The organism is Zhongshania aliphaticivorans, assembly GCF_001586255.1.
GTDB classification, from domain to species: Bacteria; Pseudomonadota; Gammaproteobacteria; order Pseudomonadales; family Spongiibacteraceae; genus Spongiibacter; species Spongiibacter aliphaticivorans.
In genome coordinates this window covers 3,247,844-3,360,443 of record NZ_CP014544.1, presented here as the reverse complement: position 1 = coordinate 3,360,443, position 112,600 = coordinate 3,247,844, and the positions used below count along the sequence as shown (strand labels likewise).

At 52.6% G+C, this 112,600-nt stretch carries 114 protein-coding genes, 1 tRNA gene, 1 other RNA gene and 1 riboswitch (2 of these 117 cut by a window edge); of the genes, 65 read left to right on the top strand and 51 right to left on the bottom strand.

Annotated features, from left to right (window positions below; all coding sequences use genetic code 11):
* The 8 genes from ychF to AZF00_RS14885 form a co-directional block, all read right to left on the bottom strand.
* Positions 1–134 carry the 5' portion of a redox-regulated ATPase YchF gene (gene ychF, locus AZF00_RS14920; RefSeq protein ID WP_062384133.1) on the bottom strand. It extends 958 nt beyond the left edge of the window, so the window shows 134 of its 1,092 coding nt (coding positions 1–134); its start codon is at positions 132–134; its stop codon lies off the left edge, out of view.
* Between the two features lie 6 nt (positions 135–140).
* The gene (pth, locus tag AZF00_RS14915; RefSeq protein WP_008251696.1) at positions 141–728 is read right to left on the bottom strand and encodes an aminoacyl-tRNA hydrolase; all 588 of its coding nucleotides are present in this window, start codon (positions 726–728) and stop codon (positions 141–143) included.
* A gap of 42 nt (positions 729–770) precedes the next feature.
* Complete coding sequence (locus AZF00_RS14910) at positions 771–1,403, bottom strand: 50S ribosomal protein L25/general stress protein Ctc (RefSeq protein ID WP_008251690.1); 633 nt, start codon at positions 1,401–1,403, stop codon at positions 771–773.
* Between the two features lie 86 nt (positions 1,404–1,489).
* On the bottom strand, positions 1,490–2,422 hold the full coding sequence (locus tag AZF00_RS14905) for a ribose-phosphate pyrophosphokinase (RefSeq protein ID WP_040804160.1): 933 nt from the start codon (positions 2,420–2,422) through the stop codon (positions 1,490–1,492).
* A gap of 169 nt (positions 2,423–2,591) precedes the next feature.
* A tRNA-Gln gene (locus tag AZF00_RS14900) sits at positions 2,592–2,666 on the bottom strand.
* 21 nt (positions 2,667–2,687) lie between these two features.
* Positions 2,688–3,533 (bottom strand): 4-(cytidine 5'-diphospho)-2-C-methyl-D-erythritol kinase, encoded by an 846-nt coding sequence (gene ispE, locus AZF00_RS14895; RefSeq protein ID WP_040803950.1) that lies wholly within the window; start codon positions 3,531–3,533, stop codon positions 2,688–2,690.
* On the bottom strand, positions 3,530–4,123 hold the full coding sequence (lolB, locus tag AZF00_RS14890) for a lipoprotein insertase outer membrane protein LolB (RefSeq protein ID WP_008251684.1): 594 nt from the start codon (positions 4,121–4,123) through the stop codon (positions 3,530–3,532). Before lolB ends, ispE begins: the two co-directional genes overlap by 4 nt.
* Positions 4,116–5,831, bottom strand: a complete 1,716-nt coding sequence (locus tag AZF00_RS14885; RefSeq protein ID WP_008251682.1) for a tetratricopeptide repeat protein — start codon at positions 5,829–5,831, stop codon at positions 4,116–4,118. The genes lolB and AZF00_RS14885 overlap by 8 nt, the downstream gene beginning before the upstream one ends.
* Before the next feature lie 210 nt (positions 5,832–6,041).
* Here AZF00_RS14885 and hemA point away from each other — a divergent pair, with 210 nt between their 5' ends.
* The 6 genes from hemA to rhlB all read left to right on the top strand — a co-directional run bounded on the left by hemA (position 6,042) and on the right by rhlB (position 12,407).
* Positions 6,042–7,313, top strand: coding sequence for a glutamyl-tRNA reductase (gene hemA, locus AZF00_RS14880; protein WP_008251680.1), 1,272 nt, complete (start codon positions 6,042–6,044; stop codon positions 7,311–7,313).
* Between the two features lie 31 nt (positions 7,314–7,344).
* A complete protein-coding gene (prfA, locus tag AZF00_RS14875; RefSeq protein ID WP_008251678.1) occupies positions 7,345–8,427 on the top strand; it encodes a peptide chain release factor 1 in 1,083 nt (360 codons plus the stop codon).
* A complete protein-coding gene (gene prmC / locus AZF00_RS14870; RefSeq protein WP_008251676.1) occupies positions 8,427–9,275 on the top strand; it encodes a peptide chain release factor N(5)-glutamine methyltransferase in 849 nt (282 codons plus the stop codon). Before prfA ends, prmC begins: the two co-directional genes overlap by 1 nt.
* Positions 9,268–10,020 carry a HesA/MoeB/ThiF family protein gene (locus AZF00_RS14865; protein WP_008251674.1) on the top strand — a complete coding sequence of 251 codons (753 nt, stop codon included), beginning with the start codon at positions 9,268–9,270 and terminating at the stop codon, positions 10,018–10,020. Before prmC ends, AZF00_RS14865 begins: the two co-directional genes overlap by 8 nt.
* Before the next feature lie 51 nt (positions 10,021–10,071).
* Positions 10,072–10,974, top strand: a complete 903-nt coding sequence (locus AZF00_RS14860) for an HvfX family Cu-binding RiPP maturation protein (RefSeq protein ID WP_008251673.1) — start codon at positions 10,072–10,074, stop codon at positions 10,972–10,974.
* Positions 10,975–11,063: 89 nt separating this feature from the next.
* Positions 11,064–12,407, top strand: a complete 1,344-nt coding sequence (rhlB, locus tag AZF00_RS14855; protein ID WP_008251672.1) for an ATP-dependent RNA helicase RhlB — start codon at positions 11,064–11,066, stop codon at positions 12,405–12,407.
* Between the two features lie 15 nt (positions 12,408–12,422).
* Here the strand turns inward: rhlB and cysZ are convergent, their stop codons facing one another.
* The gene (gene cysZ / locus AZF00_RS14850; protein WP_008251671.1) at positions 12,423–13,148 is read right to left on the bottom strand and encodes a sulfate transporter CysZ; all 726 of its coding nucleotides are present in this window, start codon (positions 13,146–13,148) and stop codon (positions 12,423–12,425) included.
* A gap of 138 nt (positions 13,149–13,286) precedes the next feature.
* Between cysZ and AZF00_RS14845 the strand changes: the two genes are divergently transcribed.
* Positions 13,287–13,652 carry a hypothetical protein gene (locus tag AZF00_RS14845; RefSeq protein WP_143829464.1) on the top strand — a complete coding sequence of 122 codons (366 nt, stop codon included), beginning with the start codon at positions 13,287–13,289 and terminating at the stop codon, positions 13,650–13,652.
* A 2-nt stretch (positions 13,653–13,654) separates the two neighbouring features.
* On the opposite strand, the gene AZF00_RS14840 is transcribed toward AZF00_RS14845, so the two are convergent.
* On the bottom strand, positions 13,655–13,876 hold the full coding sequence (locus tag AZF00_RS14840) for a cysteine-rich CWC family protein (protein WP_008251669.1): 222 nt from the start codon (positions 13,874–13,876) through the stop codon (positions 13,655–13,657).
* Positions 13,877–13,901: 25 nt separating this feature from the next.
* Here AZF00_RS14840 and smrA point away from each other — a divergent pair, with 25 nt between their 5' ends.
* Complete coding sequence (gene smrA, locus AZF00_RS14835) at positions 13,902–14,483, top strand: DNA endonuclease SmrA (RefSeq protein WP_008251668.1); 582 nt, start codon at positions 13,902–13,904, stop codon at positions 14,481–14,483.
* Between the two features lie 8 nt (positions 14,484–14,491).
* Here the strand turns inward: smrA and AZF00_RS14830 are convergent, their stop codons facing one another.
* The 4 genes from AZF00_RS14830 to gatC all read right to left on the bottom strand — a co-directional run bounded on the left by AZF00_RS14830 (position 14,492) and on the right by gatC (position 18,090).
* Positions 14,492–14,782, bottom strand: coding sequence for a PA4642 family protein (locus AZF00_RS14830; RefSeq protein WP_008251667.1), 291 nt, complete (start codon positions 14,780–14,782; stop codon positions 14,492–14,494).
* A gap of 37 nt (positions 14,783–14,819) precedes the next feature.
* Positions 14,820–16,268 carry an Asp-tRNA(Asn)/Glu-tRNA(Gln) amidotransferase subunit GatB gene (gatB, locus tag AZF00_RS14825; protein WP_008251665.1) on the bottom strand — a complete coding sequence of 483 codons (1,449 nt, stop codon included), beginning with the start codon at positions 16,266–16,268 and terminating at the stop codon, positions 14,820–14,822.
* Between the two features lie 11 nt (positions 16,269–16,279).
* Entirely contained in the window at positions 16,280–17,734 is a 1,455-nt protein-coding gene (gatA, locus tag AZF00_RS14820) for an Asp-tRNA(Asn)/Glu-tRNA(Gln) amidotransferase subunit GatA (protein WP_008251664.1), read from the bottom strand.
* Positions 17,735–17,802: 68 nt separating this feature from the next.
* Positions 17,803–18,090, bottom strand: a complete 288-nt coding sequence (gene gatC, locus AZF00_RS14815; protein ID WP_008251663.1) for an Asp-tRNA(Asn)/Glu-tRNA(Gln) amidotransferase subunit GatC — start codon at positions 18,088–18,090, stop codon at positions 17,803–17,805.
* Between the two features lie 265 nt (positions 18,091–18,355).
* On the opposite strand from gatC, the gene AZF00_RS14810 reads away from it, so the two are divergent.
* From AZF00_RS14810 to AZF00_RS14780, 7 genes are all read left to right on the top strand, one after another.
* Entirely contained in the window at positions 18,356–19,393 is a 1,038-nt protein-coding gene (locus tag AZF00_RS14810) for a rod shape-determining protein (RefSeq protein WP_008251661.1), read from the top strand.
* A gap of 81 nt (positions 19,394–19,474) precedes the next feature.
* Positions 19,475–20,260 carry a rod shape-determining protein MreC gene (gene mreC, locus AZF00_RS14805; RefSeq protein WP_008251658.1) on the top strand — a complete coding sequence of 262 codons (786 nt, stop codon included), beginning with the start codon at positions 19,475–19,477 and terminating at the stop codon, positions 20,258–20,260.
* Between the two features lie 3 nt (positions 20,261–20,263).
* Positions 20,264–20,749: a rod shape-determining protein MreD gene (mreD, locus tag AZF00_RS14800; RefSeq protein ID WP_008251656.1), complete on the top strand. Its 486-nt coding sequence runs from the start codon at positions 20,264–20,266 to the stop codon at positions 20,747–20,749.
* A gap of 1 nt (position 20,750) precedes the next feature.
* Positions 20,751–21,323: a Maf family protein gene (locus tag AZF00_RS14795; protein ID WP_008251654.1), complete on the top strand. Its 573-nt coding sequence runs from the start codon at positions 20,751–20,753 to the stop codon at positions 21,321–21,323.
* A 4-nt stretch (positions 21,324–21,327) separates the two neighbouring features.
* On the top strand, positions 21,328–22,791 hold the full coding sequence (gene rng / locus AZF00_RS14790) for a ribonuclease G (protein WP_062384130.1): 1,464 nt from the start codon (positions 21,328–21,330) through the stop codon (positions 22,789–22,791).
* Positions 22,792–22,841: 50 nt separating this feature from the next.
* A complete protein-coding gene (locus AZF00_RS14785; RefSeq protein ID WP_008251651.1) occupies positions 22,842–26,702 on the top strand; it encodes a YhdP family protein in 3,861 nt (1,286 codons plus the stop codon).
* Positions 26,703–26,704: 2 nt separating this feature from the next.
* Positions 26,705–27,508, top strand: a complete 804-nt coding sequence (locus AZF00_RS14780; protein ID WP_008251649.1) for a carbon-nitrogen hydrolase family protein — start codon at positions 26,705–26,707, stop codon at positions 27,506–27,508.
* 8 nt (positions 27,509–27,516) lie between these two features.
* Here the strand turns inward: AZF00_RS14780 and yjgA are convergent, their stop codons facing one another.
* From yjgA to AZF00_RS14720, 12 genes are all read right to left on the bottom strand, one after another.
* Positions 27,517–28,032 carry a ribosome biogenesis factor YjgA gene (yjgA, locus tag AZF00_RS14775; protein ID WP_008251646.1) on the bottom strand — a complete coding sequence of 172 codons (516 nt, stop codon included), beginning with the start codon at positions 28,030–28,032 and terminating at the stop codon, positions 27,517–27,519.
* 17 nt (positions 28,033–28,049) lie between these two features.
* Positions 28,050–29,408, bottom strand: a complete 1,359-nt coding sequence (gene mgtE / locus AZF00_RS14770) for a magnesium transporter (protein WP_008251644.1) — start codon at positions 29,406–29,408, stop codon at positions 28,050–28,052.
* Positions 29,409–29,517: 109 nt separating this feature from the next.
* The gene (locus AZF00_RS14765; protein ID WP_008251642.1) at positions 29,518–29,787 is read right to left on the bottom strand and encodes an HPr family phosphocarrier protein; all 270 of its coding nucleotides are present in this window, start codon (positions 29,785–29,787) and stop codon (positions 29,518–29,520) included.
* A gap of 10 nt (positions 29,788–29,797) precedes the next feature.
* Entirely contained in the window at positions 29,798–30,655 is an 858-nt protein-coding gene (gene rapZ, locus AZF00_RS14760; protein ID WP_008251640.1) for an RNase adapter RapZ, read from the bottom strand.
* On the bottom strand, positions 30,655–31,104 hold the full coding sequence (locus AZF00_RS14755) for a PTS sugar transporter subunit IIA (protein WP_008251639.1): 450 nt from the start codon (positions 31,102–31,104) through the stop codon (positions 30,655–30,657). The genes rapZ and AZF00_RS14755 overlap by 1 nt, the downstream gene beginning before the upstream one ends.
* Positions 31,105–31,137: 33 nt before the next feature.
* Entirely contained in the window at positions 31,138–31,425 is a 288-nt protein-coding gene (hpf, locus tag AZF00_RS14750; protein ID WP_008251637.1) for a ribosome hibernation-promoting factor, HPF/YfiA family, read from the bottom strand.
* Positions 31,426–31,506: 81 nt separating this feature from the next.
* Positions 31,507–33,003, bottom strand: coding sequence for an RNA polymerase factor sigma-54 (locus AZF00_RS14745; protein WP_008251636.1), 1,497 nt, complete (start codon positions 33,001–33,003; stop codon positions 31,507–31,509).
* A 142-nt stretch (positions 33,004–33,145) separates the two neighbouring features.
* Positions 33,146–33,871, bottom strand: a complete 726-nt coding sequence (gene lptB, locus AZF00_RS14740; protein ID WP_008251635.1) for an LPS export ABC transporter ATP-binding protein — start codon at positions 33,869–33,871, stop codon at positions 33,146–33,148.
* A gap of 2 nt (positions 33,872–33,873) precedes the next feature.
* Positions 33,874–34,452 carry a lipopolysaccharide transport periplasmic protein LptA gene (gene lptA, locus AZF00_RS14735; RefSeq protein WP_008251634.1) on the bottom strand — a complete coding sequence of 193 codons (579 nt, stop codon included), beginning with the start codon at positions 34,450–34,452 and terminating at the stop codon, positions 33,874–33,876.
* Positions 34,439–35,005 carry an LPS export ABC transporter periplasmic protein LptC gene (lptC, locus tag AZF00_RS14730; RefSeq protein WP_008251633.1) on the bottom strand — a complete coding sequence of 189 codons (567 nt, stop codon included), beginning with the start codon at positions 35,003–35,005 and terminating at the stop codon, positions 34,439–34,441. Before lptC ends, lptA begins: the two co-directional genes overlap by 14 nt.
* 1 nt (position 35,006) lies before the next feature.
* Positions 35,007–35,528: a KdsC family phosphatase gene (locus tag AZF00_RS14725; RefSeq protein ID WP_008251632.1), complete on the bottom strand. Its 522-nt coding sequence runs from the start codon at positions 35,526–35,528 to the stop codon at positions 35,007–35,009.
* 14 nt (positions 35,529–35,542) lie between these two features.
* Positions 35,543–36,517: a KpsF/GutQ family sugar-phosphate isomerase gene (locus tag AZF00_RS14720; RefSeq protein ID WP_008251630.1), complete on the bottom strand. Its 975-nt coding sequence runs from the start codon at positions 36,515–36,517 to the stop codon at positions 35,543–35,545.
* Positions 36,518–36,709: 192 nt separating this feature from the next.
* On the opposite strand from AZF00_RS14720, the gene AZF00_RS14715 reads away from it, so the two are divergent.
* The 6 genes from AZF00_RS14715 (at position 36,710) to hisC (ending at position 42,109) form a co-directional block, all read left to right on the top strand.
* On the top strand, positions 36,710–37,384 hold the full coding sequence (locus tag AZF00_RS14715) for an MlaC/ttg2D family ABC transporter substrate-binding protein (protein WP_008251628.1): 675 nt from the start codon (positions 36,710–36,712) through the stop codon (positions 37,382–37,384).
* 120 nt (positions 37,385–37,504) lie between these two features.
* Positions 37,505–37,738, top strand: coding sequence for a BolA family protein (locus tag AZF00_RS14710; RefSeq protein ID WP_008251626.1), 234 nt, complete (start codon positions 37,505–37,507; stop codon positions 37,736–37,738).
* Between the two features lie 27 nt (positions 37,739–37,765).
* On the top strand, positions 37,766–39,031 hold the full coding sequence (gene murA, locus AZF00_RS14705; RefSeq protein ID WP_008251624.1) for a UDP-N-acetylglucosamine 1-carboxyvinyltransferase: 1,266 nt from the start codon (positions 37,766–37,768) through the stop codon (positions 39,029–39,031).
* A 26-nt stretch (positions 39,032–39,057) separates the two neighbouring features.
* Positions 39,058–39,714: an ATP phosphoribosyltransferase gene (gene hisG / locus AZF00_RS14700; protein WP_008251622.1), complete on the top strand. Its 657-nt coding sequence runs from the start codon at positions 39,058–39,060 to the stop codon at positions 39,712–39,714.
* The gene (gene hisD / locus AZF00_RS14695) at positions 39,714–41,045 is read left to right on the top strand and encodes a histidinol dehydrogenase (RefSeq protein ID WP_008251620.1); all 1,332 of its coding nucleotides are present in this window, start codon (positions 39,714–39,716) and stop codon (positions 41,043–41,045) included. The genes hisG and hisD overlap by 1 nt, the downstream gene beginning before the upstream one ends.
* Positions 41,042–42,109: a histidinol-phosphate transaminase gene (hisC, locus tag AZF00_RS14690; protein WP_008251618.1), complete on the top strand. Its 1,068-nt coding sequence runs from the start codon at positions 41,042–41,044 to the stop codon at positions 42,107–42,109. Before hisD ends, hisC begins: the two co-directional genes overlap by 4 nt.
* Positions 42,110–42,144: 35 nt before the next feature.
* On the opposite strand, the gene AZF00_RS14685 is transcribed toward hisC, so the two are convergent.
* Positions 42,145–43,188, bottom strand: a complete 1,044-nt coding sequence (locus AZF00_RS14685) for a trypsin-like peptidase domain-containing protein (RefSeq protein ID WP_197465665.1) — start codon at positions 43,186–43,188, stop codon at positions 42,145–42,147.
* A gap of 106 nt (positions 43,189–43,294) precedes the next feature.
* On the opposite strand from AZF00_RS14685, the gene AZF00_RS14680 reads away from it, so the two are divergent.
* Positions 43,295–44,056, top strand: coding sequence for a Nif3-like dinuclear metal center hexameric protein (locus AZF00_RS14680; protein ID WP_008251615.1), 762 nt, complete (start codon positions 43,295–43,297; stop codon positions 44,054–44,056).
* 66 nt (positions 44,057–44,122) lie between these two features.
* Here the strand turns inward: AZF00_RS14680 and AZF00_RS14675 are convergent, their stop codons facing one another.
* On the bottom strand, positions 44,123–44,599 hold the full coding sequence (locus tag AZF00_RS14675) for a Z-ring associated ZapG family protein (protein WP_008251613.1): 477 nt from the start codon (positions 44,597–44,599) through the stop codon (positions 44,123–44,125).
* Positions 44,600–44,749: 150 nt separating this feature from the next.
* Between AZF00_RS14675 and zapE the strand changes: the two genes are divergently transcribed.
* The 7 genes from zapE (at position 44,750) to AZF00_RS14640 (ending at position 50,871) form a co-directional block, all read left to right on the top strand.
* Complete coding sequence (gene zapE, locus AZF00_RS14670) at positions 44,750–45,847, top strand: cell division protein ZapE (RefSeq protein WP_008251608.1); 1,098 nt, start codon at positions 44,750–44,752, stop codon at positions 45,845–45,847.
* A 110-nt stretch (positions 45,848–45,957) separates the two neighbouring features.
* Positions 45,958–46,386 carry a 50S ribosomal protein L13 gene (rplM, locus tag AZF00_RS14665; RefSeq protein ID WP_008251607.1) on the top strand — a complete coding sequence of 143 codons (429 nt, stop codon included), beginning with the start codon at positions 45,958–45,960 and terminating at the stop codon, positions 46,384–46,386.
* A 12-nt stretch (positions 46,387–46,398) separates the two neighbouring features.
* Positions 46,399–46,791 (top strand): 30S ribosomal protein S9, encoded by a 393-nt coding sequence (gene rpsI / locus AZF00_RS14660; RefSeq protein WP_008251606.1) that lies wholly within the window; start codon positions 46,399–46,401, stop codon positions 46,789–46,791.
* 238 nt (positions 46,792–47,029) lie between these two features.
* Positions 47,030–47,626 carry a ubiquinol-cytochrome c reductase iron-sulfur subunit gene (petA, locus tag AZF00_RS14655; RefSeq protein WP_008251605.1) on the top strand — a complete coding sequence of 199 codons (597 nt, stop codon included), beginning with the start codon at positions 47,030–47,032 and terminating at the stop codon, positions 47,624–47,626.
* A complete protein-coding gene (locus AZF00_RS14650) occupies positions 47,626–49,683 on the top strand; it encodes a ubiquinol-cytochrome c reductase (protein WP_062384128.1) in 2,058 nt (685 codons plus the stop codon). Before petA ends, AZF00_RS14650 begins: the two co-directional genes overlap by 1 nt.
* 109 nt (positions 49,684–49,792) lie before the next feature.
* Entirely contained in the window at positions 49,793–50,440 is a 648-nt protein-coding gene (locus tag AZF00_RS14645) for a glutathione S-transferase N-terminal domain-containing protein (RefSeq protein WP_008251603.1), read from the top strand.
* Positions 50,441–50,457: 17 nt separating this feature from the next.
* Positions 50,458–50,871 (top strand): ClpXP protease specificity-enhancing factor, encoded by a 414-nt coding sequence (locus AZF00_RS14640; protein ID WP_231856162.1) that lies wholly within the window; start codon positions 50,458–50,460, stop codon positions 50,869–50,871.
* A 51-nt stretch (positions 50,872–50,922) separates the two neighbouring features.
* Here AZF00_RS14640 and AZF00_RS14635 read toward each other — a convergent pair whose 3' ends face one another.
* The 4 genes from AZF00_RS14635 to AZF00_RS14620 are packed head-to-tail and all read right to left on the bottom strand — an operon-like array spanning position 50,923 to position 54,386.
* The gene (locus tag AZF00_RS14635; protein WP_008251601.1) at positions 50,923–51,495 is read right to left on the bottom strand and encodes a BON domain-containing protein; all 573 of its coding nucleotides are present in this window, start codon (positions 51,493–51,495) and stop codon (positions 50,923–50,925) included.
* Positions 51,492–52,082 carry a D-sedoheptulose-7-phosphate isomerase gene (locus AZF00_RS14630; RefSeq protein WP_008251600.1) on the bottom strand — a complete coding sequence of 197 codons (591 nt, stop codon included), beginning with the start codon at positions 52,080–52,082 and terminating at the stop codon, positions 51,492–51,494. The genes AZF00_RS14635 and AZF00_RS14630 overlap by 4 nt, the downstream gene beginning before the upstream one ends.
* Before the next feature lie 13 nt (positions 52,083–52,095).
* Positions 52,096–52,479 carry a YraN family protein gene (locus AZF00_RS14625; RefSeq protein ID WP_008251599.1) on the bottom strand — a complete coding sequence of 128 codons (384 nt, stop codon included), beginning with the start codon at positions 52,477–52,479 and terminating at the stop codon, positions 52,096–52,098.
* Positions 52,479–54,386: a penicillin-binding protein activator gene (locus AZF00_RS14620; RefSeq protein ID WP_062384125.1), complete on the bottom strand. Its 1,908-nt coding sequence runs from the start codon at positions 54,384–54,386 to the stop codon at positions 52,479–52,481. Before AZF00_RS14620 ends, AZF00_RS14625 begins: the two co-directional genes overlap by 1 nt.
* A 53-nt stretch (positions 54,387–54,439) precedes the next feature.
* On the opposite strand from AZF00_RS14620, the gene rsmI reads away from it, so the two are divergent.
* The 21 genes from rsmI to mutT all read left to right on the top strand — a co-directional run bounded on the left by rsmI (position 54,440) and on the right by mutT (position 78,259).
* A complete protein-coding gene (gene rsmI, locus AZF00_RS14615; protein WP_008251597.1) occupies positions 54,440–55,276 on the top strand; it encodes a 16S rRNA (cytidine(1402)-2'-O)-methyltransferase in 837 nt (278 codons plus the stop codon).
* 54 nt (positions 55,277–55,330) lie between these two features.
* Positions 55,331–55,681: RNase P RNA component class A (gene rnpB, locus AZF00_RS14610), an RNA gene on the top strand.
* A 271-nt stretch (positions 55,682–55,952) separates the two neighbouring features.
* Positions 55,953–56,396: a division/cell wall cluster transcriptional repressor MraZ gene (gene mraZ / locus AZF00_RS14605; RefSeq protein ID WP_040804143.1), complete on the top strand. Its 444-nt coding sequence runs from the start codon at positions 55,953–55,955 to the stop codon at positions 56,394–56,396.
* Positions 56,397–56,408: 12 nt separating this feature from the next.
* A complete protein-coding gene (gene rsmH / locus AZF00_RS14600) occupies positions 56,409–57,350 on the top strand; it encodes a 16S rRNA (cytosine(1402)-N(4))-methyltransferase RsmH (protein WP_008251595.1) in 942 nt (313 codons plus the stop codon).
* Between the two features lie 9 nt (positions 57,351–57,359).
* Complete coding sequence (ftsL, locus tag AZF00_RS14595; protein ID WP_008251594.1) at positions 57,360–57,695, top strand: cell division protein FtsL; 336 nt, start codon at positions 57,360–57,362, stop codon at positions 57,693–57,695.
* A complete protein-coding gene (locus tag AZF00_RS14590; protein ID WP_008251593.1) occupies positions 57,679–59,403 on the top strand; it encodes a peptidoglycan D,D-transpeptidase FtsI family protein in 1,725 nt (574 codons plus the stop codon). Before ftsL ends, AZF00_RS14590 begins: the two co-directional genes overlap by 17 nt.
* On the top strand, positions 59,403–60,881 hold the full coding sequence (locus AZF00_RS14585; RefSeq protein WP_008251592.1) for a UDP-N-acetylmuramoyl-L-alanyl-D-glutamate--2,6-diaminopimelate ligase: 1,479 nt from the start codon (positions 59,403–59,405) through the stop codon (positions 60,879–60,881). The genes AZF00_RS14590 and AZF00_RS14585 overlap by 1 nt, the downstream gene beginning before the upstream one ends.
* Positions 60,878–62,242, top strand: a complete 1,365-nt coding sequence (locus AZF00_RS14580) for a UDP-N-acetylmuramoyl-tripeptide--D-alanyl-D-alanine ligase (RefSeq protein WP_008251591.1) — start codon at positions 60,878–60,880, stop codon at positions 62,240–62,242. Before AZF00_RS14585 ends, AZF00_RS14580 begins: the two co-directional genes overlap by 4 nt.
* Before the next feature lies 1 nt (position 62,243).
* Entirely contained in the window at positions 62,244–63,326 is a 1,083-nt protein-coding gene (mraY, locus tag AZF00_RS14575; RefSeq protein WP_008251590.1) for a phospho-N-acetylmuramoyl-pentapeptide-transferase, read from the top strand.
* A gap of 22 nt (positions 63,327–63,348) precedes the next feature.
* Positions 63,349–64,701: a UDP-N-acetylmuramoyl-L-alanine--D-glutamate ligase gene (gene murD, locus AZF00_RS14570; RefSeq protein ID WP_008251589.1), complete on the top strand. Its 1,353-nt coding sequence runs from the start codon at positions 63,349–63,351 to the stop codon at positions 64,699–64,701.
* Positions 64,698–65,840 (top strand): putative lipid II flippase FtsW, encoded by a 1,143-nt coding sequence (gene ftsW / locus AZF00_RS14565; protein WP_008251588.1) that lies wholly within the window; start codon positions 64,698–64,700, stop codon positions 65,838–65,840. The genes murD and ftsW overlap by 4 nt, the downstream gene beginning before the upstream one ends.
* The gene (murG, locus tag AZF00_RS14560) at positions 65,830–66,915 is read left to right on the top strand and encodes an undecaprenyldiphospho-muramoylpentapeptide beta-N-acetylglucosaminyltransferase (RefSeq protein WP_008251587.1); all 1,086 of its coding nucleotides are present in this window, start codon (positions 65,830–65,832) and stop codon (positions 66,913–66,915) included. Before ftsW ends, murG begins: the two co-directional genes overlap by 11 nt.
* A complete protein-coding gene (gene murC / locus AZF00_RS14555) occupies positions 66,905–68,323 on the top strand; it encodes a UDP-N-acetylmuramate--L-alanine ligase (protein ID WP_008251586.1) in 1,419 nt (472 codons plus the stop codon). The genes murG and murC overlap by 11 nt, the downstream gene beginning before the upstream one ends.
* 9 nt (positions 68,324–68,332) lie before the next feature.
* Positions 68,333–69,277, top strand: coding sequence for a D-alanine--D-alanine ligase (locus tag AZF00_RS14550; protein WP_008251584.1), 945 nt, complete (start codon positions 68,333–68,335; stop codon positions 69,275–69,277).
* Position 69,278: 1 nt separating this feature from the next.
* Positions 69,279–70,073: a cell division protein FtsQ/DivIB gene (locus AZF00_RS14545; protein WP_008251582.1), complete on the top strand. Its 795-nt coding sequence runs from the start codon at positions 69,279–69,281 to the stop codon at positions 70,071–70,073.
* Between the two features lie 65 nt (positions 70,074–70,138).
* Positions 70,139–71,368, top strand: a complete 1,230-nt coding sequence (ftsA, locus tag AZF00_RS14540) for a cell division protein FtsA (protein WP_008251580.1) — start codon at positions 70,139–70,141, stop codon at positions 71,366–71,368.
* Between the two features lie 55 nt (positions 71,369–71,423).
* Positions 71,424–72,581: a cell division protein FtsZ gene (gene ftsZ, locus AZF00_RS14535; RefSeq protein ID WP_008251578.1), complete on the top strand. Its 1,158-nt coding sequence runs from the start codon at positions 71,424–71,426 to the stop codon at positions 72,579–72,581.
* A 105-nt stretch (positions 72,582–72,686) separates the two neighbouring features.
* The gene (gene lpxC, locus AZF00_RS14530) at positions 72,687–73,598 is read left to right on the top strand and encodes a UDP-3-O-acyl-N-acetylglucosamine deacetylase (protein WP_008251576.1); all 912 of its coding nucleotides are present in this window, start codon (positions 72,687–72,689) and stop codon (positions 73,596–73,598) included.
* Positions 73,599–73,853: 255 nt separating this feature from the next.
* Positions 73,854–76,622 carry a preprotein translocase subunit SecA gene (gene secA, locus AZF00_RS14525; RefSeq protein ID WP_008251575.1) on the top strand — a complete coding sequence of 923 codons (2,769 nt, stop codon included), beginning with the start codon at positions 73,854–73,856 and terminating at the stop codon, positions 76,620–76,622.
* Positions 76,623–76,635: 13 nt separating this feature from the next.
* Positions 76,636–77,856 carry a bifunctional glutamate N-acetyltransferase/amino-acid acetyltransferase ArgJ gene (argJ, locus tag AZF00_RS14520; protein ID WP_062384121.1) on the top strand — a complete coding sequence of 407 codons (1,221 nt, stop codon included), beginning with the start codon at positions 76,636–76,638 and terminating at the stop codon, positions 77,854–77,856.
* A complete protein-coding gene (mutT, locus tag AZF00_RS14515) occupies positions 77,837–78,259 on the top strand; it encodes an 8-oxo-dGTP diphosphatase MutT (protein ID WP_062384119.1) in 423 nt (140 codons plus the stop codon). The genes argJ and mutT overlap by 20 nt, the downstream gene beginning before the upstream one ends.
* 27 nt (positions 78,260–78,286) lie before the next feature.
* Here mutT and AZF00_RS14510 read toward each other — a convergent pair whose 3' ends face one another.
* From AZF00_RS14510 to pilB, 5 genes are read right to left on the bottom strand one after another with little or no spacing between them, the layout of a single operon-like run.
* On the bottom strand, positions 78,287–78,490 hold the full coding sequence (locus AZF00_RS14510; protein ID WP_062384116.1) for a DNA gyrase inhibitor YacG: 204 nt from the start codon (positions 78,488–78,490) through the stop codon (positions 78,287–78,289).
* 33 nt (positions 78,491–78,523) lie between these two features.
* On the bottom strand, positions 78,524–79,132 hold the full coding sequence (gene coaE / locus AZF00_RS14505) for a dephospho-CoA kinase (RefSeq protein ID WP_062384114.1): 609 nt from the start codon (positions 79,130–79,132) through the stop codon (positions 78,524–78,526).
* 26 nt (positions 79,133–79,158) lie between these two features.
* Positions 79,159–80,043: a prepilin peptidase gene (locus tag AZF00_RS14500; RefSeq protein ID WP_062384111.1), complete on the bottom strand. Its 885-nt coding sequence runs from the start codon at positions 80,041–80,043 to the stop codon at positions 79,159–79,161.
* 36 nt (positions 80,044–80,079) lie between these two features.
* On the bottom strand, positions 80,080–81,291 hold the full coding sequence (locus AZF00_RS14495; protein ID WP_062384108.1) for a type II secretion system F family protein: 1,212 nt from the start codon (positions 81,289–81,291) through the stop codon (positions 80,080–80,082).
* A 2-nt stretch (positions 81,292–81,293) separates the two neighbouring features.
* On the bottom strand, positions 81,294–83,018 hold the full coding sequence (gene pilB, locus AZF00_RS14490; RefSeq protein WP_062384106.1) for a type IV-A pilus assembly ATPase PilB: 1,725 nt from the start codon (positions 83,016–83,018) through the stop codon (positions 81,294–81,296).
* Between the two features lie 357 nt (positions 83,019–83,375).
* Here pilB and AZF00_RS14480 point away from each other — a divergent pair, with 357 nt between their 5' ends.
* Complete coding sequence (locus AZF00_RS14480) at positions 83,376–83,870, top strand: pilin (protein ID WP_062384100.1); 495 nt, start codon at positions 83,376–83,378, stop codon at positions 83,868–83,870.
* Positions 83,871–83,918: 48 nt separating this feature from the next.
* Here AZF00_RS14480 and nadC read toward each other — a convergent pair whose 3' ends face one another.
* Complete coding sequence (gene nadC / locus AZF00_RS14475; RefSeq protein ID WP_062384097.1) at positions 83,919–84,758, bottom strand: carboxylating nicotinate-nucleotide diphosphorylase; 840 nt, start codon at positions 84,756–84,758, stop codon at positions 83,919–83,921.
* A gap of 253 nt (positions 84,759–85,011) precedes the next feature.
* Here nadC and AZF00_RS14470 point away from each other — a divergent pair, with 253 nt between their 5' ends.
* The 4 genes from AZF00_RS14470 to AZF00_RS14455 all read left to right on the top strand — a co-directional run bounded on the left by AZF00_RS14470 (position 85,012) and on the right by AZF00_RS14455 (position 89,721).
* Entirely contained in the window at positions 85,012–87,297 is a 2,286-nt protein-coding gene (locus AZF00_RS14470; protein WP_008251549.1) for a DUF1631 domain-containing protein, read from the top strand.
* Positions 87,298–87,411: 114 nt separating this feature from the next.
* Positions 87,412–87,960 carry a 1,6-anhydro-N-acetylmuramyl-L-alanine amidase AmpD gene (gene ampD / locus AZF00_RS14465; RefSeq protein ID WP_008251548.1) on the top strand — a complete coding sequence of 183 codons (549 nt, stop codon included), beginning with the start codon at positions 87,412–87,414 and terminating at the stop codon, positions 87,958–87,960.
* 3 nt (positions 87,961–87,963) lie between these two features.
* Positions 87,964–88,818 carry a regulatory signaling modulator protein AmpE gene (gene ampE / locus AZF00_RS14460; protein ID WP_008251546.1) on the top strand — a complete coding sequence of 285 codons (855 nt, stop codon included), beginning with the start codon at positions 87,964–87,966 and terminating at the stop codon, positions 88,816–88,818.
* A 24-nt stretch (positions 88,819–88,842) separates the two neighbouring features.
* Entirely contained in the window at positions 88,843–89,721 is an 879-nt protein-coding gene (locus AZF00_RS14455; RefSeq protein ID WP_008251544.1) for an ROK family protein, read from the top strand.
* 1,261 nt (positions 89,722–90,982) lie between these two features.
* Here the strand turns inward: AZF00_RS14455 and AZF00_RS14450 are convergent.
* A complete protein-coding gene (locus AZF00_RS14450) occupies positions 90,983–91,537 on the bottom strand; it encodes a cob(I)yrinic acid a,c-diamide adenosyltransferase (protein WP_008251540.1) in 555 nt (184 codons plus the stop codon).
* A gap of 97 nt (positions 91,538–91,634) precedes the next feature.
* On the opposite strand from AZF00_RS14450, the gene cobU reads away from it, so the two are divergent.
* From cobU to AZF00_RS14435, 3 genes are read left to right on the top strand one after another with little or no spacing between them, the layout of a single operon-like run.
* Positions 91,635–92,150, top strand: a complete 516-nt coding sequence (gene cobU / locus AZF00_RS14445) for a bifunctional adenosylcobinamide kinase/adenosylcobinamide-phosphate guanylyltransferase (RefSeq protein ID WP_008251538.1) — start codon at positions 91,635–91,637, stop codon at positions 92,148–92,150.
* A gap of 24 nt (positions 92,151–92,174) precedes the next feature.
* Complete coding sequence (gene cobT / locus AZF00_RS14440; RefSeq protein WP_008251537.1) at positions 92,175–93,221, top strand: nicotinate-nucleotide--dimethylbenzimidazole phosphoribosyltransferase; 1,047 nt, start codon at positions 92,175–92,177, stop codon at positions 93,219–93,221.
* On the top strand, positions 93,214–93,825 hold the full coding sequence (locus AZF00_RS14435; RefSeq protein WP_008251536.1) for a histidine phosphatase family protein: 612 nt from the start codon (positions 93,214–93,216) through the stop codon (positions 93,823–93,825). The genes cobT and AZF00_RS14435 overlap by 8 nt, the downstream gene beginning before the upstream one ends.
* A 28-nt stretch (positions 93,826–93,853) precedes the next feature.
* On the opposite strand, the gene AZF00_RS14430 is transcribed toward AZF00_RS14435, so the two are convergent.
* The gene (locus tag AZF00_RS14430; RefSeq protein WP_008251535.1) at positions 93,854–94,294 is read right to left on the bottom strand and encodes a hypothetical protein; all 441 of its coding nucleotides are present in this window, start codon (positions 94,292–94,294) and stop codon (positions 93,854–93,856) included.
* Positions 94,295–94,386: 92 nt separating this feature from the next.
* On the opposite strand from AZF00_RS14430, the gene AZF00_RS14425 reads away from it, so the two are divergent.
* Both AZF00_RS14425 and AZF00_RS14420 read left to right on the top strand, forming a co-directional pair.
* Positions 94,387–96,072: an alkaline phosphatase D family protein gene (locus tag AZF00_RS14425; protein WP_008251534.1), complete on the top strand. Its 1,686-nt coding sequence runs from the start codon at positions 94,387–94,389 to the stop codon at positions 96,070–96,072.
* An 88-nt stretch (positions 96,073–96,160) separates the two neighbouring features.
* Complete coding sequence (locus AZF00_RS14420) at positions 96,161–98,212, top strand: metallophosphoesterase (RefSeq protein ID WP_008251533.1); 2,052 nt, start codon at positions 96,161–96,163, stop codon at positions 98,210–98,212.
* 21 nt (positions 98,213–98,233) lie between these two features.
* Here the strand turns inward: AZF00_RS14420 and AZF00_RS14415 are convergent, their stop codons facing one another.
* The 8 genes from AZF00_RS14415 to AZF00_RS14380 all read right to left on the bottom strand — a co-directional run bounded on the left by AZF00_RS14415 (position 98,234) and on the right by AZF00_RS14380 (position 107,204).
* Positions 98,234–99,685, bottom strand: coding sequence for a cobyric acid synthase (locus tag AZF00_RS14415; RefSeq protein ID WP_008251532.1), 1,452 nt, complete (start codon positions 99,683–99,685; stop codon positions 98,234–98,236).
* 414 nt (positions 99,686–100,099) lie between these two features.
* Positions 100,100–100,756: a 5,6-dimethylbenzimidazole synthase gene (gene bluB, locus AZF00_RS14410; RefSeq protein WP_008251531.1), complete on the bottom strand. Its 657-nt coding sequence runs from the start codon at positions 100,754–100,756 to the stop codon at positions 100,100–100,102.
* Positions 100,753–101,532 (bottom strand): ABC transporter ATP-binding protein, encoded by a 780-nt coding sequence (locus AZF00_RS14405; RefSeq protein ID WP_008251530.1) that lies wholly within the window; start codon positions 101,530–101,532, stop codon positions 100,753–100,755. The genes bluB and AZF00_RS14405 overlap by 4 nt, the downstream gene beginning before the upstream one ends.
* Entirely contained in the window at positions 101,532–102,530 is a 999-nt protein-coding gene (locus tag AZF00_RS14400) for a FecCD family ABC transporter permease (protein ID WP_008251529.1), read from the bottom strand. The genes AZF00_RS14405 and AZF00_RS14400 overlap by 1 nt, the downstream gene beginning before the upstream one ends.
* Entirely contained in the window at positions 102,517–103,404 is an 888-nt protein-coding gene (locus AZF00_RS14395; RefSeq protein ID WP_008251528.1) for a cobalamin-binding protein, read from the bottom strand. Before AZF00_RS14395 ends, AZF00_RS14400 begins: the two co-directional genes overlap by 14 nt.
* Positions 103,398–104,006 (bottom strand): cob(I)yrinic acid a,c-diamide adenosyltransferase, encoded by a 609-nt coding sequence (gene cobO / locus AZF00_RS14390; RefSeq protein ID WP_008251527.1) that lies wholly within the window; start codon positions 104,004–104,006, stop codon positions 103,398–103,400. Before cobO ends, AZF00_RS14395 begins: the two co-directional genes overlap by 7 nt.
* 73 nt (positions 104,007–104,079) lie before the next feature.
* Positions 104,080–105,951: a TonB-dependent receptor domain-containing protein gene (locus AZF00_RS14385; RefSeq protein ID WP_008251526.1), complete on the bottom strand. Its 1,872-nt coding sequence runs from the start codon at positions 105,949–105,951 to the stop codon at positions 104,080–104,082.
* Positions 105,952–106,041: 90 nt separating this feature from the next.
* Positions 106,042–106,222, bottom strand: a riboswitch (cobalamin riboswitch).
* Between the two features lie 52 nt (positions 106,223–106,274).
* The gene (locus AZF00_RS14380; RefSeq protein WP_008251525.1) at positions 106,275–107,204 is read right to left on the bottom strand and encodes a 2-dehydropantoate 2-reductase; all 930 of its coding nucleotides are present in this window, start codon (positions 107,202–107,204) and stop codon (positions 106,275–106,277) included.
* A gap of 95 nt (positions 107,205–107,299) precedes the next feature.
* Between AZF00_RS14380 and AZF00_RS14375 the strand changes: the two genes are divergently transcribed.
* Positions 107,300–107,782, top strand: a complete 483-nt coding sequence (locus AZF00_RS14375; RefSeq protein WP_008251524.1) for a YajQ family cyclic di-GMP-binding protein — start codon at positions 107,300–107,302, stop codon at positions 107,780–107,782.
* Between the two features lie 98 nt (positions 107,783–107,880).
* Positions 107,881–109,161 (top strand): AmpG family muropeptide MFS transporter, encoded by a 1,281-nt coding sequence (locus AZF00_RS14370; RefSeq protein WP_008251523.1) that lies wholly within the window; start codon positions 107,881–107,883, stop codon positions 109,159–109,161.
* A gap of 83 nt (positions 109,162–109,244) precedes the next feature.
* Here AZF00_RS14370 and AZF00_RS14365 read toward each other — a convergent pair whose 3' ends face one another.
* Genes AZF00_RS14365 through AZF00_RS14355 form a run of 3 tightly spaced genes read right to left on the bottom strand, consistent with a single transcriptional unit; the run spans position 109,245 to position 111,246 of the window.
* The gene (locus tag AZF00_RS14365; RefSeq protein WP_008251522.1) at positions 109,245–109,547 is read right to left on the bottom strand and encodes an MGMT family protein; all 303 of its coding nucleotides are present in this window, start codon (positions 109,545–109,547) and stop codon (positions 109,245–109,247) included.
* On the bottom strand, positions 109,544–110,194 hold the full coding sequence (locus AZF00_RS14360; protein WP_008251520.1) for a carbonic anhydrase: 651 nt from the start codon (positions 110,192–110,194) through the stop codon (positions 109,544–109,546). Before AZF00_RS14360 ends, AZF00_RS14365 begins: the two co-directional genes overlap by 4 nt.
* A gap of 26 nt (positions 110,195–110,220) precedes the next feature.
* Positions 110,221–111,246, bottom strand: coding sequence for a phospholipase A (locus AZF00_RS14355; RefSeq protein WP_008251510.1), 1,026 nt, complete (start codon positions 111,244–111,246; stop codon positions 110,221–110,223).
* A gap of 151 nt (positions 111,247–111,397) precedes the next feature.
* Here AZF00_RS14355 and AZF00_RS14350 point away from each other — a divergent pair, with 151 nt between their 5' ends.
* The 3 genes from AZF00_RS14350 to groL form a co-directional block, all read left to right on the top strand.
* A complete protein-coding gene (locus tag AZF00_RS14350; protein WP_008251508.1) occupies positions 111,398–111,889 on the top strand; it encodes an FxsA family protein in 492 nt (163 codons plus the stop codon).
* Between the two features lie 222 nt (positions 111,890–112,111).
* Positions 112,112–112,402 (top strand): co-chaperone GroES, encoded by a 291-nt coding sequence (locus tag AZF00_RS14345; RefSeq protein ID WP_008251500.1) that lies wholly within the window; start codon positions 112,112–112,114, stop codon positions 112,400–112,402.
* Positions 112,403–112,460: 58 nt separating this feature from the next.
* Positions 112,461–112,600, top strand: partial view of a chaperonin GroEL gene (groL, locus tag AZF00_RS14340; protein WP_008251499.1) — the 5' end (the start) only. The gene runs 1,519 nt beyond the window's last position; the window shows 140 of its 1,659 coding nt (coding positions 1–140); it begins with the start codon at positions 112,461–112,463; the stop codon falls past the right edge of the window.

The following is a 112,600-nucleotide window of genomic DNA, read 5'->3' as shown; positions in this document are numbered from 1 at the left end:
ATGACAATGCCGGAATTCGGCTCGATGGTGCAGAACGGGAAATTGGCCGCGTCAATGCCAGCGTTGGTCAGTGCATTGAAGAGGGTTGACTTGCCGACATTGGGCAGTCCGACGATGCCGCAGTTAAATCCCATTTGATTTTACCCTTGTTTATAGCTGTGTAGTTGATTCATGGCCTTGGCCCAGTCGCCGTTAACGGCGTCGGGGAGGCTGCGCAGGGCTTCGTCGATACAGCGGTCGATGCTGATGCGCTCGTCGGCTGGCGGTTTGCCAAGAACATAATTGGTGACTTGCGCCGCGCTGCCGGGGTGGCCAATGCCAACCCGCAGGCGGTGGAAATTGTTGTTATTGCCCAGTTGGGCAATGGTATCGCGCAGGCCGTTGTGGCCGCCATGGCCGCCGCCGGTTTTGAAGCGGGCGGTGCCGGGGGCGAGATCCAGCTCGTCGTGGGCGACGAGAATGGCCTCAGCCGGAATTCGGTAAAAATTAGCAAGTGCTGCGATAGCTTGACCGCTGCGGTTCATAAATGTGGTGGGGACTAATAGGCGCAGGTCTGCACCTTGGTATTGGATTCTGGCGGTGTCGCCAAAAAACCGAGATTCGCTGCTGAGCGTGCAATGATGCTGGCGCGCCAGTTCTGAAACGAACCAGGCGCCCGCATTGTGACGAGTATCGTGATATTGCGGGCCGGGGTTAGCCAGCCCAACGATCAGTTTTATCGTAGTCAATGGAGCGCCTGTTACTATAGGCCCCAAGGGGCCGTTAGCTTATTACTCTGCGTCGCTTGCTTCTGCTTCGTCTTCATCGTCGCTAGAAGCGCCGCGTGGAGCGTGAACAGTAGCAATGGCTTGGTCGTGATCTTCACCCAGTGCTAGGGCGGTGCTGCTAACACCGGCTGGTAGTACGAGGTCAGAGATGTGGAGTGTGGTGCCAGTTTCGATCTTGGCCATGTCCACTTCAATGAACTCGGGGAGATCCTTCGGTAAGCACTGAACTTCGATGTCGGTTGCTGCGTGGGTGATATTGCCGCCCTGCAGTTTGACGCCGACACAGATATCTTCATTTAAGAAGTGTAGTGGCACATGGAGAGTAATGGGGGTGTCGGCATTGACGCGCAGGAAATCGGCGTGTAAAACGCGCAATTTAGCTGGGTGGCGTTGCAGATCCTTCAGTACTACAGACTCTTTCTGGCCATCAACATCCAAGGTCAGGATGGAGGTGTAGAAAGCTTCGTCGTTGAGCAATCTGATCAGGTCTTTGTGAATCAGATTGAGCATTTGTGGTGCTTTTTCGCCACCGTAAACAATAGCAGGAATTTCACCTTCCAGACGACGTAGGCGGCGGCTCGCACCTTTCCCTACATCTGCGCGTACTGTTGCGCTAACTGTGTAATCGCTAGACATATGTGTCTCCTTAATAACGCGAAAACCGCCGACTTGCGACCAGTGCGGCGGTAAATGTCGAAAAACGGTGTTGCTAAACGAAGTGCTTAGCGGAACAGGGCGCTGATCGACTCTTCATTACTGACCCGTCGGATTGACTCGGCCAATAGATTTGCCAGGGTTAGCTGGCGAATTTTGCTGCATTTTCTTGCGTCTTCAGAAAGCGGAATGGTGTCGGTTACTACCAGTTCGTCTAGCTGAGAGCCATTGATATTGGCAATGGCGGCGCCGGATAATACAGGATGTGTACAGTAAGCGACAACTTTTGCTGCGCCATGCTGCTTTAAGGCTTCAGCTGCTTTGCATAGCGTTCCGGCAGTATCGACCATATCGTCGACTAATATGCAGGTTTTGCCTTCAACTTCGCCGATTATATGCATAACCTGGGCAATGCCAGCGGCGGGGCGGCGCTTGTCGATAATCGCAAGGTCGGCGTCGTCTAGCTGCTTGGCAACAGCGCGGGCGCGCACAACGCCACCGATATCTGGCGATACCACCATTTGATTTTCGTATTGCTGGCGGCTGATGTCGTCGAGTAACACGGGTGAGCCGTAAACATTGTCTACTGGTACGTCAAAAAAGCCCTGAATCTGTTCGGCGTGCAGGTCAACAGTGAGTACTCTGTTGATGCCAACGCCACTCATCATGTCGGCAACGACTTTGGCTGAGATCGGTACGCGCTGCGAGCGTACCCGGCGATCTTGGCGAGCGTAACCAAAGTAGGGGACAACGGCGGTGATGCGGCCAGCCGAAGCTCTGCGCATGGCATCGGCCATGACGATGAGTTCCATCAAGTTGTCATTGGTCGGTGCGCAGGTGGGTTGCAGCAGAAAGACATCGGCGCCACGGACATTCTCGTTCACTTCGACGAAGATCTCGCCATCACTGAACTTGCCAACCACTGCGTCGCCGAGTGGTAGGTGCAGGTGCTCGGCAATTTTACGAGCAAGTTCGGGGTTGGCATTGCCGGTGAAGACCATCATCTTGGGCACGGTCGGCGTCCTGTAGGGCTGGTGTTAATGAATTTCAGGTGGTGTGCGTTGCCAATTTATCGCAATTGACCGGCTCTCAGTGCCTGTACCTTATGATATAAATAGCTCAGGTAGCTGATTTGAAGCTACAAGCCGCTTTACGCGGCGAGTTTTAAAATGGCTGGGGTGGTAGGACTCGAACCTACGAATGCTGAGATCAAAACCCAGTGCCTTACCACTTGGCGACACCCCAATTAAACTTTTCAGGTCTGCGTTAGAGAATGCCCAATGCTTTATGCAGTGGCGAGGTGTTTACACCTCGGGCAACGAAACCGTCAATATTATTCGGTCGTTGCGCGCAAACTGCCTCGGCAGTTGCCTGATCTTGAAAGCTGGCAAACACGCATGCGCCTGTTCCGGTCAGCTTTGCGGGAGAGAATTGATTCAGCCAAATCAAAGCCTTATCAACATTCGGATACAGTTTTCGAACCAGTGGTTCGCAACTATTTCCGTTACCTCCCTCAAGAAAGGCGGCTATTTTGATCGGTGAGCTATGGCGTGTCAATTGTTCATGACAAAAAATTTCTACAGTGGACACATGACAGTCTGGTTTTAGCACCACAAACCAGCTTTCTGGGGTTTCTATGGGGCTAAGTTTTTCACCTATTCCCTCCGCCCAGGCCGTCTTGCCATGGACGAAAACGGGTACGTCGGCGCCGAGTTTTAAGCCAATATCGCCGAGTTGCGTCAAATTTAGCTTTAGATCCCACAGGGCGTTAAGGCCCACTAGCGTGCTTGCGGCATCCGAGCTGCCGCCGCCTATACCCCCGCCCATGGGAAGGCGTTTAATGAGGGAGAGGTCGGCGCCGAGGCGTTTGTGCGGGTGAAGTGCCTGTAATTGCCGCGCTGCGCGCATTATCAAGTTGTCTTCACTGGCGACGCCGTCGAGTTCGGGGTGCAGGCGGATTTGACCGTCGTCGCGGCGAGTGAGTCGCAAACTATCGCCGTAATCGAGCAATTGAAAGACGGTTTGCAGTTCGTGATAACCGTCGGCGCGGCGGCCGGTGATATTCAGAAATAAATTTATTTTTGCGGGGCAGGGCAGCTCTATTGTCATCATTTTGGCGTACACATGCCGGTTTGTTCGCCCCAATCGCGAATAATTAGGCTTAGGCGGGTGTCTGCCGAGTTGGCATCAACCCGTTCTGGCAGCGTTTGCTCGGGTTCGCTGTAGCGATAACGAATGGTCCAGCCGGCTTGTTCGAGTTCTTCAAGTTGGCCATTCGTATTTATTCGGCTGCGCAACTCAAGTTGAGGCGCGGCGCGACCTCGTACCCACAGGCGTAAAGCGTCAACCGGCAGGGGCCATTGCGCTTGTGCGGCGAGGCTTTCGATGCTCGCGGCGCGACGGGTTTCGCCGTTTTGGCTCAGGCTGGCGCCATCGCTGTCGGCAAACAGCTCAATGGCACCGCTGCCCAGTGGGCCGCTGAGGCGGATATGCATGCTGTCGGCGCTGCATTGCTGCCAGTCGATAGTGGCGCTTTCTTTTTTGTCGCCGTGCCAAAGGCCTATTTTGCCCTTTAGTTGCCACTGCTCGGCGCTACTGTCTTGGTAGCGCTCGGGGCTGGCGGCACAGCCGGTTAATATTGTGAGTGCGGCAATGACGGCGAGCTTAGTATGGGTAAGCGGTGTTTTCGGTAATCTAATCATTGAGTAGCTTCAGTCTGCGCAGGGTGTCAAAAATAATCGGGCTGTTTGGGGTGTCTTTAAGGCCTGCCTTCCACACGGTTTTCGCGCGTTGCTCATCGCCGCTGTTCCAGAGGGCTTCGCCATAGTGAGCGGCAATTTCGTGGTCCTGACTTTTGCTGTAGGCTTTTTCTAGCACTTTTACTGCGCCGTCAATATTGCCTTTGAGAAACAGTATCCAGCCGTAGCTGTCGATAATGGCGGCGTCTTCGGGTTCGATGAGGAGGGCGCGCTTAACGAGGGTTTCGGCCTCATCAAGCCGGGAGCTGAGGGTGGCTAGGCTGTAGCCGAGGGCATTAAGCGCCGTCGCATTCTCTGGGTCGCGAGCAATAATGTGCCTGAGGTCGGTTTCGACGCCATCGAGGTTGCCGAGTTTCTCGCTAAACAGTGAGCGGGCGTAGCGCAGCTGCTCGTCATCTGGCGTGTTTACTAGGGCGCTGCTCAGTAGATCGTAGCCGCGCTGATACTGGGTCTCTTTGCGCAGTATTTCCGCTTCCAGTAAGTAAATCAGGCTGCTGTGTTCAGGCATGCGCAAGCGCAGGTTTTGTAAGCGCTCTAGGGTTTTTTCGGCGCCGTCGATGCTTAATGAGATGCTGGCCAGACGCTGGCTGGCAGGGCTGAACTCGGGGTTGGTAACGGCTTGTTCATAGTGGGCGATGGCTTCGGGCCAGTTGCGGTCTTCTTCGGCGAGACGGCCGAGTACGTAGTGGGCGCGACTGCTATGGGCGGGGGTGTCGCTAAGGGATTCAAGCTGTTGGGCGGCCTCGTCGGTATTGCTGAGTTCGCGATTGATCAGCATGAGCTCTAGCAGTAGATCACTGTCGTCGGGGTTTTGCCTAACTAACAGTTCGTATTGGGCTTTGGCTTGGAATAAGTCGGATTTTACCAAGCGTCGGGCGAGGTCGTGGCGCAGGCGCTTGTGGTTGGGGTTTTGGTCTACCGCGTAACGTAGGCGGGTGAGCGCTTCATCGTCTTGCCCTAATTGGGCTAGGGTGCGTGTTTCAATAAGCAGGGCGTGGGGATTGTCTGGCTCGTCGATGAGGACTTGTTGAATAAGTGCCAGGGCTGCGGTCTCTTGCTGCTGATACTGGAGCATTAATGCTTTGGCAATCTTGAGGGAGTTTTCCCCTGGGTAGCGGTCTAGCTGGGCATTTAGTTGTTGCAAAAAGGTGTTTTGTTCCGCTTCGGAGCGAGAGAGAACGGTGGCGGCCAAGGCCGCGAAATTACTCTCGCCTCCTAATTCCATGACCTTGGTCATGTGTGGGAATGCGTCCAGGGGGCGTTGGCTGCGCGACAGTGACGAGGCCAGTATATAGTGGGCCTCGGCGCTTTCTGGCTCAAATTGTAACCACTGTTGCGCGTATTTTTGGGCCACTTGATCGCGGTTTAGGTACTGCGCGAGACGGGCTGTGGTGCTGATGACACCGCGATCGCTAGTTTTATCGGCTTGGTAGCTGTAGTTGTCCAGTGCGGTGTCTAGGTCGTGGTAGCGCAGGGCGACTTCGGCAACGAGGAGATCGAAAAACGTGTCCTCGGGGAAGGGGCGCAGGGGTTTTTCGCTGACCGTTGGGCGGGCCTCTTCCGCAGGGCTTGTCTCAGGCTCAGATACTAAGCTGGCGCAGCCGCTCAGTAGCGTTAATGTGAATAACAGGCTTGGTAAGACAGAACGCATAAATAGTGATCACCGAGGTTTTGATGGCCAATGTTAGCATGGCTCTTGCTTATGGGTTAGGGCTATAAGCTAGGACATTTGATGGCAAGTTTAATTCGCCGATCAACAATGTTTGGCTCAAGGTGGGAATAAAATCCACATTTGGCCTCCATCTTGCTAAAATTCAGCCTTGCTCCCGCGTTAAACGGAAAGTCAGGCGTCCCATATTTCATGAATCTGCTCGTAATCGGCATTAACCACAACTCGGCCCCGGTCGCGGTGCGCGAGCGCGTGGCGTTTGTGCCTGAGCAAATGCCACTCGCGCTGCGTGATGCGCTTACGTGTATTGGCGTATCTGAGTTGGCAATTCTCTCGACCTGTAACCGCACTGAATTATATGGCGTGCTCAATGACGCTGCCGATGCCACAGTTCATAGTATGGTGGATTGGTTGGCGGCCTATCACCGTATTGATCGCGCCGAGTTAGCCGCCTGTATCTACGATTGCCGTGGCCAAGATGCCCTAAAGCATATGATGGAAGTGGCCGCGGGCCTCGACTCCATGGTGCTTGGCGAACCTCAAATTTTAGGCCAAATGAAGACTGCCTACGCCCAAGCGGTTGAGGCTGGCACCGCCAATGGCGCCTTGCATCGCACCTTTGCCCAAGTGTTTTCGGTCGCCAAGCGGGTGCGCACCGATACCGGTATTGGTGAAAACCCAGTGTCGGTGGCATATGCGGCTGTTAACCTAACCCAGCATGTATTCTCCTCGCTGAGTAGTTGTACTGCGCTATTGATTGGCGCGGGTGAAACCATCGAACTGGTCGCCCGCCATCTTCAGGACAAGGGCGTAAAGCGTATTATTATTGCCAATCGAACCTTAGACCGGGCGCGGCTTTTAGCCGAGCAGTTTAATGGCGAGGCAGTGATGCTGTCGGACATGCCGAAATATTTGGTTGATGCCGATATTGTGGTGGCGTCGACGGCCAGTCAATTGCCCATTCTCGGTAAGGGGGCGGTGGAAGTTGCACTGAAAAAACGTAAACATCGGCCCATGGTGATGGTCGATATCGCCGTACCGAGGGATATCGAGCCGCAGGTTGCGGAGCTGGCCGATGTCTATTTATACACGGTAGATGATTTGCGTGAAATCGTTGAAGAGAATAAGCGCGCTAGACAAAGTGAGGCCCATAAGGCTGGCGATATAATCGCAAAGGCCTTGCTAGAATGGCAGACGCAACTGCGCGCTTTAGATGCTGTTGATACGGTGCGAGATTATCGCGCCAAGGCGGAAGAGTATCGCGATGCCGAGCTAGAGCGCGCTTTGCGGCAATTGGCCAAGGGTGACGACGCCGAGCAAGTGCTAGAGCAACTGGCTCGGGGCTTGACCAATAAATTAATACACAGCCCAACAACCCAAATAAAAGCGGCGGGCGCCAAAGGTCGAACAGACCTCGTCCACTGGGCGCGGGAGTTATTTCAGCTTAAAGACAGCGACTCCTAAGCCACTCCACACCTTAATTAAGTGAGCAAATATGAAGGCCTCCCTTGTCAGCAAACTCGACAATTTACTTGATCGCTACGAAGAGATCGGCGCCCTGCTGAGCGACCCAGAAATTATTGGCAATCAAGATCGCTTTCGCGGTCTGTCACAGGAATACGCAGAAATAGAGTCGGTGGTGCAAAGCTATGGCCACTACCGTCAAGTTGCTGAAGATTTGGCTGAAGCCACCGCTATGTTGAGCGAAGACGATGCCGATATGCGGGAAATGGCCGAAGAGGAGGTTAAAGCAGCAAAAGCCAAGCTAGAAACCTTGGAAGTAGAGCTGCAAACCTTGCTGCTGCCCAAGGACCCGAATGACTCCCATAACGTGTTTTTGGAAATTCGCGCCGGTACCGGTGGCGACGAAGCGGCTATTTTTGCCGGGGACCTGTTCCGTATGTACTCCCGTTACGCCGAGCGCAAGGGCTGGCGTGTTGAGGTGTTGAGCGAGCGCCAAGGTGAGCACGGCGGCTACAAAGAGATTATTAGTCGGGTGGCGGGCCAAGAGGTGTACGGTCATCTCAAGTTTGAGTCCGGTGCCCACCGCGTGCAGCGTGTGCCAGAAACCGAATCCCAGGGCCGGATTCATACCTCGGCTTGTACGGTGGCAGTGATGGCCGAGCCGGAAGAGGCCGACGAAATATTAATTAATAAGGGTGATCTGCGTATCGACACCTTTCGCTCGAGCGGCGCCGGTGGTCAGCACGTAAACACCACGGATTCGGCGGTGCGTATTGTTCACATCCCAACCGGTATTGTGGTGGAGTGCCAAGACGAGCGCTCCCAGCACAAAAACAAGGCGAGGGCGATGTCCTTGTTAACCGCAAAAGTGAACGATGCCGCGAGTAGCAAAAACTTGGCGGAGCAGGCGACCGAGCGCCGTAATTTGGTGGGCAGTGGCGACCGCTCTGAGCGTATTCGCACCTATAATTTTCCTCAGGGCCGAGTAACCGATCACCGTATTAATCTTACGCTGTATAAATTAGATGAATTCGTACAGGGCGACGTTGATCATATTATTTCGCCGCTGCGTCAAGAATACCAAGCCGATCTCTTGGCGGCACTGGCGGAATAATGTCGAGCCTCAGCATTGCTGACGCCCTCGCGTATCGCGGACAATTAGCGGCGCTTAGTGACAGCGCCGACCTCGATACCGCACTCCTGCTTTGCCACTGCCTAAACAAGCCCCGCAGTTATTTATACAGCTGGCCGGAGCGGGAGTTGACGGCGACGGAGCAGGCGCAATTTCAAGCGCTTTTTGCACGGCGTCTGGCTGGCGAACCAATCGCTCATATTTTGGGGTATCGTGACTTTTGGTCGCTGCCGCTGGCAGTGTCTCCCGCCAGCTTGATTCCCCGTCCGGATACCGAGTGCTTAGTTGAGCGTGCGCTTGAGGTAATAATTAATCAGGACAAACTGCAGATTCTTGATTTAGGCACTGGCACCGGTGCAATTGCCTTGGCGCTGGCCTCGGAGCGTGCCGATGCCGAGGTTTTGGGCTTAGATTATATTGCGGAAGCAGTGGCCTTGGCGGAAGCAAATCGTGTTGCGCTCGGCCTGAGTAATGTGCGCTTTCTGCAGTCCGACTGGTTTGCTGCCCTCAGTGCCGCGCAATATCAATTGATTGTTAGTAACCCGCCGTATATCGACCCCGATGATCCGCATTTGCTTGAAGGGGACGTGCGCTTTGAGCCGCGTTCAGCCCTAGTTGCTGCTGATAAGGGCATGGCGGATCTCAAACATATTATTAGCCTAGCGCCGGGCTATTTGGCCGAGGGTGGGGTGCTGTTGTTGGAACACGGTTTTCAACAGGCTGCAGCGGTCCGCGAAGTGTTGAGCGAGCGCGGTTTCAGTAGTATTGAATCCCGTCGCGACTACGGCGGCAATGAACGAATTAGCTGGGGGGTGTGGCGTAATGAATGACGAGCAATTGCTGCGTTATAGCCGTCATATTTTATTGCCGGGTTTGGATGTCGATGGCCAAGAGGCCCTACTGGCTAGCCGTGTGCTTATCGTTGGCATGGGCGGCTTGGGTTGCCCGGTAGCCCTGTACTTGGCGGCATCGGGGGTGGGCGAGTTGCATTTGGCCGATGATGACACCGTTGATTTAAGCAATTTGCAACGCCAGATCGCCCATGGCAGCAGTGATATTGGCCGCCGAAAGGTCGATTCAGTGGCCGACAGCATTAAAGCGATAAACAGCGATACGAGCTTGTTGAAGTACCCGGTGCGACTAAGTGATGACGCGTTGCTAAAGGCCGTGGTCGAGGTCGATCTCGTGGTGGACGCTAGCGATAACTTCACTACCCGCTTTGCCTTAAACCAAGCCTGTTATAGCGCACGTAAGCCCTTGGTCTCCGGCGCGGCCATTCGTGGTGAAGGGCAGTTGAGTGTGTTTGATTTTCGCCGCGACAACTCTCCCTGCTATCGCTGCCTCTACCACGAGGCGGATGACGCAGCGCTCAATTGTTCCGAGAGTGGCGTGCTTGCGCCTGTCGTTGGCATTATTGGTAGCATGCAGGCGCTGGAGGCGCTCAAGTGTTTATCGGGTTTGGGGGAGACTTTGGTGGGGCGCTTATTATTGATTGACGGCATTAATATGGAACTGCGGCAATTAAATCTCCGCCCAGACCCGGCCTGCCCAGTGTGCAGTTTGGCGCGCACCTAGTTATACTTTTAATCAGTACCATCTAAATAATTATAAAAAAGAGGGACGATTATGGCTTTGCTCTTTAGGGCGTATTACGGCGTACACGATTTCTTTTTTGGCATATTGGGGAAGTTGGACGGCTTGGCGCCGCTGCTTATTCGCTTGTATTTGGCGCCGGTCATGATCGCTGCAGGCTTATATAAATTTCGCCATCTCGATGCAACCGCTCAGTGGCTGGGAACCGGCCTTGGTTTGCCTGAACCGGAGCTGCTCGCGCAATTGCTTACCTATACCGAGTTGTTGGGTGGCTTTTTATTGCTGTTTGGGTTGGCTGTGCGTTGGATAAGCATCCCTTTAATGGTGGTAATGTTGGTGGCGGCGATTACCGTGCATTGGGATAACGGCTGGTTTGCTATTGCGCCGTCTAATCCCGCGACAAGTACCGCTAAGCCTTTGGCTGATTTAGGGCTGCCCGCGGCGCGCGCCAGTTTGGAAAACAGCCAGGCGGTTGGCGATAGGCTTGACCGAGCGGCAGATATTCTTAGCGAGCACGGTAACTACGGCTGGCTAACGGAAAAAGGCGATATTGCGGTACTCAATAACGGTATTGAATTTGCCGCGACGTATTTTATTATGCTGCTTAGTTTACTGTTTAGTGGCGGTGGGCGGTGGTTTAGCGCGGACTATTATTTGGATAGGCAGGCGCGGGCACGCATTGTGGCGAGCAATGAAGCAAAGGCTGCAGCAGCGCGGCTGGCAGAAGAGCCGGCAGTGGTAATAACGTCTGCATCCGCGCCTGTTTCTGAGCCGGTGCTCAGCGCTGAGTCGTCTGAGGCGCCGGTGTCGATGTCGCAGCAGCCTGCCACGGCGGCGCCATCAACGCCGCCGCCTGCTGAGCAAGCTATAGCATCATCGCCGCCCTCGGAGCAGCAAAAAGTAGACACGCCTGATCCCCAAACGCCGAAAAAGTAAAAAATGACAGGCGGCAATGGCATTTGGGCGTGTTGCCAGAGAATGGTGCTAGAATGGCTGATTATTGCGCAATTTAAGAAGAGTGAATTTTGTTAAAAAAGTTATTTGGCTCAGGTAAAGTATCGTCAACGCCAGAACAGGCTACTGTTGCAGACAGTCAGGGCGCGGCGGCTGTTTCCGCAAGCAAGCGCTCGCCACGAGGTCGCAGCGGAGCCGAAAAGCAAAAGCCAGCCGAGCCGGAGTGGACGCTAGATCAATTCTCGGTGCCGACCGAGGAGGGCAAAACGCGTTTCCATGACTTGGGCCTCGATCTACGTTTAATGCACGGCATTGCCGATACCGGCTTTAAGTACTGCTCCCCCATTCAGGCTGTGTCTTTGCCCCACACCCTGCGCGGCAATGATGTGATTGGTAAAGCCCAAACGGGCACCGGCAAAACCGCTGCGTTTTTGATTACTATTTTTAATGATCTGCTGAATAACCCCATAGAAGAAGAGCGTTTTGCCGGTGAGCCGCGCGCCTTGGTTATTGCCCCAACTCGTGAATTAGTGGTGCAAATTGGTGAAGACGCGCGAGCTCTCGGTAAGTACTGCGGTTTAAACGTAGTGACCCTGATTGGCGGTATGGATTACCAGAAACAGCAGGATAAATTAAAGGGTATGGTCGATATTGTGGTGGCAACGCCCGGTCGCCTGCTCGACTTTGAAGGCCGTAAAGATCTGTATCTGGACCAAATTGAAATTTTGGTGATAGACGAAGCCGACCGTATGTTAGACATGGGCTTTATTCCCCAGGTTAAACGGATAGTGCGGGCCACGCCCAGTACCAATCATCGCCAAACCTTATTGTTCAGCGCCACCTTTACCGACGATATTATGCGGCTCACTGAACAGTGGACCAAAGAGCCGGTTAAAATTGAAATTGAACCCGAGAGCGTGGCGACGGACACGGTTGACCAAAAAGTGTATTTGGTTGAGTCCCAAGATAAATATCGCTTACTCCTGAATATCGTGCGGGAAGAGCACGCAACCAGCGTGATTATCTTTGTGAATCGCCGAGATGAAACCCGCCGTTTATTTGAGAAAATGCAAAAGGCAGGCATTCGCTGCGGGATCCTGTCTGGCGAAATTCCCCAAAACAAACGCTCGCGGACCTTACAGCAATTTAAAGACGGTGAAATTGACTGTTTGGTGGCCACCGACGTCGCGGGCCGAGGCATTCACGTCAACGGCGTTAGCCACGTAATTAACTATGTATTGCCCGAGGATGCCGAGGATTACGTGCATCGCATCGGCCGCACGGGTCGGGCTGGCGCAACGGGCACCTCAATTAGCTTCGCCTGTGAAGACGATGCTTTCTTGCTGCCCAATATTGAAGAAGCCTTGGGTATGAAGCTGCCGTGTGTTCGGCCCCCCGAGCACTTGCTTAGGTAGGCCGCTTCTCGATGGCTATTTTTTAAAACGCTCCACCCACATCAAGGTGCCGCCACACACGGCGGCGGGCATAATAAATAAATTTAAAATGGGCACCATGGTGCCCAACATCACTAAGGCGCCAAAGCTAAAGCTGGTGCCGCGCTGGCTGCCGACACGTTTCCTTGCCTCTTTAAAACTCAGCTTGTGATTGTCCATTGGGTAGTCGCAATACTCGATGGCCATCATCCACGCGTTAAGCGCGAACCACAGTAAGGGCGCCAAGGGCGAAATCACAAAACTCGCTATTAAGGTTAGTATGGCAAAACCGAGGTAATAGAGCAGTTTTTGACATTCGCGGCCGATACTTTTGGGGAAGCTGGCGATTGCCATGGCTATGGTCTCGCGGCCTGCCACTTCCTCGCCGGTGAGCATTTCCTCAACTTTTTCGGCCAATAAGCCATTAAATGGCGCGGAGATGATATTGGCCATGGTACTGAAGATATACATCACGATGGCCAGTACTAAAATCACCGCCAGCGGCCACAGTATCCAGCGCAGAAAATCCAGCCAGCTCGGCAGCCATTCAATAACCTGGTTAATCCAGCCGTTCATGGCGTCGAGGGTGAGGGTGGTGAAGGTGCCAAAGATAATAATGTTAATGAGCAACGGAATTGCAACAAACAGGCGAATGCCCGGCTGGCGTATGATTTTAAAACCCCGGAGTAAATAGTCTGGGCCGCTGAGTGGGCTGGCTGTCATAGTGAATTACCGCTGTCGTAATAGAATTAGAAAGTCGATGTGGTCTGGTTGATCTCGGATTTTCAGCTTATCCTTGTTTGGCACTTTTAAAAAGTGCAGTGGCAGTTTGAATGTTTATTTGCCGGGGAGCTAAGTTAAATGAAAAGGAATTTAATGGTTTTACTCTTTGCCTTGGTGGCTCTGCCGTCGCTGGCACAAGCCGCTGCTTTAGGGGAGGCCTACCATTCGATGTGCGAAAAGCTGAAGTCGTGTGCACTGGCAGATGTTGCTGAAAGCGATTTATCGCCGGAAATGCGCGCCATGATTTTACAGAGCATGGAGGGGGCCTGTGTCAGCATACAGCAGCAGTTCGCGAATGTGGCTAAGGCCCATCCGCTCTATGCGCCAGCGAGTGCTTGCATGGCGTCAATGGCGGCTTTAAGTTGCGAAGAAATTGCAAGCCGGGACGATCAATCGACCCCAGAGTGCGCCCGTTATGAGAAAATGGCGGCAACAGCGCCTTAGCGTTAGCTAATGCTGGGACGGCCGCAGGCTGCGCAGATACAAAGCTGAGGTCCAGCCATGCTCGCCGCCTGTTGTTTGGCGGCTGTGTCGAGGGTGGCGGTCATGCACCAGCAGTTGCTGGAGTCGCTGCCCGCCGCAACAGCGCATTGATTGTTTTGGTCGCAGAGCGGACATAGTGCAGCGGCGCTTGGCGGACCGGTTCGCGAGGTTTGGCTGCTGAGCATAAATTTACCTTATACGGAGGTGAGCATGGACGAAGAAGAGCAATTGTTCGCCCAAGAGATGAGTGGTGTCAAACGCCTTGAGCTAGATGCGCGGGTTGCCCTGAAAAAACAGGGTGTCGACAATATTAATATTGCCGCTCGGCGCGAGGCAGCCACGGCGCGCAGCGAGCGCCGAAATTTTTTATCGACCGGGGATATTGAATTACTCGACCCCTACCATATTTTGGAGTTTAAGCGCGAGGGCGTCCAGCACGGTGTATTTCGCCGTTTAAAACAGGGTAAATACCGGATCGAAGCGAGTTTAGACCTGCACAAAATGACGGTAGAACAGGCGCGCTTACAGGTTTTTGAATTTATCCGCGAGGCCATGAAACTGGATTTACGGGCAGTGATCATTGTCCACGGTCGCGGCCACAATAGCAGTTCCAAGGGCGCGGTATTAAAGTCTTATGTGAATCGCTGGCTGCCGGAGATGGAAGAAATACAGGCTTATTGCAGTGCCCAGCCCCAGCATGGCGGTGCGGGTGCGGTGTATATTATGCTGCGGAAAAGCGAGACTAAAAAGCAGGAAAACCGCGACCGCTTTAGTCGCAGTCGCAGTAGTTGAGGGTATGCTTAAACTGCGCCCTTGGCCTCTAAGGCGGCAACGTGCTCGCCGGAGTTGCGGTGTTCTTTGGCGTAGCTGAGTACGGTGCGACCAGCTTTGTCGGTGGCATTGAGATTGCGATTGGTCTCTAGAAACATGCCAATAAACAATTCGAAATCTTCGGCGCGCATGCTTTGGTAGGCTTTGAGCAGGGCGTGAAAATCCGCGTCGGTGCCAGCTTTGGGCTCAGAGGCCAAAAACTCTCTAACGCGGTCTTCGGTCCATACTTCGTCTAGAACCTTTTCTTTGTCTTTTTTCATCGTATTTACATTACCTTGTGGCTTGTGGGGGCAGTGCTTAGCTGCCTAGCTTTTCGTTTAAAAGTTTGTTGATAACGCCGGGGTTGGCTTGGCCCTTGGACGCTTTCATAATTTGACCAACAAAGAAGCCCAGCATTTTTTTGCGTTTGCCTTCATCGGCGCCGCGGAACTGTTCAACCTGGTCGGGATTGGCGGCGAGTACGTCGTCGACCATTGCGCCGAGGGCGCCGGTGTCGGAAACTTGTTTTAAGCCCTTGCGGTCGATGACGGCATCGGCGCTGTCGCCTTCGCCGTTCCACAGCGCCTCAAAGACCTGTTTGGCAATTTTGCCGGAAATGGTGTTGTCGACAATGCGCTGAATTAAACCACCGAGCTGGCTTGCGCTAACGGGGCTATTCGCAATGCTAAGACCGTCGCGGTTAAGGGCGGCCGAAAGTTCACCGTTCACCCAGTTGGCGGCGAGCTTGGCGTCGCCTGCCGCATCGGCTGCGGCTTCAAAATAATCGGCAATGGCCCGCTCGGTGGTGAGCAAAGCGGCATCATAGCTCGACAAGCCATAGGCTTGTTCAAAGCGCTGACGTTTGGCGTCGGGCAGCTCGGGCATGGTGGTTTTGAGCTGGTCTACTAGGCTTTGCTCGATTACCACCGGCAGTAAATCTGGGCAGGGGAAGTAGCGGTAGTCATTGGCTTCTTCCTTGCTGCGCATGGCCCGGGTTTCGTTTTTGTCGCTGTCGTAGAGCCGGGTTTCCTGCTTAACCTTGCCGCCGTCTTCGATTAATTCAATTTGGCGCTGTACTTCAACCTTGATCGCCCGCTCAACAAAGCGGAAGGAGTTGATGTTTTTAATTTCGGCGCGGGTGCCGTACTCCGCTTGGCCCTTGGGCCGCACTGAAACGTTGGCGTCGCAGCGCAAGGAACCTTGCGACAGGTCGCCGTCGGATATATCAAGATAGGTCACAATAGAGTGAATCTTGCGTAAGTACGCCACGGCTTCTTCAGCGCTGCGCATATCGGGTTCCGAGACAATCTCGATTAATGGCGTGCCAGCGCGATTGAGATCGATACCCGTCATGCCATGGTAATCTTCGTGCAAGGATTTACCGGCGTCTTCCTCTAGGTGGGCATGGTGCACGCGAATATCGCGGCTGCTGCCGTCTGCTAGGTTGATGGTGACAATACCAGGGCCAACAATGGGGAAATCCATTTGCGTGGTTTGGTAGCCCTTAGGCAAGTCGGGGTAAAAATAGTTTTTGCGGTCGAATACTGAGGCCATGCAGATGTCTGCATCGATCGCTAGCCCAAATAGTATGGCTTTTTTCAGTGCCTGTTCATTGAGTACCGGCAGGGTGCCAGGCAGGGCCAGATCGACTGCGCTGGCCTGCGTGTTGGGCGCGGCGCCAAAGGCGGTGCTGGAGCCGGAGAAAATCTTTGTTTTGGTGTTGAGCTGGACGTGTACTTCCAGACCAATAACTACTTCCCATTCCATAATGCTTTCCTTTATACGCTGCCGGGCGCGGCTTGACGGTGCCAGTCGCTGCGTTGTTGATATTGATGGGCGGCGGCGAGTAGGCTCGCCTCGTCAAAGTCGCGGCCAATCAATTGCAGGCCAATGGGTTTGCCTTGGGTAAAGCCCACTGGGAGTGAGATAGCAGGTAGGCCCGCCAAATTCACTGCAATGGTGTAAATGTCTTCAAGGTACATGGTTAGCGGATCGCTGACTTTCTCGCCCAGTGCAAAAGCAGGGTTTGGTGTGGTGGGGCCGGCGATCATGTCGACCTCCTTAAATGCTGCGTCGAAGTCCTGTTTGATCAGGCGGCGAATCTGTTGGGCCTTGCGGTAGTAGGCGTCGTAAAAACCCGAAGACAGCGCATAGGTGCCGATGAGAATGCGGCGTTTTACCTCGGCACCAAAACCTTCGGCGCGGGTGCGGGTGTAAAGGTCGTCGAGGTCTTTAGGGTTTTCGCAGCGGTAGCCGTAGCGCACGCCGTCGAAACGGGACAAGTTCGCCGAGGCTTCTGCGGGGGCAATAATATAGTAGCAGGGCACGGCCAAATGAGTGTGGGGCAGGCTAATGGCTTTGATCTCGGCGCCGAGTTTGCGGTACTCGTCCAGCGCAGCTTCAACCGCCGCGCCGATCGCGGGATCAAGACCTTCGCTGAAATACTCTTTCGGTACGCCGATTTTTAAGCCTTTAAGATCTTTGTTTAGATTGCCGACAAAGTCAGGCACCGCGAGCTGCATACTGGTGCTGTCCAGCGGATCAAAGCCCGCCATCGCCTGTAAGAGTAGGGCATTGTCTTCGGCGGTTTTGGCCATGGGCCCAGCTTGGTCGAGGCTGGAGGCGAAGGCGATCATGCCGTAGCGAGACACGCGGCCATAGGTCGGTTTGATGCCGGTTAGGCCGCACAGCGCCGCGGGTTGGCGGATGGAGCCGCCGGTGTCAGTGCCGGTCGCGGCTGGCGCGAGCCCCGCGGCAATCGCCGCCGCTGAACCACCAGACGAGCCGCCGGGTACGCAGTCGGTATTCCAAGGGTTGTGCACCTTGCCATAAAAACTGGTTTCATTGGACGAGCCCATGGCGAATTCGTCCATATTGGTTTTACCCAAGGTAACGGTACCCGCTTGCGCCATTTTGCTAACGATCGTGGCGTTATACGGGGCGATAAAATTGTCGAGCATTTTGGAGGCGCAGCTGGTGCGCACGCCCTCAGTGCAAAAAATATCTTTATGGGCGATGGGCACGCCGCACAGCAGACCGCCATTACCATTTTGACGAGCCTGATCGGCGGCGCGGGCCTGGGCTAAGGCGGCGTCAGCGGTCACAGTGATATAACTGTTATACCGTGGGTCGTGGGCGACAATAGCGTCTAAATACTGTTGGGTGATTTCTTCGCTGGAGAAGGTTTTGGCCTCCAGTCCGCGGAGGATGTCGGCAACCGTGTGATTGGGCATATATATGTAGCTCTTGGCAATATGTTTAATGTGGGTGTCGCGCGGTGGGCAGCGGGTGCCCAGTGGTCTCACTCAATAACTTGGGGAACCAAATACAGGCCGTCTTCGGTCTGCGGGGCAATAGTTTGGAAGTGTTCACGCTGATTGGTTTCACTCACTTCGTCGGCGCGTAAGCGCTGAACAGCGTCGTGGGGATTGGCCATGGCCACTACATTGCTGGTGTCCACCGCTTGCATAACATCGATCATATCTAAAATATCGCCAATGCGTTGACTGAGCTCTTCGGTTTCACTGTCGGCAACGTTGATACGCGCCAGTCTGGCCAGTTTGCTAATTTCGTTCTGGTCTAAACTCATGGGTCACCTAAATTCGTCGGTAATAGGCTGGCGCAGGCGTGTATTTTTCGGTGTTTAGCTTGAGCGTGGCACCGAGATTGCTTGGCAGACAGCAGTAAACCCGTAAACTTATCATATTTGCGCCTTGCCCTAAATCCCTGCCATTGATAGAGTGGCAAAGTTTTCAATTCAGGGGCATGCGAAAATTGCCGGGTGGCAATCTCTTCGAGTCTCTATAGCCTGGCTCTAGTCTAAATATACGGGCCGTATAAGGTGATACATACTAATGTTTAAACGAATTCGTGGCATGTTCTCCAACGATTTATCTATCGATCTTGGAACAGCAAATACGCTTATTTATGTTCGAGGTCAGGGCATCGTTCTCGATGAGCCTTCGGTAGTAGCTATTCGCGTGCACAATGGTCAGAAAACCATTGAGGCGGTTGGTATGGAAGCCAAGCGCATGTTGGGACGGACGCCCGGTAATATCACCGCTATTCGGCCATTAAAAGACGGTGTTATTGCCGACTTCCAAGTGACTGAGAAAATGCTGCAGCATTTTATTAAATTGGTACATCAAAATAGTTTTATTCGACCCAGCCCTCGGGTGTTGGTCAGTGTACCCTGCAAAAGTACTCAAGTTGAGCGCCGCGCGATTCGCGAATCGGTACTCAGTGCCGGTGCCCGTGAAGTGCGTTTAATCGAAGAGCCCATGGCCGCCGCAATTGGTGCTGGTCTGCGGGTTGGTGAAGCCTCGGGTTCGATGGTAGTGGATATCGGTGGTGGCACCACTGAAATTGCTATTATTTCTTTGAACGGCGTGGTGTATTCCGACTCTGTGCGCGTTGGTGGTGACCGTTTCGACGAAGCGATTGTCACTCATGTGCGCCGCACCTACGGCAGCTTGATTGGCGACGCGACGGCCGAGCGAATTAAGCAGGAAATTGGCTGCGCCTACCCCGGCAGTGAGCTGCGTGAAATTGATGTGCGCGGCCGCAACCTAGCCGAGGGTATTCCCCGTCGTTTCACCTTGAACAGCGACGAAATACTCGAAGCACTGCAGGAACCTCTACAGGTGATTATTCAAGGCGTTAAACGCGCGCTGGAGCAGTCGCCGCCAGAGTTAGCTGCGGATATCGCCGAAACCGGTATTGTTCTGACTGGCGGTGGTGCGCTGTTGCGTGGCATTGATCAGTTAATTGCCGATGAAAGTGCACTGCCAGTTATTATTGCCGAAGATCCATTGACCTGTGTTGCCCGCGGTGGTGGCAAGGCGCTGGAAATGATGGATCGGCATCATCTCGACATATTGTCTGCAGAGTAATAATGATTCGCCCTGTAGAGGGAGGACGCGGCAATTAAACCGGTATTCTCGAATGAGTCCTCGGTTGGCGGGCGCTTACTGTTGTTTGGTGGTATCGCGCTCGCGCTTATTTTGGTCGGCCAACGACTGGACTTTATGGCGCCGGTGCGCACTCAGTTGTCACTTGTTGCTGCGCCATTCTACTGGGTAGTTGATGTGCCCAGTAAAATGCTGAGCGAATTTAGTGATACGCTCAGTACGCGTCGCGAACTAATGGACGACAATGAGCGGCTGCGCGCTGAGTCCTTAATTCTGAATGCCAAGCTGCAAAAATACATTGAACTTCGCGCCGAGAACGTGCGGTTGCGAGAGTTAATGAATTCTGCCGAGCGTCTTAACGACACGGTTGTCGTGGCCGAAGTGGTGGCGGTTGCCTCGGACCCTAATCGTCATCAGCTGGTTGTAGATAAAGGTAGTCGCGATGGCGCTTTTGTTGGTCAGCCTGTGATTGATGCTACCGGCTTGCTCGGTCAAATTATAGAAGTCGGTTTATTGCAGAGTCGGGTGTTATTAATTACCGATAGCGCCCACGCCTTGCCGGTGCGAGTGAGTCGCAATGGTTTGCGGGCGATTGCCGAAGGCACTGGCCTGATAGACGAGTTGACCTTGACCCATGTCGCGGCTACCACCGATATTCAAGTTGGCGATCTTTTAGTTAGCTCCGGTTTGGGCGGCCGTTTCCCCGGTGGCTACCCGGTTGGCGAGGTTACCGACGTATCCATAGACCCCGGTCAGCCCTTTGCCGAAGTGCGGGCAAGGCCGATGGCGCAGCTTGATCGCAGTCGCAATGTCTTACTGGTTTTCAGTGAGCAGAAGTCGGAGGAGTAGCGCGTGGAATCGCATGCGCACGGACTGTGGTTTGTCGTAGTAAGTTTGTTGGCAGCGCTGCTGCTGAGTATTTCCCCGCTGAGCGGTGATTGGGCTTGGGCCCGTCCCGATTTCCTATTATTGACCTTGGTGTATTGGCTGCTGGCCTTGCCGGAGCGGGTTGGCGTATTTGCCAGTTGGCTGTGCGGCATGGTGCTTGATATTTTGCAGGGCGTGGTGTTGGGGCAGAATGCTTTTGCGCTGGCCGTCATTGCCTACATTATTCAAGTCTCGTACCAGCGTTTGCGTATGTTTAGTTTACGTAAGCAGGCTGCGTTTATTTCCTTGCTGGAACTTTTCCATATTTTAGTCGATCAGTGGGCACAAAATATTAACGGTGTTGCCCAAACGCATTGGCTGGTGTTTTTACCCATTATAAGTACCGGTTTCTTGTGGTTGTTCTTGCGGCCGAGCATTGCTTGGTTGCAGCGTTTGTTTGCGGTCTACTGAAATGTCTGAAATAGTGATACTGGCGTCGCAGTCACCGCGCAGGAAGGCATTACTTGCGCAGATTGGCGTTGCCGTTGAAGTTGTTGTCGCCGATATTGATGAGACGCCACACGCCGACGAAGAGGCGGCCCAGTATGTGCAGCGCATGGCTAGGGAGAAGGCCATGGCGGTGGTAGATCGCGTTGGACTGGCGCCGGTGATCGCCGCCGACACGTCGGTGATTGTCGATGGCGATATTTTAGGTAAGCCGGAAAGTCGGGCGCAGGCTCGGGCAATGTTGACGCGATTGAGCGGGCGTACGCATCAGGTTATGACGGGGGTCGCACTCTACGCGAGGGGCCAACTGCGGCTGAGCTTGGCGGTGACCGATGTCACTTTTGGCGATCTAAATGCCGAGCAGATTCATCGTTATGTCGCTACCGGTGATGCCGACGACAAGGCCGGAGCCTACGGAATACAAGGGGCTGCGGGGAAGTTTGTGCAACACATCTCGGGCAGTTATTCCGGAGTGGTGGGGCTACCATTATATGAAACGGCGGTTTTATTGAGAGATGCCGGAATCGGGTTAGAGTAAGGCCATGAGCGAAGAAATTCTGATCAATGTCACGCCGGTCGAGACTCGGGTTGCCGTGGTCGAAAATGGCGTGTTGCAGGAAGTGTATATTGAGCGCAGCCGCTCGCGGGGTATTGCCGGAAATATCTATCAGGGCAAGGTAGTACGTGTATTGCCCGGTATGCAGGCCGCTTTCGTTGAAATTGGCTTGGAGCGCACCGGCTTTATTCACGCCTCAGATATTGCCAGTTTAGATACCGCCGACGGTGAACACGCGGATATTCGCACTAAAATTCGCGAGGGCCAATTGCTGACGGTGCAGGTTAGCAAAGATCCCATGGGCACCAAGGGTGCGCGCTTAACGACCCGCTTATCAGTGTCGTCGCGCTATTTGGTGTATATGCCTGGCGCTGCGCATATTGGCGTTTCGCATCGAATTGATGACGACGTTGAGCGCCAGCGTCTGCGCGATTTATTGGAATTAGAAGCTCTTGATGAAAACGGTGAATTGCGGGACGGCTATATTCTGCGCACGGCCGCAGAGGGCGCCGGCGAAGAGGAAATGCGCGCCGATGTGCAATTTTTAAAACGTTTGTGGGTGGCGGTTGAACGGCGGATGAAACGCGATGTCGCGCCGAGTGTTATTTACGAAGACCTGCCGCTGTTTATGCGCACCATGCGCGACTTGGTGCGGCCAGGCTTGGAGAAAATCCGTATTGACTCCAAAGAAAGTTTTCAGCGAGTGGCGCAGTTTGCCGAGGATTACCTGCCGGAAATAGTCTCCCAGCTTGAATATTACCCCGGCGAACGGCCGATTTTTGATCTTTATGGGGTTGAAGACGAAATTCAGAAAGCTCTTGGTCGCAAGGTCGAGTTGAAATCGGGCGGCTACCTAATTATCGATCAAACTGAAGCCATGAGCACCATCGATATTAATACCGGCGCCTTTGTTGGTCATCGCAATCTTGAAGAAACTATTTTTAAGACGAATTTAGAAGCGACGGCGGCGCTGGCGAGGCAGCTGCGTTTGCGCAATCTCGGCGGTATTATCATTATTGATTTTATCGACATGAAAGACCCTGAGCATCGTCGTCAGGTCTTGCGAGCCTTGGAAAAGGCCATGGAAAAGGATTACGCCAAGACCTCAATCACGGGGGTGTCAGAATTGGGCTTGGTGGAAATGACCCGCAAGCGCACCCGCGAAAGCTTAGAGCATATTCTGTGTGAGAGCTGTCGATACTGCCATGGTCGCGGCTCGATGAAATCGCCGGAAACCGTTTGTTATGAGGTGTTTAGAGAAATACTGCGCGAGGCGAGAGCCTACGAGAGTAAACGCTTATTGGTACTGGCATCGCAAGAGGTGGTTGATCGTTTGCTCGACGAAGAGTCGTCGAGCGTTGCTGACTTAGAAGAGTTTATTGGCGCGAGTATCCGCTTTCAAGTTGAGGCCGTGTATACCCAAGAGCAATATGACGTGGTGCTATTGTGACGCTGGTGATGAGCGTGAGTCAGCGCGGCGGTCACTGTGGGTGAATGGTGATGCTCGGGCGTCTATTTCGACAACTCTACAGCTTGCTTTGGGGTACCGCGCTGCTGGTGTTGGTTTTGCTCGCCCTCTACGCCAGTTTGGGGCGGCAGTATATTGGCTTAGTTGACCGCTATCAGGACGAAATATTTCAGCAGGCCGAGGCGTATTCAGGTATTCCGCTGAAAGCCAGCGCAATGCATGGTAGCTGGGCAGGCTTGTCGCCAGTTATTGAATTACTTGAATTTCAACTCGGTGAAAGTGGCGCTCTGCGCTTTGATCGCGGCCGTATTGAAATAGATTTACTCGCCACGCTCTTTTCCGGCACCCCTAAAATTCGCCAGATTAAAGTGGCGAAACTCGCGCTAGATTTACAGCAGGACAGCGCTGGGCAATGGCGTATTCCGGGTTTGGATACGGAGGGTGGCGGCAGTCCCGACACCTTGATTGACTCGGTGCTGGGTGTGCGCAATGCCACCCTAGAATCGTTTTCGGTAAAGCTTCACTACGCTAATGGCAACCAAACCCAAGTAAGCATGCGTGATTTCTTTTTGCGCAGCGATGATAAATTTCGCCGAGCCTATGCCGAGTTAAATACCGACAGTGATGGCGATATTCAGTTATTACTGGAATCCTACGGTGATCCCCGCAATACCGAGCGCTTTAGCGCCAGCGCGTATTTAGCCATTGCTAATAGTCGTTTAAGCGCATTAACGCCGTTATTTAAAGACAGTGCGCCGCTGATTGATAGCGAACTCAGTGGCGAGGTGTGGTTGAGCTGGCGGCAGGCGCAGCGGATCAGTATCAGTGGCGTATTAAAGACCCCGGCGCTGTCTTTGGGTGTGCTGTGGAATTCTCAGGGCACCGTGCTTAATGATGTGAATATGCGGTTTAAAGGCAGCCACCGCGATGGCTTCTGGCAAATTGGTTTTTCTGAATTTGATGCGCGTTGGCAAGACATGCAGCTGGATCTGGCTGGCGTGTCTGTGCAGCGGCCAGAAGCGTCGCGCTGGCAATTTAGCCTGCCGCAGCTCGACCTTGATATTGCTAACACCTTGTTGCTCGAAAGCGAGGCGTTGAGCCCAGCTTTGCAAATGACCCTGGCGGAGCTGGCGCCCAAGGGAAGCTTGGATAATATCCAATTAGATTTGCACATTTCGCCTACAGGATTCGAAGGCTTTAACTTACGCGCTCAAGCCAATGCCTTAAGTGTGGAACCCTGGCAGGGTGCCCCTGGTGCAAAGGGCTTGTCTGGGTATATGGAAATTGCACCGAGGCGGGGTTTGCTGCTCTTGGATTCGCCGCGCCTCGCCTTGGATTTTCCGCATCTTTATGAGCAAGCCTTCGACTTGCAAAACGTCAAAACTGAGTTGAATTGGGCTTTTGATGACGATCATTTGGCGCTAAGTAGTGGCTTGATAAAAGCCGACAATCAGGGCGTGCCTATATCGGCGTTGTTGCGATTGGACCTGCCGCTGCACAAGGATACAGATGTCGAGCCCCAGATGAGCTTAGTCATTGGTGCACAGGATGCTGATGTCACCTTGCACCGACGTTTTACGCCGACGGTATTGAGCGATGGTTTGCTTGATTGGCTAGGTAAAAGCATTCGCGCAGGCAGGGCCAATACTGCGGGGTTTATCTATCGGGGTTCACTGCTGGCGTCTACTGAGGACCACCCTGCAGTGCAATTGCATTTGGACTTAAGCGACATTGAACTCGCATTTCATCCGGATTGGCCCGTCATAAGCGCCGCTAACGCCGAGGTTTTAATAGACAATGCCCTGGTCACTGCGACAGTGGCCGACGCGGCTCAGCTCGACGGTTTAGCGGTGGACGATCTGCGTGTGGCAATAGGGCCGGATACAGATGGCCTGTTTACATTAGATGTTAGTGCCAGTGCGCGGCCAAACTTTGCACAGGCCCAGCGCTTATTCACTGAAACGCCACTTCATCAATCTGTCGGCAATGTCTTTGATCAGTGGCGTGGTGAAGGTGATGCTGATGTTGATTTTGCCTTACAAATGACCCTGACCGAGACACCGAAAATTGATGTCAGCGTCGACGCCGATATCAATTTCAACACGATTGAAATGCGCAATTATCGTTTGACCTTAAACGATGCAATTGGTCATTTACACTACCAGACCGAGGGCGGTATTCGGAGCCGAGGTTTAGGCGCTAAGCTGTTTGGCCAGCCTATGAAGGCCAGCATTAAGCAGCGCGGCGGGCAGCTCGCTATCGATGTTAATGGCAATATCAATATGGCTGATATTGGCCGCTGGACTGGGCAGCCCGCAATGGGCTTTTTCCGTGGTAGCACGGCGGCCAAACTGCATATTCAGACCGGTTCGGACGCCGGCTTAACAGTGACATCTGATTTGCGAGGGGTGGATATTCTACTGCCGCAGCCATTGTATAAAGCGGCGGATAAAAAACGCGATGTAAAAATAAGCCTGCCTTTTGGCGATGGCCTTCAAGTGATGCATGTCGACTTGGCTGAGCAATTGAGCTTATTACTCGGATTTCAAGATGGTGCTGCGATTAGCGCAAATTTACACGTGGGTGCGGCGTCGAAACCGAATACCTGGCGAGATTTAAGCCCTGGACAAATGCTGATAGGTGGCCGACTCGCGTTTGCTGATTTTGACCAGTGGCGGCGAGTTTATGATCGCTATGCCGAGCTAGCTGCCAGTAATACGAGTTCAGAAGAGGGCTTAGCGTTTAGTGTTAAGGACCTCTATATCGATGAAGTGATGGTTTTCGATAATTTACTAGAGGCTGCGCAAATTTCTTTGCGCAGTGATCCCTACGCGTGGTTGTTGCATATTAATAGCCCGCAGGTACTTGGCGATCTTCACATTCCCCGGGCCGGGAGTGCGGCGGGTGACGTTTATAAATTGAAATTAGACTACTTGAGCTTGCCTTCGCCAAGGGATTCGTCGGCTAATTCCCTGGCGGGAGTAGATCCGCGAAGCCTGCCGAGCGTCGATCTGGATATCGTGAAACTGAGTATTGGCGATGAAGTCATGGGGCGGCTCGGCTTCGATTTACGCAGTGATACCGACGGCGCACATTTTTATAATGTGCGTGGCAGTTTGCGGGGAATTGAGTTGGCAACGGTGGCCGGCAGTACTAATTTGCATTGGCTGCAGGATGATAACGGCCAAAATACGTCCCAGTTGCGGGGCCAATTTGGCGTGGGTGACCTGGGTGATGTCTTGGAGGGTTTCTCCTACCCGAGGGTAATGGAAACTCGGCGCGGTAATTTTGACCTGAATTTGCAGTGGCCGGGAGCGCCCAGCCAGTGGACGCTCGCCGACAGTGAGGGCGAGTTTAGCTTTTCTTTTAAGGATGGCCGGTTTTTAAAAACCTCGGATGCGGCCAGTGGCACTCTGCGAATTTTTAGTATCTTCAATATGGCCAATATTGTGCGTCGCTTAAAGTTTGATTTCCGCGATGTGTTTAAAAAAGGCATTTATTTTGACCGGATGCGGGGCGGCTTGAATCTAGCGGATAGTCAGCTGCAATTATCGTCACCACTGGATGTTCATGGGCCATCGAGCCGTTTCCAGATGACGGGTGCCATTAATTTGCGCACCGAAGTACCTGATTTGCGCTTGGTTGCAACCTTGCCGGTGGGTAGTAATTTACCTTGGGTGGCGGCGTTGGTGGGGGGCTTGCCAGCGGCGGCCGGTGCCTATGTGGTGAGCAAGGTTTTTGAAGAGCAGATGGACAGCTTTTCCAGTGCGGTATATGAAATTTCGGGCACTATTCAGGAGCCTGAATTGATTTTTAAAAATATTTTTGACGACGAGTCCTTTGATATTAGTACGCCCCAAAGCCGTAACACCGGCAAGCCGGGGCTAAAGTAATCGTGGCGAATTTAGCGGCGATTCAAATGGTGTCCAGTGCGGATCTGGAGGCGAATCTACAGAGGGCGGAAGCCTTGGTTGCAGAGGCCGCGAGCAGTGGTGCAAGACTGGTGGTGCTGCCGGAAAATTTTGCCTTGTTTGGCAGTCCCGACATCGCCGCGCTAGCAGCTGCCGAGGCCGTCGACTCGACTTTGCAGCAATTCCTCAGTGCACTGGCAGCGCGGTATCAGCTTATTGTGGTCGGCGGCACTATTCCTACCCCAGCGGAAGATGGTCGGGTGTACGCGACGAGTTTTGTCTACGCAGCGTGCGGCAGCTGTCTTGGTCGTTACCGCAAAATACATTTGTTTGATGCCGAGCTTGGTGATGACCAAGGGCGCTATCGGGAGTCTGATTCCTATGCGCCGGGCGACAGTGTGCTGCTTGTCGATACCGAACTGGGCAAGCTGGGCGTGGCGGTGTGTTACGACCTGCGTTTTCCAGAGCTATTCAGGCTTATGCAGGATCAAGGGGTTGATATTATTGCCCTGCCTTCGGCGTTTACCCGCAGCACCGGCTGGGCGCATTGGTTGCCTCTGCTTCGTGCTCGCGCAATTGAAAATCAATGTTTTGTGGTAGCGGCTAACCAAGGCGGTATCCACGATGCTAAACGGCAGACCTCGGGCGGCTCTGTGCTTATTGACAGTTGGGGGCAGGTCTTGGCTGAGGCGGGCTTGGGCGCCTGCACGGTTATTGCTAACTATGACGCTGAGGAGCAACTGGCATTGCGCAAGCGAATGCCAGTTGCCCAGCACCGCCGTTTATAACTTTGCCATTAGTCAGCAGGCTTGGCGGCCTGAAGTTCTTTCAAATATTGGAATAATTTCCGTTTAGCAGCGGGCGGTTTTTTTGCCTGTGCGTCCTTGTCTATTTGCATTACCAGTTGGCGCAGACGTTGACGATCGCCATGGGGGTAGACGTTTAGGGCCTTTTCTATGGCGCCGATACCAGTCTCGGCGAGTTCATCGCGCAGTAGCTCTAATCGGTGAAATTGCTGAGCTTGCTCTCGTTGACCTTCTTCGCGTTTGGCTAAGCCAGCTTCAATCTCTGTGAGGTCGATTCCGCGCATTAGCTTGCCAATATACTGGAGCTGGCGGCGCAGTGCTTCACGGCTGGTCAACTTTCGGGCGGTGCTTAGCGCCTCGATGAGATGCTCATCGTGAATCGTTATTTTGGCCAGTTCATTATTGCTGAGCTTAACGAGCTTCTCCCCCAATTGCTGGAGGACTTGCATCTCTTTTTTCACCGCCGTTTTACTGGGGCGCTCTGATTCGGGTATTTCGTCAGTCACATTAAAATCCGTTGCTATTAAGCATAAAAATAGGTTGCTAGGCCGAGAAAGGACATAAAGCCGATAACATCGGTAACCGTGGTAAGTACTACGCCGCCAGCGAGGGCGGGGTCAATATTTAGGGATTTCATGGCCAGCGGCAGAACAGCCCCCGCTAGCGCGGCGGTAATTAAATTAATAATCATGGCGGCGGCAATAATGCCGCCCATCAGTGGATCGCCGAACCACACAGTAGTGGCGCCCGCTACGATCAAGGCCCAGAGGCCGCCGTTTATCGCGCCGACCATGATCTCGCGATTAATGAGCCAGCGACTATTGTCTTTACTGATATGGCCCAATGCCATACCCCTTATCACCACCGTTAAAGTTTGGGTGCCGGCGACGCCACCCATACTGGCTACAATCGGCATGAGTACCGCCAGCGCCACCACTTTTTCTATGGTGGCTTCAAATAAGTTGATAACGCCGGAGGCAATAAAGGCAGTGAGTAAATTGATACCAAGCCATATAGCCCGGCGCGGTGCGGTACTCCACACGGCGGCGAAGGTGTCTTCGTCTTCATCTAAACCCGCCATACTCATCAGGGAGTGGTCGGATTCTTCGCGAATAACATCGACCACGTCATCGATGGTGATACGGCCGAGCAATAGACTGTCTTCGCCAATGACCGGGGCAGAGACCCAGTCGTGGCGGGCGAAAAGCGTGGCGACCTCTTTTGACGACATACTGGCAGAGATCGGTTCCACCTCGGTGTCCATGATTTCCCGCACGGTCACGCTGGGGTCAGAGACCAGCAGTTTGCGCAGCGACAGTATGCCAATGTATTGATCGTTGCGATTGACGACGATCAGGCTGTCGGTCATCTCTGGCAGGCTTTCATGGCGGCGTAAATAACGCATCGCGACATCGAGGGTGATGTTGGGCCGCACGGTAATCGTGTCGGTGTTCATCAAGCCGCCAGCAGTGTCCTCGTCGAAGGACAAGACATGTTCTACGCGTAGGCGATCTTGATGGTCCATCGATTCCAGAACTTCGCGAATAACGCGGTCTGGTAATTGCTGGAGAATGTCAGCAATGTCGTCGGCTTCGAGACCTTCGGTGATGGCCGCGACTTCTTCGGCGTCCATTTGCCGTAGGAATTGGCTTTGGACTTCGTCATTGAGGTGTTGAAGGATGTCGCCTTCATTCTCAGAGTCGATAAGCTGCCACAAAACACTACGGATTTTGTGCGGCGTTGATTCAATTAAGTGGGCGGCGTCTGCTGGGGGCAGGCCGTTTAGCATGCGGCGAATTTGCAGAAACCCGCCAGAACCCAGGGCGTCGTTAAGGGTTTTTAGCTGGCTCTCGGATTGTAGCTTGTCTGCAGTCTGGGCCATACCTATCCCTAGCCTGAGCCGTGGTGGATTTGTGAGATATCTTGGTAATTATCCTTGAAAGCGCGGCGCGCAACAATCCACTAGCTAATTTCAGATGAAATAAAGTTTCTTACTCACCCTCACCAAAGCGTTGATTTATCAGGTCTTGTATTGCGCTCAAGGCCGCCGTCTCGTCGTTTCCTTCGCAGCGAACGTGAATGTCGCTGCCTTTTCCGGCGGCGAGCATCATCACCGACATAATACTTTTGCCGTCGACACTTTTGTCGCCAATGCGCAGGGTAATAAGCGAGCTATACGCACCTGTGGTGGCAACGAGTTTGGCGGCAGCGCGGGCGTGCAAGCCGAGCTTATTAATGATTTTGAGTTCTGCTTCGACCATCGTGTCTTCTCTAATTCTGGAGTTCGCGATGGCGAACTTGTAAGTCTGGGTAGGCGCTACGCATGGCCTCTGCCAAGGATTCAACCATATATACTGAGCGATGTTGACCACCGGTGCAACCAATCGCAATGGTGAAATAACTGCGGTTACTGGCTTCAATTTTGGGTAGCCAGGTTTGCAGGTATTGCAGAATATCGTGATGCATCAATTGCACATCAGGCTGTTTGGCGAGAAAGTCCTGCACGGCTTGGTCTCGACCGGTGAGGCTGCGTAAATTATCTTGCCAGTGGGGGTTGGGCAGCATCCGCAAGTCGTAGACAAGGTCGGCATCAATCGGCAGGCCGCGTTTAAAACCAAAGGATTTTAGCTGCACGGCAAGACGACTGGCGTCGACACCGAGAATACGGTCGCGAATCGCCGCGCGGAGTTCGTGTACCGTCATGTCACTGCTGTCGATTGCCAGCGAGGCTTCGACCACAATGGGTTCCAGTAAACGAGACTCCAGTTTAATGGCATCGGCCAGTGGCAGCGAGTCAGTGGTTAGCGGGTGGCGACGGCGAGTTTCACTAAACCGCTTGATAAGTTTGTCGTCACCGGCGTCGAGAAAGACGATTCGAAGGTGGGCGTATTGTTTGACCTGATCGCACAGGCTTTTGAAGCGTGCTAGGCCATCTTGGGCGTTGCGGGCATCGATGCATACGGCGACGTGCTGGTGCACTTTCAGTGGACTTCGTGACAGCTCACGAACCAGCTCGGGTAGTAGAGATACGGGCAAATTGTCGATGGCATAGAAGCCTTCATCTTCCAGCTGATGCAGGGCGGTACTTTTGCCGGAACCTGAGCGCCCGCTGAGGATGATGAGTTCCATTAGCTTTGTAGCGCTCGCTCAAAGAGGGCCTGGTCAGACGTGGCGCTGCGCAGCTCACTGCGAAAGCTTTCTTCATTGAAGGCCGTGGCAAGCGCACCTAAGACTTTAAGGTGCTCGTCGTGGGCTTCTGCTGGCACGATAAGAGCAAACACCAAGTCGACGGGCTGGTCGTCTACCGCTTCGAAATCGATGGCTTGCTCTAGCTTGAGGAGCATGCCGGTGATCGCGGTGCAGCGGCTACTGCGACAATGAGGAATAGCGACGCCGTGGCCAATACCGGTACTGCCCAGTCTTTCTCTGGCCAAGAGCTCATTAAATAATTCATCGGCGTCAAATTCGCTATTATCGGCGCTGATACCGGCTGAAATGAATTCAAGAAGTCGTTTTTTACTGGTAATGGACGCACCGCTGTGGGTGCGTCCTAAGGTGAGAATGGAATTGAGTATCATGGTTTCTTGCAACAGTGGTTTAGGTCAAGGGCCTTAGCGGCCGAGAGTTTTTTCTTTGTGTTTAATTAATTGTCGATCGAGTTTGTCGGTCAGGCTGTCGATCGCCGCGTACATATCCTCCGATTCGCAGGTGGCAAATAGGTCGGCGCCGGCGACGTGCACGGTGGCCTCGGCCTTTTGGATCAGCTTTTCTACTGACAGGGTGACGTCGGTATTAGTGATGTTGTCAAAGTGTCGTTGAAGTTTGCCGAGCTTGGTATTGACGTAATCGCGAAGAGACGGGGTAACATCAACGTGGTGACCACTAACAGTAATCTGCATATTTTGCTCCTTCATCGCTGAAAATAACTAGCGCCTCACGGCGCGTGTATGACGACAATGACCGTAACAGGGGCACTGCCACTATACCAGTCGTTTCCGCTCGTTTGAGGGCGGAATAACCAGTGATTCTCGATATTTTGCAATGGTGCGGCGGGCAACCTGAATGCCTTGATCGCCGAGTAAGTCGGTAATTTTACTGTCGCTTAGCGGTTTACGGGGGTTTTCTGCCGCCACCAGCTTTTTAATTAACGCGCGAATAGCGGTCGATGAACACTCACCGCCGGTGTCGGTTGATACATGACTGGAAAAGAAGAATTTAAGCTCAAAAATGCCTCTTGGGGTGTGCATGTATTTTTGGGTCGTTACCCGTGAAATCGTGGATTCGTGCATGCCAACCGCTTCGGCAATATCGTGTAAAACCAGGGGTTTCATGGCTTCTTCGCCGTATTCTAAAAAGCCGCGTTGGTATTCAACAATTTTGGTTGCGACTTTCATTAGAGTTTCATTGCGGCTGAGTAGGCTTTTGATAAACCAGCGCGCTTCTTGCAGATTGTCGCGGATATAGTCGTTATCACTGCTATTGCTGCTCTTTCTGGCCAGTGCCGCGTAGTGTGCGTTAATTTGAATTTTGGGTGCAATATCAGGGTTCAGCTCCACCAGCCAGCGATCGTCCTTTTTGCTTACAAACACATCGGGGACGACATATTCAGTTTCGTCGGCGCCAATGCTGTCACCCGGTGTGGGGTTGAGCGATTGCACCAGTTTTATGATGTCGCGAAGCTGATCTTCTTTTAAGCGGCAGCGACGCATTATCTGGTTATAGTCGCGATTGCCCAATTGCGCCATATATTGGCTCACGACAAGACGGGCTTCTTCAACTAAATAGGTGTCGGCGGGTAATTGCTTGAGCTGAATCAATAAACACTCTTGCAGGTCGCGGGCGGCTACGCCCGGTGGATCAAATTGCTGAATAAGATGTAAAACCGCATTGAACTCTTCGATTTCGATTTCGTCACTGGCAAAGCCTTCGACAAGTTCTTCTGCGCTGACCGTTAACCTGCCATTGTCATCGATGGCGTCGATGATGGCGTCGGCAATTAAACGGTCAATATCAGATAGGCGGCTGAGGTTTAGCTGCCAGCGTAAATGGTCTTGCAGGGAGTCGGCGCTGGAATTGCGATAGTCGTTGCTGTAGTCGTTGTCTTCCGCTGCCGAACCGCTGCCGGAGCCGCTGCTACTGCCGCTGGTTTGGTAAACGTCGTCCCACTGGCTGTCTACCGGCAGGTCGTCAGGGATGTCGCTGCGTTCGGCCCATTCAGTGTCTGCTTCGGGCTGCGGGGCTTCGGTCTCTTGGTCGCTGCTTTTCTCTGCTTTTTTGGGTTCGGCGGATGTGGGTTCGGTATTGACTTCAAAATCGTCGCTGTCATCACTGATTTCAAGCAGTGGATTGGAGTCCAATGCTGATTGTATTTCTTGTTGGAGGTCGAGGGTAGAGAGTTGTAATAAGCGAATCGCTTGTTGCAGCTGAGGTGTCATGGTCAGGCTTTGACCGACTTTGAGCTGTAGCGATTGTTTCATAGGCAGCGGCTTCTACAACGGGGTGATGGCAACACGAGTAATAGGTTTTACTCTACCGGCAACAATTATGCCTCACTCTCAGTGTAGTCGGGACAATCATCTCCTGCAATACCTGTGCCGACTCATTTACTCATTGCATAACTTATAAAGTAAATTTATCGCCCAAGTAAATGTCACGGACAATCTGATTACTTAATACGGTGTTGGCGTCCCCTTCGGCAACGATACGGCCTTCGCCAACGATATAGGCTTTGTCGCAAATATCGAGGGTTTCTCTGACGTTGTGGTCAGTGATGAGTACCCCAATGCCCCGCGCTTGCAAGTGCTTTACAATATTTTGAATGTCGTTCACCGAGATCGGGTCTACCCCTGCAAAGGGCTCGTCAAGGAGTATGAAGCTTGGCTCGGTGGCCAACGCACGGGCAATTTCAACTCGGCGACGTTCACCGCCGGACAGCGCCATACCCATGGATTTGCGAATATGGGTAATGTGAAACTCTTGAAGCAGAGCCTCTAATTTTTCTTTGCGTTGCGTACGGTTGAGGTCTTTTCGGGTCTCGAGGATGGCCATAATATTATCGGCGACGGTCAGTTTGCGAAAAATTGACGCTTCCTGTGGCAAATAGCCCACTCCGTTTTTGGCGCGGCCATTAATTGACAGTTTGGTTAGGTCGCGATCATCGAGGCGGATCGTGCCCCTGTCGGCATTAACGATGCCAACAATCATATAAAAGCAGGTGGTTTTACCTGCGCCATTGGGGCCGAGTAGGCCGACAATTTCGCCGCTGCTAATGGTGAGCGACACATCTTTAATGATTTCGCGGCCCTTGTAGGCCTTGGCGAGATTGCTGGCTTGCAGAACTGGCATGGTTAGCGCGATTCTCCGCTGGGGGCGTTGTCAGGGGTGGGCTTGGTCGTCGTGTTGTTGGCGTCACCGCCAGGCAAGTCGCCGTCAGGGATTGCTTGGGGTTGGAGGGTCATTTTTACTCGATTCTCTTTTTCTGTGGTGCCGCCGTCGGCCACCACCATTTGCTTGCGGCCGCTGTACACCACGCGGTCGCCGGAGATTTTGGAACCTTGATGGGTAATCGAGGCATTCTTTTGGAGAAGAATTTCCTCTTGTGCCAAACTGTATTCAATGCGCTGGGCGCTGGCGATTACGACCCCCTCTTTGGCCCGGGGCTGTTGTTCAAAGTAGGCGGGGCTGCCCTCGGCAATCACTTTTTCAACTTTTCGGTTTGACTCAATAATGGTCAGTTTGTCGGCGCGGATCTTGAGCGAGCCCTGATTCATATTGACGTTACCGATATAAACACCTTGGTTGTTTTCGTAAATTGCCCTATCGGAGCTCAGATTGATGGCTTGTTTGCGGTCATCGGGCAAGCTCAGCGCAGTGCTGCAAACGCTCAGGGTAAGCGTGATGGCGAGCGCGGCTTTAAATAGGGTCATAATGGCCTTTTACCTGATCAAGGAGTTCAACACGTTCATCTTTCATGCTGGCTTTCATGCCGAGTGAATGAGTTTTGCCATTGCGCAATGATAGGGTCAGTGGCTGGTCAGTACTCACTTCGCTGCTCTCTAAATTTATTTGCAGTAACTCGGTCGTTATTTGTGCCTGTCGGATTAAATCTTTTACCAGTACGGTGTCGAGCAGGGTTAATTGTTCGCCGTCTTGAGATAGCTTGCCGGTCTTAGCGCTGGCCGTCCACGGTCGTTGGTCTGCGATATTGCCGATATAAAAGGGGTCTTGCAATGAAATTGAGCCATCGGAAATTAATCGCTCCGCACTGCTTGCCCGCCATTTGTAGGCGATTTCGCCATCGCGGCTGTATTTAATGCCGTCGACTTTGGTGAGGTGAGAGTCGGCATCGGGAACCGCCTCAAAACGCTCAACAATACTCAGCTTACCACTTTCACTGAATTGCGTTAGGTAGACAATAATACCGGCCATGGCGGTGATGGCCGACAGCACGGAGAAGACAGTGAATTTGATTTGCTTCATGTCAGAGGTATTGTTCCAGCGCGCTATTGAGTTTGCCTTGAGCGGTAAGGATTAGCTCGCAGACTTCGCGAATAGCGCCGCTGCCGCCCGCGGCGCGGGTTTGCCAGTCGGCGTGGCGAGCGACAAACTCGTGGCCATTGGCAACGGTAATCCCTAGGCCAGCTTTGCGGATAGCAGAAAGATCGGGTAGATCGTCACCAACGTAGGCAATTTCACTCATTTCAAGCCCGAGATCAGCGCGCAGCTCCTCTAAGGCGACGAGTTTGTCCTCGCGGCCTTGGTAAATTAGCTCTATTTTGAGTTCACCGGCGCGACGCTTAACCAGTTCGGAGCAGCGACCAGTGATAATGGCCGGTTTAATACCCGCGTCGCGCAGTAGTTTAATGCCGAGGCCGTCGAGAATGCTAAATGCTTTCATCTCCTCGCCACTATTGCCAAAGTACAGGCTGCCGTTGGTCAGCACGCCGTCGACATCCATCGCCAAGAGTTTGATGGTTTTTGCTTTCTCAATAACACTGTTCATGGTGTTGCAGATTCCTAGGCAACGCCTGCTTTGAGCAGGTCGTGAGTGTGGATGACGCCGACGGGTTGACCGTCTTCATTGACGGCGACCAATACCGTAATTTTATTATCTTCCATGATGCGCAGGGCTTCAGCGGCCATGGTGCCGGGCTTAATGGTGCGGCAATTGCGGGTCATAATGTCATCGATGGGACACTTATGTATATCAATACCGCGATCAATGGCCCGGCGCAGGTCGCCGTCGGTAAAAATGCCGACAAGCACGCCAGCGTCGTCAACCACGGTGGTCATGCCTAGCGTTTTACTGCTCATTTCCAGTAGGGCACCGCTGAGTGCACTGCCTAAGCTAATTTTGGGGATGCTGTCGCCGGTGTGCATAATACTGTCGATTTTTAGGATCAGTCTGCGGCCCAGCGCGCCACCGGGGTGGGATAGGGCGAAGTCATTGGCAGTAAAGCCTCTCGCTTCTAATAGGGCGATCGCGAGGGCATCCCCCATCACTAAGGTGACGGTGGTACTGGACGTTGGTGCGAGGTTTAATGGGCAGGCCTCCTCGGCCACCCCGACGTTTAAATGCACATCTGCGGTGGTGGCGAGCTCTGAGTTTGGATTGCCGGTTAACGCGATGACGGGTACCGCGAGTAACTTAAGCAGCGGCAGAATAGTGATTAATTCGCCGGTAGTGCCGGAGTTGGAGAGCGCAATGACGACATCGCCAGCGGTAATCATGCCCAGGTCGCCGTGACTCGCTTCGCCGGGGTGAACAAAGAAAGCTGGGGTGCCGGTGCTGGCAAGGGTGGCGGCAATTTTATTGCCGATGTGCCCCGACTTGCCCATGCCGGTAACCACGACGCGGCCTTTACAGCCCATTAAAATGTCGCAGGCTTGGCTGAAACTTTCGTCTATGCGGTCGGCGAGGACGGCAACGGCATCCCGTTCCATACGGATAACGCGCAGCGCTGAGCTGGTATATGATGTGCTATTGGTCACTCGGGATTACCTGAATTATTGAAATTGCCCGTTAAGCGGGGGCTAATGTTAGCTATGATAATTTCCAATGTGACAAAATAACAGGATTAGCTGACCTCCGATGCGGGAGACATTTCCGTAAAAGAGGGTCGAAGCTAGCAGTTAGCAGTGTTGTGCCGTGTTTGTGCGGTTAAAAATTATTGAGGGAATGATATGTTTAAGCGAATTTTACTGGCGGCATTTATGGCTGTAGGCCTATCAGTGCAGGTATCTGCGGAGCAGAAGGGGCCCTACGAAGTGGTGGCTGATACTACCCAAGAGCTGGTGAAGGTTATCGAAGGTGCGCGCAGCTATGTAGATAAAGACCCTGAGCGTTTTACGGGTGAAGTGCGCCGAATAATGGATGAGGTTGTCGATTTTCAGAGTTTCGCGCGGGGCATAATGGGTAAATATGGCAGCCGGGGTTATTACGAGAGCCTGAAGACGGATGCTGAGCGCGCTAAATTTCGCGACCGGGTGATGCGTTTTACCAATAATTTTAAAGACGGCTTAATCAATACCTACGCCAAAGGCCTGCTTGGTTTTAATGGCAATCGTATCGAAGTATTGCCGTTAGCCGATGACGCCGATTTATCGGGCAGCGTTGGTGTGCGTCAAAATATCTATGGTGAGCGCGCCAAGCCCTATCAGGTTATGTATACCCTTCGTCAAGGCTCTGATGGCAGCTGGAAGTTGCGCAATGTGGTTATAGAAGGCTTGAACTTAGGTCGTATTTACCAGAATCAGTTTGATGCTGCGGTTAAGCAGTACAATGGTGATATCGACAAGGTTATTGCTAACTGGACAGTTGCACCGCAAGCGGTGATGGAAGAGCAGGCGACAAAATAAGCTTAGTGTCTTAATGGCGAGGGATGAATGCGTGTTTAGGTATTCGTCTCGCCATGTTGACCGCAATTGCGTACAATTCCGCGCTTGATATCGCAAGTGAAGAATACAGGTAGAATTGTCATGCAAACAGACCATATCGAACAGCGCCTTTCAGAGCACTTTCCCGAGAGTGACGTGGCTGTTAGCGGCGACGGCAGTCATTTTGATGTTCGGGTTGTGAGTGCCGCATTTGCTGGCTTGCGCGCTGTTAAGCGCCAGCAATTGGTTTATGCTGCAGTCAACGATTGGATACGCGACGGTTCACTCCACGCCATTAATATTAAAGCTATTACCCCCGAGGAAGCCCAAGCCTGAGGCTGACGGGACTTTCCAGGAGATTTCATGGATAAGTTGCTTATACGCGGCTGCGGCCCTTTGGCCGGAGAGATTCGCGTGTCCGGTTCTAAAAATGCGGCGCTGCCGATTCTTGCCGCCACCTTGTTGTCCAGTGAGCCGGTATTGATCCGCAATCTCCCGCACTTGCACGACGTGACCACCATGATTGCACTGCTGCGCAGCATGGGCACCGAGCTTATTGTTGATGAGCGGCTCGGCGTTGAAATCAATGGTTCTACGACCACTAAAACGACTGCACCCTATGAGCTCGTGAAAACTATGCGGGCATCGATATTGGTGCTGGGGCCTTTATTGGCGCACTTCGGTCACGCCAAGGTGTCTTTTCCCGGTGGTTGCGCTATTGGTAGTCGGCCAGTTGATCAGCATTTGCGTGGCTTTGAGGCGATGGGCGCCATCATCGACATCGACGAAGGTTATATCACTGCGCGGGCACCTGAGGGCGGTTTGAAAGGTGCTCATGTACTGTTTGATATGGTTACCGTTGGTGGTACTGAGAACGTAATGATGGCGGCGGCGCTGGCTAAAGGCCGCACCGTGCTAGAGAACGCCGCGCGTGAGCCAGAAATTGTCGATTTGGCCAATTGCCTGATCGCCATGGGTGCCAAAATAACGGGTCACGGCACAGCAACCATTACCATTGATGGTGTCGAGCGCCTGAGCGGCTGTACCTACTCGGTCATGCCTGATCGCATCGAAGCGGGAACCTATTTGGTGGCTGCTGCCGCAAGTCGTGGTTCGATCCGGCTGCGAGATATTGGTCCCGAAACGCTGGAAGCGGTATTGGTTAAATTGGAAGAGGCGGGTGCTAAGATCGAAAGCGGTGCCGATTGGATTACACTTGATATGGACGGTCGTCAGCCCAAAGCGGTGAATATAAAGACGATGCCATATCCGGGGTTTCCTACCGACATGCAGGCTCAGTTCACCGCGATGAATACCGTGGCTGACGGGGTGTCCCATGTTACTGAAACAATTTTTGAGAATCGCTTAATTCAAACCCATGAAATGAACCGTATGGGCGCGAAGATCACCATTGAAGGTAATACCGCGATGATTAAAGGTATTGATCGCCTAAAAGGTGCACCAGTGATGGCCAGTGATTTGCGCGCCTCGGCGAGCCTTGTTATTGCTGGTTTGGTGGCAGATGGCGAAACCTTAGTCGACCGAATCTATCATATTGATCGCGGCTATGAATGTATTGAGGAGAAATTCCTCGCCCTCGGCGCCGATATTCGCCGGGTTGCTAACTAGAATTTATCAGTTCCTGGAGTTTACCTGTGGATCAGCCGGTTACTATCGCCCTTACCAAAGGGCGTATTCTTAAAGAAACCCTGCCCCTGCTTGCCGAGGCTGGCATTGTGCCGCTTGAGGATATTAGCAGCAGTCGCAAGCTGATTTTTGAAACCAATCACGCCCATATTCAGCTTATCGTGATTCGTGGTACCGACGTGCCGACCTACGTGAAGTTGGGCTCGGCTGATATCGGTGTTGCTGGTAAGGATATGTTGCTGGAGCTCGGCGCGGCAGATATGTACGAGCCGCTAGACTTAAATATTGCTCGCTGCCGTTTAATGACAGCGGGGCGGGTTGGCGAAGTGCTGCCCCATGGTCGGGTGCGGGTCGCTACTAAATTTGTGAATGTCGCCCGTCGCCACTTTGCTGAGCGTGGCGTTCAGGTAGAGCTGATTAAGCTTTATGGTGCTATGGAATTAGCGCCCCTGATGAATTTGGCTGATTTGATTGTCGATATTGTAGATACCGGTAATACCTTGCGCGCCAATGGCATGGAGCCGCGGGATATGATCGCCGATGTTAGCTCGCGCTTAGTGGTTAATAAGGCGGCAATGAAGCGCAAACACCACAGTATTCAGGATATCATCGGTAAATTGACCGCGGCTGTGGAGGCTCGCCAAGCTGCATCGGAGGCTGTGTAATGGCAGATATTATTCGGCGCATGAGGTCTGTGGATGCGGGGTTTGATGCGGCACTGACCGCACTACTCAACTGGGAGGCCACCACAAACCCGACCATTGCAAATACAGTGGCGGGGGTTTTGGCGGCTATTCGCAGTGACGGCGATACTGCCTTGCTCAGTTATACCAAGCAGTTTGACGGCGTTGATGTTGACACCGCTGCTGAGCTGGAGATTCCTCAGGCGCGATTGCAGGCGGCGTTACTTTCGATACCCGCCGAGGTGCGTGAGGCTTTAGAAAAAGCCGCCGAGCGCATTCGCAGCTATCACCAGCATCAGCGTCAGGAATCGTGGTCTTATACCGAGGCTGATGGCACCGTGCTGGGTCAGCAAATCACCCCGCTTGAGCGCGTTGGTCTCTACGTGCCGGGCGGAAAAGCGACCTACCCTTCATCGGTATTAATGAATGCGATACCCGCCAAAGTTGCGGGGGTGGATGAGCTGATTATGGTCTCGCCCACACCGAAAGGCTTTGTGAACGACATGGTTTTGGCGGCGGCTGCGATTGCCGGTGTCGACCGGGTATTTACCATCGGTGGGGCGCAAGCCGTTGGCGCTTTAGCTTATGGCACTGCGACCATTCCAAAAGTCGATAAAATTGTCGGTCCCGGCAATATCTATGTGGCCACCGCAAAGCGTCAGGTGTTTGGCAGTGTTGGGCTGGATATGATTGCTGGTCCCTCGGAGATACTGGTGATCTGCGATGGCAAGACTGACCCCGACTGGATCGCCATGGATTTGTTTTCCCAGGCGGAACACGACGAAGATGCCCAATCTATATTATTAAGCGCTGACGCCGACTTTTTAGACGCGGTTGAGGCGAGTATTACTAAATTGTTGCCGATGTCGGAGCGGGCGGACATTATTCGCCAATCCCTCTCTGCGCGTGGCGCCTTGATTCTGGTAAAAGACCTTGATGAGGCTATCGCACTTAGTAATCGAATTGCGCCGGAACACTTGGAATTGTCCTTTGATAATGCCCAAGATTATTTGCCTAAAGTTCGCCACGCGGGCGCGATTTTTATGGGCCGTTATACGCCCGAAGCGCTAGGTGATTATTGCGCAGGCCCCAATCACGTTTTGCCAACCTCTGGCACGGCACGGTTTTCGTCGCCGCTGGGGGTTTACGATTTTCAAAAACGCTCATCTATTATTGGTTGTTCAGCAGCGGGTGCTGCAGAGTTGGCCAAGGTGGCCTCGGTGTTGGCCAGGGGGGAGTCCTTAACGGCTCACGCCCGCAGTGCGGAATACCGTTTTTTACCAGCGAATGACGCTGGCGAGGAGTCTGTATGAGCCGGTTTTGGAGCCCCTTTGTTAAGGATCTGGTGCCGTATATCCCCGGCGAACAGCCCAAGCTGCAAAAACTGACCAAGCTCAATACCAATGAAAACCCCTATGGGCCATCGCCACAGGCCTTGGCCGCGATGCAACAGGGGCTTAACGACGATTTACGCCGCTACCCTGACCCCAATAGTGACCAGCTTAAGGCGGCAATTGCCGACTATCACGGCGTTGATAGCGCGCAAGTGTTTGTTGGTAATGGCTCAGACGAAGTGCTGGCGCACATTTTCCACGGCCTATTTCAACATGGCAAGCCGTTGCTGTTTCCAGATATTACCTACAGTTTTTACCCCGTTTACTGCGGTTTATACGGTATTCCCTATGAGGCGATTCCGCTAGACGCATCTTTTCAGATTAGGGTTAGTGATTACACCGGTATGAAGGGCGGGATTATTTTCCCCAACCCAAATGCACCGACAGGGTGTTTTTTACCACTGGCGGAAATAGAGCGGCTATTGGCGGTGAATACCGAAACTGTGGTGGTGATTGATGAAGCCTATGTGGATTTCGGTGGCGAATCGGCCATTAGTTTAGTGAATCACTATCCTAATTTGTTGGTTACTCAGACCTTGTCGAAGTCGCGTTCCTTGGCGGGATTGCGAGTGGGCTTTGCGGTTGGGCACCCAGATTTGATCGAAGCCTTAGATCGCATTAAAAATAGCTTTAACTCATACCCGCTAGATCGCCTCGCCCAACTTGGCGCGACGGCGTCTTTTGCCGACCAAGCCTATTTTGAACAGTGTCAGCAAGCGGTGATCACCGAGCGCGAAAACCTGGTGCAGCAGTTGGCAGCCTTAGATTTTGAAGTACTGCCGTCTCTGGCGAACTTTGTGTTTTGTCGGCACCGCAGTCGCGACGCCGCCGAACTGGCGGCAGGGCTGCGCGAAGATGGTGTTATTGTTCGTCATTTCAAGCAGGCCCGCGTAGTGCAATATTTGCGTATTACCGTTGGTCGCCCCGAAGAGAGTGCGGTGTTATTTGAATCGCTACAACGGGTTCTCGGCACAACACGCTAAGCGGCAAGTGGTTAGCTCATCTGCCGAGAGGCGACTTAGCTATTGGGGCGCTCGGCGACTTGGGTGACTATCGTGAGCAGCTCCTCACCGCGCAATAAGCCAATTCGCACGTGCTGGCCGGGGCGGGTATAGGTGATTAGCTTCATTCCGGCGTGGCCATCGCCAACTTGTTCGCCATTAATCTCAGTGAGTATATCGCCGACTTTCAAACCGGCTTTTTCGGCTGGGCCGCTATTCGCTAAGGCTGTGATAACGACGCCATTGGTACCAAGCCCGACTGGCTGCACTTCTATGCCAAGCCAGCCGCGCAACGGGCGGCCGTAAGTAATTAAGTCGCTCATGGTGCGTAGGGCGAGGTCGGTGGGGATGGCCAAGCCTATGCCGGTAGAGCCGCCACTCTGAGTGTAAATGGCGGTATTGATACCCAGTAAGCGGCCTTTGGTGTCAATGAGGGCGCCGCCAGAGTTGCCGGGGTTGATGGCGGCATCGGTCTGAATATAGTTTTCGAACTGGCTCAGGCCAAGCCCGTAGCGTCCGGTGGCGCTGACAATGCCTTGGGTTACGGTTTGGCCGAAGCCGTAGGGGTTGCCGATGGCAAGCACGATATTGCCGACCCGGATTTTGCTGGGGTCGCCAATCGTGATACTAGTGAGGTTGCCTAGGTCTATCTTAAGCACGGCAAGGTCGGTGTCGGCGTCACTGCCGATCACGCTAGCGAGAGCTTGGCGGCCGTCGTGGAGCAGGACTAAAATTTCATCAGCGCCGTTAATGACGTGGTAGTTTGTTAATAGATAGCCGGCATCACTGACAATAACGCCGGAACCCAAGCTGCGCTCTAGTTGCTGTTTGGCTTTGCCGTTGCGTTTAAAAAAATGTTTGAATAGCGGGTCGTTGGCTAGTGGGTGGCGTTGTTGCACAACCTTTGTGGTATAGATGTTGGCGACCGCTGGCGCGGCTTTCTCTACCGCATAGACATAATCGCGGTCGGGTTGACCGGGCAGGTAAGCGAGTATGCACAGGCCCAGTAATGCCCCGCAAAGCGTTGGCCAGATCAGGGTTTTGGGGTTGGGCAGATTCAAAAGCTGATCCTCGCGATACACTAAATTGGCCGTTTTTGGCTGGACTAAACTGCTGGCGTGCTAGCCTAGCATGATTTACGCCGTTTTCGAATTTCTGGGAGCTTGTATGAGTGTTTCATTGTCTGCTTTGCTTGCCGCTGCAGATGGCCTGTTGGCGCCACACAATTTTAATGATTATTGCCCGAATGGCCTGCAGGTGGCGGGGCGCCCCGAGGTGCACCGTATTGTGTCGGGGGTGACTGCGTCCCAGGCCTTGATTGAAGCAGCGATAGAGGCGCGGGCGGATGCCATTATTGTGCATCATGGCTATTTTTGGCGGGGAGAAGACCCCTGTGTGGTGGGTATGAAGCGCCGCCGTCTTGGTTTGTTGTTGGCGCATGATATCAGTTTGATAGCTTATCATTTGCCCTTGGATGCGCATCCGGAGTTGGGGAATAATATTCAGCTGGCTAAGCAGCTGGGTATTACGGTTGAGGGCGGTCTCGAGCCCGGTAATCCGCGCTCAGTGGGTAATATTGGCGTGTTGGCGGCGCCACAATCAGCGCAGGATTTTGCCGACCATATTGCTAGGGTGCTGGGGCGGCGTCCGTTGTTGGAGTTGGGCCATGAGCGGCCGATTCGGCGTATCGGTTGGTGTACTGGGGCAGCACAATCTTATATTGAAAAAGCGGCGGCGCTAGGCATGGATGCCTTTCTCAGTGGCGAGGTGTCGGAACCGACGATATTGGCGGCGCGGGAGTTGGGTATTACCTATATTGGCGCGGGGCATCACGCCACCGAGCGCTATGGTGTGCAGGCCTTGGCTGGGACGCTGGCTGCGCAATTCAACTTACAGCACGAGTTTATTGATATTGATAATCCCGCTTAAGGGGTTCGCGCTAGTTTGTTTGTAATAGCGGCGGTGGCCCCAGTGTTGGTGCTGGGGCCTGGTTTGCTAAAGGTGCGGCGCAAGTGGCGGGTCGATATGATCTTTGGGCTTTTTCTCGGAGTCCATGCCGAACTCTTCGTGTAACGCGCCTTTTTTGCCGGGTTGGCGTGGCGCGTAGTCCAGCGGTGGAGCCGAGGGCGTAGCCTTGGTGGATTTGCTCTCTAGCACCGGGCGGCCTTCAGGTAGCGCTTGTAGTGGGCTAATGCCCGATGCGTGTAAGTTTTGCGCGCCTTCTACAATATGGTTGTGGACGCTGCGGTAGCTTTCAGCGAGTTCATTTAGAAGTTCACCAGTGCGGTCAAAATGGGTGCTGACCTGCTGTTGATACTCTTGCTGTTGCTGTTGCATTTCGCCGAACTGCTTTTCTAGTGCCGCGCGATTTTGCTGTTCAGGCTTAAGTCGCCCCAAGATGAAGTAGCCGATGGCGGCGCCACTGAGTAAACAAATGATGGCAACGGTGATCAGGGTGCTTAGGTCTTGCACAGAAACTCCTCCGGTGAGTCGACGTGTATGTCACTCTTGTTAGCACTAAGTATAACTGCTCACGCGATTGGGTTCAGTATGCCCCGATAAAAAATTGCCAATTCGTGGTTGGGTCGGTAAAGTTGCGCCGACTTGAACGAGGGTCTTTATGTGGCTACCCCATTACAGCGATATCGACGAGATCTAGAGCAAGCTGATTTTTCTTACGATCCAGCTCAGGAACACGCTGTTAGCTGTTTGCAGCGTTTGTATGATGACTTGCTTGCCCAGCCTGCGCCTGGTGCGGCGGGGTTGTGGGCGCGCCTGACGCGGCGCGCCCCAGTTGTTGCAGATATAAAGGGTTTGTATTTTTGGGGCGGCGTGGGTCGTGGTAAGACCTATCTGATGGATACCTTTTTCGATACCCTGCCATTTGAGAATAAGCTGCGAGCGCATTTTCACCGCTTTATGCAGCGGGTTCATAAAGAGTTGAAATCCCTTTCGGGTGAAAAGAATCCCCTGGTGATTGTGGCTGACCGCATTGCCGATGAGGCGCGGGTAATTTGTTTTGACGAATTTTTTGTCTCAGATATTACCGATGCAATGATCTTGGCGGGATTGTTTGAGCGCTTGTTTGAGCGCGGCGTGGTCTTGGTGGCAACGTCCAATATTATCCCTGATGGTTTGTATAAAGATGGTTTGCAGCGCGCGCGCTTCTTGCCAGCCATCGCCCTTATTAATAGGCGCACAGAGATCGTCAACGTCGATGGTGGTGTGGATTATCGCCTGCGGGCTTTGGAGCAGGCTGAGTTGTATTATCAGCCACTGGGTGACGCGGCGGAGCAGAGCTTGATGCGCAGCTTCCAGCGTTTGGCGCCGGAGGCGGCGACGGCTGATCAGCGTTTGGATATTGAAGGACGCCAGATCCAGGCCCGATATGTCGCGGACGACGTGGCCTGGTTTGATTTCGACGAGCTTTGCGACGGCCCTCGCAGCCAATATGATTATATTGAATTGGCGAGGGTGTTTCATGCGGTGGTGATTAGTAATGTGCCGCAAATGGGCGCGGGTCGGGACGATCAGGCGCGACGCTTCATTAATTTGATCGATGAATTTTACGATCGCAACGTTAAATTGGTTTTGTCGGCTGCAGTATCGCTAGAGAATCTGTATACTGGCGGCCGGTTGGATTTTGAGTTTGAGCGGACTCAGAGTCGGCTTCTGGAAATGCAGTCTGAGGATTACCTTGGGCAAGAGCACCGTCCGTGACGGTGTTTGGCGCTATTCATTCAGAAAAGCAAACATTCCGCTTGAAAAACCTGTGGCGCTTATGTAGTATTCGCGCTCTTTGTTCGGTACGGGCCCTATAGGCGAGACACATGAAAACCTTAAGCGCAAAACCCAGTGACGTAATACATGACTGGTACGTAGTAGACGCCGCCGAAAAAACATTGGGTCGTTTGGCCAGTGAAATTGCGCATCGTTTGCGCGGTAAGCATAAGCCTGAATACACGCCTCATGTTGATACTGGCGATTATATCGTTGTTGTTAATGCGGAAAAAATTCGCGTTACCGGCAATAAAGCAAGTGGTAAAATCTATCATCACCACACCGGTTATCCGGGTGGATTGAAGTCGATGAGCTTCGAGAAGTTGATCGAGAAAGCCCCCGAGCGTGTGATCCAGGGAGCGGTAAAGGGTATGTTGCCCAAGAACCCGCTGGGTCGTGCTATGTTTAAAAAATTGAAAGTCTACGCTGGTACTGAGCATCCACATACCGCTCAGCAGCCAGTTGAACTGAATATCTAACGGAAGCGTAATATGTCAGCCACCCAGTATTACGGTACAGGTCGCCGTAAAACCTCGTCAGCCCGTGTATTCCTGAAAGCAGGAACCGGCGCTATTTCAGTAAACGATCGCACTCTTGACCAGTACTTTGGTCGTGAAGTGGCACGTATGATCGTTCGTCAGCCGCTAGAGCTGGTCGAAATGTCTGAAAAGTTTGATATTTTGGTGACCGTCGCAGGTGGTGGTAGTTTCGGCCAAGCCGGTGCGATTCGCCATGGCATCACGCGCGCTCTAATGGAGTACGACGAAGGTCTGCGTAGCCCATTGCGTAAAGCAGGTTTCGTAACCCGCGACTCACGCGAAGTTGAGCGTAAGAAAGTCGGTCTGCGTAAAGCTCGTAAGAAGCCACAATTCTCCAAGCGTTAACCGCTACGGCCTCTGGCCTGTGGAGACTGCCCATTGCGGCTTTCGGAAAACGCCCACGAGCTACGATGTGGGCGTTTTTTTTTGCCTGAACAAAGATCTGAATGCAGATCTTTGTCGCGCATAATTATTGTCAGAATGGGTCAAGTTCATTAGTATTTGGCCCATTTGGAATTTTGGAGTGGGTTCTGCTCATCTAGCGGGGCCAGCCTGACTTTTCGTATGTTATGGGGGAATCGTCATGAGTAATGACGGCGTAAATACAGGACGTCGACGTTTCCTGACGGCCGCAACATCTGTTGTTGGTGCCGCCGGGGCCGTTGGTATAGCAACGCCATTTGTGGGTTCTTGGAATCCAAGTGCTAAAGCTAAGGCTGCTGGTGCGCCAGTAAAGGCCGATATCAGTAAGCTTGAGCCCGGTCAGATGGTTGTTGTTGAGTGGCGCGGTAAACCTGTTTATGTGGTGCGTCGCACCCAAGAGCAGGTTGCCGGTCTGAAAGAGCTTGGCCAATACTTAAAAGATCCTGAGTCTAGCGGTTCCGATCAACCTGAATATGTCGAAGTGGCGACCCGCTCAATTCGGCCGGAATATATGGTTCTCGTTGGTTTGTGTACGCACCTAGGTTGCGCGCCAAAGCATCACCCAGAAGTGGGCGTGCCGGATCTCGGTGGCAAATCTTGGTTAGGCGGCTTTTTTTGCCCCTGTCACGGTTCGCGTTTCGACTTGGCTGGCCGTGTTTATCAGGGTTCACCTGCGTCTCAAAACCTCATTGTTCCCCCTTATTCCTTCGAGGGTGACAATGTGCTTGTTATCGGTATTGATCAGGGGGCTGCGTAATGGTCAAAATGTTAGTGGGTTTGCGCGACTGGGTTGATGCCCGCCTGCCTATCATGCGTGCGTGGGATACCCATATGGGTAAGTACTACGCGCCAAAAAACTTCAACTTCTGGTATTTCTTTGGTGTCTTGTCGCTGGTCGTGCTGGTTAATCAGCTGCTGACTGGTGTTTGGCTAACCATGAGCTTTACCCCCAGCTCTGAAGAAGCCTTCAACTCTGTTGAATACATCATGCGTGATGTCGACTTCGGCTGGATTATTCGTTATATGCACTCCACCGGCGCCTCGGCGTTTTTTGTCGTGGTCTACCTGCATATGTTCCGCGGCCTGATCTACGGCTCTTACCAAAAGCCCCGTGAATTGATTTGGGTTTTCGGTATGTTCATCTTCCTCGCGTTGATGGCTGAAGCCTTTGTTGGTTATGTACTACCTTGGGGACAAATGTCCTACTGGGGTGCGCAGGTTATCATTTCGCTGTTTGGCGCGATCCCTGTCGTAGGCGAAGACATTGTGCAATGGGTACGTGGTGACTTCCTGATTTCGGGTGTCACGCTTAACCGCTTTTTTGCACTGCACGTTGTTGCGCTGCCAATTATCCTGATTGCCTTGGTTGTTCTCCACTTATTGGCTTTGCACGAAGTGGGTTCTAACAACCCTGACGGTGTTGAGATCAAGAAGAATAAGGACGCTAACGGTATACCGCTAGATGGCGTGGCTTTCCACCCGTACTACACTGTGCACGATTTGACGGCGATCGCGGTCTTCTTGTTTGTGTTCTGTGGCATTGTGTTCTTTATGCCAGAGATGGGCGGCTATTTCCTTGAGCACGCTAACTTTGAAATCGCCAATGGCTTGAAAACCCCTGAGCACATTGCGCCGGTTTGGTATTTCACGCCTTTCTACTCAGTGCTGCGCGCAGTGCCGGATAAGCTGCTGGGCTTTATGGCTTTCGGCGCGTCGGTTGCTATTTTGTTCCTGCTGCCTTGGCTGGATCGCAGTAAGGTGAAGTCGATTCGCTACAAGGGCAATATCAGTAAAGCGGCCATCCTGATTTTTGTGGCTTCTTTCTTGATCCTTGGTGTGCTTGGTGTGAAGGCGCCTACAGAAGCGCGGACCTTATTGGCGCGGATCTGTTCGGTGCTCTACTTCGCGTTCTTCTTGTTGATGCCGTTCTGGACGAAGTGGGAGGCCACTAAACCGGAGCCGACCCGCACCACCGACGGTGGCATGGGCTTCTGGAAGAGTATGCTGGTGCTGCTGGCGGTGATTCTGTTAACCGTGTTGCCACTTAAGGCCGCGGGCTCTGAGTCGGCGTTTGATTGCGGCACGATGGCTTGCGATCAAATCGACACTGATGTGACTGATTTGCCGTCGCTGCAAAGCGGCGCAGCCACTTATATGAACTACTGCATGGGCTGTCATTCACTGGGCTATGCACGCTATCAGCGTACTGCTGACGACCTTGGGATTCCGCTTGAGTTGTTTGAGGAAAACCTGAAGTTCGATAGCGAGGCAAAAATCGGCTCGCTCATGCATAACTCAATGGCTGCTGACGATGCAAAAAAGTGGTTTGGCGCTGCACCGCCTAATTTAACCTTGGTGGCGCGCGCTCGTAGTCCTGAATGGCTATACACTTATCTGCGGACCTTCTATGCCGACCCTTCGCGCCCTTATGGCGTGAACAACAAGGTTTTTAAAGATGTGGGTATGCCCCATGTTATGGCCGACCTGCAGGGGATGCCCGAGTGCGCACCAGGCCCAGTTCACGCCCATAACGGCGGCATATTACGCGACCCGCTAACCGGCGAAAATATTTTGTTTGGCGATGATGGTAAAGCTTTGAATCCCTGCGGTTCATTTAGCTACCAGACTGAGGGCGCCCTGAGTCCCGCCGAGTATGATAAAGTCGTGTATGACTTGGTTAATTTTTTGGAATACGTTGCTGAGCCATCTGCTGCGAAAAGCAGGCGGATTGGCGTATATGTTCTGTTATTTATTGCTGTGTTCTTTGTATTTGCCTTCTTGTTGAACCGCGAATATTGGAAAGACGTGCATTAAACCCCTTTGACTCACCCGACCTGTCGTGTGAGTTGGAAAGAGTCAGCGGGCGGTTCTATTTGGAACTGCCCGTTTCTTGTTTTTAGTTTGATAATTTGAGGTGAGATCAATGGGCGTTGTTGCCAAGCGTTCTACCATGACCTTCTTCTCCGACGCAGCAAGTCATTACTGCCATCGGGTGAGAATTGTATTGGCCGAAAAAGGCGTGACTGTTGATATCGTCGATGTGAAGCCGGGCACTCTGCCGGAAGAGGTCGCCGAGCTGAACCCGTATAATTCGCTGCCTACTTTGGTTGATCGCGACTTAGCATTATACGAATCAAAAGTAATGATGGAGTATCTTGACGAGCGCTTTCCGCATCCGCCGCTATTACCTGTTTATCCAGTAGCCCGTGGTGAGAGTCGTCAGTATATCTACCGTATTGAGCGTGACTGGTGCCGTTTGGTTGATGAGCTGCTGGTCGGTGGCAATCAAAAGAATGCTGAAAAGGCGCGTAAGGAATTGCGGGACAGTTTATTAACTGTAGCTCCTATTTTTGCTGAGAAGCCGTTCTTTATGAGTGATGAATTCACGCTAGTAGACTGCTGTTTGGCGCCGATTCTGTGGCGTTTGCCTCAACTGGGTGTGGTTATTCCGCAAACCCGTCAATCTAAGCCCTTGTTCGATTATATGGCGAGATTGTTTGAGCGACCTTCCTTTCAGGAAAGTCTGACCGAAAAAGAGCGTGAAAATCGTAGCGAGGCGTCAGTAGCCTAAACCACTGGCTGTATATTATGGCAATGACATCGAGTCGTCCCTATATGATTAGGGCAATTTACGAATGGGTGGTCGACAATGGTTGTACGCCCTACATTCTCGTGAATGCACTTCATGACGGCGTGTTCGTGCCTCAGCAGTATGTGCAAGACGGTCAGATTGTGCTCAATATTTCCCCGTCTGCGGTGGTGGGTTTGCACGTTGGTAATGATTTTCTAACGTTTAGCGGTCGCTTTGGCGGCGTGCCACAGGAAGTGAGTGCGCCAATCTCAGCAGTACTGGGTGTCTATGCTAAAGAGAATGGCCAAGGCATGCTCTTTGATGCCGAAGAGCCGGACGTGCCGCCCAAGCCGCCAGGATCTAGACCGAGTGCTAGTCTTAGTAAGCTGCCGACGGCGAAGGGCAAGCCGAGTTTGAAAGTGGTTAAGTAATACTGGAAAGCCGACTTGATGGGAATCAAGTCGGCTTTTTTGTTCTAGGCTTCAATAATATTCAAAGACCCGCACAACTTTCTGTACGCCGCTCGTCTCACTGACGATTTTAGTCGCGACGTCAGACTCCGATTTTGATACCAGCCCCATTAAATAAACAACGCCGTTTTCGGTGACGACTTTGATTTTTGACGCATCTAGCTTGTCGTCGAGTGATAGGCGGCTTTTGACTTTGGTGCTGATCCAGGCGTCGTTGCTGCGGGCTAACATGCTGACGTCAGTGCCAACCGTTAATTCGTTGTGAACCTTGCGGACCTTTTTTACTTCGTTGGCCACTTCCCCGGCAACGCTGCTTAATCTGCTGTTGGGCACATTGCCTGTTAATAACACGATGCCATTATGGCTGGTCACTGCGATGCGTGCGCTTTGCAGTGCTGGATCTGTTTTTCGGATATTAACCAGCGCCTTGGTCTCAATGATCTCGTCGTCTAGGTAGCTGCCGAGGCTCCGGCTACCGGGATCTTCAGCAATAGGGGTGTCGGTGGTTGCAGTGAGTATCTGGGTACAGCCGCTGAGTAGGCCGATAAGGAGTAGGGCTAGGGCATAGCGTTGAAATTGGATCATGCGTGAGGGTTTCCAAACAGTTGACTGTCAATAAGTTCACAGATGCTGTGAACGGCGATTAATTGCATTTCGGTGACTCTGGCGCGGTCTTCTACCGGAAAAGCGAGTTCGACATCTTCTGGCGAGAGTAGTGAGCTGGCGTCGCCGCCGCTGAGATTACACAGTGAGACCACCCGCATGCCGCGCTCGTGTGCGGCCTGAATAGCGCGTAAAGTCGCTGTGGAGCCGTTGCCGTAATAGCACAGTACTAAACAGTCGCCCGCTTGGCCTAACGCGCGAATTTGGTTGGCATAAATATCATTGTAACTGGAATCTACGGCTATCGCGGTAGCGGCGTCGGCGCTGAGTACCATCGCGGGTAGTGCTGGGCGTTCCTGCTGAAAGCTAGTGAGGAGGTTGGTGGCCAAGTGGTGAGCGATGAGGCCGCTGGTCCCTTCGCCGCAGCAAATAACTTTATGTTCATGCAGCATACTTTCAACGAGGCATTCACTGGCTTGAACGATCACGTCGCTCAACGATTCCATGGTATACATGCAGCTTTCAATGTGGCGATGAAAAAGGTCTAGTACTTGCTCGGTATTATCCACGGTGTATTGTCTCTCACTCCTGAAAAGCGTTGGGAAGCCAATTTAACTGCAGCTCACCACTGTTGCCAGGGCTTGCTTCAATGACATCAAAGCGGCATGGAAGTTCACTGTACTGCTTAGCACCGGCGTTGCAACTGAGGTAATGGCGGGCTGTGAGGATAATGCGTTGCTGCTTGGCAAAATTGACAGTTTCAGCCGCGCTGCCGAAGTGTGCGCTATGGCGGTAGCGAACCTCTACAAATACCAGGTGCTCGTCGCTGCGGCATACGATGTCGATCTCTCCAAAGCGGCAACGATAATTCTTAGCGATGACTTTTAGCTTCTGCTTTTGTAAATACCGGCATGCAGCCTGTTCGGCGCGCGCACCGGTATTGCTAGCTCCCTGCTTGCGCCACATTAGGGCAGCTCAGTTTCTGCTGCCGTAATTGGGTTTACCACGGCGATGCCGTTTTGAATTTCGGCTAATGACAGTTCTCGCTCAATTTGGCCAAGCATATTTAAGCTAAGGGTGCCGGTTTCGCCGAACACCTGATTACGATCACCATTGCGCAGCTGCTTAAGCCGGAGGTGGAGCCGAAAGCTGTCTACGCCGAGGGCGTACATCCGCTGGTAGCCAGCGCTGGACGGTATGCCATTATTAATGGCTTGGCGAATTTCTAGTTCTTCGTTAAAAATCCAAGGAATATCAATAAACCGTACGCCATTGATGTCCTGGTCCTTGGTTGGCGCCTTACTGCCACGGTAAATGTGTGATGTCGCATAGACTGGGATGTCTCCTGCGTAGTGGTAGGCCAGTAGCGGCTTTATCGCGCGGCCTTCGTTGGGGCGCGCGAGCAAAAAAATGAAGTCGAGGTCGGTGCGCCGGTAGGGTTCGTAGTTGGGCCTGATGCCAATAATTTGTTGCAGGCGCTGCAGACGCTGTTGGCTTTTGTCGATATTTAAAATACTTTTAATCTGTTTGGAGTAATTGTTCTTATTTGAATCGAAGGTTTGGCTGGCGACAATTTGGCCGCCCAGTTGCTGCCAGCGATCGGTAAAGGCGACTGCTACCTTATGTCCCCACGAGCCTTCTGGTGTAATCACCAGTGCACGCTTATAGCCCTTGGCTAGCGCGATATCGGCTATTTGCGCCGCTTCGTCCTCAGGATTCAGGCCAAACTGATACAGACCGCTTGGGAAGCGCTCGCCGTCTATGCGATTGAGTGCCAGTGTGGGCACCGACATTGCTTGCGGGTGGCTGGCCGTTAGCGCGCTAACATGCTCTTTTTCCAGTGGGCCTATGACGAGTTTGTTGCCATCGTTTATTGTTTGTTGATAGAGGGCGTTAATATCCGCGCTATTGCTGTCGTAAAGTCGAATTTTTGGGACGCCGCCGCCTTGATTTAAGGTCTCGTAATAGGCGGCAAAAAAGCCGTCGCGAATGGCTTTGCCGTAGGCTGCAAGGCGCCCGGTAACGGGCAAAATGAGCGCGACTTGGTCTGGCCGCTCGACAATCAAATCATCTAATTTATCGAGGCCGCCGGGGAGCGAATAGCGTGCCGGGTGCTGGGGCCAGCGCGCTAGCCACGCGTCGCGTTGGCGAACCTGGGCTTCGATATCGCCTTGATTGTCTTTGGCCACGGACGCGAGTTCCAGCCAGCCAAGATAGTCTCTATTTCCGGTGCTGCCAATGTGTTCAATCAGCGTAGCAGTGGGGATCTGCATCAGTGACTGCCAAATCGACTCGCGGTTGGCTCCCTGTTGACTGGGGTTGAGCAGTGGGTCGATGAAAATCCACTCTCTGGCAGCGGCGAGGTGATCGCCTTCAATCTGAAAGAGCGAGGCGCGCAATTGGCTGTACTGCAGTTGGCGGCGTATAGGCGCATCAATCACCGCAGCCTCGATTAGGGGGTCAGACAGCTCTGCCAGGGCGCTGGTGAACTCGGCGTGGCCGCGGTGCACCCGCGCGCGAATAATGGCAAGGCGCAAGGCCTGGTCCGCGCTTAATTCTGGGGCAATTAATTCGCCCACTACATCGTCTGCGCGGGCCAGCTCGCCTTCGCGCAGCAGTACCTCGGACGCGCGGAGCAGCAAATCTGCCGCTTCGTCGCTATCGAGTGTCGCGGCGTCTAGCAGCCATTGCTCCACGAGTTCGGCATCGGCGGTCGCAGGGTTAAATTCGCCACTTTGTTGGGGTATTGGCCGTGCTGGGGCTGGCGTTTGCCTCGCCTCCGGACGGTTGTAAACTGAGATTGGCGGCGGGTTAGCAGCACAGCTAGCCAGGAGGCCGCAAGTGAGTGCAAAAGCAAAAGTTCTTGTCTTCATTGATCAGCCATTGTTAGTCTGCGCGGTCATGCATTGTCAATGAGGCCGCTGTTGTGGAAATTAGCCCCACCCTTTACGTTGTTGCAACGCCAATAGGGAATTTGGCCGATATGGTACCCCGAGCCATAGAGGTCCTACAAACGGTTGCGCTCATTGCGGCGGAAGATACTCGCCACAGTCGGACATTGCTGAGCCATTTTGACATTGATACACCCTTAGTGGCTTATCATGATCACAGTAATAATGCCGCTCTGGAGCGCTTGCTCGGGCATTTGCGCAACGGTAAAGATTTAGCGCTCATTTCCGACGCGGGCACCCCGCTAGTATCGGACCCGGGCTATAAATTGGTCGATCTCGCGTTGCGCGAGGGCTTTAAGGTGGTACCAATCCCTGGCGCCTGCGCCGTAATAGCGGCGTTGAGTGTGGCTGGTTTGCCTTCAGATCGCTTTATGTTTGAGGGCTTTTTACCTGCCAAACAACATGCGCGGCAAGGGGTGTTCAAAGCCCTGTTGCGAGAGCGCCGGACCATGATTTTTTACGAAGCGCCCCACCGCATAAAAGACTGCGTGGCCGACGTGCTGGCCGTCATGGGTCCTGAGCGGGTGATCGTTTTGGCCAGAGAAATAACCAAAATGTTTGAGACGGTCAAGCGCCTCCCGGCCGCCGAGATGCTGGAGTTTATAAGCGCAGACAGCAACCAGCAGCGTGGCGAGTGTGTGTTGTTGATTGCGGGCTTTGCGGGTGACGAAGGTCTTCCTGTAGAAGTGATCGAAATATTGGATATATTGCGAGAAGATCTGCCGCTCAAACAGGCGGCGGCGCTGTGCGCGAAAATCAGCGGCATTAAGAAAAACCAGTTATACCAGTATGGAATCGAGCACCCATTATAAATGTCTGTGGAAATAGCGCTTGCGCGGGGGTTAACTACTGGTTATTCTTACAGGTGAGTCGGCCAGACGATCGCTCGGCAGTTCGCTGCAGGGAGGAAAGTCCGGGCTCCGCAGGGCAAGGCGCCAGGTAACTCCTGGGAGGTGCGAGCCTACGGAAAGTGCAACAGAAAATACACCGCCTACGTAGCGCAAGCTGCCGGTAAGGTTGAAATGGTGCGGTAAGAGCGCACCGCGCGACTGGCAACAGTTCGTGGCATGGTAAACCCCGCCTGGAGCAAGGCCAAATAGGAATCCAATGCTGTGGCCCACAGTGGATTCGGGTAGGCTGCTAGAGGTCTGCGGTGACGCAGATCCCAGATGAATGGTCGTCCAAGACAGAACCCGGCTTATCGGCCGACTCACTTTTTATTCCCCTTCTTCGCATAAAAAGCCGTAACTTAATGTAGTGCATTAAGTTGGTGCTCTATCTTTTTGTTTCCTTGAATTAAGCTCCTTAAAGCCCATCCTCGTTAGCGCGTTTTAGCCGCAAGTTACTGACATTTTTAAGAAAAATCCCTCTATTTAGGTCTCGGTCTCGCTTGACACTAGGGCTTGCAAGTTCCTATAGTGTCGTTTAGTGGGTAGAAGTGGTTTTTTGTGGTGTTTTGGGGTTTTTGAAGCGAAGAAGGTGGGTTTTGTGTTCCTAGGTAGTCATGCAATCACAATGGACAGCAAGGGGCGTTTGGCGATTCCAGCCAAAATACGCGATGCCCTTGTGTCTGCTTGCGATGGCCGCTTGGTGATTACTGCCCATACCGAAGAGCGCTGTCTACTGGTTTACCCCGAACCCCAGTGGTTGGATTTGCTGCCCAAGATTGAAGCCTTGCCGAATATCCATCGCAAGGCGCGGCTGGCTCAGCGGCTGTTACTGGGTTATGCCACCCCTTTAGAAATGGATGCCAATGGTCGGGTGCTGCTGCCGCCGCCATTACGCGATTACGCTGACCTTGAAAAGAAACTACTACTAGTGGGTCAGGGTAAAAAATTAGAGCTGTGGAGTGAGTCAGGTTGGTTCGACTGGCTTGGTGCAGCGGGAGAGGGTGACGATATGCCGGACGAGATGTTGTCACTGTCACTATAGAGAGTGAGTCATTTGGAACAGCATTTAACAGTATTGCTAGAGGAGGCCGTTGCAGCGCTGGTAACTGATACCAGTGGACGTTATGTCGACGGTACTTTTGGCCGTGGTGGTCATAGTCGCCAGATACTGGAAAGCTTGAGCGCTGAAGGGCGTTTATTGGGGATCGATAAAGACGCCCAGGCATTTTCTGAAGGTCTTGAGTTAGCACAGGCGGATCAGCGCTTCCGTATTGCACGAGGTTCTTTCGCTGATTTTGCCGAGCTGGCCGCGTCGAGTGGCATGGCTGCGCCGTTTACTGGCGTGCTATTGGATTTGGGCGTTTCATCGCCACAGCTGGACCAGGCGGAGCGCGGCTTTAGTTTTATGCGCGACGGCGATTTAGATATGCGTATGGACGTTGATCGCGGCATGAGTGCCGCGCAGTGGATTGCCGTGGCCGACGAAGCGGAAATTACCAAAGTGCTGCGGGATTACGGCGAGGAGCGGTTTGCTAAACGTATTGCTAGAGCAATTATTGCCGCGCGTGAAGAAGAGCCGATTACGCGGACCTTGCAGTTGGCCAAAATAGTTACTGAGGCTAATCCCGCTTGGGAAAAGCACAAACATCCAGCAACGCGTAGCTTCCAAGCGATACGGATTTTCATCAATGACGAGCTAACAGATTTAGAAAAATTGCTGAGTAAGGTTGTTGATAGTTTGGATGTGGGTGGGCGCTTGGTCGTCATCAGCTTTCACTCATTAGAAGACCGCATAGTGAAGCGTTTTATGCGTCGCCAGGCAGAAGGCGAGCAGGTGCCCGCGTACATACCGGTTACCGAAAGTCAGCGCAATCGCAAGCTGAAGCTCATTGGTAAGGCGGTAAAGGCAAGCGATCATGAAGTCGCCTTGAACCCCCGGTCGCGCAGCGCGGTAATGCGCGTGGCGGAAAAACTCGCGTATGACGAGTGTGCCTAAGGGTGAGTTATGTTGGAAGGAAAGCAGCGCAATAGCATGAGAAATGCGGTGTCGACACCGGCACCGTTGGGTGGCGTGTTAGGCCCAGCCTTGCTCATTCTGGTGGTTTTGTCATGTATTGCGGTGATTCAGAGTTCACATAAAAGCCGAAAATTATTTGGTGAGCTACAGGACTTGCGCCGCGATGCAATGTCACTGGAAGAAGAGTGGGGACGTTTATTGCTAGAGCAGAGTACGTGGGCGTCACCGGATCGCGTGCAAGATGTGGCAATACAAAAATTGAAAATGCAGGCGCCCAAAATGAGGGAAGTCAAAATGGTTCGGGGTTATGGTAAAGCAGGCTAAAGTTCAAATATCGCCCTGGCGCTTCCGAATCGTGGTCGGCAGTCTGCTGCTGCTCGCCTTGTTATTGGCTTGGCGGGCGCTAAGTTTACAGGTCCTGGATGTCGATCGCGGCTACCAATTTCTGCAAGGCCAAGGCAATGCGCGCACCAATCGCACCGAAGTAATCCCTGCTCATCGCGGAATCATTGCCGATCGTAATGGCGAGCCCCTAGCGGTTAGTACCCCCGTTGCCTCTATTTGGGCTAACCCTCAGGAATTGCAGGGTGCAAAAGGTGACTGGGCGCGCTTGGCCGCAGCGCTGGAAATGTCGGCGAGTGAATTGTCGCGGCGGGTAGAGCGTTATCGCGACAGCCAGTTTATGTATTTACGCCGTCACGTTGCACCTGCGGCAGCACAAAGCCTTATGCAAATGAAAATTCCCGGTGTGTATTTGCAGCGGGAGTATCGCCGTTTTTATCCGGCGGGCGAGGTAACCGCGCATTTGCTGGGCTTTACCGATATCGACGATCGTGGCCAGGAGGGGCTCGAACTAACCTACGACGAATGGCTTAACGGAACCCCTGGGCGCAAGCGGGTGCTGAAGGATTTGTACGGCAATATTATCAGGGAGATCGACGCCGGGGAGGCGGCCAGCCCCGGCAAAGATGTCCAACTGAGTATTGATCTGCGTTTGCAGTACCTCGCTTACCGCGAATTAAAAGCAGCAATAAACCGAACCGGCGCTAAAGCCGGTTCGATCGTTATTATCGACAGTGAAACAGGCGAAGTTTTGGCGCTGGTTAACCAGCCTTCGTTTAACCCCAATAATCGCAGCCAGTTAAGTCCTGACGCGCTGCGCAACCGCGCTGTTATCGATATGTTTGAACCGGGCTCCACCGTGAAGCCGTTGACTATGGTGGCAGCTCTGGAAAGTGGTAAGTATCAGCCCGACACCACCATCAATACTAATCCTGGGTATATCAAGGTTGGGCGGAAAGTTTTAGAAGATCACCGTAACTACGGCGTGCTTACCGTGGCAGAGGTATTGAAAAAATCTAGCCAGGTCGGTACCACCAAAATTGCGCTCTCTCTTGATGAGCATGACGTCTGGGGTGTGTTTGATCGCTTTGGTTTGGGGCGCAGCACTAGCTCAGGGTTTCCTGGCGAAAGCAACGGCATGCTGCCGAACCGGCCCAATTGGCGTGCAATTGAGCGCGCCACGTTTGCCTTTGGCTACGGCATTACTGTTACCAATTTACAATTGGCCCAAGCTTATTCGGTATTTGCTAATCGCGGTGTTTTTCAGCAAGTATCTTTGCTGAAGCGCACCGAAAAGCCAGCTCAGCAGCAAGTTATTTCAGCAAAAATTGCGCGCCAGATTGTCGATATGCTGGAAGAAGTGACTGAGCTGGGTGGTACGGCTACGCGGGCCCAGGTAGACGCGTATCGCATTGCCGGTAAAACCGGAACGTCACACAAGGCGATTGCTGGCGGCTATGCCGAAGACCGCTATTTTGCCATTTTTGCCGGTGTGGCGCCGGCCAGTAATCCCAGAATTGTGGCGGTAGTGACCATTGATGAACCTAAGGGTGATTATTATGGCGGATTGGTTGCTGCGCCCGTTTTTTCAAAAGTGGTATCTGATGCCCTGCGCTTGTTGAATATCGCGCCGGACAATATCGAGGCAGCCGAGCCTAAACCCAAAACCAAGGGAGATGCGGCAGCGTGATGGTAGACCAGCAGAACTACACATTACCGAGGTTGTTAGGCGATTTACTACCTGACTTAAGTCAGGAAATTGCCGCCTTGCCCGTTACCGGTTTGGCCATAGATAGTCGCAAGGTTCAAGCTGGCGATGTCTTTTTGGCGATAAAGGGGCACGAGGTTGATGGGCGTGATTATATTCACGATGCGATTACTGCGGGTGCCGTTGCCGTCATCGCTGACGCGCCCTTCGATGCTGCGCAATGGTCGCTGCCGGTGGTCGTCATTGAACATCTAGAAGCGCATATTAGCGAAATTGCCGGGCGCTTTTACGATTTGCCATCTCGGCAGCTGCAGCTTATCGGGATTACCGGTACCAATGGAAAGACATCTTGTGCATGGATGGTGGCGCAATTACTGGAAGCCATTGGTCAACCGTGTGGGCTAATTGGCACTCTTGGTAATGGTCGCTTTGGTCGCCTTAATAGTGGCAATAACACCACTCCTGATGCAGTCTCAGTGCAGGCTCTGCTTAGCGAATGGCGAGATGGCGGAGCAAATTGGGCAGCGATGGAAGTGTCGTCTCACGGCTTGGCTCAACACCGGGTGGCCGCATTGAATTTTGCTGCCGCAGTATTCACGAATCTTAGCCAAGACCATCTTGACTATCACGGTTCTATGGAGGCTTACGGCGCCGTAAAAGCGCGCTTATTGAATTGGCCTAATCTGCCGTTGGCCGTTATTAATCGAGACGATGAATTTGGTCGCAAGCTTATGGCTGAGTCCACCGCCGCGCAATTAATTGATTTTAGTATTGTTGATCCCCAGGCCAAGGTTTACGCCCAAGACGCACGTTGTGACATGCGGGGCATCGAGGCTCACATCAGCAGTCCGTGGGGCAATTTTCAATTGCAGTCGCCCTTGCTTGGCGAATTTAATTTGCAGAACTTGGTGGCGGCAACAGCCGTTTTACTGGGCTTGGGCGTTACTGTCGATGCAATCGCAGAGGCGATACCCAAATTAAAACCCGTTCCAGGCCGTATGGAATGCCTGCGCTCTGCAGATGGCGTGTTGGCGGTTATTGATTACGCGCATACACCAGATGCATTAGAGAAAGTGCTCAAAGCCTTGCGGCCAATTACCGCCGGTAAATTGCGTTGCGTAATGGGCTGTGGTGGCGACCGAGATCGTAGTAAGCGACCGTTAATGGGATCAATAGCAGAAAGCTTTTCCGATGCGGTGGTGGTGACCAACGACAATCCCCGCTCGGAGTCGGCGACGGCTATCATCGCGGACATTTGTGCGGGTATGCGCAGCGCGCCAGTGGTGATTTCCGAACGCGATTCCGCAATCGCGACAGCAATCGCCGCGGCTGAGCCTGGCGATGTTGTGTTAGTTGCCGGCAAAGGCCACGAAGAATATCAAGAGATCGCTGGGCGTCGTTTGCCCTTTAGTGATATTCAGTGCGCGCGACTGGCACTGGCAGCGAGGCCGAGCTTATGATCGGCACATTAAATTTGCAGACCATTGCGGCCGCTACTGGTGGCGTACTCACGGGTACAGATATCTCCGTTGATCGGATTTGTACTGACAGCCGCAAAGTCCAGGCTGGTGATCTATTCGTTGCCTTAAGTGGCGATAATTTTGATGGTAATCAATTTGTTGGCGTAGCGAAGGACGCTGGTGCCGTTGCCAGCGTTGTTAGCGAGGCAACGGATCTTCTGCCTAATATAAGGGTCTCAGATACCCGTCGTGCGCTGGGCTTGATTGCTCGCGAAAATCGTCGTCGTTTTACTGGTCCACTTGTTGCCATTACCGGCAGTAGCGGAAAAACCAGTACTAAAGAAATGTTGGCTGCAATTTTTGCTCAGTGTGGTGAGGTTTATGCCACAGTCGGCAATTTAAATAACGAGATCGGTGTGCCGCTTAGTCTGCTGGCGATCTCTGCGCAACACCGGTTTGCGGTGATTGAAATGGGCGCCGCAAAACGAGGTGATATCCACTACCTCTGCGAATTTGCTGAACCTACTATTGCGGTGCTGACCAATGCTCAGCACGCGCATATTGAAGGTTTTGGTTCGCTGGCGGCAGTGGCTGAAACCAAGGGCGGGATATTTCGCGGTTTAGCGAAAGGCGGCCTCGCCATTATCAACGCTGATGATGCTCACTGTTCACTGTGGCAGTCCTATGCCAGCCATGTGCAGCAGCGCCTATTCAGCCTGGTACGGGAGGATGTCGATGTGTTTGCGCGTGATATTGATCTGAGTGAGCCGGGCAAAGTTCGTTTTGAGTTGGTCAGTTTTGCCGGCAGTGCCAAGGTGTGCATGCCCCTGTCGGGTCGGCATATGGTGGCCAATGCCTTGGCGGCCGCCGCAGCGGCGCTTTCGGCAGGTGCAAGCTTAGGTGAGGTGGTTAGTGGCCTAGAGTCGGTGCGCGGTGTAAGTGGTCGTCTGCTGCGCCGTAATGTCGCCGGAATTGAACTGATTGATGATAGTTACAACGCGAACCCGGGTTCAGTGCGAGCGGCAATTGAAGTGCTGGCATCGAGTCACGGCCGCAAAGTTCTCGCCCTTGGGCATATGGCGGAGTTGGGTGCGGAGGCTGCTCAGCAGCATCGAGAAATAGCGGCTTATGCCAGAGAAAATCGACTTGATGCGGTTTTCTTTACGGGGGAATACGCCAGTATGATGGCGACTGAATTTGGTCGCAATGCATACGCCTTTGACAATAAGCCGGATTTAATCGCGGCATTAAAAAATTATTTAGAAGCAGGGGATACGGTTTTGGTTAAGGGTTCGCGCAGTGCGGAAATGGACGTGGTTGTCGACGTATTGACGACCGATTTAGTACAGAGGGGCAACTGATATGTTGCTGCTACTTGCTGAATATTTAACTCAATACGTTAGCGCATTTGCGGTTTTCCAGTACTTGAGTATTCGCGGCATACTTGGGGTGTTAACGGCGCTGGCCATCTCTTTAATGATCGGCCCAGTGATGATTCGCAAACTTAATTTTCATCAAATAGGTCAATCTGTTCGCGATGACGGTCCGCAGTCGCACCTCAGTAAGTCCGGCACACCCACAATGGGCGGCGCTTTGATATTGGTTGCGATTTTTATTAGCACCTTGTTGTGGTCCGATCTGAAGAACCATTATGTGTGGACCGTATTGATTGTTACTGCGATTTTTGGCGCGGTGGGCTGGGTAGATGATTACCGTAAGGTGATAGAGCGCAACCCCCGCGGTTTACCCGCGCGCTGGAAGTACTTTTGGCAAAGTGTGGCCGGATTAGGCGCCGCAATATACTTATATATGACTGCAGACAGCGCCGTAAGCACGCAGTTGTTCTTGCCGTTTTTGAAAAACGTTAGCTGGCAAATGGGCCCGCTGTTTATTCTGCTGACTTATTTTGTGATTGTCGGTGCCAGCAACGCGGTGAATTTAACAGATGGTCTTGATGGCTTAGCGATTTTGCCAACGGTCATGGTTGGTGCGGCGCTCGGTTTGATTGCCTACCTTACTGGGAACGTAAAATTTGCCGAGTATTTGCATATTCCCTACGTGGCGGGTGCGGGTGAACTCATTGTTATTTGTGGTGCCCTAGCGGGCGCTGGTCTCGGTTTTCTATGGTTTAACACCTATCCGGCGCAAGTGTTTATGGGCGATGTCGGTGCCTTGGCCCTGGGCGCAACGCTGGGAACCATTGCCGTGATTACTCGGCACGAAATTGTATTTTTTATTATGGGCGGCATTTTTGTGCTGGAAACCGTGTCGGTTATTTTGCAAGTTGCGTCTTTTAAATTAACCGGCCGCCGAATTTTCCGTATGGCGCCGATCCACCATCATTTTGAATTGAAAGGTTGGCCAGAACCACGGGTTATTGTGCGGTTTTGGATTATTACGGTAATGCTGGTGCTATTTGGCCTAGCGACATTAAAACTACGCTAAGAAAACGGGAGCTATACATAAGGTGAGTTTGATCGCATCCGACAATAGGCGGGTCATTATCGGTGTAGGTAAAACCGGGCTTTCGATCGCACGTTATTTTACCCGCCGTGGTCTGTCTTTTGCGATTGCCGACAGCCGCGATGCGCCGCCGGAGCTCGAGTTGTTTCGCGCGGAGTTTCCCGATGTAACGCCAATTCTTGGGGCGTTCACCACCGATCAATTCTTGTCGGCAACCGAGCTTGTGATTAGCCCGGGCGTTTCTTTGGCAGAGCCAGCAATTGCGGCGGCGAAAGCCGCTGGCGTGGCAATTACGGGCGATATTGAGTGGTTCTGTCGCGAGGCCAAGGCGCCGATCGTCGCCATTACCGGTTCTAACGGCAAAAGTACCGTGACCACACTCGTGGCGGAAATGGCCGTTAATGCCGGATGGCGCTGTGCGGTAGGCGGTAATCTTGGCACGCCTGCGCTGGAGTTATTGGACGACCGAGCCGAGCTTTATGTGCTGGAGTTATCGTCATTCCAATTAGAGCGCTGCGCATTTATCGGCGCCGAAGTGGCAACAGTACTGAATGTCAGTGAAGATCATTTAGATCATCACGGCAGCATGATTGCCTACCATCAAGCCAAGCACCGTATATTTCGCGATTGTAAAAAAGTCGTTATCAATCGTGACGACGCACTGAGTACGCCGCTGGTTCCCGATGCGGTTGAAAAATGGAACTTTGGTTTAGGGCGTTCTGATTTTCGCGCCTTTGGCCTTATGGACGAAGACGGCGAGCAATACCTGGCGTTGGCGAGGGAAGCGTTGCTGCCGGTGTCGGCGCTTAAAATTGCGGGCAGCCACAATATTAGCAATGCCATGGCGGCGCTGGCCTTGGGCGCGGCGGCGGGCCTGCCTATGAGCGCGATGCTCAGTACACTTACTGAATTTAAGGGTTTGTCTCATCGCTGTCAGTTTGTTGCGCAGTGGCAGGGCTTGCGATTTTATAACGACTCTAAGGGCACCAATGTTGGCGCGGCAGTGTCTGCGCTACGGGGATTAAGCGGCGCAGGCAAGCTTGTGTTAATTGCTGGCGGCGTCGGCAAAGGGGCAGATTTTAAGCCACTGATTGACACCCTGCTGAGTGTGGGGCGGGCAGTGGTCTTTATTGGCGAGGCTGGCCCCGCGATGAACGCGCTGCTCGATGGTCGCTTGCCTAGCCAAATATGTTCAGATATGCCCGCCGCAGTTCGCGCGGCAGCGGCCTATGCAGAGTCCGGTGATGTGGTGTTGCTATCACCAGCGTGCGCGAGCTTTGACATGTTTCGCAATTACGAACATCGCGGTGCGGTTTTCGCTGAGTCGGTACTGGCGCTGACCGGAGGTCTGCAATGAGCGCTTACCTTCAGCTGCGTTGGGAAGAATTGGGCCGATTTGATCGGCATTTACAATTGTTGCTGCTGGCGCTATTGGCGATTGGTTTTGTTGCCATGACCTCGGCGTCGGTGGAGCATGCGGCGAGTCGGTATGACGACGCATTCTTTTTTGCAAAGCGCTATTTTTTCCATTTTAGTTTGGCATTTGGCCTTAGCGTGGTCATGTATTTGACACCGGTCGATCTCTGGGAACGCACAGGCTGGCTTTGGTTATTGTTAGGTTTTGTCTTGCTAGCGCTGGTGCTGATTCCCGGTGTAGGCAAAGAAGTTAACGGCAGTCGTCGGTGGTTGGGCGTCGGGCCGTTAACCTTGCAAGCATCTGAGTTTGTAAAGCTGTGTGTCATTTTTTATCTGGCCGGATATTTGGTGCGGCGTCGCGACGAAGTGCGCCAGAGCTGGTCCGGTTTTGTAAAACCCATGGCGTTACTATTTGCGGTGACCTTACTGCTCATGCTCGAACCGGATTTCGGCGCAACTGTTGTTACTGCGGGCACGGCTTTTGTGATGATTTTTTTGGGCGGCGTAAAACTCGGTCAATTCTTGCTGGTTATTTTGAGCTGTGTCGCGGGTGCGGTGGCCATGGTCATCTTTGAACCTTATCGCATGAAGCGCCTAACCGCATTCACCGACCCCTGGGCAGATCAATTCAATACCGGTTATCAGCTCACTCAGTCGCTTATCGCCTTTGGTCGTGGGCAAATAAGCGGCGTTGGTCTGGGTAATAGTGTCCAGAAATTATTTTATTTGCCCGAGGCGCACACCGACTTTGTGTACGCCATTTTTGCGGAAGAGTTCGGGATCATTGGCAGCTTGTTGGTGTTGGCGTTGTTCGCCGGATTAATTGGCAGAATTTTATTTATTGGGCGTTATGCAGAAATGATGGGCAAGCAATTTCACGCGTTTGTTGCCTATGGCATTGCGGTCATGATTAGCGGGCAGGCCTTTATCAATATGGGTGTAAATACCGGCTTGTTGCCAACGAAGGGCTTAACATTGCCATTTTTTAGTTACGGCGGTAGTAGCTTAATTGTGTGTATGGCGATGGTGTCTCTGGTGGCGCGAATCGAACTGGAATGTCGGAGGCAAGATGGCCGCTGAACAGACCGTACTAATGATGGCCGGTGGCACCGGCGGGCATGTGTTCCCCGCATTGGCGGTTGCTTCTGCGCTGGCCGAACGCAATGTCAACGTGCATTGGCTAGGCACTGCAGCAGGTATTGAAGCGCGCTTGGTACCTGCTGCAGGTCTGCCGTTGCACTGTTTAAACATGGCGGGCGTGCGGGGTAAGAATCCCTTGTTTCGCTTGCTGGCAATTGCCAAGGCCATGCTCGCGGTTGTGCAGAGCATGCGCTTAATTATGAAATTAAAGCCCTTCTGCGTGGTGGGTATGGGTGGCTATGCCTCTGGCCCTGGTGGCTTGGCAGCTAAGTTGCTGGGCGTGCCGGTGTTGATTCAGGAACAAAACGCAGTGGCGGGCACAACCAACCGATTATTGGCAAAAATTGCCCGGCTTTGCCTGACTGGTTACCCCATTGCCTTGGGCGGTGAGCGCAATCGCTATATTGGCAACCCAGTACGTCGCGAAATTGCCGAGCTTGCGCCGCCAGCGGCTCGCTGGGCAGAGCGCAGCGACAATTTGCGGGTGTTAGTTTTGGGCGGCAGTTTAGGTGCTAAGCCTATAAATGATGTGGTGCTGGCGACGTGGCAAAAACTTAGCGAGGCGCAGCGGCCGACCTTATGGCATCAGACTGGCCGCGCTCACGAAGAACAAGTGCAGCAGGCGTATCAGAACGCGGGAATAGCGGCGCGCGCCGAAGCGTTTATTGAAGATATGGCAGCCGCTTATAGCTGGGCCGATGTGGTTATTTGTCGCGCTGGTGCATTGACGGTAGCCGAACTCGCGGCGGCGGGCGTGCCAGCGCTGTTAGTGCCGTTGCCCCATGCCATTGACGATCATCAGCGCGCCAATGCGCAGTGGTTTGTGGATGGCGGCGCCGGTGAAATTATTGATCAGTCAGTTTTTAATGCTGATGTTTTATGTAAATGGTTGGAAAGCGATAGTGCGAATCGGGAGTCATTGTTGAATAGCGCCGAGGCCGCAAGACGGCTTGCAAAAATAGATGCCGCTGACGTTGCCGCAAATTATTGTATGGAGTTTGCCAATGAGTCCTAAGCATCCCTTTGTGGTTCCAGAAATGCGCAGAGTCAAACGCATACATTTCGTTGGTATTGGCGGTGCCGGAATGTGCGGTATTGCTGAAGTGCTATTGAACTTGGGTTATGTGATTTCAGGTTCTGATCTAAAGGCCTCACCCAGTACTGCGCGGTTGCAGCAATTAGGCGCGCGAGTTGCCTTTGGCCATCGCGGCGAGAATATTGGCGACTCCGATGTGGTCGTAGTGTCTAGCGCGGTTAATGAAAGTAATCCGGAAGTGGCCGCCGCCCGCCAATTGCGAGTGCCTATTGTGCGTCGCGCTGAAATGCTGGCTGAGCTAATGCGCTATCGTCACGGCATTGCAGTGGCTGGCACTCATGGTAAAACCACGACGACCAGTTTGATTACCGCTATTTTTGCCGAGGCGGGTCTCGATCCTACCTTTGTTATCGGCGGTCTGGTTAACAGCGCTGGCACCAATGCAGCATTAGGTGAGAGCCGCTACTTGGTCGCAGAGGCCGACGAGAGCGATGCTTCCTTCTTACATTTGCAGCCCATGGTGTCGGTGATTACCAATATTGAAGCCGATCATATGGCGACCTATGACGGTGACTTTAGCAAGCTGAAACGTACCTTTATCGAGTTTCTGCACAACTTGCCGTTTTACGGCATGGCGGTGGTCTGTGTGGATGATCCAGTGGTGCGCGACATTATGCCGGACATAGCGCGTCCGACATTGACCTACGGCTTTAGTGAAGACGCGGATTTTCGTATTCATTCTCTGCAAAAGCTGGGTATGCAGAGCCGCTTTAATGTAGTGCGGCCAGATGGCAGTGATATTGAGCTGAGTATTCAGCAGCCCGGTGTGCATAACGTACTTAATGCGACGGCAGCTGTGGCGGTGGCCACCGATGAAGGCTTGCCGGTAGAAGCTATTTGCAATGGCATTGCCAATTTTCAGGGTGTCGGTCGTCGCTTTCAACGTTACGGCGAACTGCCCTTGGCCGATGGCGAATTTATGTTGGTGGATGACTACGGTCACCATCCGACAGAAGTGGCCGCAACCATATCGGCGGCGCGCCAAGCGTGGCCAGATCGCCGCCTAGTGATGCTGTATCAGCCTCATCGCTACAGTCGTACCAAAGATTTATACGAGGATTTTGTTCGGGTGTTGTCTACCGTCGACAGCCTGTTGCTGTTGGATGTGTATTCGGCTGGCGAAGAGCCGGTGCCGGGCGCCGACAGTCGCAGCCTGTGTCGGAGTATTCGTTTGCAGGGCAATTTAGAGCCGGTATTTGTTGAAAATACTGAGGCCGCTTTTGAAATATTAAAACCCCGTATTCGCCCCGGTGATGTTTTGCTCACTCAAGGCGCGGGCAATATCGGCGCAGTGGCGTTGCAATTAGCTAATCAGGATTGGGTGTAGGTCGCGGCAATGAGTGACATGACGGTAGCAAACATAAATCAGGCGATTGGCGGCAAGCTAGCGGTACTGTTGGGCGGCCGCTCGGCGGAGCGTGCAATTTCCCTGAAAAGCGGTGCGGCAGTGATGGCGGCATTTGAGCGTCAAGGCATTGTGGTTGAAGGCATTGATGTGGCGGATACCGATTGGATGCAGCGTCTCAATGGCGAGTTTCGTCAGGTGTTTATTGCACTACATGGCCCTGGCGGCGAAGACGGCACCGTGCAAGGCGCACTGGAATGCATGGGCATTGGCTATACCGGCAGCGGTGTGATGGCCTCGGCACTGGCGATGGACAAATTCCGTTGCAAGCTGCTGTGGTTGGGCTTGGGCTTGTCGACTCCGCGCTTTGCGGAGTTAACGGCGAATAGCGATTGGCAGGGCATTATTGATGCTTTAGGTCCGGTCATTGTTAAACCTGCGTGCGAAGGGTCGAGTATTGGTATGGCTCGCGCGCAGAGTGCGGCAGAGTTGGCTGACGCGTGGCAAAACGCCCAGGCCTATGGCCGGGTGTTCGCAGAGCAGTGGATTAGCGGTAGCGAATACACGGTTGCGATATTAAATGGCAAGGCCTTGCCCGCCATTAAATTGGAAACCGATGCCGCGTTTTACGATTTTAACGCCAAGTATATTTCTGATGAGACCCGCTATTTATGCCCCTGTGGCTTGAGTGCTGAGGAAGAACAAGAACTGAGCGAATTGGCATTGGCGGCGTTTACTAGTCTGGGCTGTGCGGGTTGGGGGCGGGTTGATGTTATGCGCGACGCGGCGGGTAAATTCTACTTATTAGAAGTAAACACCGTGCCGGGCATGACCGACCACAGTTTGGTGCCGATGGCGGCCAAGCAAGCAGGGCTGGATTTTGAACATTTGGTAGTAGAAATTTTGGCGGGCAGTATCAAGGCGGATTCTAACTGAGATGCAACTACTGAGCGGCAAGCAAAATCGTCTCAAGTCGCGCAAATCGGCGGCCCCAAAAGGGCCGCAGGTGCAGCGCGAATGGGGGCGTATTTTGAACCGTTTGGTATTAATCGCGGTTGTCATCGCATTTGTTTATGGCGTTGAGCAATTAGGACGCCAGTTGGATGCCATACCCGTCGATCGCGTGGTGTTTGCTGGTGATTTACAGCACGTTAGTCGCGATGTTTTGGTGGACCGCGTGACCGGCCATTTGGCTGTGGGTTATGTCGGCTTGGATCTGGAGGCGATCCAAAGTGAATTAGAGCAAGAGCCCTGGGTATATCGGGCGATTGTAGAGCGGGTTTGGCCTCGGGAATTGAAAATTACCATCGTTGAAGAGGCGCCAATTGCTGCCTGGGGCAACGGTGGATTGCTAAATCATCGCGGCAAAATATTTTTGCCTGCCAAGGGCGTGGCCGACGACGCCGGTTTGCCGCTGCTGAGTGGGCCTGATGGCAGCGCCATAGAAATAATGCGCCAGTACCGCTTGATGAGTCAGTTGCTTGGTGATGAAGAATTAATTTTACAGCGCCTTGAAATGAATGATCGCGGCGCTTGGACAGCGACCTTAAATGGCGGCGCGGTATTGGTATTGGGCCGCTACGAGCCGCTGGAGAAGCTGCGACGCTTTATGTGGGTGTATCGCCATCAATTGGCGGCGGATTTTGATCGCGTTAAGCGTGTGGACACACGTTATATCAATGGTCTAGCGGTGGCGTGGGATGAAACAAAAGGTGCAAAAGGTAATGGCTAAGGAAATTGCTCTGGCAATGGAGTTGCCGCAGCACAACAGATCGCAAACTTGGGAGAAGCAAAGCAATGGCTAGTTCACACGCAAGCCGGATGATTGTCGGCCTTGATATCGGCACCTCGAAAGTGGTGGCTATCGTTGGCTCGAGCAACGAAGACGGCAAGCTGGAAATTATAGGCATTGGCTCGCACCCGTCTCGCGGTCTGAAGAAAGGGGTGGTGGTCAATATAGAGTCGACCGTGCACTCCATTCAGCGCGCGATAGAAGAAGCTGAGTTGATGGCGGGCTGCGAGATCCACAGCGTATATGTGGGTATTGCCGGCAATCACATTCGCAGCCTCAACTCCCACGGTATTGTCGCAATACGCGACCGTGAAGTATTTCAGTTGGATTTAGATCGGGTTATCGACGCCGCGCAAGCGGTCGCGATACCGGCTGACCAAAAAGTACTGCACATTTTGCCCCAAGAATTTGTGATCGATGAGCAAGAGGGGATTAAGGAGCCGCTGGGCATGTCTGGCGTGCGTTTAGAGGCTAAGGTGCACTTAGTGACCTGCGCCGTAAATGCAGTGCAGAACATCGAGAAATGCATTCGTCGCTGCGGCCTCGAAGTCGAAGACGTTATTTTGGAGCAACTGGCCTCAAGCTACGCGGTATTGACTGAAGACGAGAAAGAACTGGGTGTATGTATGGTGGATATCGGCGGTGGAACCACCGATATCGCGATCTTTACCGACGGCGCTATTCGCCACACTGGCGTGATCCCGATTGCGGGCGATCAGGTCACCAATGATATTGCCATGGCGCTGCGCACGCCAACCCAGTACGCGGAAGAGATCAAAATTAAATACGCCTGCGCGCTGACTCAGCTTGCGGGCGAAGGCGAAATGATTAAGGTGCCGAGTGTTGGCGAGCGCGCCCCGCGGGAATTGTCTCGCCAGGCACTGGCTGAAGTGGTGGAGCCTCGCTACGACGAGCTATTCACCCTAATCCAAGCTGAACTGCGCCGCAGTGGTTACGAAGACTTGTGCGCGGCAGGCATTGTGCTGACCGGCGGCACCTCGAAGATGGAAGGTGTTGTTGAATTAGCAGAAGAAATTTTTCATATGCCGGTGCGAATCGGTGTACCTCAGGATGCGCGAGGTTTAACCGACATCGTGCGCAATCCAATTTATTCAACCGGCGTGGGCTTGCTGCATTACGGCATCAAGCATCAGTCCGAGCACGGTGGCCGTGGGCGAGTTAAGCGCAACGGCTTCTTGGCCAGCTTGAAACAGTGGGTTCAAAACAATTTTTAAGGTGTAAGGCGGCCGTGCCGGCAGCACGGTCAAATATGCAAAAGGGAGAAAACCAATGTTCGAACTAGTAGATAACGTTCCTCAGAACGCAGTAATTAAAGTGGTGGGTGTCGGTGGCGGCGGCGGTAACGCTGTTAAGCACATGATTGCCTGTAATGTTGATGGTGTTGATTTTATCTGCGCCAATACTGACGCTCAGGCGCTGACCAATGTCGCGTCTAAGACAGTATTGCAGCTGGGCACCACTATTACCAAGGGCTTGGGCGCAGGCGCTAACCCTGAAATTGGTCGCCAGTCGGCAATGGAAGATCGCGACCGCATTGCTGAAGCACTGCAGGGTGCCGATATGGTGTTCATCACCGCCGGTATGGGCGGCGGCACCGGTACGGGCGCCGCGCCAGTTGTTGCGCAGGTTGCCAAAGAACTGGGTATTTTAACCGTAGCCGTAGTCACCAAGCCTTTCCCTTTTGAGGGTAAAAAGCGTATGGCTGTGGCGCTAGAGGGTATGAAAGAGCTGCGTCAGCATGTCGACTCACTGATCACCATCCCCAATGAAAAGTTGCTACCTGTCTTGGGTAAAAACACCAGTTTACTCGATGCCTTTAAAGCGGCTAACGATGTATTGTTAGGTGCAGTACAGGGTATTGCCGATCTGATTATTCGTCCGGGTATGATAAACGTCGATTTCGCCGACGTACGTACCGTGATGTCAGAGATGGGCATGGCGATGATGGGCAGTGGTGTGGCTACCGGTGAAAACCGCGCTCGCGAAGCTGCAGAGGCCGCAATTCGCAGCCCCCTCCTTGAAGATGTGAATTTGCAAGGGGCGCGCGGGATTTTGGTTAATATTACCGCAGGTCTGGATCTGTCCCTAGGCGAGTTTAACGATGTCGGGGATACTATCGAGGAATTCGCTTCCGAGAACGCAACAGTCGTTGTCGGAACGGTAATTGACCCCGATATGGTAGACGAATTGCGCGTAACAGTGGTTGCCACCGGCCTAGATGGTATTGGTGCAGATATACCGCTGAAGGTTGTTGAATCACGGCCCATAGAGCCGCGTTCCAATGATTACCGCAAGCTCGATCGGCCAACTGTTATGCGCAACAACCAGCAAGCGGCCGTTGCGCGAGAAGTGGCGCCGGCGCCAATGGCAGATAAAGATATGGAATATTTGGATATTCCTGCGTTTCTGCGGCGTCAGGCTGATTAATTAGTAGTAGCCGGTACAGCATGGGCATGTGTCAGTAGTTAGCTGGCACAAAGACAAGTACGCCCTTGTAAATGTAGCCGTCCGGCCCATAGAGTGAGTGTGAACATGATTAAACAACGTACCTTGCGCAACACTATCCGTGCTACGGGCATTGGTTTGCATACAGGGGAAAAGGTCTACCTGACGCTGAAGCCAGCGCCAGCGGATACCGGTGTGATTTTCCGACGCACCGATTTGAACCCCGTTGTTGAAATCCACGCTCGCGCGGAAAATGTGGGTGATACCACCTTGTCGACCACGCTGATGAATGGCGATGTGAGGGTATCAACGGTTGAGCATTTATTGTCGGCGATGGCAGGCTTGGGTATCGATAATGCCTATGTTGAAGTCAGCTCATCGGAAGTGCCGATTATGGATGGCAGCGCCGGTCCGTTTGTTTTTCTTATTCAGTCTGCCGGGATTGAAGAACAAAATGCACCGAAAAAGTTCATCCGTATTAAGCGTCCGGTGACGGTAAAAGATGGTGATAAAGTCGCGAGTTTCCTCCCTTTTGACGGCTTTAAAGTGTCTTTTACCATCGACTTTGACCACCCGGTTTTTAAAGACCGGGTTGGCCATGCCGAACTCGATTTTTCTAGCACCTCTTTTGTAAAAGAAGTAAGTCGTGCCCGGACCTTTGGGTTTATGCACGAGATCGAATACCTGCGCTCCAAGGGCTTGGCTCAGGGCGGCAGTGTCGACAATGCGATTGTGGTTGATGAATATCGTATTCTTAACGAGGAAGGTCTTCGTTATGAGGATGAGTTTGTTAAGCACAAGGTGCTCGACGCGATTGGCGATTTGTATTTGCTGGGCACTAGCTTGATTGGCGAGTTCAAAGCCTTTAAGTCTGGTCACGGTCTGAACAATGCGTCCTTGCGGACCTTGATTAAAGACACTGACGCGTGGGAATGGGTAACGTTTGACGATGCCGCTGACGCGCCAATTAATTATGCTGCTGCTGTAGCGGCAGTCTGATTATCTCTTCCTGCCATGCTTGGCCGAGATTCGTCTAAGCATGGTAATATCCCCCTATCTATGCGATATTGCGCCTCGGTGTTACGGTATTGCCCACGTCTTGCCATTAGGTAAAAGTACGGCATTTTCGGGATCATTCTCCACAGTGATTACCCCGCCGTCATCAGAATTTCATTCGTACAATGTAGCTTGGTGCGGCTTTAGAGCCTTCATTGATTAGGGACTTTTGCTCCCGGGAACAGTAACGAATTAATCATGATTAGAGCAGTAGTTAAAAAAGTCTTTGGCAGTAAAAACGATCGCGAATTAAAGCGCATGCGCAAAGTCGCGAGCAAGATCAACAGTCTGGAAGAGGCGATGACGGCGCTCGACGATGCCGCCCTCAGCGCCAAAACTGGGGAGTTTCGCGAGCGAATTGCGGCGGGAGAAAGCCTCGATCAGCTGCTGCCCGAAGCTTTTGCGGTGTGCCGCGAGGCCAGTCGCCGTGTAATGGGCATGCGCCATTTTGACGTGCAGCTCATCGGTGGTATTAGCCTGCACGAGGGCACCATTGCCGAGATGCGCACCGGTGAAGGTAAAACCCTCGTTGCAACCTTGGCAGTGTATTTAAACGCACTGCCTGGCAAAGGCGTGTTTGTGGTAACCGTTAACGACTATTTGGCGTCGCGAGACGCTAATTGGATGCGTCCGCTGTATGAGTTTCTCGGTCTGAGCGTGGGTGTTATCCGCTCTGGGCAAGATCCCGAAGAGAAGCGCGCAGCGTATTTGTCTGACATCACTTACGGCACCAATAACGAGTTTGGCTTTGACTATCTGCGCGACAATATGGCCTTCGCCATTGAAGATCGCTACCAGCGCAGTCTGAATTTCGCCATTATCGATGAAGTTGACTCTATACTCATCGATGAAGCGCGTACGCCGCTGGTTATCTCTGGTCCTGCGGAAGATAGCTCTAAGCTCTATAAACAAATTAATATGTTTATCCCTTCGCTTAAACAAGCTGAAGTAGATGACGCTGGCCAGCCCATAGAAAGTGATGACAGCGAGCCGGTAATCGCTGATCAAGGTCACTACACTGTTGATGAAAAAATGCGTCAGGTCGAACTGACCGAAGAGGGGCATCAGCAGGTAGAAGACATGCTTATTCAGGCGGGCTTGCTGACTGAGGGCGACAGCCTATACTCCGCCAGCAACCTTAACCTGCTGCATCACGTCAATTCTGCGCTGCGTGCCCACGTTTTATTCCATAACAATGTCGAATATATTGTTCAGAATGACCAAGTCGTCTTAATAGATGAGCACACTGGCCGGACCATGGCGGGTCGGCGTCTGTCAGAAGGCTTGCATCAGGCCATCGAAGCCAAAGAAGGCGTGACGGTTCAGGCCGAAAGCCAAACCTTGGCATCAACCACCTTCCAGAACTATTTCCGTCAGTTTGAAAAATTGGCAGGCATGACCGGCACCGCCGATACCGAGGCCTTTGAATTCCGTCAGATCTACGGTTTAGACGTGGTCGTTATTCCGACCAATAAGCCTAGCGCTCGCCGCGATGCCAATGACTTGGTATATCTGACCAAGGAAGAGAAGTACGACGCGATAGTTGAAGACGTTAAAACCATTATGGAAAGTGGCGCGCCGATACTGGTGGGTACTGCCTCGATTGAAACCTCGGAGGAAATGTCTTCACGTTTCAAGGCCGCTGGCATTCCTCATAAAGTACTCAACGCCAAATACCACGAGCAAGAAGCCGAAATTATTGCCCAGGCCGGTAGCCCCGGTGTGGTGACCATCGCTACTAATATGGCGGGTCGGGGTACCGATATCGTGCTTGGTGGTAATGTCGACGTTGAAATTGCCAAACATGAAAATCCGTCGGAAGCGCTGATCAACGAGCTGCGCGAAGCGTGGAAAGTACGTCATGAAACAGTAATGCAAGCCGGTGGCTTACATATTGTGGGTACTGAGCGCCATGAGTCGCGCCGTATCGACAATCAGCTGCGTGGTCGCGCTGGCCGCCAGGGTGATCCGGGTGCCTCACGCTTCTACCTGTCCTTAGAAGACAGCCTGATGCGGATTTTTGCCTCAGATCGCGTGCGCGGCATTATGCAGGCACTGGGTCTTGAAAAAGGCGAAGCGATTGAGCATCGCATGGTGTCTAACGCCATCGAAAAAGCCCAGCGCAAAGTCGAAGGTCGCAACTTTGACATGCGCAAGCAATTGCTTGAATACGATGATGTTGCAAACGACCAGCGCCAAATCATCTACCAGCAGCGCAATGAATTAATGGAAGCGGATGATATTAGCGATATGCTCGCCGCGATTCGCCACGATGTTGTCGGCGATGTGGTGCGGGAATATATTCCGCCGCAAAGTTTAGAAGAACAGTGGGATGTGGCAGGGCTTGAGCGCCGGCTGCACACCGATTTTGAAGTGGACTTGCCGCTGCAAACCTGGTTGGACGAAGATCGCTCAGTAAATGAAGAAGTGCTGACCGAAAAAATCAACCAAGCTATTACTGAAGCGTATGAAGCTAAATGCGCACTGGTTGGCCCCGATATGCGTAAAATTGAACGCCATATCATGCTGCAAGTATTGGATACACTGTGGAAAGAGCATTTGGCGACCATGGACCACCTCCGTCATGGTATTCATCTGCGCGCCTTTGCTCAGAAAAACCCCAAGCAAGAGTACAAGCGCGAAGCTTTTGAGCTGTTCCAAGAAATGCTCGACAGCTTAAAACTAGAAGTCATTCGCTTTCTTTCACATCTGCGTCTCCAGCAGAATGAAAACGCCGAAGAGTTGGCGCGTCAGCGTCGAGAAGAGCAGGCTAAACGCGCAATGGAATTCCAGCACGCCGAGTCCAGTGGCCTCACATTAGATGAGGAAATGAGTGATGAGCCTGCAGAAGCCACGCCTAGTACGCCAGAAACCTTTGTGCGCGATGGCCGCAAAGTCGGCCGCAATGAGGTTTGCCCTTGCGGCTCCGGTAAAAAATACAAGCAGTGTCACGGCAAATTAGACTGAGGTAGGCAAGAACATGGCGGTAGGTTCTGGTGAGTTAGCTGTTTTACACCCAATAGACGGTGTAAAAATAGGCGTGGCAAGTGCCGGTATTAAAAAAGTAGGCCGTATCGACACAGTCGTCTTCGAGCTGGCTGAAGGCGCATCTGTGGCAGGGGTCTTCACCCTTAATGCCTTTTGCGCTGCGCCGGTTACAGTGGCCAAAGAACATTTGGCCACAAGCTCGCCGCGCTATTTGCTTATCAACACCGGCAATGCCAATGCAGGCACTGGCCAAGCTGGCATGCTTAGCGCTCGCAACTCTTGCGCGGCGCTGGCTGACTTGGTTGGTGTAGCGCCCTCAGCAGTGCTGCCATTTTCCACTGGCGTTATCGGCGAAAAATTGCCCGTAGATAAATTGGTCGCCGCCATGCCTGCGGCTGTTACCGCACTTTCGGCTGATAGCTGGGAAGCTGCCGCCAACGGTATAATGACGACGGACACTCGCCCCAAAGCGACGTCTCGCCAATTAGACATTGCTGGCCGCACCATTACCGTCACCGGTATTTCTAAGGGTGCGGGCATGATTAAGCCCAATATGGCGACCATGCTTGGCTATGTAGCCACCGACGCTAATATTGCGCCAAATGTTTTGCAGGCGATGTTGGATCAGTCCGCTGATGCCTCGTTTAATCGGATTACCATTGACGGCGACACCTCAACCAATGACGCCTGTGTGCTTGTTGCCACTGGGCGTGCGGGTGGTGAGCAGCTTACTGAAACAAGTGGCCCGGTGTTTGACGAGCTTCAGCGTGTATTTAACGAGGTGTTCTTAGAGCTGGCTCACGCCATTGTGCGCGACGGCGAAGGCGCCACTAAGTTTGTTGCGGTTGAAGTGACGGGTGCCAAAGACGTCAGCGAAGCCCTTAAGGTTGCTTATGCGGTGGCGGAATCGCCACTGGTGAAAACGGCTTTATTTGCCAGCGATCCAAACTGGGGGCGTATTCTGGCCGCTATTGGTCGTGCTGGGGTGGAGTCACTCGACGTGGCGGCGCTGACCGTTCACCTAGACGACGTCTTGATTACCGAGCAAGGCGGTCGCGCAGAATCCTATACCGAGGCGGCTGGTGCCGCTGTAATGAAGCAGGCAGAAATCCGTATTCGCATTAACTTGAATCGTGGTCTGCATGCAGAGACGGTATGGACCACTGATTTCTCCTACGACTACGTCAAAATCAATGCCGAATACCGCAGTTAATAAACGCGTTCACGTTGCAGTTGGGGTTATTGTTAATTCGCTGGGCGATATTCTTATCGCCCGCCGCGCGAACGATGCCCATCAAGGCGGCTTGTGGGAATTCCCCGGCGGTAAAGTGGAGGCGGGTGAAACGGTGTCTCAGGCGCTCACCAGAGAGCTACACGAAGAACTCGGTATTGATATTGACGCTGCGAGTTGCCGTTCACTAATCGAAATCAATCATGATTATGCCGATAAAACGGTGTTTTTGGATGTGTGGTTGGTGACGCGTTTTCGCGGTGAAGCCATTGGGCGAGATGGTCAGCCACTGCGCTGGGTCACCCCGCAATCACTTTCTGACTATGTATTTCCGGCGGCAAATGTGGCCATCGTCAAAGCGATTCAGTGCGCCGACGTCATCTAAAGCTGCTTTGAATATCCCTTCGTTCTCTTAAAAATCTTGCTCTAAATCTCTGCTTAAAACGTCGTCGTGCAGCGAGTCGCCGGGGATATTGTGCTCTTCGTTTGCCCACGCAATTAAGTCGTGGTTTTTGCATGAGTCAGAGCAAAAAGGGCGAAATGGATTGCTGCTGTCCCACACGAGTTCCGTTTTACAATGTGGACAGGGGACGGTGATGGCAGACGCTTTATTCATAGCAAATGGTTTCCAAATTGTTCAAAAGACTTGCTAGGCCTTGTTGGCGGCGAGTTTGAGGAATTGCTGATGTAATTCGCTAACTCGCAGGTCTAGCTGAGGTAAGCCCAGGGTATTATCAATAACATCGCTTGCGGCGGCTAAGCGCGCTTGGCGGCCTATTTGGCTGGCAATAATGCGTTCCACCTGGGCTTGCTCGTTATTGTCTCGGAGCATGGTGCGGCTTAACTGAACGGACTCAGGCACATCGACCACCGCAAGCCGATCACACATCGCTTTTTGCTGGCTTTCCACCAGCAATGGCGACACAAATAGGGCGTAAGCGCTACATACGTTTTGCAGTTGGCGTTGCGTCTCGCTGGCAATGAGTGGGTGAAGCAAGGACTCCAGCCACTGTTTGGCAGCCGGATCGGCAAAAATAGTTTGGCGCAGGGCGGCGCGATTTAACTGCCCATCACTGAGTAGATGCGAGTCGCCAAAGTGCGCCGCTATTTTTTGTAGGGCAGGGCTGCCAGGCTCAACCACTTCGCGGGCAATAACATCGGCATCGACAATGCCAATGCCCAGTTTCGCAAAGCGGTTCGATGCGGCGGTTTTGCCGCTGCCGATTCCGCCGGTAAGTCCTACGATGAATTTGCTCATAATCTAAATAAGGTAATGTATTGGGGCTAGCGAATGCCAGCGAGTTGAAGGTAGCCGTCAATCAGAGCTTCACCCCAGAACAGGGCGATCCAGCCAGCACCGGCCAAATAGGGGCCAAATGGCATGGGCATGGAACTGTCACTGCGACGTAGCAGCATTACTAAACCGCCAAATACGGCACCGACAACAGAAGACAATAAAATAATTAGCGGCAAATACTGCCAGCCCAGCCAAGCGCCCAGTGCGGCGAGTAATTTAAAATCGCCGTAACCCATGCCCTCTTTACCGGTCAGTAATTTAAACAACCAAAATACGGACCATAGCGACAAATAGCCGCCAATGGCGCCCCACACCGCATCCTGTAATGGAATGCTGCCGGTAACGCTGTTAAATAAAAGGCCCAGCCATATGAGGGGTAAGGTCAGTTGGTCTGGTAGCAACTGGTGGTCAATATCAATAACGGTAAGAATCAGCAAGATCCAGCTAAACAAAATGGCGGCAAGGGCATAGGTGGTGAAACCAAACATTAACAGCGGGAAGACGGTAAGCAGCGCGGTAATGACCTCAACCGTAGGGTAGCGCAGGCCGATCGGTGCCTTACAAGAAGCGCAGCGCCCGCGCAGCAGCACGTAGCTAACAACAGGAATATTCTGCCACGCCTTTACCGGCGCATTACACTTTGGGCAGTGGGAGTTGGGAAAAGCCAAATTAAACTGAGGTGGCGTGATTTCTTCAGCGGCTGCGTCGTCATCGCTGAGCAAAATTTCGCACTCATATTTCCACGTAGATTCCATCATCTTGGGTAAGCGGTAGATCACTACATTGAAAAAGCTGCCAAAGAGAAGGCCAAAGAAACCTAATAAGGTAATGAGAAGCAGCGGGTAGTTCGCGGCGGCTTCGAAGAACGACATAAACTATACTCGTGTGTAAGCGATGAGGCGCGCCCGTTAAATGGCGGAGCCAAGCATGAATATGGGGAGGTACATTGCGATCATTAGGCCGCCGACTAAGACTCCAAGAACCGACATGATTAGAGGTTCTAAAAGAGATGTCAGTGCATCAACGGAGTTGTCTACAGCTTCTTCATAGTGTGTAGCTACTTTGTCGAGCATGTCATCAAGGGAGCCAGATTCTTCGCCAATTGAAACCATTTGTAATAAAAGGCTAGGAAAAAGATTTGTGAAACGTATGGATGAGTAAAGAGTTTGTCCCGTCGTTACATCGTCTCGGATTTGAATAATTGCTTTGGAATAAACAGCATTCCCAGCAGCGCCAGCGACAGAGTTCAGTGCGTCTACTAAGGGCACCCCTGCACCAAAGGTCGTTGCAAGGGTGCGCGAAAACCTTGCTATTACTGAGTTGTAAACGATGTCGCCGATAATCGGCGCCTTGAGTAACATCTTGTCAACCCAGTCGGAGAATCGTTTGTATTTTTGTCTAGCCTTTCCGAAGATAAATGAGGAAATGATTGTAAGTGCCAAAACAATAAACCAATTTGCTTGCATCCATTCGGACATTGCGACAACCAATTGAGTGAATGCGGGCAGCTCTGATCCGAAACTTTCAAATGTAGATGCAAATTGAGGCACGACTTTTATTAAAAGAATACTAGTGACTATTGCGGCGACTATTAGCACAGCTATTGGGTAGGTGAGTGCTTTCTTAATTTTTGCCTTTAGTGCCTCAGTCTTTTCTTTATAGGTTGCAACCCTATCTAGCATGATTTCTAAAGTACCTGAAGCTTCGCCTGATGCGATTAAACTACAAAAAAGTTCATCAAAGTATTTTGGGTGTTTAGCGCACGCTACGGCAAATCCGCCGCCAGAAGCAACGTCATTTTTGATTTCCGTAACGAGGTCTTGCATGGTGGGATTTTCTACACCTTCTGCAACGATATCAAAGCTTTGTACAAGAGGTACTCCGGCTTTAAGCATGGTTGCCATTTGTCGAGTGAAAATGGCAACGTCAACTGGTTTGATGGGCTTTTTGTTGCTAAAGAGCGGTTTTGTCTTTTTCTTGACATTTTTTGCAGCAATACCTTGTTTGCGCAAATGGGCTTTGACAATAGCTGATGACGGGGCGTTCAATTCGCCGCGAGTTTTGCGACCCTGCTTGTCTACACCTTGCCAAACAAAGGTTTCGGTTTTAGCTGCTGCCATTGTTAATCCTTGGTAACCCGGTTGACTTCTTCAAGGCTGGTAACGCCCTGTGCGCATTTCATTAGCGCAGACTGACGTAAATTATTAAAACCTTCTGCTTGTGCTTGAGAGGCAATAGCTAAGGAATTACCGTTTTCCATAATAATACGAGATATATCGGGGGTGATGCGAATTACTTCATAAATACCAACACGGCCTTTGTAGCCGTTATTGCAATGGTCGCAGCCTACTGGGTGCATTATTTTGGCGGTTTTTAACAGCTCTTCCGAAAAGCCTTCGTCGAGTAGCGTTTGTTTTGGCACATCGTCGGCGGGAATGGCGCATTCCTTACACAGTCGTCTTGCTAAGCGCTGGGCAATAATTAAGCTGACAGAGGTGGCGACGTTAAATGCCGGTACACCCATATTGAGCAGGCGTGTTAAGGTCTCTGGGGCACTATTTGTGTGCAGTGTAGATAGTACTAAGTGACCGGTTTGCGCAGCTTTAATCGCTATTTCGGCAGTTTCTAAGTCGCGAATCTCACCGACCATAATAATGTCGGGGTCTTGTCGCAAAAAGGAGCGGAGCGCTTCGGGGAAGCCGAGACCGACCTTGGCGTTGACGTGAACTTGGTTAATGCCCTCGAGGTTGATTTCGACTGGGTCTTCCGCAGTGGAAATATTTCTTTCTGGGGTGTTGAGAATGTTCAAGCCGGTATAAAGCGATACAGTTTTACCGGAGCCAGTTGGCCCCGTGACCAAAATCATACCTTGGGGCTGGTTTAGTGCTTTCATATACAGATCTTTCTGTATTGGCTCATAACCCAAGGCGTCAATGCCCATCTGCGCTGATGATGGATCGAGTATCCGTAGTACTACCTTCTCGCCCCACAGGGTGGGTAAAGTGTTAACTCGGAAGTCGATGGCCCGCGTTTTAGACAGTTTCATCTTAATTCGGCCATCCTGCGGTACGCGCCGCTCTGAGATGTCCATTTGCGACATAACTTTTAGACGTGCCGCGAGTCTATAGCCGAGTGTAGAAGGCGGCCGCGCTACCTCTTGTAAAATACCGTCTGTGCGGTAACGGACGCGGTAAATTTTTTCGTACGGTTCGAAATGAATGTCCGAAGCACCACCTCGTATGGCGTCAAGCAGTACCTTATTGACAAACTTAACTACGGGCGCCTCATCCACACCCCTAAGGTCAACCTCTCCATTGCCTCCGTCTTCGTCGACCGCCTCAATGTCTAAGTTCTCAAGGCTGATATCGTCCATGTCGCCAAGGCTGTCGGCAAGAGATTCCTCTTGGGCAGATAGATATTTTTCGATCGCGCTATTAAGCGCTGACTCTTCAACAACAATAGGTTCCGTGGTTAGTCCAGTATGGAATTTAATTTGGTCTAGGGCATGTAGATTCGTGGGATCCGACATGCCGATAAATAAGCGCTTACCCCGTTTCCATAAAGGAAGAGCCCTGTGGGCTTTAATTAGTTTGTTGTCTATTATTTTCTGGGGCGCTAGCTCTGTGGTGTAGGAGCGCAGATCTAAAAACGGAATGCCGAACTCGTCAGCGGCAATTTCCGCTATGCGTACCCCATCAGCCAAATTCTTCCCTACAAGATGGGTGACTAGGCTCTTTTTTTCTTTCTGGGCAGCCTCAATTGCTTTGCGAATGGTTTCTTCATCAAGTATTGCGTCGTAAACCAGTCGTCGAGCTAGGCCGTTTAAGGGGATCGTTGCGCTATTCATTGTGCCAGTCGCTTAGAATATGTATGAAAAACAGTATAGTGCCTCAATTAACATAAAGCATTACATCAGAAGTTAGCTAGTGCCTTTTTAAGGCCAAAATAGCTCATAAAATGGAGATCAATGTGACGTTATGGGCTGATGCTGACATTAATTGTCACGTTTGGAGTGCTTCAGTGCTATTAGTCTGTGCATTTAAATATGTTGTAATAAATCATTATGCTTTTAACTTATTGTTTTTTATATGTTTAATTTTTATATTGTTGTCTGAGGGCTGTTTGGTGCAAGTGTTGCATCGTAATGCCCAGTGATGATTTTTAATCACAACTAGAAATAGAAATCTAATTTTGGAGAGTAATAATGAAGAAGACACAACAAGGTTTTACGCTTATCGAATTAATGATCGTTGTAGCGATTATTGGTATTTTGGCTGCTGTTGCGTTACCTGCCTATCAGGATTACACGGCTCGCGCAAAGGTGTCTGAGGTCGTTTTGGCTGCATCATCTTGCCGTGCGTCAATTTCTGAAGCGTCTCAAACAGGTATGGCAGCTGCTCCAACTGCGGCCGACTCGTTTGGTTGCGGCGAAGACTCGACGGGCCCGGTAAGTCAGTATGTAAAGACTATTTCTACTAGTACAGCCGGAGTTATTACCATTACGGCTCAGAATATCTCACAGCTAGGGACTACTAATACGCAGCTCCAGCTGATCCCATACTCTGATGCCGGAATGACTACCGCATCGGTTGCTGCAGATTTCGCAGCGGCATCAGTGAAGCCTGTTCGTGCTTGGAAATGCGCTGCGCCTACTACTGCGGGTATTGAAGCAAAGTATCTGCCGTCTTCATGTCGTTAATTGATAGTATTGTTTAATAAAATGGGGGGCTTCGGGCTCCCCATTTTTTTAACTAAACCGCATCGACAAATCCACCGCCTGCGCATGCTTAGTCAGCGCGCCTATCGAAATATAATCCACCCCAGTCTCCGCAATGCCCGCCAAAGTAGATGTGTCGACATTCCCAGATGCCTCCAATTTGGCTCTTCCTGCTGTCAGCTCAACGCCGGTTTTCATGTCTGCCAAGCTAAAGTTGTCGAGCATGATGATGTCGGCATTACCCGTTAGGGCAATCTCTAGCTCTGCTATACTCTCTACTTCTACTTCTACGGATTTGCCGGGGGCGATTTCTTTGGCGGCGCTAATAGCGGCGGGGATGCCGCCGCAGGCGGCGATGTGGTTTTCTTTTATAAGGAATGCATCGTAGAGGCCAATACGGTGGTTGTGGCAACCACCGCAGGTGACGGCGTATTTTTGGGCGGTGCGTAGGCCGGGTATGGTTTTGCGGGTATCGAGCAGGCGCACTTCGGTGTGGGCGACGATATCGGCATAGCTTTTACAGATAGTTGCGGTGCCAGAGAGTAATTGTAAGAAATTGAGGGCGGTGCGCTCGCCAGTGAGTAGTGAGCGCGCCGAGCCTGCTAGTTCAAAAAGCAGCTGATCGGGTTTTACGGCATCGCCGTCGGCAACGTGCCAGTGAATTGTGACGGAGCTATCAATTTGGCGAAAAACCTCGTTGACCCATTCGGTGCCGCAAATCACGGCGTTTTCGCGGGTAATAATACGAGCTTTGGCGGTCTGCGTGACGGGAATAAGCTGGGCGGTGATGTCGCCGCTGCCAATGTCTTCTTTAAGGGCGAAGGCCACGGTTTCTGTGATGTCGCGCTGTAATTGAGCTGTGAACTGCATGGTGATTTTCCGGGGTTATTGGCAAGATAATTCGGAGCGCCGCTATTCTACCAGCACATGCCTTGGCCTGCCTATGTTCATGGTGTTTTGCTTGGGCTAGTAAGTAGTTGTAACAGTAGTGCCTTGGGGGGTATTTGCCGTATAACTACTTCATTCAAGTGAATTATGCGTCATTGTTGAGCTTTTGCTCGACAGTTCAGGGGCTTACGTTCTATATTTCCAGCGTTTACATTGAGATTTTGGCGAAAGTATTATGGTAGATCAGTCATCTAAGGTAGTGGATTTACAGTCGCGGCGCGAGCCGGTGTCGACTGGCGCCGCCTTGCCGGTGGCGATAGCCGCAATTCGTGATAAGTGTGTATTGTATTTAAATGACCGTCTTTGTAGTTTGCTAGACGATGTCGACGATGCCTTATTTGAATTGGCGGACGACGCGAGTAATGCCCGTGAGCAGCATGTGTATTTTGATGCGATGCGCGAAATTCGGGTGAATAGGCAGTCTATTGAAATGGGTTTTGCCGAGGCTTTTGGCCAAGGTTTCAATCTCGCCAGCGGCACTAAAGCCAGTTCCCGAGAAAATGGTCAGGCGAAGTTGCGCTTGCTGGAGTCTGAGGCGCTGGAAGAACTGGTCGCGCTGGAGGGTATGGCAAAAAAGGCTGAACGTCGCTTTTTGAAAGAAGTTTGGGTGCTGTGCACCGCGTGGCAGCAGGCGACGAATGGCCCAGTGCTGGCGGCCAAAGAGTTGCCAGTGGGCCCGGCAAAAATTGCCGAAGCACTGGGCTCGGCATGCCGCGGTTTAGATATTGATATCAAGGCCCGCTTGGTCTTGTTTAAGCTGTTTGATACGCAGATTATTAGTGCATTTGGTGAGTTCTATAATGCCTTAAGCCCCGTACTTGAGGCCAATGGCCTGCCTGTTGAGTTGCTGGCAAACAAGCCGAGCGCCTCAGGCGAAGCCCAAGATCAGGCCAGTGGCGAAACGTTGTCTAACGAGGCGCCTGCTGAAGAACGTTCGCAGTCAACGGAGTTGGTTACCCAATTATTTGATGCCTTCGACACCATGCTTAGCGCGAATGACGCTGAGTTAGATGCCTCAAAAGCGGCGGTTTCTAAGCCCTCGTTTATGGTCGCTTTGCAAGATATGCAAAACGAGCAGTTTACGCATTTTAATGTGCAGATCTCGATAAACGGTGGTGATAGTGTTGATTTTAGCGCTATTGCTCAGAAGTTGATTGCGCGCTTATCTCAGGTGATGCGGGTTGCCAGTACCGATGCCTCGGCGCTGAGCTACCAGCGGGACCAAGACACCATTAATTTTGTTGGCGCCTTATTTCAGTATATTTTAGAAGGCGACAGTTTGGCTGAGCCCTTAAAAGGCTTAATTGCTAGGCTGCAGATACCTGTGCTGAAAATGGCCATGCTCGATAAGGGTTTTTTCGGTCATGAAGAGCACCCCGCCCGCAAACTACTCAGTGCCTTGGTTAGTGCGGGTATTGGCTGGTCGCCGGTCGCTGGGGTGGACAAAGATCCACTGTACCGCGAGATTGAAAAAGTCGTTATGCGGGTGCTGCGTGATTTTGGTGTCGATACCCAGGTGTTTGTTGACGCCCATGCGGAATTCCTCACCTTTAATGAAAAGGCTAAGCGGCGGGCCGAGCTGGTTGCTCAGCGCACGGTCGACACCGAAGATGGCAAGGCAACCGCAGAAACTGCGCGGATGCATATTGCCGGTGTTTTGGAGTCGCGTTTGGCTGGCGTCGATTGTCCACCGGTGTTAAGTAAAATACTGCAGCTGGGTTGGAGCAAGGTGTTATTCCTAAGCTATATTCAGCATGGCCGCGACAGCGAGCGCTTTGCTGAAGATGCCGGCTTAATTGAGCGTTTACTTTGGAGTGTGCAGCCCTCTAGCGACCCAGGTCATCGCAATGAATTGATCTCAGCACTTCCGGTATTGATTGAAACCCTAAGATTAGGCTTCAATCGGGTATCGTTGAATAGCTTTGAGACTAGCCAGTGGCTAGATCAGCTTGAGCGTTTACACCTTGCCAAATTGAGCCGCAAAGACGCGCCCCCCACGCCAACGGTAACGGTAAAGCCCGAGACTGCAGCGGACTCAGATATTGCCTCCTTAGATGCGGTGTTGGAGCAAAGCTTTGGTGCTAATAACGACAAATCGGAGCTTGCTGCTGACGATGAGCTTGCTAATGATATGGCCTCTGCCGAGCTAAATCCGATGCGGGCTGAGGACGAAGCGCAATTAACCGCGCGTTTGCAGTCCTTACGGGTTGGCAATTGGGTTGATCTGCGTCAAGACGACGGCAAAATGCTGCGGTGTCGATTGGCCGCTGTTATTAACGGTATTGGTCGCTATATTTTTGTAAATCGCTCCGGTATTAAAGTGGCGGAATTCAATCGTGACGAGCTGGCCGCAGCCCTTATGCGTAAGTCAGTGTTGTTGATTGACGAAGACCGTCAATTTGATCGCGCTCTAGAATCAGTGATTAGCAATTTGCGGGATATGAAAGACAAGCCTCTGTAATTAGGGGCTCGTCGTATTCCTTTTTAATTTGCTTATTTATAGCAATGTTTTACAGTCCCACCGCTTCCCGTGTAATCTTGCCTCACCCCTTGCTGTAACGAGTGCGGAAGTAGCATGTACTTCATCGATTCGGCTGGCTGGCTAACGTCAGTCGCCAAGCATCCATCGCCAAACTTTAATACCAGACCGCCAGCGACTGAGATTAGCCTTTTGGTTATTCACAATATTAGCCTGCCAGCGGGGCAATTTGGCGGTCAGTATATTCATGACCTATTTGCCAACTGCCTCGATTGCAATGCCCATGAGAGCTTTGCTGATTTGCGCGGGCTTGCGGTTTCCGCCCACTTATTGATAGACCGCGATGGCGCCGTGAGCCAGTTTGTGTCTTTTGCCGACCGCGCATGGCATGCGGGAGTCTCCCAATTTGAAGGGCGCGAGAACTGTAATGACTTCAGTATTGGCATTGAGCTTGAAGGTTGTGACGAAGTTGCCTATACCAATGCTCAGTACCGTGCGTTAATTGCCATTAGTCGCGCGCTGCGCAATTCATACCCGGCGATTACAGCCGCGCGTATAGTGGGGCATAATGATATCGCGCCGGGGCGGAAAACGGACCCTGGCGCGGCTTTTGATTGGGCCTATTTTAAAAACGCATTGGAATAAATCATGGATTTTTTTGCCATTTTAATTGCTTGGGCGGCCGTACAATTTTGGGGCAGCGGCGGGGTAATTCAAAAAGATGAGTGGTTTGAGCGCTTGCAGCTGATGGCGCTTAAAATTCCCGCCAGTAGCGTTAGGCTATTTGTGGTTTTTGCCTTGCCGGTAATCCTCGTGTTTGCCGTCTTGTGGTTAATTAGCCCTATTTTGTTTGGTTTGCCCCTGTTTATTTTAAGCGTGGCAATTTTGCTCTACAGCTTGGGGCGGGGCGATTTTCAGATTCTATTAAAGCTGTATTTAAATAGCTGGCAGCGCGGCGATCTTGAAGGGGCATATCAGCATGGCCGGGGATTTAGCACCGAACTCTGTGATAGCGGTGTTGATAACGCGTCGGAGCTGCATCTGAGTGTGCGCAAGGCCGTTTTCTATCAAGGTTTTGAACGTTGGTTTGCGGTGGTGTTTTGGTTCGTATTGCTGGGGCCAGCCGGGGCTTTAGCCTATCGCCTGTTGTTTATGTTGGCGGCCAGCCGCAGTCTGCCTCAACAAGATCGCGATACGGCCGCTAACGGCCTGTTCTATCTGGAGTGGGCACCGGTGCGATTATTAGGGTTGGCCTTCGCTATTGTCGCCAATTTTGATACCTGTATTGGCGTATGGCGACAGCATTTAAGCAGTGACCAGCCCAGCGCCGAGGTGTTAGACAGCATCGGTATGAAATCCCTGCCAAGCTATATTCCCGATGGTCAGATAGACGGCGAGCAGTTCGTGAAGTCGGCTGCAGATGAACTTACCGCCGTGCAGCTGCTGCTGTCGCGCAGCCTATTGTGTTGGGTATGCGTGGTCGCGGTATTGCAGCTGGTGTAGAAGGATTTTTAAAAAGGGCAGAGCATGAAGCTAGGGATTGATCTTGGGGGCACCAAAATTGAAGGTGTGGTGCTATCTGCCAGCGGCATTGTGCTCGCCAAGGAGCGCGTTGCCACGCCGCAGAGTTACCCCGCAATTATCGATGCGATTACTGATTTGGTTGGCCGCCTAGAAGCGACCGCCGGTGGCCGCGCGAGTGTTGGCGTTGGCGGCCCGGGCGCCGAGTCGGCCCTTACTGGCCGCATGAAAAACAGCAATACCCAATGTATCAATGGCGAAGCCCTGTGTGATGATCTCAGTATTCAACTGGGGCGGCAGATTCGTTTTAGTAACGATGCTAATTGCTTTGCGCTGTCTGAGGCCGTGGATGGCGCTGGCGCGCCCTATAGCTCGGTGTTTGGCGTAATCCTCGGCACCGGCACTGGCGGCGGCCTTGTGTTTAATAAACAGGTACTGAGCGGTGCCAATGGTATCGCTGGAGAGTGGGGGCACACCCCAATGCCAAACAGGCAAGAAGGACGGCCGTGCTACTGCGGGCGAAAAGACTGCATAGAAACCTATTTATGCGGCGCGGGCTTGGTTCATAGCTATCGCAATGCCGCTGGCGAGGCTTTGTCCGCACCAGAAATTGTAAAATGCGCTACAGGGGGCGACGCACAGGCTGCGGCAGTTCTCGATAATTACTGCCGACAACTCGCATCGGCCCTCGCCGTAGTGATTAACATAGTCGACCCCGACGTAATTGTACTGGGCGGCGGGCTTTCTAATATCGCGATGCTTTACGAAACCGTCCCGCAATATTGGCCCAATTACGTTTTTAGCGACCAATGCGTTACCAAGCTACTGCCCGCAAAATACGGTGACAGCAGTGGCGTGCGCGGCGCTGCCTGGTTGTGGGGGTAGTTGAGTCGAGTGCCTGATGCGGGAAGGCTAATGCTTAGGGCGTCCGCTTAATGCTGGACGGGAGATACGTCACTCCTGTAAAAGCAGAAGGTCTAAAACTCGTCACTCCTGCGAAGGCCGAGCACCGCCCCTGCGAAGGCAGGGGTCCATCTCTGCGCCGGAGTTTGGGCTTAGACGTTGGCGTAATAAGGCATTCGCTACGCTCACATGGATACCTGCCTGCGCAGGTATGACAAAAAAAGAAAAAGGTATGACGAGAATAAGCTATCGGGTATGGCAAGCATGATCTAGCTAGCCGGTTTGACTTGGTCGTTAGCTGCGCGCTGGGGTGACGCGTCGCGCCCTGCAGAGACAGGAGGTCTAAAACTCGCCACTCCTGCGGAGGCCGAGCACCGCCCCTGCGAAGGCAGGGGTCCATCTCTGCGCCGGAGTTTGGGCTTAGACGTTGGCGTAATAAGGCATTCGCTACGCTCACATGGATACCTGCCTGCGCAGGTATGACAAAAAAAGAAAAAGGTATGACGGGAATAAGCTATCGGGTATGGCAAGAAGGAGGGGCAGGCATGACCTAGCTAGCCGGTTTGACTTGGCTGGTAGCTGCGCGCTGGGGCGATGCGTCGCGCCCTGCAGAGACAGGAGGTCTAAAACTCGTCACTCCTGCGGAGGCAGGAGTCCATCTCTGCGCCGGAGTTTGGGCTTAGACGTTGGCGTAATAAGGCATTCGCTACGCTCACATGGATACCTGCCTGTGCAGCTATGACAAAAAAGAAAAAGGTATGACGGGAATAAGCTATCGGGTATGGCAAGCATGATCTAGCTAGCCGGTTTGACTTGGTCGTTAGCTGCGCGCTGGGGTGACGCGTCGCGCCCTGCAGAGACAGGAGGTCTAAAACTCGCCACTCCTGCGGAGGCAGGAGTCCATCTCTGCGCCGGAGTTTGGGCTTAGACGTTGGCGTAATAAGGCATTCGCTACGCTCACATGGATACCTGCCTGCGCAGCTATGACAAAAAAGAAGAAGGTATGACGGGAATAAGCTATCAGGTATGGCAAGAATGAGGGGCAGGCATGACCTAGCTAGCCGGTTTGACTTGGCTGGTAGCTGCGCGCTGGGGCGACGCGTCGCGCCCTGCAGAGACAGGAGGTCTAAAACTCGTCACTCCTGCGGAGGCAGGAGTCCATCTCGTCAACGAGGCTGGAGATTAAGGGCAACGCAACTATCCTTCTGGCGATGATGTTGCATTTTTAGCGTCATTCAGTTTTTTAACGCTTATCCGCCTGCACCCACAATACTTCCTGGCCGCCGTCGCGCAAGGCTAGCAGCCGGGCCATGACAAACAAAAAGTCAGACAAACGATTCAAATATTTGCGGCCCGTGGCATTTACTTCATCGGTTTTGCTTAACGCGACCAAGCAGCGTTCGGCGCGGCGGCATACGGCGCGGGCCATATGACAAAGAGCCGCGGCTTTACTGCCACCGGGTAGAATGAAGTTTTTTAGTGGTGGCAGGTCGGCGTTTAATTCGTCGAGGCTGGCCTCTAATTCATCGATTCGCTCTGGGCTTATCATGGTGTAACCGGGCACGGCCAGTTCGCCGCCTAAATCAAAAAGATCGTGCTGAATACGCGCCAGCAGTGGTAAAAAAGGATCCGCTGTGGGCAACTCGGCCATCAGTAATCCGATAAAAGAATTCACTTCATCTATTGTGCCTATGCCTTCCATACGACAGTGGTCTTTGTCTATGCGTGAGCCATCGCCGAGGCCGGTGGTGCCGTCATCGCCGGTTCGCGTGTAAATCTTGGATAATCGATGTCCCATATTTCCCTCAATGAAGTCGAGTCTTGTAGAATAAGCGGTTTACTATACGTCAGATCGCTAAACGGTGGCAGTCTCGGCATCTTAGTGGAGTATCTACATGCTGGAATTGTATTTGGGCGGTGCCCGCTCTGGTAAAAGCCGTTTGGCCGAGCAACGCGTGTGCGGATCTACGTTGCAGCGGGTTTATGTGGCCACCGCGACCGCTGGCGATTCAGAAATGGCGATGAGAATTGAACACCATCAAGAGCAGCGTAAAGCTGATGATTGGCGTACTGTAGAGGCCCCGGAGGAGTTGTCTGCGGCAATACGGCAACACGCATCACCGCAAACGGCTATTTTGGTAGATTGCCTTACTCTGTGGCTGAGTAATTGGTTGGCCAAAGAAGATGACGACAGCTGGCAGCAGGTGAAGGGGCAATTCTTGCATACCTTGCAAACCGCGCCGGGGCATATTGTGTTGGTTAGCAATGAAGTGGGGCAGGGCATAGTGCCGCTGGGTTCGCTCACCCGTCGCTTTGTGGATGAGTCTGGCCGTTTGCACCAAGACATTGCCGCGCTAGCAGATAGAGTGGTGTTTGTTACCGCGGGTTTAGAGCAAGTTTTAAAAAATTAAAGCATAAGATTAAAGGGAATAGATATGAGTCATTGGTACGAGGAAGCGGCACCGGAAGCTGACGAAGAAATGCGGGCCGCAGCCATCGCACGGCAAAATAGTTTAACCAAACCCCGTGGTGCGCTTGGTCGTCTCGAACATGTTGCGGTGCAGATGTCGGCTATTCAGCGCACTTTAGAACCTCATGCTAACAAAGCATTAATTGCGGTATTCGCGGGTGATCACGGTGTGACCACTGAAGATATTTCGGCCTACCCGCAAACCGTTACCTCAGAGATGGTGCGCAATTTTGCCAATGGCGGCGCGGCCATTAGCGTCTTGGCTAAGTCTATGGGCGTAGATTTCACCGTGGTCAACGTGGGTACTGTTTACGCGCTCGAAGATCTACCCAATGTGCAGGATTTACGGGTGGGCGCCGGCACCCAAAATATGTGCGTTACCGAAGCCATGTCTTTGGAGCAGTGCGAAGAAGCCTTGGCGGTAGGACGCGACATAATAGATCAGGCTGGCGACATAGATGTGTTTATTGGCGGTGAGATGGGCATTGGCAATAGCACCGCTGCGGCAGCACTGGCAGTAGCGCACACCCGCCTTTCGGCTACCGCGATGGTTGGTCGCGGTACCGGTATTAGCGACCAGGTTTTGGCGAAAAAGGCGGCGGTGGTAACCCGCGCGATGTCTCGGCATCTACCTCATATGAAAAACGGTGTAGAAGTATTGCGTCGTATTGGCGGCTACGAAATTAATGCCTTGGCGGGCGCTTATATTCGCGCTGCTCAGCGTGGTATTGTGGTATTGGTCGATGGTTATATCTGCACGGCGGCGGCAATTTCGGCAGTAAAAATTAATCCCTCAATTCGGCCTTGGTTGTTCTTCTCGCACTGTTCTGCCGAGCCTGGTCACAGCCGTTTATTGAATAAATTGGAAGCCGAGCCACTCCTGCAACTGGATATGCGCTTGGGCGAAGGCACTGGTGCGGCGCTCGCGCTGCCCATTATGCAAGCGGCCTGTCGTTTACAAATTGAAATGGCGAGCTTTGAGCAAGCAGGGGTAAGTCGCGGTAATGACTAAAGTCACAGAAACCCATATCGATTTACTGCGTCACGGCGCTTGCCAAGGCGGTGAAATTTTTCGCGGCAGCACCGATGTGGCACTCAGCGAGTTAGGTTGGCAGCAAATGCGCGATAAAGTTGCTAGCCTAGGCGATATGCAATGGGATCATATTGTGAGTTCGCCTTTACAGCGCTGTTTGCGTTTTGCCGAAGACCTTGCTGCCCTGCGCGCCACGACAATGACAGTGCAGGACGATTTGCGCGAAATGCATTTTGGTGATTGGGAGGGCTTGGCCCACTCAGAGGCGAGAAAACGCTTTACCCGAGAGTGGGCAGAATTTTGGGAGTCGCCCGCGGAGGCAAGCCCACCTAATGGCGAGGCCATGCCAGATTTCTGTCGGCGTATTAGTACCGGCATCGACGCTATTGTTGAGCGTCATCAAGGGCAATCGGTATTGCTGGTGGTGCACGGCGCAGTCATTCGGGTAATGATGTGTCATCTGCTGGGTATGCCCATGGGGGCGATGACGAGAATAAATGTGCCCTATGCGGGTGTGACGCGTTTTAGCGTTTACCATCAAGAAGGCAAGGCGCCATGGGTCCAGCTGGCTAGTCACTTTTAATCTTGATGTGCGGAGTGCCAGCAAGCCCTTAGTTTACTGGTGTCTGGGCGGTTACGGCAATAATATCCGGTGGCGACAGGGCTTTGCTCCCAACAATGAACCACTTTCCATCCCGGCGCTGAAACTGGTACTCGGCGTGGTGCACCTGCTGCTCACCGGCGGCGAATTTGCCAAAACTGCTTTGATACTGTTTGTAAGCCATATTAAATGGTTCCAGCTTGTGCAGGCTAGTAACCGTGTCGAAATCTTCTGGAAACTTCAGGCGCACATCGACGGTCGCGCGGCCACTATTGTCGCTGTGTTCACTTTCAATAATTATAATTTCTTCAATGCTGAATATTGCCGGTTCGGCAAGACTCATTAAATTATCCCGCAGTAAATTAGTAACAATGTAATCGGTAAAGGGGATGGGCTTGCTGCTGCAGGCCACGATGCTTGCGCAGAAGAAAATTAATAAGGCTTTATACATTTGCATTCCATCTTAATAGGGTCTTGGTGGACCTGATTTGTGCTGCTTTGGCTTTTTTTACTGAAACTTAACTGTAACAAGGCGTGGTTATCATGCCGTTACTTTTAAATGACAGTACGAGTGAGTTATACGTGAACCGACGCCATTTTCTACGCGCCATGAGTACTGTGTCTATCGCGGTGCCTATATTGACAGCCTGCGGTAGCAACAGCAATTCCAATCGCGCGCCAACGGCCAGCAAACCGCCGGCAGGCAGTCCTGTCACTGCACCGCCGGTATCATTTATTCATGGCGTCGCGAGTGGCGACCCGCTAGATGATCGCGTTATTCTGTGGACGAGAGTCACGCCAGACCAAGCCGACGGCGGTGGTATTACCGTTTTATGTGAGGTTGCTGAAGACCCCGAGTTTGAGAATGTCGTACTGGCAGAAAATTTGGTGACTGGCCCCGAACGCGATTATACGGTGAAGTTCGACGCCGCTGGTTTATTGTCTGAACAACATTACTGGTACCGCTTTTCAGTTGGTGAGCAGCTATCGCCAGTTGGTCGCGCACTGACGCTGCCTATGCCAGGTCAATACGCGGAGCATTTACGTTTTGCGGTGTGTTCCTGCAGCAGCTACCCCCACGGTTATTTCTCGGTGTACCGGATGATCGCCAATCGCAGCGATCTCAATTTTGTTCTGCACTTGGGCGATTACATCTACGAATATGGTGATGGCGAGTACGGTGACAACGCGGGTCGCCTGCTCGATCCAAATCACGAAATTTTGGTGTTAGACGATTACCGTCGTCGCTATGCCCATTATCGCCGTGATGTTGACTTACAAGCAGTGCATCAGACACACCCTTTTATTACCGTGTGGGATGATCACGAGACCGCCGATAACTCCTACAAAGATGGTGCTAATAATCACAACGACGGTGAGGGCGAGTGGGATGCGCGCAAGACTCAAGCGATTCAAGCCTATTTTGAATGGATGCCAATTCGCCCCCCTACGGCTAGCGAAGACAGTATTTATCGTAGCTTCCGCTACGGTGATTTAGCCGACTTCGTCATGCTGGACACCCGCATAGAAGGGCGTATTAAGCAGTTGGATAACCCTGCTGACCCAGCGCGAACCGACGCCCGCGACTTGCTTGGGCAAACCCAGAAAGAGTGGTTTAAAAACAAGCTCGCTACCGCGCAAAATACCTGGAAAATCGTGGGCCAGCAGGTGATGTTTGCTCAGCTGCAACTGCTGGAAATTCAGCGCTTATTGCCGGGTGTGCCGACCAATGAATTTAGTCCGCTGGTGGCCATAAATATGGATCAGTGGGACGGCTACCCCAGTGAGCGCGAAGAGATACTGGATTTTGTGGAAGAAAATGCCATTAAAAATATGGTGGTATTAACCGGCGATATTCATAGTAGCTGGGCCAATGAACTCTATAAAAGTAGCGCGATATTAACATCAGGGGTATTTGAGGAGCCACTGGGTGTGGAGTTTGTTACTCCCAGCGTAACGTCACCCGGCTTCCCAGACGGCGCAGCAGAATTGGTGTCGGCGGTACTGCCAGTGGTGAATCCCCATATGAAATACACCGACTTGAAAAATCACGGTTTTATTTTAATGGATGTTACTCATCAGCGCGCCCAAGCTGAATTTTACTATGCCGCAAATATCGATGCGGCGGATCAGTCTGGGGTGGAGTCGAGCAAAGTAAAAAGTATGGCGGTTGAACGCGGTAGCAGTCGTTTAAAAGAAGATACGCCGCTGTCTCGGCCCAAGTTCTGATTTGTAAATATGTTTAGGGTTTCAGTAGCACTGGGTATTGTTTAGTGTGTAGTGATTATTTTTAAAACTTTTGAAATGTTGAATAACTATGAAGGCATTACCTTGTTTCGCTAAGGCGAGTTTAATTGCATTACTACTTAATCTAGCCGGGTGTGGTGGGGGCTCTTCGGCAAAGCCGACGGCAGCGGTCGATGACCCGCTCCAAGAAGCACCTGTAGACAGCACGCCAGATACGTCTCCCGATAAAGACGACGCTGTTGTTAGAATGATACTGCTCGGCGACAGCGGCAGTGGCAGCGAGGGCGCCTATGCGGTTGGTAAGGCGGTGGCGAAAGTGTGCGCGGTCAGAGGCTGCGATTTGGTGCTGGGGCTCGGCGATAATATTTACGAATCTGGGGTGAGTTCGGCGCTAGACCCTCAGTTTGAAGAAAAGTTTGAGCTGCCTTTCGCACCTATTGATTTGCCCTTTTACTTTGTACTTGGTAATCACGATAACAGTGGTTTTTTTGGCGGCGATGGCGCCAATAATGCCAAGGGTGATTTTGAGGTTGACTACCACTACCGCGATAGCCAGCACCCTGATTCGCCGCGGCAAACGTCGCGCTGGAAAATGCCGTCGCGCTACTACCGCTTCACCCAAGGTGGTGAGGCCAGCGCGCCACTGGTGGAATTCTTTGGTATCGACTCCAATCAAATCGCGGGCGGATTCCCCGACAGTGACGAAAACTATTCTTACAATAACTACGGCTTGGTTCAGGCCCAGTGGTTAAATGCGGCGATGGCCGACAGTAGAGCCAAATGGAAAATTGTCTTTGCTCACCATCCTTATATCTCCAACGGTTCCCATGGCAATGCCGGTAATTACGACGGTGCCCCTGTGTTTATTGCGCCGGTATTAGCCGGTGAACGCTATAAAGCATTTGTTGAAGAAACCCTATGCGATAAAGCCGATTTCTTTTTTGCCGGTCACGATCACGATTTGCAGTGGCTGATGCCAGTGGCTTCCTGTGGTAAAACTGGTTTTATTCTCTCGGGTGCGGCCAGTAAAACCCGCAGTCTTGAACACCGCGACGATAATCCCGTGTTTTATGAAAAGGGCGATAGTTACGGCTTTGTCTGGGTCGAGATTAAGGGCGATAAAATGGTGGGCGAAATCTACCAAGTCGATCCGGCCGACCCAGCCTTGGGCTTAGGTTCACTCAATCAGCCTGAGCCAGCATTTCGGCGTGAGCAAATTCAGCAAGAAGCAATTGGCTTGCCTGAATCAGAAGGTTTTACTAGCCCACTGCAAGCTAACGACAGCTTTGACGTTAACGGTGAGACCGGTAATCTTGACCCGGTACAGACGCAATTTAGCAGCGGCTTTAACAGTCTTGCTGCGGCCATTCCCGAAGAAAATATTAGTCGCCTTGTGACGGGGGTGGGTGAATCCGGTACTGCACTATTGGAAGTTGCCGATTCGCTGATCACGGGTTTGCAGGGCGCTGCCACTGAGCAGAATCCAGACTTGGCCTTGGCCGGAGCCGCGCGGGCAAGTCAGGCCCTGCAGTACGCATTGCAAAGCTTACAAGACAGTCTGGTTCCGGCCGAGGGTCAAGGCTTGCCTGCGCCCCTCGACCAGCTCAGCGCTGCGCTGGAGCAGTTCAGTGCGGAGTCGCCTTCTGATGATGATACTGCAGATGGAAACGCCAGCGCCGATCTGCGTGGCATCACTGATCCCCTGCGTAATTTAGCTAGCAATATTCAAAACATTGTCGACGGCATTGCTGAAGAGGGCGGTAGTGCGCCGGTAGCTGGAGCCTCACTGGACTTATTGTCCGAATTATTAATCGATGTAACTCGCTTGATTGATGCGGCGGGCAATGTTGATAGCGGCGAAATGGCCCAAGTATTGGCGTCGACCACCGACGACCTGCTCGCCAATATTTTGCTCAATGTTGTGCCTATTGAAGAATATGCGCCAAGTGAGGTGAGCGATGCTATAGGGCTTGGTCCCAAATTTTTGGGCACTGCATTACTTTTAGTTAGCCAAGAAGTCGCCTACCATTTAGACACGCAGGTTTTGCCGCCGATTTTACAAGGCTTGGCTATGCTGCCGCTGTCGGCGCTGGATGAATTGTTTGCGGCCTTTACGCTTTAATTTGGGGTGCCTAGGGCTTTGTTAACGGCCAGCGAGTGGTGTTAGCAGAGCCTCAATATTCAAATGCGCCTCTAAGCAATCTGCGAGTCTATCAATATTGCTTTCAATCACCCCCGCGTAATCCAGTGCCGCAACGTCTTTGAGGCCTGCCCATTTAAGCAGGCTGTCGCGGGTGTCGCTTTCGTCAAAGAGGCCGTGCAAATAGCTGCCAATAATCTGACCGTCGGCGCTGCGGGCGCCGTCATGGTGGCGGCCTAAATCGGCAAAGGGCGTATCCAGTGCCGGACCAGTGCTAATGCCCGCGTGAATTTCATAGCCGCGTATTTTGGCTTGTTCTTCCCATAAATGGCCGCTGACCTGGCGCAGGGTTTTGCTGCTGCCGAGGGTGGTTTCCATGTCGAGCAGGCCAAGGCCGGTAGTTGATCCGGCGTCGCCCTCGATGGCGTCGGGGTCATGTACTGCACGGCCTAACATTTGAAAACCGCCGCAAATCCCAAAGACCTTGCCGCCATAACGCAGGTGCTTTTCTATGTCCTTGTGCCAGTTGTTGCTGCGCAAATAATCCAAGTCGCGGCGGGTGCTTTTGCTGCCGGGCAGAATAATTAAATCGCAGGGCGGTATCACTTCGCCCTTGCCCACGAACTTTAGATCGACCTGCGGGTGCAGACGCAATACGTCGAAATCGGTGTGATTACTAATACGAGTGAACACCGGTACCACCACTTTAATCGCGTTTTCGCTTAGGGTTTGGCGGCTGTCGATGGCGTCTTCGGCTTCTAAATGCAGGTCGTGAATATAGGGCACCACACCGATGACCGGCTTGCCGGTGCGCTCTTCTAGCCAGTAGAGGCCCGACTGAAGCAGGGCGATATCGCCGCGAAAGCGATTGATGATAAAGCCTGTTACTCGCGCCTGCTCGGTTTCCGACAATAAATCTAAAGTGCCGACCAAATGGGCAAACACACCGCCGCGATCAATATCGGCCACAATCACCACCGGGCAATCCACCGCCTCAGCAAAGCCCATATTGGCAATATCATTGGCGCGTAAATTAATTTCGGCGGGGCTGCCCGCACCTTCCACAACAATGACGTCGTATTGCTGACAAAGGCGCTGATGGGATTCTAATACCGCCGCCATGGCGCGTTTTTTATAAGCGTGGTAATCCTGCGCCTCCATATTGCTCAGCGCCTTGCCGTGAATAATCACTTGGGCGCCGGTGTCGTTATTGGGTTTGAGCAGCACCGGATTCATATCGGTGTGTGGCGGCAGACCGCAGGCTTGGGCCTGTACTGCTTGGGCGCGGCCAATCTCGCCGCCCTCTGGGGTCACCGCGCTGTTCAAAGCCATATTCTGCGGTTTAAACGGGGCAACACTCAGGCCACGTCGCTTAAAAACACGGCATAGGCCGGCGACCGTTACGCTTTTACCGGCGTCCGAGGTAGTGCCTTGAATCATTAATGTTAGGGTCATAGCTTGTGTCACTTAATTTAAATATTTAGGGAGACGGGAGATGCTGGACGGCGAACGCTAAAAATTAGTCTGACGTCGGACGTCAGGTGTCGGACGTAAGTGGACCAGCCGCAAGACCTTGCCGCCCTTCAACCGAGCTCCGGCCAGAGTTTTAAGCGTTTACCGTCTCCCGTCTAACGTAAAGCATTCTCGGGCGTTGCTAGACGTAGAGCGTTAATTCGTTCGTCCGACTTCAGACGTCGGACGTCGGACGTCGGACGTCAGGTGTCGGACGTAAGTGGACCAGCCGCGAGACCTTGCCACCCTTCAACCGAGCTCCGACCAGAGTTCTTAGCGTCTCCCGTCTCCCATCCAGCGTGTTGCAGCCACCGCGTCTGACCTCCGACGTCCGACGCCCAGCGCCAGACCTGCACCTTAGTCTTGCCAGCCGTCTTGCATAATCAGTTCATCAAGATCCTTGCGCTTGGCCCACTGTTCGGTTTCTAGCATCGGTCGCGGGTAAAATTCTGCTACAGGGCCAAGGCAGAGTATGGCAATGGGTAGGCTGTCGCTGGGCATATTTAGCAGCTGCATTACTTGCTCGGGATCAAACAGCGACACCCAGCCCATGCCCAAGCCTTCGGCGCGGGCCGCCAGCCACAGATTTTGAATAGCGCAGGACGCCGAGGCCAAATCCATTTGCGGCAGCGTGCGACGACCAAAGATATGCTTTTCTCGCTGATCCATTAAGGCGACAACAATCAGCTCGGCGCAGTCTTTAATGCCTTCTACCTTTAAACGCATAAATTCGTCTTCGCGCTCGTTTAAAGCGTGGGCGGTTTTAATGCGCTCTTCTTGCACGGTGTTGTAAAGAGAATTACGCAGCTCGGGATCTTGAATTCGAATAAAGCGCCAGGGCTGCATTAGGCCGACGCTGGGCGCGAGGTGGGCGGCGCCGAGCAACTTCATTAAGGTGTCGTGGGGCACTTCGCCGCCGCAAAAATGACGCATGTCGCGGCGTTCGGCAATCACCCGATACACCGTGTCGATGTCGGCTTGTTTATAGGCGTTGTTATTGGCCTTTGGATTCATAAACCTGAGTTCCTGCTGCTCAGGGGAATGAAGTAGCGCTGGCCGTCGCTAACAATGCTGCGCAGGGGCTGATTATAAAGTTTCTCTAAGGCGGGGGTGGCGAGCATAGTGTCGGCATCGCCCCAGCAGGCATCGCCATTGGGGTAGAGTAGTAAAATTTTATCGCACCACTGGGCCGCTAAATTTAAATCGTGCAGGCACAGCACAATGCCGCAGTTAGCCGTCGCCTGCTCGGCTAATAACTCCATAATTTGTACTTGGTGTTTTAAGTCTAAATGGTTGCTGGGCTCGTCGGCCAGCCACAGTTTAGGGGTTTGACTTAGCGCAGTGGCAATAGCCAAACGCTGGCGCTCGCCGCCAGATAAAGTGCTAATCAGGCGGTGCTCTAATTCGGCCAGTTCTAATTTTTGCAGGGCGCCGCGGGCGATGGCCAAGTCTTCAGCGCTCTCAATATCCCAGGGTGAAATAAAGGGGTGGCGGCCAATCATGGCGGTTTCTAATACCGTGGCGGGAAAGCCCTCGCCATTGTTTTGGAAAACCACTGCCAATTGCTGGGCGACCTGCTTGCGGCGCAGTTGCTGAATATTTTTGCCCGCTAATTCCACCGATCCGCTGCGGGGCTTGCGCAGTCCCGCTAGGGTGTGGAGCAAGGTGGTTTTGCCTGCGCCATTGGGGCCGAGTACGCCCCAGGTTTCACCGGGCTTAATTTCGAAGGACAGTGGCGTGCCACTGCTGCGCTCGGGAATGTCGATGATGAGATTTTTGGCCGCAAGCATCAGCGGCTCCGGTGCAGCAAGTATAAGAATGTGGGCACGCCGATCAGTGCGGTAATCACCCCCGCCGGTAATTGCTCGGGTGCGATCAAGGTGCGCGCCAAGGTGTCGGCCAAGGTCAGCAGCGCGCCGCCCGCTAAGGCGGCGGCGGGCAAGATCAGGCGCTGATCGTTGCCCAATACCAAGCGCAGCATATGGGGCACTATTAAACCGACAAAGCCGATGCTGCCAGCAGTGACCACGGCAAAGGCGGTGAGTAGGCTGGCGGCAATATAAATCGTCCACTCCAGTGCCCGTACCGAAACCCCTAGTGCCGCTGCCTGCATTTGGCCGCGAGCCAATACATTTAAGCTACGCCCCAGCGGCAACATAATAATAGAAATCAAGCCGAGTACGATTAGCGCTGGCCACGGTGAGCGGGCGTAGGCGAGGTCGCCCATTAGCCAATACAACATCCCCGGCAATTGGTCGCTGGGGCTGACGGCGAGCATAAAGGTGATGGCGGCGCCCCAGCCGGAGGCGATAACCACACCGGTTAATAGCAGTCGAGTTGGTGTCCAGCTGCCTGTGCCGTGGGCTAAACCAAACACGGTGACCGCCGATACCATGGCGCCGATAAACGCCGAGCCAGAAACGGCAGCGGCGCTCAGACCAAGCAGCATAGAAGTCAGGGCGCCAACCGCCGCGCCGCCAGACAGGCCTAAAATATAGGGGTCGGCCAGGGGATTGCGCAGCAGCACTTGCATCAGAGCACCGGCCACGGCAAGTAAGCCGCCTGCGCCAAATGCGGATAGGGCGCGGGGCAGTCGCAGTTCAAATACCAAGGTGCGGTGCAACGGTTCGCCGCCGCCACTGAGTACCTGCCACAATTCGGTATTGGAAATACTGACGCTGCCGGTGGTAATTGCAAGCGCGAGGGTAGCAAGCGTAAGTAGGGCCAAAACGCTCAGCGGCAGAATGAAATGTGGCACTGCCCCGCGGCTGGTTTTAACGGCGGCCACGGGCAGTCTCTAAATGTTGGCAGAGCAAGGTGGTGCCTTCCAGTAAGCGCGGGGTTGGCCGCTGAATAGTCGAGGGCGGAATAAAAAATAAGTTGTTGCGACGCACGGCAGTAAGGCCGCTAAAGCGCAGCCACTCGTCCAGCCAGTCGCGGTTTTCTTCGCCCATACCACCGGCGATGATGGCCTCGGGGTCGGCGGCCAGTACCGCTTCATTGTCGATGCGGGCGCTGAGATTAGGCAAGTTGCCAAACACATTCATGCCGCCGCAAATGCGGGTGGCCTCGCTAATAATATGCTCATTATTAACGGTCATTAGAGGGTTGCTCCATATTTGCTGGAACACCGTAACGGGCGCCGACTGGCTGTAGCGATCTTCTAGTTCGGCAATGCCCGCGCGGAATTTATCCGCCGCGAGTTTGGCCTGTGTCTCACTGCCCGCGAGTTTGCCAAGCCTTTCTAGGCTGGAGCTTACGTCGTCAAAATCATTGAGCTGGGTATAGTAGATTGTGAGGCCAAGTGACTTTAATTTTGCTAATTGCTCGGCGGGATTACCTTCAATCCACGCAATTAGTAAATCAGGTTTTTGCGCCAGAATCGCTTCTTGGTCAAAGCGATTATAGCTACCAACCCTAGGTAGTGCTTTTGCCGCCTCGGGATAGTCGCAATAGCTCACGGCGGCAATGACTTGATCACCGCCGCCAGCGGCGTAGATCAGCTCAGTCGCACCAGGTGATAAAGCAATAATGCGCTGTGCGGGTTTGCTCAGGCAGACTTCCGCGCCGCTATCATCTTGCACGCAGATGTCGGCTAACGCCGAACCGGCTGCAAATAGCGCGCTGAGAATGACTGCAACAGTGGTTTTCAACGCTACCACTCCACACCCTTGCGCGCTTTTATACCATTGTGAAAGGCGTGCTTGGTATCGTCGATCATCGACACGGTATCGGCCAGTTGTTTGAGCGGTACCGGTGCGCCGCGGCCTGTGACAATGACGCTTTGCTCGCGGGGGCGATTGCGCAGGGCTTCGTAAACTTCTTCGGCGTCGAGATAACCGTATTTTAAAACGTAGGTGATTTCGTCGAGCAATACCAGATGAATGGTTTCATCTTGCAAGAGCAGCTTGGTTTTCTGCCAGGCTTGCTGGGCGGCTTCGCGGTCTTGTTCTTTGTTTTGGGTTTCCCACGTAAAACCGGAACCCATCACAATAAACGGGACTTCTGGACAGCGCTGCTGAATAAAATTGCGCTCGCCACAGTCCCAGGTGCCTTTAATAAATTGTACTACGGCTGCTTTATAACCGTGGCCCAAGGCGCGGATCACCGTGCCAAAGCCCGAGCTGGATTTACCCTTGCCGGGGCCGCTGAGCACGATAAGGACCCCGCGCTCCTCGGTGGCCTGCGCGACTTTTTCGTCGATCATGGCCTTTTTGATTTGCATGCGTTTCTGGTGTTTTTCGTCGTCACTCAGTGTAGTCATTAGGTCACCTGTTAAATGTACACCACCAATTGCACGCAAGTGGTGGTGTTAAAAACAACGGTAATGATACCTGTTATTTGGGTGTGTAGGTGATGGTTAGCATGGCTTCACGGCCAATAGTTTGATAGTCACCTAGTCCGCCCCGGGCAGTAACATAGTCGCGGTCAAAAATGTTTTTCAGGGCTAAGTTAAGCCTGAGTTGCTCGTTGAAGCGATATGATACGGCTGTGTCGATCACGGTGTATCCGCCTAAGCGATCAGTGTTGTTGGTGTCTTCATAGCGTTTGCCAACAAAGCGTAAGCTGGCGCTGGCGCCCCACTGTTGCCACTGGCGATCAGCATCAATATTAAATTGTTTGCTGGCTCGACGCCGCAAATCTTTGTTCGTGCTGGTGTCGGTGGCGTCGAGTAAGGTGGCGTTGGCTTCAATATTCCACTGATAGAGGCTTGTTGCCATGCTTAGCTCAAGACCTTTTATTTCGGCACCTTTGATCTGGTCGGGGCCAAATGTTGCCGGATTGTATTGAATTAATTCATCGACATCATTTTGAAAATAGCTGGCTCCCCAGGTTCCCCAGGCTTGATCGACCCGCAATTCTAATTCACGATTTTCTGAGGTTTCTGGCTTTAAAGTTGCCACGCCGTAAAAGGGGTAATATAAGTCATTAAAGGTGGGAGCATTAAAGCCTTCGCCGTAAGAGGCAATAAGTTTAACGGGCTTAGCAAGCTGAATGCCCACCGAGGCATTGCCGGTGTCATAGGTGCCAAATTGCTCGTTGTCGTCATTGCGGCCGCCGATCGTTAGGTCGACGATACCGAAATCGGCTTGCCACTGGGCGAAAATCGCCTTGTTGGCGCGGCTGTCTTCGCCATAATTCAGGTTGCTATCGACTTCGTCGAGCAGGCGTTCAAACCCCACAGTGAGTACATGGCTGTCACTGAGTAGCCAGTCATTTTGTAGACTATAAATTTTGCGGGTGGTGTCAAAATTATCACCGCTCACACCGACGGCGCTGGGTTCCACATAATGATGTTTGACCTGCGACTGATCCTTTGACTCACCGGCAGATAAAGTCAGCAGCCAGTTTTGCAAGAGCTGGAATTCTCCGCGGATATTGGCGACATTAACCTCGCTGACGCTGTAGGGCGAGCAACTATAAATAGCAAAAGGGGTGCCGTAGCAGTTGGTGTCGTAATCACTTTCGCTGCGGCTGTTTTGGTATAGCGCAAATATGCTGGCGCGCTCGTTAATTTTATGGCTCGCCGTTAGGTTGAAAGCGGTTTGTTCAAAGCCGTCTTTGTCGCCGTGCACCCCGGATTTGCTTTCGCTATTATCGATACCGTCAGTATTTTCTTGCAGAGCGCTAAGATTAAACTGCGTTTGGCTATTGCCACCGCTTATGGCTGCCAGAGCTTTACTGCTACCCTGAGTGCCAATGCCCAGTTGCAGCATGGGCTTTACACCGTCGGTGTCGTGGTATTTGCGGGTGATAATATTCACGACGCCACCGATGGCCTCAGAGCCATATAAGCTAGAGCGCGAGCCACGCACAATCTCCACTCGCTCAATTAGTTCTGGGGGTAGATTGGTTAGCGACGGGCTGCCGAGAGTGGCTGAACCAATGCGCACGCCATCGATTAAGACCAACGTATGGTTGCTTTGATTGCCGCGTAGAAACAGGCTGGTATTGGCGCCCCGCCCGCCATTGCGGACGAATGTCACGCCCACCGCACGAGACAGCAGTTCTTGCAAGTCTACTGGCTGAATACGCTCAATATCGGCGCGCTCAAATACTGTGACCGGTGCCAAGCTGTCGGCAATCGATTGCTCGGTGCGGGTCGCAGTGACGATGGTAGTTTCCATCTCGCTGTGGGACTGGGCCGACGTAGCCGATGCCGCAATGCTTAAAACACCGCTTAATGCGCTTAATGTGAATTTGTTCATGGTTAACCTCAAAGCTAGCTAGGGAAGCAATGAGGGAGGGGTAGGGGCTATATACAAGTATACGACCGCTGATGGAGCCCTCCGCTTCATCGGGTGAATCGGTAGTAGGCCGGTTCCGGGCTTGCCCTATCTTGTACTCGACAGTGGCTTACCGTTGCGGGGGCAGCGTCGGACTTGGTGGTGTTCTGTATGAACACGCCTCACCGGACTTCCCGTTTAACTCATCGCCGCGAATAACGCGGGCTTGAGCACCTATTACGTGGCGCGCACTCTACGGCTATGGTGCTATTTTGTCAAATTATGTAAGGCCGAGAAGCGGTAGCTTAGACGCGATTTTGTAATGAAATCCGTTGAACGTCGTCGAGCAGGTGTTGATTGGCGGGTAGGCTTAAGCCCTGTTCTGCGGCGAGCCGACACAGATAACCCGTAATCGCCTCAATCTCGGTTTCTTTGCCAGATTCAATATCTTGAAGCATGGAAGAACGGTTGTTCGCGGTAGCGCGGGCAACGTCCAATACTTGCTGGTGTAAGTTGGCGAGCTCTTGGTCGAGGTTCAGGATTTTGCTGAGCTTTAGAATTTCTTCTACCACGCTAGCGATTTGTGCTAGGGCTTCTGGCTTGTCGAGCAATTCGCCATTGCGGCAGCGATGAATAACCGTGAGGGGGTTGATCGCGCAATTAATAGCGAGCTTGCGCCAAAGCACGGCGTCAATATTGTCCCTTGGTGATACTGTTAGTGGTGCAAAACTCAGGGATTGAGCGATGGCGTCTACCTTGTCAGCTGCGCTGCCAATTAAGGTTTGGCCGCGCCCGGCGTGAACGACCGCAAAGCGGCTGGGTCGGTAAGCGCCCTCGGTGGTGGAGGCTTTAAATAGTCGTGCTTTGGGGAATTGCTGCTGGACTTGCTCGGCGATACCGAGGCCGTTTTGTAATAGCACCAAGCTGGCGTCGGGCTGAATATACTCTGCTATCGCTGCCAATGCCGTAAGGGTTTGCTGGGCTTTGGTGGTGATCAGCAGCTGTTGAATGGGGGCTGCGATTGTTGCTGGGCAGCGGGCGGGAATTTTGAGTAAGTCAGTTTGCCCGTTAGCCGTGAAGCGAATGCCGCCGTGCTGGCGATAAGCTGCTAAGCTGCTGTGGTCACGAAAGATGAGTTCAGTATTACGGCCGCTGCGCTGGGCATAGCAGGCCCATAAGCTGCCAATGGCGCCAGCGCCAAGAATCGACCATATTGGATTCGCGGTGTTGCTCACTGTGCTTTTCTGTACATTTGCTTGGTCCTACACATTCAGTCCGCAGTCTCGGGATGCTAAACTGCGCGGCGCAACATAACAAAGGAATTTAGGCTATGCCAGCGTTTGATATTGTCTCAGAAGTGGATTTACACATCTTTACCAATGCCGTTGATCAGGCAGGACGGGTCATTGAAACCCGTTTTGACTTTAAAGGTGTGGATGCGCGTTTTGAACGTGACGGATTGACGGTAACCATGTTCGCAGAGGCGGAATTTCAATTACAGCAAATGGAAGACCTGCTGCGTGCTGCGTTAGTAAAAGTGAAAATCGACCCCCTCGCTATGGAAATGGGTGATGTGAAGGGCGCGGGTAAGCAGGTAAAGCAGTTGGTTACCATGCAAAGCGGTCTGACCTCGGATGTGGCGCGCAAAATCGTTAAATTGATTAAAGACCGTAAACTCAAAGTGCAAAGCCAAATTCAAGATGAACAAGTGCGGGTAACGGGTAAAAAACGCGATGATTTGCAAGAAGTGATGGCGATATTGCGCGCCGAAGAGCTGGATCAGCCCCTTCAGTTCACTAATTTCCGAGATTGATCGCGATTTTCGTGCGTCAGCGCAAGGGCTGAATTTTCCGCTCTTGCATTCGCTGTCCAGCAAGCCAGAATGAACGCACTTTATACTCGGAACCGGCCATGACTGAACAGTCCCCACCGCCCATGCCAAGCCCAGCCCCCCTGACTTGGCAGCAGGCGATTTTTAATCGCCATATGTTTATCTGTGTATTAACCGGTTTTGCCTCTGGTTTGCCCCTGTATTTCTTGATTCAACTGGTCCCGGCTTGGTTGCGCAGCGAGGGTGTGGGCCTGACTGAGATTGGCTTGTTTGCGTTGATTGGCTTTCCCTATAACTGGAAGTTTGTTTGGGCGCCGTTGATGGACCGCTATGTACCGCCATTTTTTGGGCGGCGGCGGGGGTGGATGTTAATCAGTCAGCTAGGCTTGATCGTGTCGATGGCGGTGTTGGGCTTTATCGACCCCAAGTTTTCGGTGGGGCTTGTCGCCTACGGCGCGGCGGCGGTGGCCTTTTGCAGTGCCAGCCAAGATGTGGTGCTTGATGCTTATCGGCGGGAATTATTACGCGATGATGAGTTAGGGCTGGGCAATGCGATTCACGTGCAAGCCTATCGCTTGGCGGGTTTAGTGCCGGGCTCGATTGGGGTGATTCTGGGTGACTATTTACCGTGGAGTACGGTGTTTATGGTCATGGCTGCGTTCATGCTGATCGGTGTGGCGATGACCCTGTGGATTGAGGAGGCGGCGGACGCCAGTATTGCGCCGCTGAGTTTGCGGGCGGCGATTGTTGAGCCATTCAAAGAGTTTGTTAATCGTAAAGGTTGGGCTAGCGCGCTCTACTTGCTGCTGTTTTTGTTTCTTTATAAGCTCGGCGACAATATGGCCACCGCGCTGTCGTCGCCGTTTTACCTCGACCTTGGTTTTACCCTCACTGAAATTGGCACCATTGCCAAAACCGCTTCGCTGACCGCCGCGATTATTGGTGGTCTGGCTGGTGGCATTATTATGATTCGTCTCGGTATCAATCGTGCGCTGTGGGTTTTTGGGGTGGTGCAGGTATTAAGTATTCTTGGCTTTGCCGCACTGGCAGAAATCGGTCACGACCGCTTTGCTCTCGCGGTGGTCATTGTTTTTGAGTATCTCGGCGTTGGCCTCGGAACCGCTGCGTTTACGGCGTTCATTGCCCGTGCTACCACGCCTGCTTACGCCGCCACGCAGTTCGCCCTATTTACGGCCTTAGCGGCTGTGCCTCGCACCTTTGCTAATGCCACCACGGGCATTATTGTCGAGTCAGTGGGCTGGACGAATTTTTATTTGCTGTGTACGGTTATTGCAGTGCCGGGGATGTTGATGTTGTTTAAAGTCGCGCCGTGGCGGGAACCTGCGGCGGGAGGCGCTTGACGGGAGATGGGAGACGCTAAAAAACAAACCATGCACTGCGTGCTTTTGCGTTCACCGTCTCCCGTCAAGCGTGCCGCATCGCGTCAAGGCCACCGCCGCTGGCGCCAATATATCTTCCCGGATACATCTGCGCTGCCTTCTTGAATTAAGGCGTCCAACTGTCGTTGATAGCCGTCGCTACCAATAGGAAAGCTAATTTTGCCTTGGGCGTTGATGACTCTGAACCAGGGGAGTTTGGTGTCGCTTGGGGTTTGGCTGAGAAGTTTGCCAACCCGCCGGGCTTGGCCCGGCAGGCCGGCGAGTCTGGCTATGTCGCCGTAGCTGCATAGCCGTCCTTCAGGTATGCCCTGAATGACGGCGTAAAACTGCTGGGCGGCTTCGCTCATTCTGCTTCGAGGTTGCGGGTGCGTTCCCAGTAATCTTCGTAGAAAAAATCGACCTCACCGGTTTCCAGTGAGTACTCAGCACCAACCACCATCAATTTTCCTTCGCTGATGAGCTTTTCGAGGGTCGGGGAGCCGCTGCTGAGGTGTTCTACCGAGGTGCGAACATTGGCGCGAACAGATTGCTCGATCAGGGCTTTATGGTCATGTCGCAGCTCGGTCGTCATTAGGGTTTCTACCGCAGGGCGAATGCGTTTAACAATGGAGTGCAGATTCTGAGAGGGGATTTTGCTATTGCCGGTGAGGACGTCCACGGTGGCTGAAATAGCGCCGCAGTTGGAGTGGCCCAGTACCACAACAAGCGGTGTACCAAAATTGAGTGCGGCAAATTCAACGCTGCCAATGCCCGATGGCGCAACCACATTGCCAGCGACCCGAATAACAAAAAGGTCTCCAAGACCTTGGTCAAAGACTAATTCCGCTGGCACCCGGGCGTCAGAACAGCCCAATACAATAGCGAAGGGCGCTTGAATCTCAACGAGTTCTGGCCGCTTATTGTGGATGACAGTGGCAGTGTCGCTGTTTAATTTGTCTACAAAGCGGGCATTTCCGGATTTTAGTCGTTCCAGTGCTTCTTGAGCGTTAATCATTGTCATGTTTCCGTTTTCAGTGGGGATTACAGCCAGTCGCTGATCAGTACACCGATACCGATACTTTCGATGGCGTTATTGTATTCAATCAGGCTCTCTCCGTAGCCATTAAAATACTTTACGTAGGCCTTAACCCGGGAATTAATTGGGAAGCTCCAGCCGAGCTCCATTGCGCCTTTGTTCTCGCTACGTAAGTTATTACGCAGCATGAGGCTCAAGGTGCGATTATGCCAATTATAAATTCCCATCCATTCGAAATGGCCTAGGTATTTTTCAATATCTGGGTTGTTGTCGTCCTCCCTATCTTCTTTCAGGCGATACCAAGGTTTGAAGGACATCGCAAAGCGATCTCGTTCAAAAATGAAATTAAGCATCAGTCGGTTCCAGCTGCGTGATATCGGTTCACTGCGACCGTTCGATTGATGGTTAAATATCAGTTGGTTGCCAACATTGCGAAAGCCAAGCCACTCCCAGTCATTGGTGAAGGTGAGCATGGCCTCTGGCTCGTGGTTCGTTTCACGAAATGGGGCCGATGACACGCTGTTGTAGGCTTGCCAGAACGAACGGTTGGTGTAACCCATGCTGAGATAACCGTTGTTCTCAAAAATCGACTCCCAAACCATGACTTTTATGCTGAGCTGGAATTCTAATTCAGTATTGTCTTGCTGAATATCGGCGCCCGGCACCAGGCTATTATAATCAAAGATGTCGTCTCGGTAAGAGATTGGCAGTATGTAATTGCTTCTATGGGGGGTTAAAACAAAGGGGTTGTCGTGAGTAAAGCGCTCTAATTCAAAGCGTTGCTGTACTACGCCGCTATTGCTGTGAGTAGGCTCAGTAATAGTCTGTTCGGGCTGGCTCTCAGTAGCTTGGGTGTCGGTGGTGCTCCACAGTGGAGATTGACAGAGCGCCCGGAGTTCAGCGACGGTAGTCGATTCTGACGCTGACTGGGCCGCAAGGGCGAGACAGTCGGAGCTTGCCGCCGCAAGTGGCGCTGCTAAGGCGCCGCAGATGCCCAGAATAAGCAGTTTACTTTGCTGATGGTGTTTCATTTATGATCCGTATTGCGGCGTGGCAAACTAGAATTGTAAACCAATGCTGAGGCATTTGGCTGGTGATTTTTCAATTGCGCTGTGCGCCCTTGAATTCGTGGCTATCCCTCCCCATTTATTGAGAAACCCTATTTATTAAAGTGAGCTTTTAATGCGCTTTTTGTTTGCCTTGTTCGTGGTTTTGCCGGTATTAGAGATGTGGCTGTTAATCGAGGTTGGCGGCCTGATCGGCAGTTTGCCGACGATTGGTATGGTGGTGTTTACTGCTGTGGTGGGCGCCGCCCTGCTAAAGCAGCAGGGGATAGAAACACTGACTCGCGCCCAGCAGCGTCTAAGTAGCGGCCAAGTACCCGCTACCGAAATCTTGGAAGGCCTGCTATTAGCGGTGGGCGGCGCGCTGTTGCTTACCCCCGGCTTTATCACCGATACCCTGGGGTTTGTGTGTCTAATTGGGCCGTTGCGGCAATGGCTTGTTGGCCAGTTATTGAAGCGCGGAGTGATGCAAGTAAACAATTTTCAAACAACTGGATTTCAGTCCGGAAGCGCCGGCTTTACCGGCACCGATAATGCCGACGCCCCAGTGAACCCGACTGCTCGACGGGATACCGTGATAATTGAAGGCGATTACAAAAAAGAAGAATAATTTTCTTGTCGGGCTCTTGAAAAGCATTTGCGCAGCCCCATTTACAGGACAGCCCACGGTAACTTGGCGGTGATAAGCCTGGTTTTCCCTGTTGGGATGCGTGCTGTTTCCCAATCCGTAACGAAAGGGGGTTCAGGTCAAAAGGCAATGCTGCTTTTGGGCTGACACCGGTTTAGCCGGTCAATAAATTCTAAATCATTGATTTAATGGAGATTGATAAAAATGAAAATTCGTCCGTTATACGATCGCGTTGTAGTTCGTCGTAAGGAAGAAGAGAAGACTAGTGCGGGCGGTATTGTTCTGCCAGGTTCTGCTAAAGAAAAGCCAAACCAAGGTGAAGTTATCGCCGTTGGTGAAGGCAAATTGTTAGAAAGCGGCGAATTGCGTCCGGTTGGCGTTAAAGCTGGTGATGTCGTTATTTTTGGTCAGTACTCCGGTAGCACCGTAAAAGTCGACGGCGAAGAGCTGATCGTTCTGAATGAATCAGAAATCTTTGGTGTAGTAGAAGCTTAAGTCCGGCAAAAGATTTCTTTTGAATCAACGAATTAGTTAATAGAAGGATTATAAGATCATGGCAAAAGACGTAGTATTTGGAAACGAAGCGCGCCAGCGCATGGTGGCTGGTGTCAATATCCTAGCTAACGCAGTTAAAGTTACTCTTGGCCCTAAAGGCCGCAACGTGGTACTTGAGAAGTCTTACGGTGCGCCAAC

Excerpts from the sequence above, each read along its gene's own strand:
- secA (WP_008251575.1), top strand. The coding sequence starts at position 73,854 with ATGATTAGAGCAGTAGTTAAAAAAGTCTTTGGCAGTAAAAACGATCGC.
- AZF00_RS14450 (WP_008251540.1), bottom strand. The coding sequence starts at position 91,537 with ATGGGACATCGATTATCCAAGATTTACACGCGAACCGGCGATGACGGC.
- ispE (WP_040803950.1), bottom strand. The coding sequence starts at position 3,533 with ATGATGACAATAGAGCTGCCCTGCCCCGCAAAAATAAATTTATTTCTG.
- AZF00_RS14470 (WP_008251549.1), top strand. The coding sequence starts at position 85,012 with ATGGTAGATCAGTCATCTAAGGTAGTGGATTTACAGTCGCGGCGCGAG.
- AZF00_RS14635 (WP_008251601.1), bottom strand. The coding sequence starts at position 51,495 with ATGATCCAATTTCAACGCTATGCCCTAGCCCTACTCCTTATCGGCCTA.
- AZF00_RS14830 (WP_008251667.1), bottom strand. The coding sequence starts at position 14,782 with ATGAAAAAAGACAAAGAAAAGGTTCTAGACGAAGTATGGACCGAAGAC.
- AZF00_RS14385 (WP_008251526.1), bottom strand. The coding sequence starts at position 105,951 with ATGAACAAATTCACATTAAGCGCATTAAGCGGTGTTTTAAGCATTGCG.
- AZF00_RS14905 (WP_040804160.1), bottom strand. The coding sequence starts at position 2,422 with ATGGTCTTCACCGGCAATGCCAACCCCGAACTTGCTCGTAAAATTGCC.
- rng (WP_062384130.1), top strand. The coding sequence starts at position 21,328 with ATGAGCGAAGAAATTCTGATCAATGTCACGCCGGTCGAGACTCGGGTT.
- prmC (WP_008251676.1), top strand. The coding sequence starts at position 8,427 with ATGTCGAGCCTCAGCATTGCTGACGCCCTCGCGTATCGCGGACAATTA.
- AZF00_RS14580 (WP_008251591.1), top strand. The coding sequence starts at position 60,878 with ATGATCGGCACATTAAATTTGCAGACCATTGCGGCCGCTACTGGTGGC.
- AZF00_RS14795 (WP_008251654.1), top strand. The coding sequence starts at position 20,751 with ATGTCTGAAATAGTGATACTGGCGTCGCAGTCACCGCGCAGGAAGGCA.
- AZF00_RS14625 (WP_008251599.1), bottom strand. The coding sequence starts at position 52,479 with ATGTGGCGCAAGCAGGGAGCTAGCAATACCGGTGCGCGCGCCGAACAG.
- AZF00_RS14765 (WP_008251642.1), bottom strand. The coding sequence starts at position 29,787 with ATGGTCGAAGCAGAACTCAAAATCATTAATAAGCTCGGCTTGCACGCC.
- cobT (WP_008251537.1), top strand. The coding sequence starts at position 92,175 with ATGAGTCATTGGTACGAGGAAGCGGCACCGGAAGCTGACGAAGAAATG.
- AZF00_RS14415 (WP_008251532.1), bottom strand. The coding sequence starts at position 99,685 with ATGACCCTAACATTAATGATTCAAGGCACTACCTCGGACGCCGGTAAA.
- AZF00_RS14845 (WP_143829464.1), top strand. The coding sequence starts at position 13,287 with ATGAAAAGGAATTTAATGGTTTTACTCTTTGCCTTGGTGGCTCTGCCG.
- pilB (WP_062384106.1), bottom strand. The coding sequence starts at position 83,018 with ATGAATAGCGCAACGATCCCCTTAAACGGCCTAGCTCGACGACTGGTT.
- AZF00_RS14755 (WP_008251639.1), bottom strand. The coding sequence starts at position 31,104 with ATGATACTCAATTCCATTCTCACCTTAGGACGCACCCACAGCGGTGCG.
- AZF00_RS14550 (WP_008251584.1), top strand. The coding sequence starts at position 68,333 with ATGAGTGACATGACGGTAGCAAACATAAATCAGGCGATTGGCGGCAAG.
- AZF00_RS14710 (WP_008251626.1), top strand. The coding sequence starts at position 37,505 with ATGCAAACAGACCATATCGAACAGCGCCTTTCAGAGCACTTTCCCGAG.
- AZF00_RS14510 (WP_062384116.1), bottom strand. The coding sequence starts at position 78,490 with ATGAATAAAGCGTCTGCCATCACCGTCCCCTGTCCACATTGTAAAACG.
- AZF00_RS14785 (WP_008251651.1), top strand. The coding sequence starts at position 22,842 with ATGCTCGGGCGTCTATTTCGACAACTCTACAGCTTGCTTTGGGGTACC.
- gatB (WP_008251665.1), bottom strand. The coding sequence starts at position 16,268 with ATGGAATGGGAAGTAGTTATTGGTCTGGAAGTACACGTCCAGCTCAAC.
- ampE (WP_008251546.1), top strand. The coding sequence starts at position 87,964 with ATGGATTTTTTTGCCATTTTAATTGCTTGGGCGGCCGTACAATTTTGG.
- AZF00_RS14725 (WP_008251632.1), bottom strand. The coding sequence starts at position 35,528 with ATGAACAGTGTTATTGAGAAAGCAAAAACCATCAAACTCTTGGCGATG.
- lptC (WP_008251633.1), bottom strand. The coding sequence starts at position 35,005 with ATGAAGCAAATCAAATTCACTGTCTTCTCCGTGCTGTCGGCCATCACC.
- murC (WP_008251586.1), top strand. The coding sequence starts at position 66,905 with ATGAGTCCTAAGCATCCCTTTGTGGTTCCAGAAATGCGCAGAGTCAAA.
- AZF00_RS14885 (WP_008251682.1), bottom strand. The coding sequence starts at position 5,831 with ATGCGTTCTGTCTTACCAAGCCTGTTATTCACATTAACGCTACTGAGC.
- AZF00_RS14480 (WP_062384100.1), top strand. The coding sequence starts at position 83,376 with ATGAAGAAGACACAACAAGGTTTTACGCTTATCGAATTAATGATCGTT.
- cobU (WP_008251538.1), top strand. The coding sequence starts at position 91,635 with ATGCTGGAATTGTATTTGGGCGGTGCCCGCTCTGGTAAAAGCCGTTTG.
- AZF00_RS14585 (WP_008251592.1), top strand. The coding sequence starts at position 59,403 with ATGGTAGACCAGCAGAACTACACATTACCGAGGTTGTTAGGCGATTTA.
- gatA (WP_008251664.1), bottom strand. The coding sequence starts at position 17,734 with ATGCCCAATCACACGGTTGCCGACATCCTCCGCGGACTGGAGGCCAAA.
- ftsA (WP_008251580.1), top strand. The coding sequence starts at position 70,139 with ATGGCTAGTTCACACGCAAGCCGGATGATTGTCGGCCTTGATATCGGC.
- AZF00_RS14860 (WP_008251673.1), top strand. The coding sequence starts at position 10,072 with ATGGCTTTGCTCTTTAGGGCGTATTACGGCGTACACGATTTCTTTTTT.
- argJ (WP_062384121.1), top strand. The coding sequence starts at position 76,636 with ATGGCGGTAGGTTCTGGTGAGTTAGCTGTTTTACACCCAATAGACGGT.
- mutT (WP_062384119.1), top strand. The coding sequence starts at position 77,837 with ATGCCGAATACCGCAGTTAATAAACGCGTTCACGTTGCAGTTGGGGTT.
- AZF00_RS14455 (WP_008251544.1), top strand. The coding sequence starts at position 88,843 with ATGAAGCTAGGGATTGATCTTGGGGGCACCAAAATTGAAGGTGTGGTG.
- prfA (WP_008251678.1), top strand. The coding sequence starts at position 7,345 with ATGAAGGCCTCCCTTGTCAGCAAACTCGACAATTTACTTGATCGCTAC.
- mraY (WP_008251590.1), top strand. The coding sequence starts at position 62,244 with ATGTTGCTGCTACTTGCTGAATATTTAACTCAATACGTTAGCGCATTT.
- gatC (WP_008251663.1), bottom strand. The coding sequence starts at position 18,090 with ATGAGTTTAGACCAGAACGAAATTAGCAAACTGGCCAGACTGGCGCGT.
- lpxC (WP_008251576.1), top strand. The coding sequence starts at position 72,687 with ATGATTAAACAACGTACCTTGCGCAACACTATCCGTGCTACGGGCATT.
- ftsW (WP_008251588.1), top strand. The coding sequence starts at position 64,698 with ATGAGCGCTTACCTTCAGCTGCGTTGGGAAGAATTGGGCCGATTTGAT.
- hisC (WP_008251618.1), top strand. The coding sequence starts at position 41,042 with ATGAGCCGGTTTTGGAGCCCCTTTGTTAAGGATCTGGTGCCGTATATC.
- murA (WP_008251624.1), top strand. The coding sequence starts at position 37,766 with ATGGATAAGTTGCTTATACGCGGCTGCGGCCCTTTGGCCGGAGAGATT.
- petA (WP_008251605.1), top strand. The coding sequence starts at position 47,030 with ATGAGTAATGACGGCGTAAATACAGGACGTCGACGTTTCCTGACGGCC.
- ampD (WP_008251548.1), top strand. The coding sequence starts at position 87,412 with ATGTACTTCATCGATTCGGCTGGCTGGCTAACGTCAGTCGCCAAGCAT.
- AZF00_RS14865 (WP_008251674.1), top strand. The coding sequence starts at position 9,268 with ATGAATGACGAGCAATTGCTGCGTTATAGCCGTCATATTTTATTGCCG.
- AZF00_RS14345 (WP_008251500.1), top strand. The coding sequence starts at position 112,112 with ATGAAAATTCGTCCGTTATACGATCGCGTTGTAGTTCGTCGTAAGGAA.
- AZF00_RS14425 (WP_008251534.1), top strand. The coding sequence starts at position 94,387 with ATGCCGTTACTTTTAAATGACAGTACGAGTGAGTTATACGTGAACCGA.
- AZF00_RS14370 (WP_008251523.1), top strand. The coding sequence starts at position 107,881 with ATGACTGAACAGTCCCCACCGCCCATGCCAAGCCCAGCCCCCCTGACT.
- AZF00_RS14545 (WP_008251582.1), top strand. The coding sequence starts at position 69,279 with ATGCAACTACTGAGCGGCAAGCAAAATCGTCTCAAGTCGCGCAAATCG.
- AZF00_RS14360 (WP_008251520.1), bottom strand. The coding sequence starts at position 110,194 with ATGATTAACGCTCAAGAAGCACTGGAACGACTAAAATCCGGAAATGCC.
- AZF00_RS14810 (WP_008251661.1), top strand. The coding sequence starts at position 18,356 with ATGTTTAAACGAATTCGTGGCATGTTCTCCAACGATTTATCTATCGAT.
- AZF00_RS14680 (WP_008251615.1), top strand. The coding sequence starts at position 43,295 with ATGAGTGTTTCATTGTCTGCTTTGCTTGCCGCTGCAGATGGCCTGTTG.
- mgtE (WP_008251644.1), bottom strand. The coding sequence starts at position 29,408 with ATGGCCCAGACTGCAGACAAGCTACAATCCGAGAGCCAGCTAAAAACC.
- AZF00_RS14590 (WP_008251593.1), top strand. The coding sequence starts at position 57,679 with ATGGTAAAGCAGGCTAAAGTTCAAATATCGCCCTGGCGCTTCCGAATC.
- nadC (WP_062384097.1), bottom strand. The coding sequence starts at position 84,758 with ATGCAGTTCACAGCTCAATTACAGCGCGACATCACAGAAACCGTGGCC.
- AZF00_RS14375 (WP_008251524.1), top strand. The coding sequence starts at position 107,300 with ATGCCAGCGTTTGATATTGTCTCAGAAGTGGATTTACACATCTTTACC.
- AZF00_RS14495 (WP_062384108.1), bottom strand. The coding sequence starts at position 81,291 with ATGGCAGCAGCTAAAACCGAAACCTTTGTTTGGCAAGGTGTAGACAAG.
- AZF00_RS14420 (WP_008251533.1), top strand. The coding sequence starts at position 96,161 with ATGAAGGCATTACCTTGTTTCGCTAAGGCGAGTTTAATTGCATTACTA.
- cobO (WP_008251527.1), bottom strand. The coding sequence starts at position 104,006 with ATGACTACACTGAGTGACGACGAAAAACACCAGAAACGCATGCAAATC.
- rplM (WP_008251607.1), top strand. The coding sequence starts at position 45,958 with ATGAAAACCTTAAGCGCAAAACCCAGTGACGTAATACATGACTGGTAC.
- hpf (WP_008251637.1), bottom strand. The coding sequence starts at position 31,425 with ATGCAGATTACTGTTAGTGGTCACCACGTTGATGTTACCCCGTCTCTT.
- cysZ (WP_008251671.1), bottom strand. The coding sequence starts at position 13,148 with ATGACAGCCAGCCCACTCAGCGGCCCAGACTATTTACTCCGGGGTTTT.
- hemA (WP_008251680.1), top strand. The coding sequence starts at position 6,042 with ATGAATCTGCTCGTAATCGGCATTAACCACAACTCGGCCCCGGTCGCG.
- lptA (WP_008251634.1), bottom strand. The coding sequence starts at position 34,452 with ATGACCCTATTTAAAGCCGCGCTCGCCATCACGCTTACCCTGAGCGTT.
- AZF00_RS14365 (WP_008251522.1), bottom strand. The coding sequence starts at position 109,547 with ATGAGCGAAGCCGCCCAGCAGTTTTACGCCGTCATTCAGGGCATACCT.
- murG (WP_008251587.1), top strand. The coding sequence starts at position 65,830 with ATGGCCGCTGAACAGACCGTACTAATGATGGCCGGTGGCACCGGCGGG.
- rpsI (WP_008251606.1), top strand. The coding sequence starts at position 46,399 with ATGTCAGCCACCCAGTATTACGGTACAGGTCGCCGTAAAACCTCGTCA.
- AZF00_RS14645 (WP_008251603.1), top strand. The coding sequence starts at position 49,793 with ATGGGCGTTGTTGCCAAGCGTTCTACCATGACCTTCTTCTCCGACGCA.
- AZF00_RS14640 (WP_231856162.1), top strand. The coding sequence starts at position 50,458 with ATGGCAATGACATCGAGTCGTCCCTATATGATTAGGGCAATTTACGAA.
- rapZ (WP_008251640.1), bottom strand. The coding sequence starts at position 30,655 with ATGGAACTCATCATCCTCAGCGGGCGCTCAGGTTCCGGCAAAAGTACC.
- AZF00_RS14715 (WP_008251628.1), top strand. The coding sequence starts at position 36,710 with ATGTTTAAGCGAATTTTACTGGCGGCATTTATGGCTGTAGGCCTATCA.
- AZF00_RS14745 (WP_008251636.1), bottom strand. The coding sequence starts at position 33,003 with ATGAAACAATCGCTACAGCTCAAAGTCGGTCAAAGCCTGACCATGACA.
- AZF00_RS14910 (WP_008251690.1), bottom strand. The coding sequence starts at position 1,403 with ATGTCTAGCGATTACACAGTTAGCGCAACAGTACGCGCAGATGTAGGG.
- AZF00_RS14620 (WP_062384125.1), bottom strand. The coding sequence starts at position 54,386 with ATGAAGACAAGAACTTTTGCTTTTGCACTCACTTGCGGCCTCCTGGCT.
- AZF00_RS14350 (WP_008251508.1), top strand. The coding sequence starts at position 111,398 with ATGCGCTTTTTGTTTGCCTTGTTCGTGGTTTTGCCGGTATTAGAGATG.
- hisD (WP_008251620.1), top strand. The coding sequence starts at position 39,714 with ATGGCAGATATTATTCGGCGCATGAGGTCTGTGGATGCGGGGTTTGAT.
- coaE (WP_062384114.1), bottom strand. The coding sequence starts at position 79,132 with ATGAGCAAATTCATCGTAGGACTTACCGGCGGAATCGGCAGCGGCAAA.
- AZF00_RS14500 (WP_062384111.1), bottom strand. The coding sequence starts at position 80,043 with ATGTCGTTCTTCGAAGCCGCCGCGAACTACCCGCTGCTTCTCATTACC.
- AZF00_RS14840 (WP_008251669.1), bottom strand. The coding sequence starts at position 13,876 with ATGCTCAGCAGCCAAACCTCGCGAACCGGTCCGCCAAGCGCCGCTGCA.
- lptB (WP_008251635.1), bottom strand. The coding sequence starts at position 33,871 with ATGCCAGTTCTGCAAGCCAGCAATCTCGCCAAGGCCTACAAGGGCCGC.
- ftsL (WP_008251594.1), top strand. The coding sequence starts at position 57,360 with ATGTTGGAAGGAAAGCAGCGCAATAGCATGAGAAATGCGGTGTCGACA.
- lolB (WP_008251684.1), bottom strand. The coding sequence starts at position 4,123 with ATGATTAGATTACCGAAAACACCGCTTACCCATACTAAGCTCGCCGTC.
- bluB (WP_008251531.1), bottom strand. The coding sequence starts at position 100,756 with ATGAATCCAAAGGCCAATAACAACGCCTATAAACAAGCCGACATCGAC.
- AZF00_RS14405 (WP_008251530.1), bottom strand. The coding sequence starts at position 101,532 with ATGCTTGCGGCCAAAAATCTCATCATCGACATTCCCGAGCGCAGCAGT.
- AZF00_RS14355 (WP_008251510.1), bottom strand. The coding sequence starts at position 111,246 with ATGAAACACCATCAGCAAAGTAAACTGCTTATTCTGGGCATCTGCGGC.
- smrA (WP_008251668.1), top strand. The coding sequence starts at position 13,902 with ATGGACGAAGAAGAGCAATTGTTCGCCCAAGAGATGAGTGGTGTCAAA.
- AZF00_RS14435 (WP_008251536.1), top strand. The coding sequence starts at position 93,214 with ATGACTAAAGTCACAGAAACCCATATCGATTTACTGCGTCACGGCGCT.
- ftsZ (WP_008251578.1), top strand. The coding sequence starts at position 71,424 with ATGTTCGAACTAGTAGATAACGTTCCTCAGAACGCAGTAATTAAAGTG.
- AZF00_RS14650 (WP_062384128.1), top strand. The coding sequence starts at position 47,626 with ATGGTCAAAATGTTAGTGGGTTTGCGCGACTGGGTTGATGCCCGCCTG.
- AZF00_RS14430 (WP_008251535.1), bottom strand. The coding sequence starts at position 94,294 with ATGTATAAAGCCTTATTAATTTTCTTCTGCGCAAGCATCGTGGCCTGC.